We start from the raw sequence: 94,429 nt of genomic DNA, 5'->3' as shown, positions 1-94,429 counted from the left end.
ACTCTATAGCAACCATGCGCGTCCGATTGATCCGCATGCTCATCAAAACCCTGCCGCGATGTCCATGCTGTGGCGTCGGCGCAGCATCCAACGGACGTCGACGCCCATGACGCAGTAAGAATAGCACGTTCGGCCTCGCTTGGCCCTGGAATTTTGCCTCGGTGTTTCTCTCATCGGAGCCGACAAACTGCTCCTTCAGCGTCACCAAGTCGTCGGGTGTGAACATGACGACGACGGCCTGCGCCTTCTCCATCACCTCATCGAGGGCGTTACCGATAAACGGGTTGTTGCCGCGAGCCTCGCGAAGCACGTGATCCCATTCCTTCGGGTTAAGGCCGAGCGCTCGCAGGAAATCGAAGATGCTCTTGCGCAGGGCTTCGTCGCGGCCATGCACGACAAAGATGGTGTTATCCTTCACTCGCTTCTTCGTCGGCTTGTGCTTCGTCGAGACAGGCCGCCGGCGCGGCTCCAGAGCCGACCCGGGCGCTTCATCCGAGTCCCGGTGGTTGCGGCTGGCGTGAATGACGCCCCGGATTTCGGCGCGCTCCTCGGGCGTCGAGTAGCGGTTGATGTTGATCTGGCGCCGAGCAGCTAACACCAGTGCGGCATGGTGGCGGTCGAGCATAGTCTCGTTGGCGACGCGCGAGATGTGCGGGTAGACGGCGCGGGGTGTAATACCCATGTCGCGCGCGATGCGATCGATTAGATCCTGGTTGATTTGTGCCAATCAGGCCGCCTTCTTCTTGCGGGGCTTGCGGCCGCCCTTATTTTTCGCCCGGAAGCGGGCGAGCCTGACATAGCCGTCAGTAACGCCGACCAACGCGGCGATCTCGCGATCGGAGAAGCCGACGTTGCCAAGCCTCACCGAGGCGTCGTCGGCTTCCATGTCCTTGACGACGAGGAGACCTAGTAGCGCTGCGATCTTGTCAAGCGCCGCTGAGCCCCGTTGCTCGCCATCAGAGGCGACGGCTGCCGGCCTTCTTCTTGCTGATTTTCTTGCCATTACTCTTGTTCCTGCGAAGGCGCTTGAGTTCGGCCACCGATGCCGCCGTCGACCCGGCCGCTTCGGCAGCGTCTTTAGCCGGCAGGCCGAGCGTCTCTAGAAAGTCGACCCGTGCCAGCACGTCCTTGAATTTGTCGCGATCAATCTCGGTTACCTTCAATAATGCCAAGCGCGCCAGCGACCGCCCAATCACTGATAGCCAAGCCGTGTAATCCGGATCGGCAGCAGCCATGAAAACACCTGCGGTTGAGCGAATCGAGCAAGAATCGTGACGATTGCGGGTCCAGAACACAAGCGTTTGGCAGGCCTATCCGAGGGCTTTTATCGCGTTGTGCAACGCGTCCTTCTTAGGCTTGGCAACGCTTGAACAGCGCTGCCCCCGTTGGATGGGCTACAAATTGAGGGTACGGACCAAGGAAGTGAGGGGCGGTTCGGCAAAATGCCGATACGGTTTTGGTAGCGGGAGACCGCTACCGCCTTTCCCCACACGACGTAAATCTGCGATATTTCCTCCGATCGTCCGCCTGAACTCGGAAGCTTGTCGAGCAACCTAGTATATCAACGCCCGATGTTCCTGGAAGAATGCGCGCAGGGTCATAGGCTTCCGTTGCAGGATCCGCTCTGCCACATCGTTGAGCGATTGAAATGCACAATTTTCGGCCTCGTACTTGAAGAAGTCCCAAAGGTACTCCGCGACTCCCTTCCTGTTGTAACGCCTCTCCCAGATCCCGGTAAACTCTCGCAAGAACGTCTCCTTTGATCCGTCATGAGAGATCCGCTCGAGCAAAACATCGCTCAGGATTGCCGCGACGGCATCTGACGTGAGCAAATCATGACCGTTGTTGATGGTCAGAAACTGGTGCAGGTACCGACGATCGGGAGACAGCAATATGCGGGCCGCAATCTCCCCGACCTCCCGCGGATCGATGTATGGGATATAGCGTTGCGGCCACACCAGGGACTTGGTCCGCCGGGTAATTTCCGCAATCCTGATGAAATTATCCATGTAGGATGCCCCGATATTGAGATACGTGATCGGGAGTCCGCTCGCGCCCAACACCTCACGCGCGATGAAATGTTGCGTCGCCGTGCCACTCCCGAACTCACGCAGCCTCTGCGGAATTCGGTCGATCGTCTGTTCCGGCTCGTGCCCGACGATCCGAACGATATGTACCGCTGAAGCGACCGCTTTGATTGAAGCGACGAGATTGGTCATCGCAACCTGTTCGTCCAGGTAGGTTGGCGTGACGATGAATATCCCTTCCGCATCCCGGAGAGCATCGTCCAGCGATGCCCGGTCGAAGTAGTCGGCGCGACATACCTGCGCATCCGGAAATTCCTGCCCGAGGTTCTTCGTCGTTGCGGGATTGCTGGAGATGAGCCTCAGCTTCACGTGCGGAGCTTTGAAATGCAAAAACTTCGCAAGCGGCTTTCCGATGTGCGCATTGGCTCCGAAGACGGCGATCGTACCCGGGATTGGCTTGGTATCGAAGTTCATGGCTACCCTTTCCGCTGTGTGGCGACGGACATCACGTCGACGGTCGCAGCCAACGATTCATGTGATCAACGCGCCTCGGTCGCCGGCACGTTGGGGACACTGCTGAACTCGATATTCTCCAGCCGTCCGTTTCGTCGTTCGACGCGCCTGATGTAGATGGTCTGTACGATGTCCCTCGATCCATCGATCTCGATCGGGCCGCGCGGGCTGTCGAGTTTGAGGCCTTTCAGAAGCTCGACGGTTTTTTCCGGATCCAGCCGGCCATTCTGGGCCTCGGCAAGCTTGTAGATCGCGGCCATCGTGTCATAGGCGGCCACGGCGGCAAAACTGACGCGCTGCTTTCCTCCGGTCGAGGCTTCGAAATCGCGAACAAACGCCTTGTTCAACTCGCTCTCGTGCGCGGCGGAGTAATGCGAGGCCGTGACCATCCCGAGCGCAGCGTCCCCGAGCGCATCGATCGACACCTCATCGGTCTCACCGGTTCCGATGATCTTGACTCCTGAAGCCGAAAGGCCGGCCTCGTTGAACGCCTTCAGGAACAGAACCGGCAAATCGCCGCCGCCGGACGGAAGGAACACGAAAACAGCATCCGGCTTGGCTTCCTTGATGCGCTGGAGATAGGAACCGAAATCCGGATTGTTGAGCGGGACGCGGACCGATCCGACGATCTGGCCACCGGCCCGCTTGAATTCAGTCTGGAACGCCTTCTCGCCGTCCAGGCCCGGGCTGTAGTCGGCCACCAGCGAATAGACCGATTTGATGCCGCTGCTTGCTGCCCAGGACGCCAGCGGCACAGCCTGCTGAGGCACGCTAAAGGAAAACCGCGCGCCATAAGGCGCCTTCGGCAGAAAAGCGCTCGAACCGGCGTTCATGCTGAAGACCGGAATTTTGGCTTCGGTCGAAACTGCGGCAATGGCCATGGCGTTTGGCGTGAAGTCGATGCCGGTCAGAATGTCGACCTTCTCCCGCGTGACCAGTTCTCCGGCCAGCCGGCGCGCGACATCGGGAGCAGGACCCGTCGTATCCCGCCGGACGATCTCGACCTTGCGTCCGGCCACAACGTCGCCGTGGCGCTTCATGAACAAGTTGATGGCGGCATCGACCTGAGCGCCCGCGAGCGCAAACGGCCCGGAAAAGCAGTAGACCAGGCCTATACGCAACGGCGCCTGCTCTGCGATCGCAGCGGATTGCAGCAATACGCCCGCCGAGACGACCGCAATCGCGAAGCTCTTGATCATGGATGTCCTCCCTCAAGGAACGGTTCAGGTTCAATCGGTGCGTTATCGTCGTTTCATATTGACAGCACGGTGCGCACACCTTTGCCGGCGCGCAGCTCCGACATCGCGACATTGATTTCGGACAGCGGCCGTATGGCCGTCACCAGGGCCGCCAGATCGAGCCGCCCGGCGGAGCACAGAGCGAGGTACTTCGGAAGATCGCGCTGCGAATGACAATTGCCGAGAAAGGATCCCACGACGGATTTCTGGCGCATCACGAGGTCCATCGACGACATGCCGAGAGATTGCGGCTCACCGGTCACGCCGATCAGAACGACCTTGCCCCCTGCCCTCAGAATGCCGGATGCAAGCTGCGTCGTCTGCGTGGAAGACACGGTATCAAAGACGTAGTCGCATCCGATCCGCCCGGTTGCGGCCAGGACGCGCGTCATCAGATCGGCGTCGGCGGAATCGAGCGCAAGGGTCGCTCCCAACGCGACGGCCCGGTCCCGGCGTTCGGCCACAGGATCCAGTCCGATGATCGTCGCGGCTCCGGAGAGCACCAGTCCCTGGATCACGGCCAAACCTACGCCGCCCAGTCCAATGACCGCAGCCGTCGCACCCGGTTCGGTTTTCGCGACGTTCGTCACCGAGCCGATCCCGGTTTGAATGGCACATCCGACCACGGCCGCGGCATCGAGCGGCACCGCGTCCGGGACCAGCGCCACACCGGACGCCTCGACCAGCGCATATTCGGCAAACGCGCCAAGACGAAAGCCGCGCGTGATCGGCTTGCCCTCGTGCCACGCCCGCGGTTCGCCGCTACCGGGCGGCCCGGCCGTTTCTGCGCAGAGAACTGGTTCGTTGCGGACGCACCAGTAGCAATGTCCGCACGGAGGCCGCATCGAGAGCACGACGGGGGCGCCTTCCGCAAATCCGGTTACGCCCGGACCCAACGCCGCGATCGTTCCCGACGCTTCATGTCCGAGGATCGCGGGCGTCGGAAACGGCAACGTACCGTCGATGATGCTGAGGTCCGAATGACAAACGCCGCAATAGCGAATGCGAACGAGAACCTCACCGGGACGCGGATCGTCGATCTCGATCCCGTCGACGATGTCCAGCGCCCGGCCAGGCTGGGTGAATACCGCCGCCTGCATCGGTCTCATGCCTTCGCCCCCGCCGGGTGTTCGACCCGCATCACCCTTCGGATGCTGAATTCGTCAATTCCCCAATCGCCGAGTTCGTAGCCGAAGCCGCTGGCCTTGATTCCGCCGAATGGAATCTCCGGGTCGGGCGGAATGGCGTGGCTGTTGACGTAAAGACTCCCGGCCTCGAGTCGCGCAGCGACATCGATGGCGCGCTGCGGATCGTTCGACCACACTGATCCGCCGAGCCCGAATTCGGAGGCATTGGCTTGTGCAATGGCTTCCTCCGTCTCCGTGAACGGAAGCACCGGCAGAACCGGCCCGAACTGCTCCTCGACCACAAGACGCGCGTCCGCGGCTAGCCCCGTGACGATCGCGGGGCGCAGGAAATATCCGGGGAGATCTGGCAGCGCGTCGCCATCGTCGCACACGTTCGCACCAGCGGCTCTGGCCTCGTCCACCAGCCCCCGAATACGGTCGAATTGCATGCGGTTGTTGACGGGGCCCATTTGCGTGGTTGCGGCCGCGCCAACACCGACCCTCGTTTCCCGCGCCAGCCTCTGGAGCTTTTCGACGAGCTGCGGATAGACCCGCCGATGCACATACAGCCGCTTCACCGCGGCGCAGAGTTGACCGGCATTGGTGAAAGCGCTGGCAAACAGACGGGGCGCGACGAGATCGGGATCGGCGTCCTCCAGAACGATCGCGGCATCGTTGCCGCCGAGTTCCAGCGTCAGACGCTTCAGCGTCGACGCCGCCGATTGCATGACGCGGCGCCCTGTTGTGGTCGATCCGGTGAAGGATATTTTTGCGATTCCGGGATGAGCGACCAACGCCTCGCCGATATCGCCTTCACCGGTTATTGTGTTCAGCACACCCGCGGGCAACGCGCTACTGAACAGCTCGGCCAGCCTCAGCGTCGTCAGCGGGGTCGTCGGCGCCGGTTTGATGATGACGGTGTTGCCGCTCCACAGGGCCGGGCCGAGTTTCATGAACAGGATCGTGATGGGAAAATTCCAAGGGACAATCAGTCCAACCACCCCGACCGGCGCACGCAGCACGGTGACACGATCCGCATTGGTGTCGCGGATGATCTCAGGTCGCGTCGTCCGCGCGGCATAGTGCCGGCAAATCCGGCTGGCGATCCTCACCTCTCCGGCAGCCGACACCACCGGCTTGCCTTGTTCGAGGCTCAGCAGCCGCGCCAGTTCATCGACATGCCGGTCGAGAATATCGGCACAATTTGCGAGTGCCTCGCGGCGCAACGCCTCGTCCCGCGACCATTGACCTTTCAATACCGCCGTTGCGGCAGTGACGGCATCGTCGAGGTCGAAAGCCGTCGACAGTGGCGCACGCCCGACGATTTCGAGCGTCGCCGGGTTGAAAACCGAATAGGCGGAGGAACCGCGGACATGTTTTCCTCCACTGAGGTTGTGAAGGTCCCGCATCTGCGATTCATTGTTGGACATGACCGGCATCGTTACATCCCCTCAACGGCCGAACCGCACGGGCAACCGCGCCGGTGCGCGGATGACCGTCCTGGCCCAGGGGATATCCTCCGGCGAACAGGCAAGGCGCATCTCCGGATGAGCTTTCAGGGCGCGTGTGATGCCGGTTTGCGCCTCGAGCCGGGCCAGATGCAATCCGAGACAGAAGTGAGCGCCATAGCCAAACGCGAGATTCTGCGACGGCTTGCGACTGATGTCGAAACGATCGGGATCCGGAAACCGCACCGCATCGCGATTGCACCCCGCTATCAGCACTTGAACGAAACTCCCGCGCGGAATCGTGAGGCCTCCGATGTCGACGTCTTCCGCGGTGGCACGCATGGTCGTCCTGTGCACCGGACCGTCGTAGCGCAAGACCTCCTCTATCGCCTGCTTGATCAAGTCCGGCTGACCGGCGAGCCGCGTCATCTGCTCCGGATGCTGCATGAATTGGAGCAACGCGTTGCCGATCAATCCGACCGTGGTCTCATGCCCGGCGATCAGCATCAGATACGACATGCTGACGAGCTCGTCCTCGGTGAGCGCATCATTGGTAAGGCGTGCGGCGATCATCGCCGACAGGACATCGGGCTGGGCATCCGGCGCCGCGCCGTCATCCACCAGCTTTCGTTTCGCGGCGATCAGGTCGGCAAGATATTGCATCAGAAGATTGAGGCTCTGCTGCTGATCCGCGTGACCCGGCGACATCGCCTTCGTCGCCCAGTCACGAAAGTTCGATCGGCTGTCGTCCGGGACGCCGAGCAATTCGCAGATCATGGTGATGCCGATCGGATAGGCGAATTCACCGATCATGTCGGCATCTTCGCGCCCGACGAGTCGCGACAGGAGGTCGTCGACCAGGGCTTCGACGCGCAGGCGGAGCAACTCGATGCGACGGGGCGAAAACGCCATGTTGACCAGGTTGCGCAACCGCGTGTGGTCCGGCGGGTCCGTGTTCAGGAGATTGCCTGATTTGGCCCCGGAGATCGGAAAGCCCGAGCCTGGTCCGGACAGCCCGCTCTTCTTGAGCGCTTCCTGCATGTTGATCGAGCTCTTCGAAAAGCGGGCGTCACGCAGCACGGCGATCGCGGTGTCCCATTGGGTAATGCCGTACACTTCCACGCCGAGATGGGTCCGCAACCGCACGACGGGGCCCATTGCGGCGAGCTCGGCATAGAGCGGATGCGGATTGAGCATCGCTTCGAAGTTCGGAACGTCGATCAATTCACCGTCCACATGCAGGCCGTTCACCTGGTTCATGATTGTCCTCCCGCTGTGATGCCATCGGGCTCTCGGCGTACTTCGCCACCGGATCGTTGACCTTGAAGATTCGACCCGCTCCGGAGTCCGATCAGATCGTCGAGCAACCGGGCATTGTTGAGCAGGTCATTGCTGGAGCCGGAGTACGCCACCCTGCCCCGGTCGAGAACGAGCGCGGCCTCCGTCAGCCGCAGGGCAAACTTCACGCGCTGCTCGACGAGAATGATGGCCTGCCCTTCCTCCTCGACGAGGCGACGGATGCAATCGCCGACCTCCTTCACGACGATCGGCGCCAGCCCTTCCAAGGGCTCATCCAGCAAGAGCAGCGTGGGATTGGTCATCAGGGCCCGCGCAATGGCGAGCATCTGCTGTTCGCCGCCGGAGAGCTGTCCGCCCAGATTGCGCTGTCGTTCCTTGAGCCGCGGAAACAGGCCGTAGACACGATCGAGCGTCCAGGCGCCCTTGCGGTCCGCGATCGCCAGATGCTCGGCGACCGTCAGGCTCGGAAACATCAGCCGTTCCTGCGGCACCCACCCCAACCCCTGCCAGACGCGCGCATACGGCGTCGTTCCGCTGATATCGCGGTCATTGAAGCGGATGACGCCGCTGCGCTGGCGCGCATGCCCGAGCAGCGTACGGAACAAGGTCGACTTTCCGACGCCGTTGCGACCCAACAATGCCAGCGACGAGCCGGCTGCGAGCGAAAAGCCGATGTCCTCAATGATGATGGACTCGCCGTAGCCGGCGCAAAGCGATTCGATATGGAGAAGAACCCGCTTACTCGTCATCTTCGTCGCCCAAATAGACCCGACGCACATCGGGATCGGAGGCGATCTCGGCCGGCACGCCCTCTCGAAACGACTCGCCGGCGACAAGAACGGTGATCTTCTCAGCGAAGCGGAACACGAGCTCCATGTCGTGCTCGATGAACAGCACCGCGACATCCCTCGGCAGATTTTCGATCGCTGAGAACAGCGCCTCGCTATCCTGCGCCGGGACGCCGGCCGCCGGTTCGTCCAGCAGCAGAACCTTGGGGCGCGCTGCGAGAGCCAGCACGATCTCGGTCAAGCGTTGCTGACCATAGGCCAACTCGCCCATCTGGCGGTCCGCAACTCCGGTCAATCCAAAGCGTCCGAGAAAGTCCCAGGCTTCCTCCGCCTGGGGCTTGCAGCCCGACAGCAGGCGGGATGGATTTCGCAACAGGCGTTCGCGCCGGCATACCGCAAGGACCACGGCCTCGAACGCGGTGAGGCGCGGGAAAATGGTCGACACTTGAAACGTCCGCGACAGGCCTTTCCAGACCCGCTCCGCCGCCGGCAACCTGGTGATGTCCTCGCCGTTCAGCCAAACCCTGCCGCTTGACGGCTTCAGCACGCCCGTCAGCAAATTGACCAGCGTGCTTTTGCCGGCGCCATTCGGGCCGATCAGCGCGTGCCGCGCACCGGCCTCGATGCGGAGATCGAGATTGTTGGTCACGCGAAGCGCGCCGAAGCTCTTGCACAACCCTTGGGTGAAAAGCACGGGATCGGTCATGCCGCCTCCCATCGCCGGACGGCCCGCGCCTGAAGGCGTTGCGACAGGCCGACCAGGCCGTCGTTGGCGAACAGCACCACCATGACGATGATGAGCCCGAGCCAGAAGTACCAGTAGACCGGATCGAGAGCGGACAGGACATCCCGTGCGACGAGATACACGGCAGCCCCGACCAGCGCGCCGTAAAGCGTTCCGACACCACCCAGGACGAGCATGATGAGGACCCCGGCCGAACGCTCGAAGCTGAGGACCTCCAGCGCGACAAAGGAGGTTGTCTGGGTCAGCAGCGCGCCGGCGAGGCCGGCAATGGCCGACGACAGGGTGAATATGGCGATCACCATCAACCGTGGCGATATGCCGAGCGCGACCGCTCTGCGTTCGTTTTCGCGCATCGCCTCGAGCGCCAGACCGACCGGGGAATGCACCAGCCGGCGAACGAGCAGAAAAACGATGAAAGTGACGCACAGGCCGTACCAGAACGCCGTATGGCCCGAGAGGCCGAACCTGAAGACACCGAACAGGGGCCACAGAGCAATATCCGAGAGCCCATCGTCGCCGCCGGTCAGACCCGACCATCGATTGGCAAATTCACGCAACAGCAGACCGAGCGTCAGCGTCACCATGAGAAAGGCGGTTGTTCTGAGCCGGCTCAGAAAGAGGCTGCACACCAGGCCGAAAACACCTGCAACAATCCCCGACAGCAGCAATCCCGAGATCGGCTCGCCCCAGCCCATCTGCCCCAGAAGTCCCGCCGTATAGGCACCGAGGCCGAAGAACGCCGCGTGTCCCAGCGATGGCATGCCGCCAAAGCCGAGCAGCAGGTCGAGCGACAATGCAAAAAGACCAGCGATCAGAATTTGACTGATCAGCACCAGATAGCCGGGGAACAGGAAATAGCTGGCGACCACGAACGACCAGAAGACGAACTCGGCGGCGCGCCAGCGGCTGCGCTCGGCAAGCAGCCTGACCGGTTCGAGCGATCTGAGGGCGACCATCGTCATGTCGCAGCTCTCCCGAACAGCCCTTGCGGATGCCAGAACAGGATCACCGCGGCGAGGGCGAAGATGGTGAAAGCGCCCGCCTCCGGCACATAATACTTGCTGAAGACGTCGCAGATCCCGAGCAAGAGCGCTGCGATCAGCGTTCCCCAGATCGACCCGGATCCGCCGACCGTCACGACGATGAGAATGAACACGAGATAGCGGAGCGGAAAGGACGGATCGAGCCCCAGCAAATTGACGCTCAGCGCACCGCCGGTGCCGGCAATGCCACATCCCACGGCGAACACCAGCGTGAACAGGCGATCGACGTTGATGCCGCAACTCATCGCCATCTGCCGGTTGTCGACGGCAGCCCGAACCTGCGCGCCGAGATTCGATCGCTCGAACACCAGCGCCAACAGGCCCGTCATTGCGCCCCCCACCAGAAGGAGGAACAGGCGGTATGAACTGACCTCGAACAGGCCGAGGGACAGGCGCGCGTTCAGATAGGCCGGCATCTGAAGGGGTTGCTGTCCCGCGCCCCACAGATAGGTCGCGATCGCAACCGATATGAACACCAGCCCGATGGTCAGGAGAACCTGATTGAGTTCACCGGCGGAATATAACCGGCGAAACAGCAGACGCTCAAACCCGGCTCCCACGAGCGCGCAGACGACGAATGCCGCGGGAATCGTGGCCAGAAACGGCCAGCCGAAACCCTTCATCAGCGCGACGACGAGATAGCCGCCGAACATCACGATCGAACCATGCGCCAGATTGGTGAAGCCCATCAGGCCCATCGTGATTGACAATCCACATGCGATCAGGAACAGCACGATGCCGTAGGCGACGCCGTTGAAGATCAGCTCGAGGACACTCGCGATCATCATGTCCACAGGTCCATTCGCTTCGGTGTGACATCCCCGGCGGCCGGCCCGACCTGCTCCTGCATGGCGTCGTAGGCAAAGATCATGCTGCGCGCCGGGCTGACCGCGGCCACGTCGCGACCGCCGGCGTGTGCGGCCATCCGGCCGTCTCGCGCCTGCTGTTCTGGTCCGTCATGCAGATGGAAGGTCTGGGCGTTGCGCCGCGCAAGCGCCTGGATTTCGGATGCGCGCGGCTTGCGGATGGCCTCGTAACGCTTCAATGCATCCTCGACACTGAGGTCCGGCACAGAGCTGAGACAGGCTGCCAGCACAGCGCCGTCTTCAATCGCCTGGGCTGCGCCCTGCGCCATGTAAGGAAGCATGGGATGGCAGGCATCGCCGAGCAGCGTCGCGCGCCCCAGCGTCCATGACGGAAGCGGATCGCGATCGAACAAGGCCCATTTGTAGATATCGTCGACAGCACGCAGGATTGCGTGAAGCTGCGGATGCCAGCCCTCGTAGTATTGCTGAGCTTCAGCTACGTCGCCGCGATCGTTCCAGGATTCGCGCTGCCAGGCCGCCTGCTCGACGACCGCGACGAAGTTCAGGTAGCGTCCACCCGACACAAAATAGTGGACGAAGTGGCCGCCGGGGCCCATCCAGTTGGTGGATTTCCGCTCGATACCGAGATCTGCGATGCGTTCGACCGGAACGACGCCGCGATAGGCGACGTTGCCGGAGAACCTGGGCTGTTCTGCCCCGAACAACTCGCGCCGGACCGCAGAATGAATCCCGTCCGCCCCGACCACCACGTCGGCCTCGACCGTAGAACCACCCTCGAACATCACCTCGACGCGGTCGTCGTGCTGCACGAGGCCGATACATCGCCGTCCCATATGCAAACAGTGCTGCGGGATCGCGCCGCTGATGATGTTGAGCAGATCGGCGCGGTGAACATGATAATAAGGTGCGCCGAAGTCGCGCTCCATTGCCGGGCCAAGCTGCTCCCGGGAAAGGATACGGCCATCATCCCAGCGCCGGGCTTCGGTCATCGAGGGCCTGACGGCAATCGCCTCGAGCTGCTGAGCCAGGCCATAGACGTTGAGCAGCCGGCTCGCATTTGGCGAAATCTGGATGCCGGCGCCAACCTCGCCCTTCACCGGCACCTGCTCATAGACATCGACAATGCAGCCGACGCGCTGCAAGGCCAACGCCGCTGAGCATCCGCCAATACCTCCACCGATCACCGCAACGCGCAGACCGCTCATGTCTTGCTCCGTGTCCGCATCGGTTGACGGTCAGTTTCGCTTGCTGCTCCGGTGTCCGGGACGGCGAATGTCCCGTTGGCGACGGCGGCAATCTGCGTGTCATCGGCGGCGCGCAATTCTGCATGGACGAAGGCGAGCGAACGTCCGGCACGGCGCACCCGCGCCTGGCATAAGACATCGCTCGACTTGATTGCGCGCATGAACGACATCGCGATATCGACCGTCGCGACAGGACGGAAGCCGCCAAAATGCGCAGCCAGCGCCAGCACCATCGTGGTATCGGCCATGGCCGTCATGGCCTGACCGGATACAATGCCGCCGATACGCGAAAGCCTGGCCTCCGCCGGCAGACGCATCGTGATTCCGTCACTGCCGATCTCTTCGACCGAAAGGTTGAGATCCTGAACCCAGGGCGCGAACGCATCCGCCAGGATGGCCGAGAGATTCGCCTTTGTGAGGCCGGTCGTCGCCGCGTTGTCAGAGGTCATGGAAGCGCTCCTTGCTGCCGGCCATGGCAAGCAGGCGCGACGGCGGAACGAACCTGTCGCCGCACGTTTCCGCCAGAGCTTCGCATTCCTTTGCGAACGGCCCGGCCCCGATGCCGTCGACATAGGACAGCACTCCGCCGTGATGGGCCGGGAACGCCCAGCCGAGCACCGAGCCGAGATCGGCGTCGGATGCATTCGCGATGATGCCGTCCTCCATCGCGCGTATGGTTTCGATCGCCTGGATATGCAAAAGGCGGCGCTGAATTTCCTGCACATCCGATCCCGCCTTTTTCGCCGGGTATTCGGCGGACAGGCCGGACCAGACGGCACGGCTGCCGTCGGAGCCGTAATCATAGATTCCCGCCGATGCCTTGCGGCCCGGTCGCCCCAGCCGATGGCTGAGACGATTGAGCACTTCGAGCGAGCGTGCGTGATGATCCAACTCCCGGTCTGGACCGGCGACGCTGCCGAGAATGTCATAGAGGAGGTCGAGCGAGGTCTGGTCGGCCATCGCCAACGGCCCGATCGGCATGCCTGCGGCCAGTGCAGCATTGTCCACGACCTGCGGGGGCACGCCCTCGGACAGCAGAAGCAGAGCCTCGCGCGTGTAGGATGCCACCACGCGGCTGGTAAAAAAGCCGCGGCCATCGCGAACGATGATCGGGGTTTTTCCCATGAGCTTGGCGACGTCGAGCGCACGGGCGAGCGTTGCATCGGTGGTTTGCGGGCCACGGATAACCTCAAGCAGCGGCATCCTATCGACGGGCGCGAAGAAGTGCATGCCGATCAAATTGCCGGGACTTGACGAGGCGCCCGCGAGATTGGAGATCGGCAGCGTTGACGTGTTGGTGGCGATCAGCGCATTGGCCGGAAGCACCGCAGCCGCCCGGCTAATCACATCACGCTTGACGGATTCGATTTCGACGACCGCCTCGAACACGGCATCGCAACCTGCCAGACTGGCAACATCCGTCGTGGTTCCGACCAACGACATGAGCTGGTCGAGCTTGGCCTGTGACAACGCACCGCGCTCGACCGCTTTGAGCCCGTTGCGGTGCAGTTGATCGCGAGCTTTCCCGAGCCGCTCTTCGGAAACATCCACCAGCGTCACCGCTACGCCGGCCCGCGCCAGGCAATAGGCGATACCGTTGCCCATCAGGCCAGCGCCGATCACGCCCGCCCGGACGGGTTCGAACTTCGCGACATCCTTGGGGCGTGCCTTGAGATTGCGGGCGGCGTTGGCCGCATAATACTGCGTGCGGATCTTGTTCTTGGCCGAGCGTGACGATGCCACGGTTGCGAAATGCGTGGCTTCGATCCGCAATCCGGCGTCGATTCCGCGCTCGAGTCCGTGATGCAGGACCTGGAGGACCGCGCCAGGTGCCGCATCCGCCACCAATGTCTTGCGGCGCAGTGCGGGCCAGGCCGCGGAGAAGAAGTTGCGGCCTTCCGGCGACTGCGGATGAAAGCCGGGAAGCACGTAGTGCTTTCGATCCCACGGCTGGACCGCCTCCGGCGCCGACGCGATCCAGCGCCGCGCCGCATCCATGAACGCCGTCCGATCGACGAGTTCATCGATCAGGCCGATCTTGAGCGCCTCGTGAACATCGACCGGACGCCCCTCCATCAGTAGCGGCATCGCGCGTGCGATCCCGATCAGGCGGGGCAACCGCTGCGTTCCGCCCGCTCCGGGGATCAGGCCGAGGGTGACCTCCGGGAACGCAAGCCGCAGAGTCGGATCGTCAACCGCGATGCGACGGTGGCAAGCCAGGGCAACTTCCAGTCCGCCACCCATCGCGGAGCCGTTCAGAGCGGCGACGAAAGGCTTGCCGCTGGTCTCAATGCGGCGAAGGCACCGCCCGATCTCACCGACCAGAGCCGCCGCTTCGGCTGGAGTTTGTGCCTGCCGAAGTTCGTCGAGATCACCGCCGGATATAAAATCCCTCTTCGCCGACGTGATGATCACGCCCTTGACCGAGGCATTCCCGATCGCTTCCGCAACAGCAGCAACAAAGGCCGCGATCGCTGCGCGGTTCTTGATGTTCACCGGAGAATTCGGCGCATCCCAGGTGATGACGGAGATGCCGGTCTCTGGCTCGAAAGCTGTCTGAATCATCGCCTGGTCTTTCACATCCGCTCGATCAGAGTTGCGACGCCCATGCCAAGGCCCGTGCACATCGTCGCGATGCCGAACTGCTTGTCTTGACGGTGGAGCTCATCTGCCAGCGTGCCGATCAGGATCGATCCCGTCGCTCCGATGGGGTGACCGAGCGCGATGGCGCCGCCGACTGGATTCACCTGGCCGTGTGCGGCGCCCGTCGCCTCCATGAAGTAGAGCACGACCGACGCGAAGGCCTCGTTGACCTCGAACAGATCGACATCCGCGAAGGTGAGACCGGCACGATCGAGGCAGCGCTGGCTCGCTTCCGCCGGTGCCGTCAGCATGATGCAGGGGTCGATGCCGATCTGCGACATGGCGCGAATGCGCGCGCGCGGTTTCAGGCCAAGTTTTTCGCCGGCGGCAGCGGATCCGATCAGCATGGCGGCGGCGCCGTCGGCGATGCCGGAGGAGTTGCCGGCGTGGTGAACATAATCGAGGCGATCGACCTCCGGATAGCGATGCTTGACGGTGGTCTCGAAGCCCGCCTTTCCAAATCCAGCAAACGACGGACGCAGCTGCGCCAGCCGCTCGATAGTCGTGTCCGGCCGGATCAGTTCGTCATGCGTCAAGGCGATGTCGCCGTTCTGGTCGGCGACAGGCACGATCGAACGGTCGAACCAGCCGCTCGAGCTCGCAACATGCGCGCGACGATGCGACTCGGCGGCGAATGCATCGACATCGGCGCGCGAATAGCCGTGAAGGGTTGCGATCAGATCGGCCGATACGCCCTGCGGCGTTAGCCAGGACGCGTCGTTGAAGAAGATGTCGCTGGCCATCGGGCCACCGGTCCCCAGCATCGGCACCAGCGACATCATTTCGATGCCGCCGGCGATGACCAGATCGGCCTGCCCTGCCTGTACTTTCGCCGCGGCGATATTGACGGCTTCCAGACCGGAGCCGCAGAATCGCGCAACCGTCGTTCCCGGGACCCTCTCGCTAAAGCCAGCGGCGAGCACCGCTGAGCGCGCGATATTGGCGCCTTGATCATGGACACCTTCGGCACAGCCGAGAATGACGTCCTCGATCTGCGACGTATCGAGGCCGTTTCGGTTCTCCAGCGCGCGCAAGGTCGTCGCCATCAGATGCAGCGGCGACAGATGATGCAGCGCACCGTCTTTCTTGCCCTTACCACGGGGAGTCCGGACAGCATCGAAAATGATGGCCTCTGCGCCGCCATGCGCACGGACGTCCAATTTAGCCGGCATAGCTTTCTGCCTCCTCGCGCAATTTGGCTTTGTTGACCTTGCCAAGGCTGCTGAGCGGCAGCGGCTCAGCCCGAATGTCCCAGCTTTTCGGGCATTTGTAGCCGGCGATCAGATCGCGACAGCGCGCCTCGAGGTCGCGTTGCAGCTCGGCACTTTCGACATCGGATCGGCGCACGACCACGGCGTGAACCCGTTCGCCCCAGCGCTGGTCCGAAAGCCCGATCACGGCGCACGCGGTCACCGACGGATGCGCCGCGATGACGTTCTCGACTTCGGCGGAATAGATATTTTCGCCACCCGATATGATCATGTCCTTGAGCCGCTCGACGATGGTCACGAAGCCGTCCGCGTCCATCACCCCGACGTCGCCGCTGTGAAGCCAGCCACCTCGCAACGCGCGCGAGGTCGCGCCGGGATCGTTCCAATAGCCGCGCATGGTCTGGAGCCCCCGGATGGCCACCTCGCCCGCTTCGCCGCGCGGACGCTCAGTGCCATCGGGTGCAACAATCCTGATTTCGGCGAATGGCATCGCCTGACCGACGGATCGCAGCCGGCTCGCGTCAACACCGCTGACGTGGAAATCCGGCGGAAGCGACGCGCACGCGCCGCAGGTCTCCGTCATTCCGTAGAATTGCCGAAATTTCGCGTTTGGCAGCCGTGCAAGCAGCCGGTGCAGCAATGGCGCCGGGATCGGCGCACCGCCATACGCCACCGTCCGTACCGCAGCCAGTGCAACCGCCATGTCGCGCGATCCGCCTTCGGCGGCATCAAGCAAGGTCGCAAGCATGGTCGGAACAAGATTGATCTCCGTCACGCCGTCTTGGCGGATTTTCCGCAAGCAAGCGTCGGCCTCAAACTGCGAAAGAAAACTGTGAGCTCCCGCGGCGAACGTGACCGCGTGGCCGATGCCGCAATCCGCCAGATGAAACAGCGGTGTGGCGTGCAAATAGACGCTGTCCGAGCGTAGCTCCAGCGAACTCTGCATCGCGGCAGCCTGGCTGAGAAAATTCAACCGCGAGAGAACGACACCCTTGGGACGCCCGGTGGTTCCACCGGTAAAATAGATGCCGGCCGTGTCATCCGCCCTGTCCTCCGACTGATCCTCGATTGCCTTCTGCGACGCGAGCCAGTCATAGGACGAGTCGCCACGCGCTTCCGGGCCGGAGAACCAGATGACGCGCCGCAATGCCGGTACGTTGTTTGCGACATCACGGACAACGCGCTCGAATTGCGGGTCGGCGACAATCATGCAGGCAGAAGCGGCACCGACAATATAGGAGATCTCGTTTGAGGAGAGCCGGTAGTTCACCGGAACGAGAACGCCACCCGCCCATAGAACCGCGTATTGCAGTTCCAGAAAACTCGCATGATTCACGGCGAGAATGGCGACTCGCTCACCGGGCTGCAATCCGAGGGCAGCGAGCCCTCCCGCAACGCGGGAAACGCGATCGGCAAACGCACTCCATGACGTGCGGACGGCACCGTCAACCACCGCGGGGCCCCGCGCGTTGATCTGGGCGGCGCGCCGAACGGTCGAGGTCAGCGACATGCAAGCCTCGCCGAAGCCGGAACGGACATGGCCCGCGCCGCATGCCGTTGGCGGGCACGCGTCTTCCAGCAAGGAAGGCGACTGGGCGACTTTGCCGTCGATGGCTGCATCACGTCTCCTCTGAATGGTCTCTTGATTTTGGCCATGGCTAACATGCCTCTTCTGGAAATGAAAGTGAAATCATCTTCACTTTTGTGAATTTTTGCGGTTCACTGCCCCCAACGCGGCGCTGCCATCGCAACCGCAACCCGAACCAGCGCGCCAAGTCACCCTGTGCCGGAAGCCATGACAATGAGGGAAGTATTTTGGATGAGCGACAAAATATGGCACAAGCTCGCCATCCCGTTTTCATCAGATCAGGACAGTTCGCGGTGAAGCCAGCCATCAAGGAAGCAGCAGGGGCTTTAAAAAAGACTCGCCTGCCCCGGCAAAGCGAACTGCCGCTGGCGAAGACCGCGCAACCCATTGGGGCCGGGTCGCGAGCCAGCAGCGACTTGCCCGCGAAGAAGGGCGACCGCACCAGACTTCAAATCAAGGCCGCCGCGCGCGTGATCTTTGCGAGGGATGGCTTCCTGAACTCGACGATTGCCGAAATCATGAAAGAAGCGCAGCGGTCGATCGGCGTATTCTATCGCTACTACAAATCAAAGGATGAGTTGCTGCTGGAACTCACCGAGGAGTTTCGGCAGAAGCTGCTTCAACAGATCCATCTGCCGCTGCGACCGAATCAGGATCCAATCGATAACTTCGAGGAAAAGCTCGGCATCTTCTGGCAGCTCTATATGGAAGACTGGCCGATCGTAAATTCGGCACTACAGATGTCGATGGTCGATGAAGCCTTCGCGAAACGCTGGCATGATCTCCGCCAACAAGGCATCGGCGCCATCGCGCACATTATCGGCAAAGCCAGGAAGCTCGGCTACTGCCCGACGATCGACCCACATTACGCGGCATCCGCTTTGTGTTCGATGCTGGAATTCACCTGCTACAACTGGACATCTCGCTGGGGAGATTTTGCCGGCGCGAAGATGAGCAAAACCGCCGCCATACAGACGTTGAAACAGATCGCCTCCCATTCCATCGCATGGCGCTCGCCCACCTGATGCGGAGCGTCGCCCTCGGGTCGGAGCGCCGAGACTGTGTCGTGATCCTCAGAACCGGGCTTACTACTGGGCCGCGCGACGAGGCTACGTTCGCTTTGTTCCGTTGGCAACTAAGTCAACGCGGCGGCGCCAGACGTCGCATAGGGCCGATTGCTGATCTCGAACATTAGAAATCTCTGGCGGCTTGCGCCCAAGGAGCGCTCTCTCATGTGCTCATTCGCCACTGCTCGGCCACGCCCGGCTATTCGGCGGCGTTCGCCGTTTTCCTCACTCGCTTCATGCGGCTGGCGTCGAGACGCAGAACCTCGGCAAGACTGTCTGCGATGTTCCGACGACCGAGAGCATTTAACATCGCTGTCTCAGCGTCGGTGGCGACCTCCGCAAAAAACTCGTTGATATTGGCGCTGATCCTGCATTGGGCCGGAATATCCTCCCGGCCGACAAGGAGCTTCTTGTCCTCCATCACTGCAAGATAGAGGTCCCGCAACGTGATCTGCTCGGGCGCCCGGCCGAGGTGAAGGCCGCCGCCCTTGCCGATCGATGCCACGAGCATGCCTTCGCGAGTCAACGGGATCAGCAACTTGCGAATGAAACTCGGATTGGTGGCCAAACCTTCCGCCAAAGTTCGGCTGGTGCACCGGAAGCCATCCTGATCGGCGAGGGCCACGCTCAGCACCATCTGGAGTGCGGTCGAAAAGCGTAGATCAATCATTAGCTTACCTTGCCATAGCCGTGCAATCGCACACATTTCTGTGATAATGTATCCGAGATGATTGCATTTTAGTTTTTGAATGTATCATATATCGGTGCATTTTAGAAGAGGCGGTCTATCGCATCCGAGACGGCCGTCCAGGAGCACAATTGGTCCACCGTCCAAATGAAACTCTCTGACCCTCTCGACATCCTGTTCAAGCCCACTCGGATCGGTGGTCTCGAGCTGCGCAACCGCATCGCGATGGCCCCGATGACCCGCGCCATGTCGCCCGGAGGCGTGCCGGGTGAGAATGTCGCCCGCTACTATCGGCGGCGAGCCGAGGGCGGCGTCGGCCTCATCATTACTGAAGGCACGTTCATTCCTCATGCCAGCGCGGGACACGATGAAAACGCCCCCCGCATCTACGGAGATGACGCTCTCGACGGATGGCGGCGCGTGGTTGAGCACGTGCACGACGCGGGAGGGCGGATCTTCGCGCAGCTCTGGCACGTCGGGCTGGTGCGCAAGCCGCAGGTCGACGGGGTGGGGCGTCTCTATGACGGTGGTCCAGGCAGCGACGACCGCTTCAGCCCTTCCGGCATCATCGGAGGAAACGGTCTGCCTCTCGAACGGGTCGGGCGGCCGCCAACCCCTGACGACATTCGCGGCGCGATCGAGGCCTACGGCGCAGCAGCGCGCACCGCAAAGGCGTCGGGCTTTGACGGCGTCGAAATTCACGGCGCGCATGGCTACCTCATCGATCAGTTTCTCTGGGATCAAACCAACCTGCGCGAGGACGCGTATGGCGGCGACATCGGCCGCCGAACCCGTTTCGCGGCCGAGGTCATTCAGGAGATCCGCGCGAATGTCGGGCCGGATTTCCCGGTGGTGCTGCGGCTGTCGACCTGGAAGCAACAGGATTATGGCGCGCGGCTCGCGGCCAGCCCGGACGAATGGGCTGCTATCGTTCGCCCGCTCGCGAGCGCCGGCGTCGATGCATTCCATCTGTCTCAGCGTCGATATTGGGAAGGTGAGTTCGGCACGGAGGCAAATCTCGCGACGTGGACGAAGCGGCTGACGGGAAAGCCGACGATCACCGTTGGCTCGGTCACGCTCAACAACTCGATGGCCGAGATGATGCGCGGTGAGGGCAGCTTGCCCGAAAACAATCTCGTCCCGCTGCTCGCAGGGCTGGAACGCGGAGACTTCGACCTTGTGGCGGTGGGAAGAGCGCTGATCGCCAACCCGGATTGGCCGCACCGTGTCCGAAACGGCACGCCTTTGATCCCTTACAGCCTCAGCATGCTTCAGACCCTCGTCTGACGTCCTTCTCTCGTCGCGCAGGAAAACCATCATGTCCAGTCAAGACTCAAGACCCAACATCATTCTCGTGACCGGTGGCGGCCGTGGTCTCGGCCGCAACACGGCGATATCAGCTGCAAGAAGCGGCTTCGACGTCGTCATCACGTATCATAGCAACGGAGATGCAGCGGCCGAGGTCGTGGGCGAGATTGAAGGGCTCGGCCGCAAGGCGGTCGCGTTGCGATTGGACACCACTGACGTTGGCTCTTTCGACGCCTTCGCCGCCGCTTTGCGCAGCGAGCTCGGTCGGCTCGGACACGAGAACATCCACGCTCTCGTCAACAATGCGGGCATCGGACTGGATGCCCCATTTGCGACGACGTCGGAAGAGCTCTTTGATCGCCTTGTCAACGTCCACTTCAAGGGCGTGTTTTTCCTGACGCAAAAGCTCCTGCCGATCATCGCCGATGGCGGTCGCATCGTGAACTTGTCGAGCGGCCTTGCGCGGGTCGCTCTGCCGGGCTTTGCCGTCTATGGAGCCCTGAAGGGTGCGATCGAGGTGCTCACGCGCTATCTCGCGAAGGAGCTTGGTGAGCGTAAGATAGCCGTGAATGTCGTCGCGCCCGGCGGAATCGAAACGGATTTCGGCGGAGGGGCGCTGCGCGACATCCTTGAGGTGAATGCTTTCATCGCGTCGCAGACAGCTCTGGGGCGCGCCGGGGTGCCCGACGATATCGGACCCGTTATCGCGGCGCTGCTGTCACCCTCTCATCGTTGGATCAACGCTCAGCGTATCGAAGTGTCCGGGGGATGGGTGCTCTGAACCTCAGCGTGGTGCTTGCCTGATGGCTATTGCAAGAGATTTGCCTGCTTCCAGCAACACCGCGCACCGGCTGCGAAGCGCACATCAAATCCAGACCTGGGAAGTCGTAACACCATTGGACCGTAAATTGCCGGCTTACCCAGTGGGGCCGCATGACCCAAACAGGTCTCTTTGGCAACCTTCACTCTGGAATGGAGATCACGCCTAGCGACTCCTGCTGCTCCAGCCGCCGCTGTTGAGTGACATCTTCCGTAGAAGTACGGGGCAAAGTCCCGCGTCCGGACCCGAGAACTCGCCCTGGATTTCCCCGGCTAAGCGTACCTCAGGCGTTGCCCGATACCAAGAAGCTCTCCCTTCTTCAGCATCGCATGCCCGAGCGCAATATCGCTCAGAGAGAGGCCGCGGTGCCAAAGCAAGATGGTCTCGTCTTCGCTTTCCCGGCCAGGCTTCAGCCCGGCGACAATCTGGCCGAGTTCGGCGTAGAGTGATTCTTCGGACAGCTTTCCGGCCTCAACATGCGCCCGAAGACTTCCAAACTTTCCGGACTTGCACTGGCCCCAATCGTCAACCACGAGCTTGCTCATGATATCCGTCAGAGACAGTTCGACCGCGCTCATGGTCCCATAGGGAACGACGAAGGCTCCGCTCTTAATCCAGCTCGTAAGGAGCATCGGTTCAGGTTCGACAAGGCGCGACGCTTCAACGACGATATCTGCCCCTTCAACGCAAGCCCGCCAATCTTCGGTCGCAACCACTTTTTTCCCGAGGTCTCGACTTAATCGCTCCGCGAACCCATTCCGGCTCTCCGGTCGCCTTGAATGGACACGAATTTCATCGAAGGCGAAGAGGTGGTCCAACAGGCGGACATTCCAGTACGCGGTGCCTCGCGCCCCGATGTGCCCCAGTATCTTCGAATTCTTCCGAGCTAGATATTTGGCGCCTATTGCCGTCACAGCTCCCGTCCGCATGTCCGTTATGCCGCTCGCGTCCATGATGGCTCTCGGCACACCGTTGCGCGGGTCGAACAGCAGAAGCACTCCGAATTCCGAAGGCATTCCAAACTTGTAGTTATCGACGAAGTCACCAACAATCTTCACGCCTGCGGCGTTGTTGGCGGTGCCGAGAACGCCTCGAAGAACGTTGAAATGGCCGTCAGCCAACTTTGGTTCGAGATGAACACGCGGCTCAATAACCGCCTCCCCGCGGCCTTGTCTCGCGAGACCCGACTCAATCGCGTCCAGAACCTCTTGATCGGACAGTTTCAGCGCCTCGATGTCCTGGCGATTCAGATAAGTGAGATAGATTGGATCCATGAGGCGGTCTCTTCCAATTTACAGCACAACGGAATGTGGCCGACGATCGTCTGTTGGAGTGGGTCCAAGACTATGCCCCTATTCGCCCGCAGCGACCGCTTCGAGCCCGTTGGAGCCAACCAGTCCGAAAAGATCGGAGCATGCTGCACGCACGGCCTAGTTTGGCTCGGAGGCAATCCTCTGGGAGGTTGGCTGCCATTTCAGGAGCTTGCGCTCAAGGCGATTGGCCAACGCATTCATCCCCATCACGAAAGCCAAGAGGATAAAAATGCCTGCGAATACGCCGGCCGGATCGTAAGTCGAAGACGCATAGTTGATAAACAGACCGAGCCCTGCGGTTGACGAGGTAAACTCTCCCACGATCACGCCGATGACAGTATAGGGTATTGCCATGCGCATCCCCAGCAGCAGAAACGGCGCCGCAGCAGGTAGATATATCTGTCGACCCAGCTGACGTTCATTCGCACCCAAAACCAGGGCCAAATTAACGACATCCCGGTCGACCGACCGGACGCCGGCGAAGACATTATAGAAGACGAGAAAGAACACCATTGTGCCGGCCAGCATCACCTTCGACCAAATGCCGATACCGAACCAAATGACGAATAAGGGCGCCAAGGCGATTTTCGGTATTCCGTAGAATGCCATCACGTAGGGCTCGAAGATTGAGGCCGCGCGCGGAGAACGCCCAAGCGCATATCCGAGCAACAGCCCGAGCAGAACGCCGATCACATATGATAGAACCAATTCCTCCCCCGTCACACGGAGGCTTGGCCAAATTTCACCGGTGTAGAACAGGTCGATAAGACGCCATGCGATTTCCGTCGGCTTGCTGACATACGTCTCGCGTATCAATCGTCCGGATGCAAATTGCCAAAAGCAGAGCAACGTGACGCCCGGGGCTGCCAACAAAAACGCCCGACATACGGGCGCACAGATTTGTTTCGGCGATGGCGATCGGAGTGAAGTCAGTGTCATCTGGTCGCTCATGCCGCACGCCTGATGTTGAGTTCGCTTCGAAATACGGACCACACCCGATCGTACGCTTCGGCAAAGCCGGGGGTCCCGTAAGGTTCGAACATGTCGCGAGGTCGTGGCAAATCGATGGGAATTTCGGCGATGACACGCGCGGGCCTGCGACTTAGCACGACAACGCTGTCCGACAACAAAACCGCCTCGGTGATGTCATGCGTGACGAAGAGCACGCTTGCACCTTCGGTAGCCAGCATTGTCTGCAAATCATGTTGCATGACCATGCGCGTTTGCGCGTCCAACGCACCGAACGGCTCATCCATCAAGATTGTATCCGGCTTGTAGACCAGCATGCGTGCGATGGACGCGCGCTTCTGCATACCGCCCGACAATTGATATGGGTAGTGCGATTCAAAGCCGGCGAGGTCCACTCGCTTAATAGCCTCCATGGCCTTCGCGCGGCGCTCGGATAGAGCCATGCCGCGCAGCAACAACGGAAATTCGATGTTTTCGATCATCGTCTTCCACGGCAACAACTGTGCCTGTTGTGGCACGAAGCCGATGGTGCGATTCACGCTAGTGACCTCCCGATCATGGTGGAAGACCATGCCGACCGACGGCTTGAGAAGCCCTGCGGCCATTTGGATGAGAGTGCTCTTCCCACAGCCACTCGGCCCGATAACGCTGACGAACTTGCCCCGCTTCACTTCGAAGCCGACATCGCTGATGACCACGTTTGGCGCATCTCCAGTCGGACTCGCAAAGCTCTGTTGAATCGCACTGAATCGGAGAACGCTTGCGCTTGCTGCTTCGGTCATTTTCTTCGTAATCCATTCTTAAGACGTCGCACGGGTCACAATCAGATGGGCAATCGGGAAGACGTCAGCCTCCTCGATTTGCTATCGGGCCCGCGAAGCTGGTCGCGTCCGAACCTGCTCCATTCAAGACTCGTCAGGGGCCTTTGTGCTGGCCGTCTCCCCGCGGATTCTGAGTTTATCTCCGACTTTCGGAGTGACGTGACGGAATATTGGGCACAGACGACGCAGAATGATAGCAGAACAACTCGCCAGGGCTGAGAGATACGGCAAACGAAGCCCGTCCGAACGAGTTCACAAATCTCCAGGAACTCCAAACTTTGGCGCCGCCGAAGGTTTAAGCGCCCGGGTTACATAGTCATCCATTTGCGGCCTCCAGGCCTTCCATAGCTCCGACAGTCGGGTGATTGGCTCATCATGTAGGTCGACCCGGATATCTGCGATCGGCCAGGGAACGCGATCAACAATAATCATGCCCGCCGAAAGCATTGGGCCGGCCTCGCCGCCAGCTGCCAGGCCAGCTTGCATGGCAGTGATCAGCCGATCGCCGAGTTCAGCATCGGCGTTCTCGTTGAATGCCGACATCATGCGCTTCGGCACTTCGGCATTCGCAAGGAGGTTGCCGAGCGCAATCACGTCCTGGCCGTGGGCACTTGCGAAAGTGCCGAGACTATGGAGTCCGGAATAGCATGCAGTCCGCCCGGAATGGTCGAGAACCCCGAGTTGGCGGAATTCGATGTGTTCCGTGTTTGCGCGAATCCCGGCAAGGATCGTATCGGCGTCCAGCCCCAGCTCCATCAAGGCAAGAGCGCGTGGCCCCAAGCGCGGATCGGTGATATTTTGGGTGGCGCAAACACCGGCGCCGGCGCGGGCATATGCGCATCGCGCCGCCACGCTCATACTCGACGACGCTATCGCGATTCCAAGCTGCCCCGTCTGATTGCAGCGTCCACTTATCGAGATCGTCATACCGAGCTCCGCCCGCGAACCCGCGGCAATTGAAGGAACGGCCAAGGTTCCGGCATTTGACGACATGGCACTTCGATCAGGGAGGGACGACGAGCCTCGATGGCTCTCGTCAGGGCACTCCTCAAGGCCTGCGGCCCTTGAGCGCGCATGGCGTCGATGCCAAAGCTATCCGCCATCCGCACAAAATCCGGGTTGGTCAGGTCTGTTGCGATGACGCGCTGTCCGTAGAGCTCACGCTGCATACGCTGGACGTTCCCGAATGCGCCATCGTTGAAAAGCACCGTCACGAGAGGAATGTTGTGATGGGCCGCTGTAGCAAGCTCCTGCACGTTGAACATGAAGCCGCCGTCGCCGGTGATCGACACGACCGGGGTATTCGGTAACGCGTGCTGCGCGCCGAGAGCGGTTGGAAATCCCCAGCCCAGGGTTCCCGCATGCCCGGAGGAGAGATAGGTCCGGGGTAACCGCGTTTCGTAACCGATGCGCGAGACGTAGCCGACCTGTGTCGACTCGTCGACGAGAATGCCATTGTCCGGGAGCACATCTCGGATCGCGCGCAAATAGTCCAACTGCGGACGCAGAAGATCGAGCTTACCCGCAATCTCGGCCTTCAAGGCACGGCTCGATGCGACCCGGTTATCGCGATCCCCAACGGGCTTTCGTATCTGGGCATTGAGACGCTGCAGGACATCGAGCGCCTCTCCACACAAGGCCACGTCGGGCTGGCGGCCGCGCGACATCTCTAGTCGGTCGACATCCACCTTGATGACCTGCAGCTCTTCGTCGGATCCCCACTGCGTCAGCGGTAAATGCATCCTTGTTCCGATTGCAAGGACGACGTCGCAGCCCTTCCAGAGGGCGTGGCCGGCGGTCAGATTTAGACTGAGCGGATGCCTATCGTCCAGCACGCCCCTCCCCATGCGATGAGCCACAACGGGCGCACCGAGCTTTTCCGCAAGTTGCCTCAACGGCAGACCAGCGTCCTGGGCCCCGCCCCCGACAAAGATCAATGGGCGCTCGGCACGGGACAACAGGGAGGCCGCTCTCGCGAGAGCGTCGTCCTCGAGAGCCGGCGCAACGTCCGGCTCGCGCACGAAAGCAGCCTTGATTTCGGCTCTCCGGGACAAAACGTCCATGGGCACTTCCATGGCTACGGGACGAGGGCGACCTGACCGCATCGCTGCAAAAGCTCCCGCAAAGTCGGCCGGCACATCCTCAGGCGCCCTCGTCCGCCTGGCCCACTTCGTCAACCGTTCAAGGATTCCCAATTGGTCAGGCAGTTCGTGCAGATAGCCAAGTCCCTTGCCGATCGCATGACTTGGAATCTGACCCGATAGGCAGAGTACCTTCGCGCCGGTGCTGTAAGCCGTCCCGAGCGCGGCTGCGGTATTGAGCACGCCCGGGCCTGGAACCACGGCATAGGCGGCAGGCTTGCCGGTCGCCAGTGCCGCGCCCAGCGCCATGTAGGCGGCGCCCTGCTCATGTCGGGTGTGCACGGCCTGGATTTCGTTTCGGCGATCGAACAAGGAAACAAACAAGGCGTCGTTCTGGATGCCGGGAAGACAGTAGAGCGACTTCAACCCGTGCTTGAGCAGCGCATCGACAACCGCGTCCGCGCCGCTCATTTCACGTGTCGTCTGTGGCACGAGGGCTTCGTTCACCGTCTTACTCATCCGGAAGGTCAAACAGGTTCAAGACGGTGCCGATGTTCTTTGAAGCGGCCGAGTCCAGAATGTGCGCGCCCAGCATGACGTCGCTGATGGCGAAGCCGCGATGCCAGAACACGATGCGACCGTCGGTATCGGCACGCCCGGCCTTTGAGCCACACGTCACCTCGCCAATCTCGGCGTATAGCTTGGCGCGCGTGAGTTCGCCGCTCTCGATCATCGGATGCAACTGGCCGCCCTTGCAGCACTGCTCCCAATCATCGACGACGACCTTCGAAGCTGTCTTAACCGTGTCCGGATCGACAGCCATTTTCCAGCCATAGCAAATGAGAAGGCAGTGCGGCGTCAGCCACTCGTCTCGGATCAGGATCTCGGGCTTCTCCAGACGGGTCGCCTCGACGACGATATCGGCGCCGCGACAGGCTTCTTCGGCGGTGGCGACGGCCACGGCCTTGATGCCGCATTCCTCCCGAACACGTTGCGCCAGGGCCTCGCGCGTTTCGGGCCTCTTGCTGGTGATGCGGACTTCGGCGATCTCGAACAATTTGGCGAGAATCGCGATATTCGCGAACGCAGTGCCGCGCGCGCCGACATGGCCGATGATCTTCGCGCCCTTGGGGGCGAGATATTTTGCTCCGATACCCGTGACGGCACCGGTTCGTTCCGTCGTCAAATCTGTCGCGTCCATCAAGGCCCGCGGCACGCCGGTTCTGGGATTGTACAATGTGAGCATGGCGACCTCAGAAGGAAGCCCGTGTTTGTAGTTATCGACGTAGTCTCCGATGACCTTGACGCCGGCCGTATCATTCGGGCCTGCCCAGCCCACCAGAATGTTGAAATGGCCGTTGTAGCGGTCATCCAGCTGGATGTGGGCCTTCGGAGGCAGGACAACGTCCCGCCGTCCGTGCGCGGACAGGCCCTGTTCGATCAGCGAGAGCAGGACTTTGATCGGAGGCAGAAGCGAGCGCACTTGCTTCCGATCGAGATAGCGGAAATCGACACGAGCCATGGCGGCTGCCCCCTATTTGGTAGTCTTGGCGAGTTCGACGTATTTGTTGGTCCAGAAAGAGCCCGGCGCCGGCGGGGTTCGTCCGGAATCTTCGACGAATTGGGACAACAGCTTGGCGCGCTCATCGTTGAGTAACCCGTCGTCGCGGATTCCGTCTGCAAGCGTCTTGATGCTGACGCGCATGACCGGTTGCGGCAGCTTCGGGAAGAACTTGCCTCCAATTTTGTCGGCGCTCCCCTCGAGATCGGAGAGCACCGCATGGTTGGCGGAATTCATCGCCCGGACCGTCGCGACGATCTTCTTCTGCGCGGCTTCGTTCGCGTCAGAGCGGCCAACGAGCACGAGACTCGGCATGCCCTTCCAGCCCGAAATATCGGTATCGGGCTCGATGACCGTTCGGCCGTATCCTGCCGCCTCCGCCAACGGCCCTTCGGGCGGCGACAACATGAATGCATCGATACGCCCGTTCTCCAGGGCCGCTCCGAGTGCTGCGGCCGAACCGATTTGGACGATCTGGACATCCTTGCGACCATCGAGGCCGCCGCGCGTCGCCAGCCAGCGAACGGTTCGGTCCTGAGCGCCTCCGACCACGGCGACCCCTATCGTAGCACCCTTGAGGCAAGCGATGCGTTCCTTGATCGGCATGCTTCTGGAGATGCCAGTCCGCTTAATCATCGCTTCGGACACGGTCAAATTGAGCGAGATCTTCGACATCAGCGAATAGATGATCTGGTAGGGTTGTCCCTTGGCGACCGCCTCGAGAACGGAATCGCTACCTGTCGCGGCGATGTCGATGTCTCCACTGTCGAGCGCTGCCAGGCAGGCGGGATCTCCCCCGTTGATGGCTGCCCAGCTCAGATCAACCTGCTCCGCTGCGAACGTATCGTAGGCACGCGCGGCCCATACCGGGAGAAAGCCCAACGTCGTCGTGGCTTGGCCCATGCGCACGGTCTCCTTGGCCGCGGCGCTGGCTGGCCACCGTGCGGATGCTGCGAGCGCGAACATTGCGAAGGCAAATTGTCTGCGATCTATGTTCTTGAAGCGCGTCATTCGGTCACTCCGGGATCACGGCGGTAGCATCGATTTCGACCAGCCATTCCGGCCGAGCCAGCGCCTGAACGACCAGGCCAGTCGACACCGGATAAACGTCCTTGATGTATTCGCCCATGGTTCGATACACCGCCTCGCGATGCCGCACGTCTGTCAGATAGACCACGACCTTGACCAGGTGTTCCATCGTGCCGCCAGCTTCTTCGATCAGCTGCCTGATGTTCTGCATGACCTTGTGGGTTTGCTCTACGGGGTCATGGCTCGCGATGTTCACGGCGTCGTCCAGATTCTGCGGGCACTGCCCGCGCAACCACACGATCTTTCCGCCCGAGGTGACGACCGCCTGACAGAGATCGTTGTCCAGTTTCTGCTCCGGATAGGTATCCTTGGTGTTGAACTTCCGGATTCGGTGATGTGCCACTCAGTTCTTCCTTTTATTCTCTATTCCGCAATCGCCGGGTTTGATGTCCGGGGCGCCGCCGCGGCTTTGCCGCGATCGATCTCCCCGGCCCTCTCGTTGTGATAGTCGCGATAGCGCCGCTGCGTGGAAATCCGATCCGCCAGGTACTTCGCGTCGTGCCAGACTCCCCAGATGAACGCTGAGCCTCTGCGCGACTGCCACGGCAACCCCAGGAAAAATATTCCGGGCTCGCGCGATACGCCTCGTTGATGCCTCGGCTTGCCTGCCGGGTCGAAAACATCGACCTTAAGCCAGGAGTAATCCGACGAATAGCCCGTGGCCCAAATGACTGTATTTACCCCGGCCGCACGCAAATCGAGCTCACGCAGCGGATCGGTTAGACATTCCGGATCCGGTGGCATGATACGGGCCTCGGGCTCTTCGGGAAGTTCGAGGCCGGTGCGTTTGACGTAGTCGTCCGCCTCATCCAGTAGCGAGATGAGCGATTGATCTCCCATGGCGACGTTCTCCCGGAGATCGTTGGCGAAAGTCACCTTGCCGTCGCTGTAAGACTTGGTCGAGCCTACTAGCATCATTCCTTCCTCGGCGAGCCGCCTGAAGTCTACGGTGTAACCACCGCGGGCGCCGCTCACGGAAATCGTGACATGTTCCGTGCCACGCGTCTTTGTCTCGATGTCCCATTTCCCAAGGACGCCCAGCCACCAGCAAAAATCATACCCGCGGTAGGATCGCGGCGGCCGCTCGTGCGGACCGACCGAAAGATAGACGGCTCTGCCGGCACGAAGAAGCTCGTCGGCGATCTGCCCACCGGATGATCCCGCACCGACGACCAGCACGCCTCCGTCCGGCAATTGTGCCGGGTTGCGATAGTCGTTCGAGTGGATCTGGGTGACGCGCGCGTCCTTGGGGATGGCGTCGGGGATCAGGGGAATCTGAAAAGGGCCGGTCGCGGCAACAACATTGTTGACTTCGAATATGCCTGCAGACGTTTCGACGCGGAAACCCGCGCGGCCCTCAAGGCGGCAAACGGATGTGACGTCCACGCCGCACCGCACCGGGGCGGCAATCATTTCGGCGTAGGAGACAAAATAGTCCGCCACCACCTCCTTGGACGGAAATGAATCCCGATGCCCCGGAAATTCCATGCCGGGAAAGCGGTCATGCCACGCGGGGCCATTTGCGACCAGTGAGTCCCATCGCGCTGTCCGCCACCTTTCGGCGATCCGATGCCTTTCCAGAACAACGTGAGCGATGCCGGCGGCGCTCAGATGCTCGCTCATGGCCAATCCGGCCTGACCTGCTCCGACGACAATCGTGTCCACTTCTTCTATGGGCATTACCGTTTCCATTTCCGGCTCGTTCAAACGAGACGCGCGTACAGCAGACGGCTACGAGTCCACTTAGGAGCAAACACGGCGGCAGGAAATTATGATTTCTCGTCGCATTGCTTAGGCCTCTCCTAAACACCTCCGATCAGGCCGTCTGCTACATGAACCATCGATGATCGGGTCGTTAGCGACGGCAGGTTATGGCCGCAGTGACGCGCTCATTGGTGTTCAAACACAAGATTCGCGCTTTCGATCTCCCTCGTAGAGAGCCGGCGAAGACCTCGACCCTCGTCCATCTGACGCGCCTCAGTGGCAGGGCGGCATGTATTTTATGTATTCCTCGAAGAGTTCGAAGATGCGTCGCCAGACAGTCTTCGCTTTTGCTTCGGTCTCTTGATGTCCCAAGACGGGGTCCCTCCGGGAAGCAGACGGCTCCTCACGATGCTCCCGGGAAATGAGCACGTCCAAAACGTTCTTCGGAGGTTCATCCTCGGAAAATCCAATCCACAGAACAGTCCGCGGCCTGTAGGCCCTAAACCGGCCGCTCGCGGACTGCCACGACCGCCGCCGGCGCGCTTAGGACAGCATCATCCGCTATTTCAGTTCGGCATATCCCCGTTCGGCGGCTTCGCGTTCGTAGGCGACGACGCGTGTATATTCTGCCGGGTCGACAGCGGTAATTGTCTTGATGTGGAGACCGTCAAGCACCGGTCTGTATACGGAATCGTTCGCCACGCGGAACAAGGCAGCGCGCAGCTGTTCGATCTGATCGGACGGCGTCGCAATCGACGTTACGAACGGAATGGCCGGGCTCTCGGGCGTTTCGGCGAGCACGCGGATAGCGCTCACCTTCTCCGGACACAGCTCCTTGAAGAAGCCATAGGTCACACAATCGATCGAGGCAGCGTCCAGATCGCCCGCTTGGACCCGCCTGATACTCTCAGTATGCGAGCGCGTCGCCGCGACCGTTCCGAAGAAGGGCGCCTTGATGCCATGCCGGGCCAACAATAGCCTTGGGAGGTTCATCCCTGAATTTGAGTGGATGCTGTTGAGCGCGAACCTGGCGCCGCGCAGATCTTCGATGGTTCGATAGGGGGATTCCTTGCCTACGATGACAAAGGCCCGATGCGTCGACGGACCGCAGCCCGGAAAGTCGTAAGTCGGAACGCCCAGAAAGGCGAACTGACCGCTGTAGATGGTCTGCAATGGATAGCCGCAGGTCTGGGAAAATAGGACCTCCGAGCCAATGGCATCCGGAACGGCGGGACGCGAGAACACAAGATCGGGCGGAATGGAGGCCAGCCTCTGGGCCCGCATTTCTTTCGACAGCGCTTCCCAGAATGCGGCGTTTTTGCCCGCCAACTCGGGAAGATTATACATCGGCAGGCTCGCGGTCAGCTCCAGCATCTGATCTCTCTCGTCAGCTTGGCGCGATCATGGCACTCGAGGCATGCTTTCGGTCGTTAAGACGAGGCACGGCTTCCAGCAGCTCACGCCCGTAGTCGCTCTGGGGCGCCTTGAGAATTTGCCGCGTAGGCCCCTGTTCGACGACGCGACCGAGGCGCATGATGATAACATCCTCGCACATCAGTCTGACAACCTCGATGTCATGGCTTATGAACAAATAAGCGAGGCCGAATTCACGCCTCAGACGATGAAGCAGCTTCAGAATGGCCGCCTGAACCGAGACATCGAGGGCGGCGGTCGGCTCATCCAGAATGAGCAAATCCGGGGCAGAGGCAAGCGCGCGCGAAATTCCCACGCGCGCCTTCTGTCCTCCCGATAGCTGATGAGGGTAGCGATTCAGCAGCTCCGGATTTAGTGCAACGCTGGTGGCGAGAGCTTCCACTTTCAGACGGATTTGCCGTTCGTCAGCCAACCCGACGAGCCTTCGAATCGGATCGGCGATAGCTGCGCCCGCAGTCAGATGCGGCGTCAGGTTCTCACCCGTATCCTGAAAGACGTGTTGTATCCTCCGTCTCTCTGGACGGTGCACGAAGGACGATGGCGACACCGCGCCGATGTCGATCCCCTCGAATACGATGCTGCCGCCAGTATTGTCGATCAGGCGCGAGATCATCCGCGCCAGCGTGCTCTTTCCCGAGCCGCTTTCGCCGACGACGCCGAGACTTCCCCCACGAGCAATCTCGAAATTGACGTCGTCGACCGCGAGAACGTCGTGCGACCGCCATCCTCGCCCCTTGAACGATTTCGTGAGGCGCGAGACTTTCAACATAGCGGGTGCCTGCACGCAACGAAATGCTGCGGAGAACGGGCGGTCAAGGATAGAGGCGATGCATCGCAATCCGGTTGGTGACGATCGCATCTGGGCGCAAAGCGACAGGGCAGCAAAGGCCCAGTCAGGTCGGGGAGCAGGCCCGATACGGTCCGAAGATCATCGGCGGTCTCAGAATGCTGGGGAACGGATGCAAGCAGTTGTTCCGCGTACGGATGCATCGGCGAGTAAGCCAACTGCTCGGCAGGCCCGCACTCGACGAGTTGTCCGGCGTGCATCACGGCGATGCGATCGCAATTCGCGGCAGCGAGCGCCAGATTGTGCGTGACCAGCAAAGTCGCCATCCCGCGCCGTTCCGAAAGATCACCGATGAGAGCCATGATCGCGGCCTCGGTTGTCACGTCGAGCCCGGTGGTCGGTTCATCCGCGATCAGAAGTTCAGGTTCACAGCCAAGAGCGAGCGCGATCCCGACGCGTTGGCACTGACCGCCTGAAAGTTCGAACGGATAATGGTCCGCACGATTGGGATCGATGCGGACATTTTCGAGGAGCGACAGCACCCGGTCCCGCCCCGCAACATCGCCAAGTTGACGGCGTACGGTCATGATCGGATTCAGGCTCGCCCGGGGATTCTGGAATATCTGGGCAATAGCGGTACGCGTGCTCCGCCGTTCCCTGATCGGCCCGATGACGGCTCCGTGCCACCTGATTTCACCGCTCGCGATTCGGGCGGACCGATCCAGCAAACCGGATATCGCGTAGGACAGAACGGACTTTCCGGAGCCGCTTTCGCCGACGAGGCCGACAATCTCGCCGGGAGCGATGCTCAGATCGATCCGATCCAGCGCCTTGACCGTACCGCGGCGCGTGGAAAATTCGATCGACAGGTTCCTGACCTCGAGCACTAGCGTCGTTCCCTGGCATCGAGGACGTCGCGCAAACCGTCGCCCACGAGGTTGAGCGATAGAACGACCAGAACCAAAGTCATCCCCGGGAAGAGCGCGACCCACCATTCACCCGTAATGATGAAGCTCGCGCCCTCTGCCACCATGATCCCCCACTCCGGCGTCGGAGGTCTAATCCCGAGACCGATAAACGACAGAGCGGCGGCGTTGAGCATGGCCCAGCCCATCGTCAACGTCGCTTGAATCATGAGCTGGGGTATGGCCGTGGGAACGAGGTGAACGGCTAGAATTCTGAAGGGGCCGTTCCCGCTCACTCTCGCCGCCTCCACAAAGCCCATCTCGCGGCGTTGCTTCATCTCAGCTCGCATAGTCCGGGCGTAAAACGGCACATTTACGATGGCTGTCGCATAGATGATGTTCTCGAGGCTGTTTCCGAGCGCGGCGACGATTCCCATCGCGAGCACGAAGAGCGGGAATGCCATGATCGTGTCTACGATCCACATGGCGAGGCGGTCCACGATCCCACCGAAGAAGCCGGCGAGACTCCCGATGATCCCCCCGATGACGAGCCCCAACCCCACCGCAGACAGCGCGATGAACAGATCAAGACGCGTCGCGTAAACGATCCTTGTACATATATCCCGGCCCACCTGATCGGTGCCGCAAGGATGTTCCCAGGTTGGCGGCTTGAGCGCCATCGAAGGATTCGTAGCCAGGGGATCGTGAGACGCTACGAACGGACCAAAGATCGCGACGAGACAGATGATCGCGATGATCGCCATCGTGGTCGCCGTCAGAGGGTCTCGACGCAAGCCGTCCTGGAGGGTTGCCGCAAACTCCATGTCCTACTCCGCAAGGCGCACACGAACGTCGACGATCCCGTAAAGGACGTCGATCAGGATATTGATCAAGACATAGAGGAGCGCCACGCTGAGCACGAAGCCTTGCACGGCCGCATAGTCTGACGCCACGAGGGCTTCGAGAGCGTACGATCCGATACCTGGCCAGGAGAAGACCTTCTCGACTACGACATTCGCGCTGATCAGAAACGAGAACACGAAACCAGCCGTGGTCAGAACAGGCAGCATGGCGTTTCTGAGCGCATAGACGTAGATCAGACGCCACCTCGGCATGTCGTAAGAACGGGCAGCCCGGATGAAGTCGCTGGAGAGCACCGTCAGCATCGCTCCTCGCGTGATCCGGGTCAGAGGTCCAATGCCGGAAAGTGCGAGCGCGATCGATGGAAGGACCAGGTGAGCGAGGCCGTCCGTTACGCTTTCGTAGTCACCCGCAAGGAATCCGTCGATGACTATCAGGCCGGACCTGACGGGCGGAGGAAGACCAAGTGGATCGATCCGGCCCAGAGGAGCCGGCGCAAGACCGAGCAGATAATAGAAGACGAAGACCAGCAACAGGCCCGTGAAGAAAGAGGGCATCGACAACGCCGTCGTCGAGAAGAACCTGGCAGCGTGGTCGATCAGGCTTCCCTTCCGAAGCGCTCCGATGACCCCGAGCGGAATCGAAACCACCAATGCGATCAGGAGTGAGAGCCCGGTCAACTCCAGCGTCGCCGGCATTCGCGCCACCAGATCCTTGACAACGGGCTGACCCGTTATCAGCGATTTTCCCAGATCGCCATGAAGCAAATTGACGACGTAGGAGACGAATTGCTCCAACAGAGGCCGATCGAGAAGCATGGCTTTGCGTATGTCGGCGATCGCTTCCGGAGTAGGCGCCGCGCCGGCGAAGTAGACCGCCGGGTCCCCCGGTAGCAATCGCGTGAGAGCAAAGGAAACCAGAACGACGCCGAAGATGGTCGGCACCGCAAATGCGACCCGCTTGATGACCGATCGCAGCAGAGCAGACAACTTTCAGACCTTTGCCAGGGTGCGCGCATCCACTTGACGATGGAACATATAGACGTACCCGTTGACATCCTGCTGAACCGCGACGTCCAGCACCGGCTGATAGAGCGGGATGTAAGGGACTTCCGTCATCGCGAGCTTGATGAATTGCTTCGCGATCAATTCGTACTCGCCTCCTTCTCGCGCCTGTCTCGCGGCGTCGAGTAGCTTATCCATCTCGGGGTTTTTGTAGCTTGCGACATTGAAGACGGTATTTTGCCCGTGCCAGAGCCAACGGAAGTAGAAGTCCGCTCCGTCAAACCAGGCGCCGAAAACGTCGATCGCCATCGGCCAGTTCTTCTGGCTTCGTCTCGCAAAGAAGTCCGGAATTTTCTCGATCGTCAGCTTCACGCCGAGCTTGCCCAGTGCATCCTGAATGATGAGCGCGGCCGGCTCGTCGACTGTTGCCGCTCCTGCATCGAAGTAGAGCTTGGTCTCGAACCCGCCCGCAAGGCCTGCATCGGCAAGCAGCGCCTTGGCCTTGTCGGGATCGTGGCTATGGGGGAACGGCTGTGGCCAGGAAGCGTCCCGAGGCGCATCGGTAGACGCACCGAACATCGGCTTGGCCCGTCCGTAGACCGCGCTCTCGATCACCTTTTCGTAGGGGAGCGCATAGGCGATCGCCTGTCTTACCCGCACGTCGTCGAATGGCTTGGTTATCGTCGAAAGCGCGAGATACCTGAGCGTGTTCGCCTGCGGCGCCGACTCGATCTTGATCTTCTTGGCAGTAGCAATGTCGGCCACGTCGCGCGGCGGGAGATCGGTCGCGACATCGGCGTCCGCCCGTTCGACCAGGGCCCGGCGGGTGCCGGCCGCAGGCACTGACCGATAGAGAGCCCGCTCCTGTTTCGGCAAGGTCCCTCCTTGCCAATCCGCGAACCGCGTCAGAATGATCTGCTCGTCGGGCTTGAAGGATTCGACCTTGTAGGCGCCCGAGCCCGCCGAATTGACCTTGGTGAATTCCAGCGCCCAAGGATCGGAGGTTGTGGCGCGCGATTTGCAAAGCTCGCTGTTGTAAACGCCGGGCACAACGATCGCGAGGCTGGGCAGCGTCAGCTTGTCTCGCTTCAGAAGCTTGATCTTGAAAGTACGCTCGTCGACGACCTCGAACTGATTGACGTCGGTGAGTGAAACCTGCTCCATCTGACGCTGAGGGAAGCCTCCGACCGATACGAAGCGGTCGAACGACCATTTGACGTCACGCGCGGTTATCGGCGCCCCGTCGTGGAATTTGAGACCTTGCTTCAGCTTGAAGACGACAGCGGAATTGTCGGGCGCGATTTCCCAGCTTTCCGCGAGTTGCGGCTCGAGCTTGTCGTAGTCGTAGCTCGGCACTCCGTTCGGCAGAATCTTCGTACCGAACCGGATCAGCCTGTCGTACGTCATCATGCAAAGTCCGTAGGACGCACGATTTGCCCCCGGCGTGTGAACGTCCAGCGTATTCGAATTGGACTCCGACACGATGACGATGCGACTTGATTTGGATTGGCCGTAAGCGGGAAGAACCAGGAGCGACGAAGCTGCACCCGCGGTAGCCAGCTCCAAGAACTGTCGACGATCCATTCGGTATGCTCTCCCCTGAAGAACGGCCACAATTTTGTATAGACATAATTCTGAAGTCAAGGGAGCATGCTGCACCGTATCCCTGGCAATCGCCAGCTTGACCGGTGCATTCGAGAAAAATGGGGGACAGTATTTTGCTCTTCATTGGATCGCGATTTTTGAACCAGCCGATCTGGTCTGAGCGCGGTCCGCGTGCGCAATCTGGAGGCGGCGCGTGGGAGCATGATCGAAAACAATACGGTTCAAGAAAACCGAAGCAGACCGAAACAAAGCTTTTCTTTATCGACGGTCCGCTAGGCAGATATTCTGGTGTCCAATGATTGACCTGCACTCCCCTCAGGGAAAGCGGCGCGGCTCGTGACGGCCGGGCACGGCTTCGGAAACGTCAGGAATGGCCGCCGCGACATCATCGATCGCCGTCGATCCTCCCCCCGCGCGATCCGCCAACAGCGCCGTCCCAGACTTAAGCCTGAGACGCGGCGCGCGAAGCTCGGCCAGAGTCCCTGGCGACAACCCTTTACTGCAACTCTGGCCACCCCCGCTCCGGGATCGGCCAAACCCGCAGGATTCCGCGCAGATGCCGGCACTTGACGGCCCATCTTGGGCCAATAGAGTCAGTTCCATGCGGTATTCGCTTCGCCAATTGGAGTATTTCATCGCTGCAGGTGAAACGCTGAGCATCACCTTGGCAGCCGAGCGAATTCATATCTCCCAGCCGTCGATCTCAACCGCAATATCCTTCCTGGAGAAGGAGCTGGGTGTTCAACTCTTCATCCGACACCATGCTCAAGGCCTGTCGCTCACTCCCGCCGGGCGGGACTTGCTGCGCGAGGCGAAGAATGTGGTAGCGCAAGCCCAGCGCCTGTATGTCTTCGCATCCGAGACCAGCAACCAGATCCGTGGCACGTTATCGCTAGGGTGCATGGTCACACTCGCCCCGATGCTAGTCCCGGAATTGGTTCACTCTTTTACCACTGCTTTCGCGACAACGAAGGTCGCGCACAGGGAAGCAAATCCGGATCAACTTCTCGACGATCTAAGACGGTCGCGGATCGACGTCGCGATCATTTATGACCTGCAGGTCCCTGCCGATATCGATTTCCTGCCGCTGGCCCGGCTACCTCCGCACGTCCTGTTGGGCGAGTCTCATCCTTTGGCCAGCCGAACCGCATTGACCTTGAAGGAGATGGTCGGTCATCCGATGATCCTGCTCGATCTGCCGCTGAGCCGGGAATATTTCCTTGCCTTGTTCATGAAGGAAGATCTCGAGCCGAACATTTATGCGCGTTCAGAGCACATCGAGGTTGTCCGGACGATGGTGGCCAACGGACTGGGATACTCGCTTCTCAACATCAGACCGAGGTCCGATCAGGCCTTGGACGGAAAACGCCTGAAACGCGTGAGACTGATTGGAGACAATCGGCCGATGGTGATCGGCACAGCAACCCTGAAAACCGTGAGTAAATCGCGGTTGATCCAAGCGTTCGAGAGCCACTGCCGTTCATTCATCTCCGACAGTTATATACCCGGAATGGTCGCGCCAGTCTTCGATAAGACAAAGCGAAGGACGAGCCCAGAGAATACTGAGGAACCTTCGTGACGCTGCAACCCTTTCCGACCCAATCCGCTGACGCGTATCCATTCGATCTTGGATCTCACGGCCGGACGATCGCGACGATTTCGCCTGAGGCGCAGCGCTGGTTTAATCTTGGGCTGAACTGGTGTCTCGGCTTCAACCAGGAAGAGGGCGTGAAATGTTTTCACAACGCGCTTGCGTTCGATCCGGATTGCGTGATGGCCCACTGGGGTGTCGCGTATGGATCGGGCCCCTTCTACAATTTGATCTGGCGCGATCTGGGAGAGATCGAGGCCGACCAGATCACGAAAGTGGCTTTCCATCATGTCCAGCGCGCGCTCGCACTAAGCGAGGGACGGGAGGATGCCGAACGTCATCTGGTCGAAGCCCTCGCGAAGCGGTTTCAGAAGCCGCACCACGTCGAACCGGAGCAGTACGATCGCTGGGACGATGACTACGCCGCCGCGATGCGACGGGTCCACCATGCGTTTCCCGACGACCACGACATCATGGCGTTGTTCGTCGAGGCGCTGATCACGCGGACGCCGCGCAGGCTCTGGGACGTCAAATCCGGATTGCCTGCTCGAAACGCGGACACCGTGGAGGCTCTTCAGATCTGCGACAGGTCGATCGCATTGGCCGACAACCAGGGCACTCCTCTGCATCCGGCCATCGTTCATCTTCACATTCACCTGCTCGAGATGTCGAACGAACCCGAACGGGCCTTGCGATCGGCCGATGTCTTGTCGAATTTGTGCGCTGACGCCGGGCACATGAACCACATGCCGGGCCACATCTACGTTCTTTGCGGCGACTATGAGCGGGCCAGGAATGCAAGCGAGAAAGCCATCAAAGCCGACGACATGTACGCCGACTACGCCGGTTCATTGAATTTTTACGTAACCGCACGCTGTCACGACCTGCATCTGATGATGTTCACCTGCATGTTCCTGGGCCAATTTGCGCCCGCCATCGCTGCGGCCGACAAGATACGCGAGATGCTCACGTCCGACATTCTCGGCGTCCGCAATCGACCCAAACTAGCGAATACAACCGAAGGCTACTACTCGGTCAAGATGCATGTTCTGATCCGCTTCGGACGTTGGCAGGAGATCATCGATGAGCCAATCCCGGCTGACGGCAACATCTTCCTGGTTACGATCCCGATGCACCACTACGCGCGCGCAATTGCGCATGCGACGCTGAAGGACTTTGCGAAAGCCGACGAGGAGCGACGGCTGTTCCAGCTCGCCAAGAGCCGCGTGCCGCCGTCTAGACGCTTTCTCAGCAATTTTGCGCTGGACGTCCTGTCGGTCGCTGAAGCCATGCTCGAGGGCGAGCTGGAATATCACAAGGGAAATCACGAGGCCGGCTATCGCCATCTGCGGGAGGCCGTCCGGCGCGACGACAATCTCGGCTATACCGAGCCCTGGGCCTGGATGCATCCGCCGCGCCACGCGCTCGCCGCCCTCCTGATGGAGCAGGGCCACCACGCCGAAGCGGAAGATATCTACCGCGATGATCTCGGGCTTACGAACAGAGTGCAACGCTGCACTCAGCATCCGGACAACGTGTGGGCCCTTCACGGCCTGGTAGAATGCCTGCAAAGGCGAGAGGCAACGGTCGAACTGCCACTCGCCTCGTCAAAACTGGCAGCCGCTCTTGCAAAGGCGGACACACCAATAACTTCGTCATGTATGTGTAGACTCGATGAATATCGTCCAACACGGACCTGTTGCTGTAACTGAACTGCTGTTCTTACCGATTTTCGGGAAGAGAGCTCACTATCCTGGGCACGAAATGGCCGGCATGACGGTGTGCCTTCGCGCATCCGAACACAGCTGGCCGCGCCTCTATCAAGAGACGTGCGCGGCACCGTATGAAGCCCGAACTGCGCGATTTCATTTCCGTCAGTCGCTGCACCGACATGCAGTTCGAGGCCGCGGAACAGTCTCATAGCCCTCGCAAGCTGCGGGTTGAGCCGTAATCGTTGTTCTCCCCCCAGAGCGCGACAACGGCTTCACCGGCGAGCTCAATCTCGCCAGTCTGGTTTCCTGCGGTTATGAAGAAGGTCATCCGCTCTGCTGAGAGAATGCGGTCGCAGAATATCGTAGGGCGGCGTGCGAAAGCGTAGGTTTGGTAGCGGGAGAGGGACTCGAACCCCCGACCCCAGGATTATGATTCCCGTGCTCTAACCAGCTGAGCTACCCCGCCACAGGGTCGCGAGGGCCGAAACAGGCCGATCTCGCGAACGCGCGGCATATAATGAAGGGGGCGGCGGGAAGTCAATCCGCCTTCGCTAAAAGCTTCGGCGCGACAAGGCCGCCCGGGGCTGATTTCGCACCGGAATCGGCGATTTTTGGGCGCAGGATTCGTGATTTTCCCACACCAGACTCGCGGAGAGTCCCCCTCACCCGAAATCCGCGCCTATCGCGGATTTCGGCCTCCCCCCGCAGGCGGGGAGAGGCGAAGATTCTCTCTTATTTCGGCCGGACCGTGGGGTCGCCGCCGGGGCTGCCGGGGGGTGGGATGACGGGCATGCTTCCGTCCGTGCTGGGCGCCGGAGCGTGCATCTCGGGGTCGACACCGGAGGGCGGGCAGAGCACGCCGTCGGATTTTGCCAGCTTGTCGCCGAGCGGTTCCCGGGACTGGCCGGTGGTGGTGCCGTCCGGCGCGGCGGCGCGGTTCGGACGGTCCTGCGGCGCGCAGTCGGCGGCGCGTTGGGTGGATGGCGGCGCGGTCGCTTGCGGCGGCGTTGCCGGGGCGGGCGGGGCCTGCGCGATCGCGGCAGTGGTGCCGGCGATCAGGAGGCTGGCCAGGATGATGTTTGATGTGGTGCGCATGGACAGGAAACGCGCGAGGCGCGCGCCCTGTTCCAACCCCTGAACATTACGATTTGTGGTAGCGGATCAGCGAGAAATGCCCCATCGGCGGCATGGGGCGGCGCTCGGCGAGCGTGACGCCGCCGTGCTTGGCGGCCCAGTTGACGAGGCGCTGCCACGGGAATTCCGGGCGCCAGCCGAGGCGGCGGGCGAGCGGCGCGAACGCCAGCTCGGAGAGTTTGCGAAGACCCTTTTCGGCGCCGATGTGGTTGACCAGGATCAGCTCGCCGCCGGGCTTGAGCACGCGCACGAACTCGTCGAGCGTGCCTTCGGGATCGGGCACTGCGGTGATGACGTATTGCGCGACCACGGCGTCGAAGGCGGCGTCGGGAAAGGCGAGGTTCTTGGCGTCCATCACCGAGAGCACTTCGACATTGCTGAGGCGGAGTGCGCGCACGCGCGCCTGCGCCTTGCGCAGCATCGGCTCGGAAATGTCGACGCCGCAGATTTTTGTGGTGCGCGAATAATCGGAGAGCGACAGCCCGGTGCCGACGCCGACGTCGAGAATGCGGCCGCCGATGCGGTCGGCTTCCGCAATGGTCGACTGCCGGCCGGCATCGAACACCTTGCCGAACACGAGATCGTAGACCGGCGCCCAGCGGCCATAGGCCTTCTCGACCCCGGCCCGCGAGATGTCTGCTGCCATGCCCCCTGCCCTAATTTTTTTAACCGCGCACGGCTTCGACGAGCGGCCGTACTGCGTTGCTCTCGACCTTCGCGGCAGCGCTCTGAATAAAGCCGCCGCCGAGCACGCGCGCCTGGCCCGATGGCGCGTCGTAGAACACACAGGCTTGTCCCGGCGAGACGCCCTCTTCGCCGGCGACGAGCTCGACCTCGTAATGGCCGTCGGCGCCGCGCAACGAGGCCGGCTGCGGCGCGCGCGTCGAGCGCACGCGGACGAACAGCTCGAGGCCAGAACCGATGGCGCGGTCGATGTCGCCGCCGCCGATCCAGTTGACGTCGCGCAAGGTGATGCGGTGCATCCTGAGCGCATCGCGCGGGCCGACGACGACGCGGCGGTTGGCGGCCTCCAGCCGCACCACGAACAGTGGTGCTGCGGCCGCGATGCCGAGGCCGCGGCGCTGGCCGATAGTGAAATTGGCGATGCCGTGATGCTGGCCGAGCACGCGGCCATCGAGATCGACGATATCGCCGGGGTCCATCGCGTTGGGACGCAGACGGGTGATGATGTCGGTGTAGCGGCCCGTCGGCACGAAGCAGATGTCCTGGCTGTCGTGCTTGTCGGCGACCGAGAGACCGAAGCGGCGCGCGAGCTCGCGCGTCTCGGGCTTGGTCATGTCGCCGAGGGGAAAGCGCAGATAATCGAGCTGCTCCTGCGTGGTCGCGAACAGGAAATAGCTCTGGTCGCGGTCGGCGTCGGCGGCACAGACCAGCGCGCGCGAGCCGTCGTCGCGGCGGCGCGAGGCGACGTAATGGCCGGTGGCAAGCGCAGTGGCGCCGAGCTCGCGCGCGGTCTTCAGCAGATCGCGGAATTTGACCGAGCGATTGCACTCGATGCAGGGCACCGGCGTCTCGCCGAGCGCGTAACTATCGGCGAAATTGTCGATGACGGACTCGCGGAAGCGGTCTTCGTAGTCGAGCACGTAATGGGGAATGCCGAGCTTTGCGGCGACGTCGCGGGCGTCGTGGATGTCCTGGCCGGCGCAGCAGGCGCCCTTGCGGTGGGTCGCCGCGCCATGGTCGTAGAGCTGCAGCGTGATGCCGACGACGTCATAGCCTTCCGCCTTCAACAGCGCAGCCGTCGTCGAGGAATCGACGCCGCCCGACATGGCAACGACGACCCTGGTGTCCTCAGGACGGCCTTCGAGATCCAGACTGTTGAGCATGGGTTTTGGCGGTTGTGACGGCGGTGTTCGGTGGTCCGCGATAATGCCTCTGACCGGGACGTAGACGGTCCCCGGGAACCTAGGTTCCCCCGGAGACTGGCTTGCCCGGTCGAAAGCGGCTGAGAGCACCCTTTAATATAGGCCGCATTCCGGTGAAGCAATCGCGCGGGCCGCACGCTTAGGGCAATTCTTGCCGGGGCGGCAGAAATGACGGGGCCAATAGGGGACCGCAGACGTGGTGTCAATTTATCAAACCATTGATTTTACTATATAAAATTACGAGCCGAGGGGTTGGCCCGCTCCTTGCTGACCTTCTGGTCCGAAGATGTTTTCAAGGGGTCGCCTGTGGTTGGTGTCACGTCAGACGTAGCGGCAAGCGCGCAGGTTTCCAGCGCACAGCAAAAGCCTGCCCGGTCGCAGAGCACCAAGGACACGACCCCGAGTGACTCCTTCGGGTCGCTGGTCGACAGCAACACCCAGGCGATCAGCAACAGCGCCTCGTCCTCGAGCCAGGACAACACGCCGCGGCGGAGCGATTCGTCGTCGTCGTCTTCGTCGTCGTCCTCCTCGTCGGATCGAAGCACGCGTGACTCGTCCTCGACCGATCAGTCCTCGCAGAGCAATGCGAGCGACAGCACGGATTCCTCGACGCAAGCCACGAGCGACACGACGACCGATCCGACCAAGACGCCGGCCAAGACCAAGGACAAGAGCGACGCCTCCACCACCAAGGCGGGCGACAAGTCGCAGGATTCCAAAGACGCCAAGGGCGACAAGACCGACGGCACTACCGATGGCCTCGCCGCCGCGGTGGACGCCGCTGCCGCAGCACAGGCCGCCGCGACGCCGGCGGCCACGCCCGATCCGACCGCTGTCCCCGTCGCCGCGCCCGTGGTGCCGGTCGATCCGAACGCGGCGGCCAACCAGGCCGCCAACACCGCCTCCTCGCCGCTGACGATCGCAGCCGCCGGCATCGCCGCCAGCGCCTCAACCGCGGCGCAGATCGCCGGCGCCAAGCTAGACGCGACCGGCAAGACCGCCAAAACCGACGGCAAAACCACCGACGCCAAGGCCGCGCTCGCCGATGCGGCAACCGCGACCACCGACGCGACTGCAACCGACGCCACGGCCAACGCCGCGCAGCTCACCGCGGTCGACCAGGGCACGCCAAAGACGTCGTTCAAGGCCGCCGCGACCGCGCAGGGCCAGACCGACGTTTCCAATATCGGCCAGGACACCGGCAAGACCGCACAGGCTGCCACCACTGCACAAAATCCCGCGACCGCGACGACGGCGAACGCCACCGCGCACCCGCAAGCCGCCAAGCCGCAGACTGATGCAGCCGCGACCGATGCCAAGGCCGATGCTGCCAATCGCACGGCTGATGCGACGCCGGCCGCGCCGACCACGCACGCTCATGCCGACACGCAAGCCGCCGCTAGCGCGACGACCGACGCCAGCACGCAAGCGGCCAACGCCGTGCAGGCGCCGCTGACGACGACCACATCGACGGCCACCGCTTCCACCGCGACGCTGACCGCGACCGCAGCGACTTCGAACGCCGTGCCGATCAGCGGCATCCCCGTCGAGATCGCGGCCGCCGCGCGCTCCGGCAAGACCCGCTTCGACATCAGCCTCGATCCGGTCGACCTTGGCCGCATCGACGTCCGCATCAATGTCGACCGCAACGGCCAAGTCACCTCGCATCTCACCGTCGAGAAGCCGGAGACGCTGCAGATGCTGCGGCAGGACGCGCCGCAATTGCAGCGCGCGCTCGACGATGCCGGCCTCAAGACCGGCAGCAACGGGCTCTCCTTCAGCCTGCGCGACCAGAATTCGTCGGGGCAGAACAGCGGCCAGAACAACGACAATTCCGGCAATTCCCGCCGGCTTATCATCAGTGAAGACGAATCTGCCGCGGCCGCGCCCGTCAGCCGCAGCTACGGCCGCATGCTCGGATCGAGCAGCGGCGTCGACATCAGAGTGTGAGGAGTAATTCGACATGACCACCACGAATTCCGCCACCGCGCCCTCCGTCGTCTCCGGCACCACGCAGACCTCGTCGTCCTCCTCGTCGAGCTCGAGCCTGGGCTCGTCCACGGGCGCGACGCTCGCCGGCAACTTCCAGACTTTCTTGACGCTGCTGACCACGCAGTTGCAGAATCAGAACCCGCTCGATCCGCTCGACACCAACCAGTTCACCCAGCAGCTGGTGCAGTTCGCCGGCGTCGAGCAGCAGCTCAAGACCAACGACTCTCTGTCGCAGCTCGTCACCCTGCAGCAGACCACGCAGGCGACCCAGGCGCTGGATTACGTCGGCAAGACCGCAGTGGTCGACGGCACCACCGCGACCATGTCGCAGTCCTCGGCGACCTGGCACCTCAACGTGCCCTCGAGCGCCACCGTCAACATTTCGATCGCCAATTCCACCGGCCAGACCGTGTTCACCGGCCAATATAGCGCGGGCGCCGGCAGCGACATTCCCTTCACCTGGAACGGCCAGGGCAATGACGGCACGCAATGGCCTGATGGCAAGTACACGATCACGGCGACCGGCAAGGACGCCTCGAACAACAATGTCGGCATCTCGGCGCAGGTGCAGGGCACGGTGTCGTCCGTCGACCTGACCCAGTCGCCGCCGCTGCTCACCATCGACGGCCAGAGCTACACGCTGAGCCAGGTGAAGAGCGTGGTGGCAAGCAGCAGCAGCTCCGGCAGCTGAGGCGGCGCACGCTGGCGCTAAACATACGGTGTCATCCCGGCGAAAGCCGGGATCCATAGCCACAGGGAGAAGTTTGGCGAAGACCCGTGGTTAGAAAGTTTTGGGACTACCACCTGCGTGTCGTCGATAGATCACGCGGTATGGGTCCTGGCTCCCGTTGCGCAATTGCGCACCAGGCCAGGACGACAGTTGAGGCCCCGGCAAGCATCCCGCGCAGGCCTCGTTCGTTAGTAAAGTATTTACGAAGAACCCCCGCTCGGCCGGCTGAAATTGTGTTTTCAGCCCGCAGGGCCGGCAGCGTTCCAGCAAGTTTCAAGGAGAATTGTATTGAAGCCTTAGGCTTAGCGGATTTTTAAGCCCGCATGCGTACGGTTGCGAAGTGAGTTCAGTGGTTGAGAGTTTGTGAGTACGCCATGACAGAACCCCATCGCCCGAGGGTAAAATACGTCATCGGGCCGGACGGCAGTCCGCTGACGATTGCAGATCTGCCCGCACCCGGCACCAAACGCTGGGTCATCCGCCGCAAGGCTGAAGTCGTCGCCGCAGTTCGTGGCGGACTTCTCTCGCTCGAGGAAGCCTGCAGCCGGTACACCCTGACGGTCGACGAATTCCTCTCCTGGCAGTTTTCCATCGACCAGCACGGTCTGGCGGGTCTTCGCACCACCCGCATCCAGCAATATCGCCAGTAAGCAATCCGGAAATCTGCTGCTTTTGACGAAAATCGGCCCCGCGTTGCGAGGCCGATTTTTTTCATGTTTCGTTTTGGCGCTACTTTTGTCCGAGCTCTTAACCTTCGTTAACCATATCGAAACCATCACCTAGGCAATAATTGCCCACTCGGCCGCTCTTGGAATGCGGGTCGAAGCTTCGGGGCGGTTGCTTGCAAGGTCTTACGGACTTTTTAAAAGGTATCGGCGCCGCCCGCTTCGGGGCGATGATCGCGGTCACCGCCGCGCTCATCGGCTTCTTTGCCTTCGTCATCATGCGCGTCACCACACCGCAGATGACGACGCTGTTCACCGACCTCTCGGTCGAAGATTCTTCCAGTATTATCAAGGACCTGGAACGCCAGGGCATCCAGTTCGAGCTGCGCAACGAAGGCACCATCATCATGGTGCCCAAGGACAAGGTCACCCGGCTCCGCATGAAGCTCGCCGAGGGCGGCCTGCCCAAGGGCGGCGGCATCGGCTATGAAGTGTTCGACAAGTCGGACGCGCTCGGCACCACCTCTTTCGTCCAGAATATCAATCATTTGCGCGCGCTGGAGGGCGAGCTCGCCCGCACCATCCGCGCCATCGACCGGATCCAGGCCGCCCGCGTCCACCTCGTGCTGCCCGAGCGTCCGCTGTTCTCGCGCGAGGCACCGGAGCCGTCCGCCTCGATCGTGGTCCGGGTCCGCGGCTCGCTCGAAGCCCAGCAGATTCGCGCCATCCGCCACCTCGTCGCCTCCGCCGTCAACGGCTTAAAGCCGCAGCGGGTCTCGATCGTCGATGAGGCCGGCTCGTTGCTCGCCGACGGCGCCCAGACCGATCCGGACCAGGAGGTCGGCGACGAACGTCGCACCGCCTACGAGAAGCGATTGCGCAAGCAGGTCGAGGACATCGTCTCCTCCGTGGTCGGCTCAGGCCGTGCCCGCGTCCAGCTCTCCGCCGATTTCGACTTCAACAAGGTCACCCAGACCTCCGACAAGTTCGATCCCGAAGGCCGCGTGCTGCGCTCGAGCCAGACCCGCGAAGAGCAGAGCATGACCGCCGACAATAACGGCCAGGTCACGGTCAACAATGAGCTCCCCGGCCAGCAGCAGAACAGCGGCCCGGCGGCGAAGGACCAGAGCAAGAAGACCGAAGAGACCAACAATTACGAGATCTCCCGCACCACCAAGACCGAGGTGACCGAGGCCGGCCGGGTCAACCGCATCTCGGTCGCGGTGCTGGTCGACGGCATCTACACCAAGAACGACAAGGGCGATCTGGCCTACACCGACCGCACCAAAGAGCAGCTCGACCGCATCGCCACCCTGGTGCGCTCGGCGATCGGCTTCGACCAGAAGCGCGGCGACCAGGTCGAGGTCGTCAATCTGCGCTTTGCCGACGCACCCTCCAGCGCCCCGATCGTCGAGCCAAGCGGCTTCCTCGGCATGCTGCAGTTCACCAAGGACGACGTCATGTACTTCGTCGAGCTCGGCGTGATGATGCTGCTCGGCCTGGTCGTGATGTTCATGGTGATCCGTCCGCTGGTGAAGCGCATCCTGGCCTCCGAGGAGGTTGCCGCCGCCATCTCCGGCGCCCTCACCGGCCCCGCCGCCTCGGACGAGGTCGCGCCGGCCAGCGGCCAGGCGCTCCTGCCGGGCGGCACCGCGAGCGCGATCGACGTCGCCACCGTCCAGGGCCAGGTCCACGCCCAGTCCGTTCATCGCGTCGGCGAGCTCGCCGAGCGCAACCCCAACGAAACCGTGGCCATCATTCGTCAATGGCTGACCGAACCCGCGAAATGATTCGAGAAGTGACCTGACATGGCCGGCAATCTGCAAAACGCCAACTCGAACGACATCACCAGCGTGATCTCCACGCTCGGTCAGCGCGCCGGCAGCCGCGCGGGCGGCGCCAAGACCGAAGCGGTGGCGGGCCCGAAGCGCGCTGCGATCCTGATGCTGGCGCTCGGCGAGCAATATGGCGGCAAGATCTGGTCGCTGCTCGACGACGACGAGGTGCGCCAGCTCTCGCTGGAAATGTCGACACTCGGCACCGTCGAGGTCGACACGGTGGAAGACATGCTGCTCGAATTCGTCTCGCGCATGTCGGCCTCCGGCGCGCTGATGGGCAATTTCGACGCCACCGAACGCCTGCTCCAGCAATATCTGGCGCCCGAGCGCGTCAACGGCATCATGGACGAAATCCGCGGCCCTGCGGGGCGCAACATGTGGGAGAAGCTATCCAACGTGCAGGAAGAGGTCCTCGCGAACTACCTCAAGAACGAATATCCGCAGACCATCGCGGTGGTGCTGTCGAAGCTGAAGCCGGAGCATGCCGCGCGCGTGCTCGGCATCTTCCCCGAGGACCTCGCGCTCGACGTCGTCAACCGCATGTTGAAGATGGAAGCGGTCCAGAAGGAAGTGATCGAGAGCGTCGAGAAGACGCTGCGCACCGAATTCATGTCCAACCTCTCGCAGACCCGCCGCCGCGACGCCCACGAGGTGATGGCGGAAATCTTCAACAATTTCGACCGCCAGACCGAAACCCGCTTCATCACCTCGCTGGAAGAGGACAATCGCGAATCCGCCGAACGCATCAAGGCGCTGATGTTCACCTTCGACGACCTCGTCAAGCTCGATTCCGGCTCGGCCCAGACGCTGATGCGCAACGTCGACAAGGACAAGCTCGGCGTGGCGCTGAAGAGCGCCAACGAGGACGTCCGCAACTTCTTCTTCGGCAACATGTCTTCGCGCGCGGCCAAGATGCTGCAGGACGACATGGCGGCGATGGGCCCGGTGCGCCTGCGCGACGTCGACGAGGCCCAGGCGCTGCTGGTCAACCTCGCAAAAGACCTCGCCGCCAAGGGCGAGATCATGCTGACCAAGAATCGCGCTGACGACGAGCTGGTGTATTGATGGGCGCTCCCGCCAAATTCCTGTTCGATACCGACTTCGCCGCGCCCGACCGGACGCGCGAGAAGGCCGCGACTGCGGCCGAGATGGCGCAGAAGGTCGCGGAAGCCGAAGCGCGCGCCTATCAGGACGGCTTTGCCGCCGGCCAGCGCGAAGCCAAGGCCGAGAGTGACCGCCGCGTCGCGCTTGCCATGGAAGAGATCAACATCGGCATCCGGGGCATCGCGGCGGGCATCGGCAATATCGAGAGCAAGATGGAGACCGAGGCGGTCGACGTCGCGCTCGCGGTGGCGCGCAAGCTCTGCGCCGACCTGGTCGCCGCCGAGCCGCTCGGCGAGATCATGGCGCTGGTCAAGGACTGCTTCTCGCATCTGGTCGCGACGCCGCATCTCGTCGTCCGCATCAATGACGCGCTCTATGAGAGTGCGCGCGAGAAGATCGAGCGGCTCGCCAAGCAGAGCGGCTTCGAAGGACGGCTGGTGATCCTGGCCGAGCCCGAAATTGCCACCGGCGACTGCCGGATCGAATGGGCCGATGGCGGCGTCGTGCTGGAGCGCAGCGCCATCGCGGCCAAGATCGACGACATGGTCGGACGCTATATCGCGTCCCGCAGGGGGAATTAAGCCATGAGCGACAACGACGGACAGGTCCCGCTGCCCGACCTCAACGGCCCATTGCCACCGACCGGCGCCGAGGTCAGCTACAACGAGGACGAATATGCCTCGCGCGTCGCCGCCGACCTCGAGGCCGTCTTCGACGTGCCGGTGCAGGTCTCGGCCGTGCTCGGCCGCTCGAAGATGGACGTCGGCGAGCTGTTGAAGCTCGGACCCGGCACCGTGCTGGAGCTCGACCGCCGCGTCGGCGAGGCCATCGACATCTACGTCAACAACAAGCTCGTCGCCCGCGGCGAGGTGGTGCTGGTCGAGGACAAGCTCGGCGTCACCATGACGGAAATCATCAGGACGGAACGCGGCTAGCGCACGCACAGGAATAAAGCGCGGCAGCGCGAACAGACGGACAGGAGACTGACATGCGGCTTCTCATCGTTGGCACATTGAAGGGCCAGCTCACCACCGCCACCAAGATCGCGATGGAGAACGGCGCCACCGTGACCCATGCCGAGGATCACGAGCAGGCGATGCGCGTGCTGCGCGGCGGCAAGGGCGCCGACCTTCTGCTGGTCGACGTCGCCCTCGACATCCGCGACCTCGTGATGCGGCTCGAGGCCGAGCACATCCACGCCCCAATCGTCGCCTGCGGGATCACCAACGACGCCCGCGCCGCGGTCGCCGCGATCCACGCCGGCGCCAAGGAATACATTCCGCTGCCGCCGGATCCGGAGCTGATCGCCGCGGTGCTCGCCGCGGTGGCCAATGATTCCCGCGAGCTGATCTATCGCGACGAAGCCATGGCGCGGGTTGTCAAGCTCGCCCAGCAAATCGCGGGCTCCGACGCCTCGGTGATGATCACCGGCGAATCCGGCACCGGCAAGGAAGTGCTGGCGCGCTACGTCCACACCCGCTCGGCGCGCGCCAAGCGCCCGTTCATCTCGATCAACTGTGCCGCGATCCCCGAGCATCTCCTGGAATCCGAGCTGTTCGGTCACGAGAAGGGCGCCTTCACCGGCGCGATCGCCCGCCGCATCGGCAAGTTCGAGGAAGCGACCGGCGGCACGCTGCTGCTGGACGAAATCTCGGAGATGGATGTCCGCCTGCAATCGAAGCTGCTGCGCGCTATCCAGGAGCGCGTGATCGACCGCGTCGGCGGCACCAAGCCGGTCCCGGTCGACATCCGCATTCTCGCGACCTCGAACCGCAATCTGGCGGACGCCGTGCGCGAAGGCACGTTCCGTGAGGACCTGCTGTTCCGCCTCAACGTCGTGAATTTGAAGATCCCGCCGCTGCGCGAGCGTCCCGCCGACATCCTGGAGCTCGCCCAGCACTTCGTGAAGAAATATGCCGAGGCCAACTGCGTGCCGGTGCGGCCGATCTCGACCGAAGCGCGCCGCGTGCTCTCCACCACCCGCTGGCAGGGCAACGTCCGCGAGCTCGAAAACACCATGCACCGCTCGGTGCTGATGGCGCAGGGCGACGAGATCGGACCCGATGCGATCCTCACCCCGGACGGCGACCGCCTCGACCTCGCCAAGACGGTGCCGGCGGTGGCGCACGCCACCATGGCCGCGGAGCAGGTGACGCGGGCGCTGGTGGGACGCACCGTCGCAGACGTCGAACGCGATTTGATCCTGGAGACGCTCAAACACTGCCTCGGCAACCGGACCCATGCCGCCAACATCCTCGGCATCTCGATCCGCACGCTGCGCAACAAGCTCAACGAGTATTCCGACGGCGGCATCCCGATCACCCCCGCCGGCACGCCCGGCGAATATCCGCGCATGCCCGCGATGGGGTGAGCGCTGATCTTCAAGCTCCACGTCCGCAAAGGGCCCGGAGCGCGGGAGCGCTCCGGGCCTGATCATGTCGCGATCGGTCCGAGTTACTTGCCCGGCGGGACGTAGGAGCTCGCGAGCTTCGCGGCCTTTTCCGCGATGCTCTTGAATTCACCCATCTTCCAGGCGCGCACGGTTTCGATCTTGGAGATGGAGCCACTGGCGGCGGCGACCATTCCAATCGCAATAGCATCGGAGCCGTCGGGAAACTCCGTGACGAGGACAGCATCGTGCTGACCAGTCGTCATGAAGGCTCCCTGGAGCTTTCCGCCAGCCTTTTCGACCAGCGCACCAATGACTGAGGTACGATCGATCGGCTTGTCGACCATTCCCTTGATGCCCGCGTTTGAGTACGAGACGTACGAGATGAACAACGGCATGTTTCTCTCCGTTGAGGTTACAGCGACGACAATGCAGTCTTGCAAAAGAGCTCTGAAACGAGCGCAAGGCATTACCTGCCGACGGCATGCGAGCTGCCCTGAAAAAATCGAGCTTCGGACTTCGGCACATCCAACTGGCAGCTTGAGCTGACTATAGCCGACTCCACAATGCAGCGCGAACGGTAAGCCAAGCCTACCCATTCGAGCCTCGACTATTCCGCCGACCGGGCAACTCTGCTTCGATGGGCCGCGGTCGGTGAGTGAAGCAGTTCACAATCAAAACACATCAAGACAGCTAGAGTCCTCGCGCAGCGCGACATGACGTCGGCCAGAGCCGCATCGGCCTCGCGAAACGTCCTTCGAAATCGAAAGGGCACGCCATGAAATACTCGTCGTGGACCATCTCCCGCTTGTCGCTGATTGTAACGCTGATCGTAGCCTCGACACCGCTTGCGCGCGCCGACGTGATTATGGATTGGAATGCTAAGGCCGACGCGATCGCTGCCGAGAAGCAAATTCTGCCAGCACCGCACAGCCGCGCCTTATCCATGATGCACATCGCAATGTTCGAGGCGGTTAACGCGATTGATCGCCGGTACGCGCCCTACAAAATCTCCCTGCCCGCGGATCGTTCGACCTCGCGGGAAGCTGCGGCAGCAGTTGCGGCTCACGACGTGCTGCTGTCGATCTATCCGGACATCAAGCCAGATCTGGATGCGACGCTGACGAACTCTCTTGCGCCGATTGCCGATGGCGAGTCCAAGATTGCCGGCATCAATCTAGGACAAGCGGCTGCGATGCAGATCATCGAACTTCGTGCCAACGATGGCAGCGCCGCTCCGGAGACTTACCGCCCCCTGACGACACCGGGCGCCTACGTTCCGACAACCGTCCCGCTTTCCTCGACCACGGGCGCGACGACACCGTGGGTCATGGCGTCCGGATCGCAGTTTCGCCCGGGACCGCCGCCGGCGCTTGGTTCGGAGGTTTGGACCCGGGACGTTAATGAAATCCGCGAGGTCGGTAGCCGAAGCAGCCCGACCCGGACCCCTGAGCAAACGACGATCGGTCGATTCTGGTTCTTGGTCGGCGCCCGCACCTACAATCCGATCGTGAGGCAGGCAGCAATGGCCAAGGGCATGGATCTCGTGGACTGCGCCCGACTCTATGCGTTGACGTCAATTGCGGGCAACGACGCCATCGTCGCCGTGTTCGAAGCCAAGTACCATTACAATTTCTGGCGGCCGATAACGGCCATACGCAACGCCGATCTGACGTCGAATGCGTCGATGCCTCGCGATCCGTCCTGGCTACCGCTGGGGGAAACGCCGATGCACCCGGAATATCCGTGCGCTCACTGCATCGTGTCGGCAGCGATCTCGACCGTGCTTCAGACTGTCGTTGGAGATTTCGGCGAGTTCTCGTTGACGAGTCCGACTGCACCGGGGGTCACACGCAAGTGGTCGCGACTTCAGGACTACAGCGACGAAGTTTCCAACGCCCGCATCTGGGCCGGCTTTCACTACCGGTTCTCGACCGAAGTCGGCAAGGACATGGGCCGAAAGATCGGCGCATTGACCGTCGCGACGCAACTTCGCGGTGTGGAAGCGATGGCGGAACCGAAGCGTTAAGCGGTCGCACGACTTCGCCCCTGCGTCACCCGACGCGCGTTTCTGCGCACAGCACCCGCGTTCGGCGCCTACCTCATCGCCGACGAGGGCTCTATAAGCGCAGCATAGCATCAGTTGGGGGGACAGTGACGATGTCGGAGACACAAATCACGGATTGGCTGGCGTCACAGCGGCAGGCGATGATCGATCTGCTGCGCGAGGTCGTGAACATCGATTCCGGGTCCTATGACAAGGAAGGCGTCGATGCGGTCGGTGCGCGGTTCGAGCGGCACTTTTCCGAGCACGGCATTCCCTCGCGCAGGGAGAGCCACGGCACGTTTGGCGACGCACTCCACGCGGACATCGCAAAGCCCGGCAGCAACGAGAAGCCGGTGCTGTTGATGGGGCACCGCGACACCGTATTCGGCAAGGGTGAGGCCGGACGTCGCCCGTTCACGATCAAGGACAAGCGCGCCTATGGGCCGGGCGTCGCCGACATGAAGGCCGGGCTCGTCATGAACATCTTCGTCGCCACAGCCTTCCACAAATTCGGGGGCAACCCGCATCCGATCAAGCTGCTGATCACCTCGGACGAGGAGATCGGCTCGCCCTCGTCGCGGCCCGTGATCGAACGCGAGGGGCGCTCTGCGCGCGCCGTGTTCAACTCCGAGCCGGGCCGCCCCACCGGCAATGTCGTCACCAGCCGCAAGGGCGGCATCTTCATGCATATGGCCGTCACCGGCAAGGCAGCGCATTCCGGCGCCAATTTCGCCGCTGGTATCAGCGCGATCGGCGAGCTCGCGCACAAGATCATTCAGATCCACGCGCTGACCGACCTCACCAAGGGCATTACGCTCAATGTCGGCCTCATCTCGGGCGGCCAGTCGGTCAACACGACGGCGCCTTATGCCGAGGGCCAGATCGACATGCGCTATGTCGATCCCAAAGACCGCGCCACTGTCATGGCCGAGATCGAACGGATTGTCGCGACGCCTTACGTGCCCGGCACCAGTGCTGTGCTGACCATCAAGGGCGAGTTCGTGCCGGTGGTGCAGAGCGAGAGCTCGAAGGCGCTGTTCGAAAATTATCAAGCCGCCGCAAAGCAGGCCGGCCTCACCACGCTGCAAGGTGAGTTCTCCGGCGGCTGCGCCGATTCCGGCTTCACCGCCGCGGTCGGCACGCCGACGATTTGCGGTGTCGGGCCGGTCGGCGGGCTCGCCCATTCGCCGGAGGAATATCTCGAGCTTGACAGCATCGTGCCGCGCGCACAGGCGCTAGCGCTGGCGATCTTGCGGGGGTGAAGGTGCGCTGATCTCGTATGGTGGGTTAGCCGAAGGCGTAACCCACCACTTCTGTCTCCGCGGATACCAAAGAGGTGGGTTACGCTTCGCTAACCCACCCTACGAATCCCGTCACGAATAACTCGGCGCGTCGGGCTTGCGAAAAATGTGGATGGGATCGCCCGGCACGAACGGCTGGCCGCGGAAGGTCGCATAGGCGTAGAGCGCGAGATATGCGATCGCCAGCGCGCCGACGGCATAGAAGGCCCAGGTCCCGACGCGCTTCATCATCTCGCTCCGTTGCTCCCCAACACGGGAGGCTCAGGAACGGCTTCTAGAGCGATGATGGGGAAAAGGCCAGCCTGCGGCGATCAAACGCCGCGGCTGCTGCGCGCGGGAACGCTGACGTCCGCAAGCCTCGCCGCGTCCTCGTCCTGATCCACCGCCACATACTGACCGTGCCAATAAGCGAGCGCGGCCGTTCGAGTGGAGTTCTTGATGTCCCTGACGCGGCCGATGACGATGCCGTGCGAGTGGCGTTCGACGATCTCCTCGACCTCGCAATCAACGGCAGACAGTGCGCCGACCAGCAGCGGAACGCCGGAGACAGCCGTGACCCACTGGGCGCCGGCGAAACGATCGGCCCCCTTCAGGCCCCCCTTGCCGGCAAAGCGTTCGGCGACATCGAGCTGATCGGCTGCGAGGATGTTCACGCCGAAGGCACCGTAGCGACGGATCAGAGGGAATGACGAGGCATCGCGGTTGATGCTGACGATCAGCGTCGGCGGATCGACCGATAGCGATGTTACGGACGTAACCGTCATGCCGGTGATGTCCTTGCCCCGCCCGGCGGTGATGATGCTGACGCCGCCGGTGAGATGGCGCATGGCGCCGCGGAAATCGGCGGACGAGACGGGTATTTCGGTCATGAGCTCGCGAGGGACTACATTCATGGCATGCTCCCCGAGATGGGGTTCCTCTTTATCTAGGTACGATCGTCCGCTGACAATAGGTGGCTCAAAATCGAGCCCTCGAGGCTCGCAAGCTCGGCGGAGCCGCGTTCGCGCGGCCGGGCGGTGTTAACCATGACGTCGTGGGCGATCCGGCCCTCGTCGATCACCAGCACCCGGTCGGCCAGTGCGACGGCTTCGGCAACATCGTGGGTCACCAGAATCGCGGTAAAGCCCTGGTCGCGCCAGACCCGCTCCAGCAGCCGTTGCATCGAAATCCGGGTCAGCGCATCGAGCGCGCCAAGCGGCTCGTCGAAGGCGAGCACGCGCGGACGGGAGACCAGCGCGCGGGCGAGCGCGACGCGCTGCTTCTGTCCGCCCGACAGCACTGATGGCCACTGGTCGCGCTTGTCGGTCAACCCGACCTCGGTCAGCGCCTTCTCGGCACGCGCGTGCGCATCGCTGGACGAACGATCGCGGCCGAGCCCGACTTCGACATTGGACAGCACCCGCGCCCAGGGCAGCAACCGCGGCTCCTGGAACATCACGCGGATATCCTCGGGCTGGATCGCCGCATCGCCGAAGCTGATGCTGCCGGCGTCGATCTTTTCCAGGCCGGCGATGAGACGCAGCAGCGTGCTCTTGCCGCAGCCGCTCTTTCCGACGATCGCGACGAACTGGCCCGCCGGAATGTGCAGATCGATGCCGCGCAACACCTCGTTGTCGCCGAAGGATTTCTGGAGGCCGCGGATGCTGAGCGGCAGGCCGCTCACATGCAGCGGCCGCTCCTCGCGCGCCACGCGGGCCGCCGGCGCAAAGTTGGCGCGGCTGGCGAGCTCGGTTTCCGGAAGGGAGGTCCGAAGGGCTGTCTGCATGTCACTCTCAGCGTTTCTGGAAAGCGGGGTGCCAGGAGAGCGTCAGGCGCTCCAGCACGCGGGAGGCGCTGTCGGCGAGCTTGCCGAGCAGGGCGTAGATCAGGATCGAGAGCACGACGACATCGATCAGCATGAATTCGCGCGCCTGCATCGCCATGTAGCCGAGGCCTGAGGACGCCGCGATGGTCTCGGCGACGATCAACGTCAGCCACATGATGCCGAGCGCGAAACGGATGCCGACGAAGATCGAGGGCAGCGCGCCGGGGAAGATGACGCGGCGGAACAATTCGCTGTCGCTCATGCCGTAGATGCGGCCCATCTCGATCAGCTGCGGATCGACGGTGCGAATGCCGTGCAGCGTGTTGAGATAGATCGGGAAGAACACGCCGAGCGCCACGAGAAACAGCTTTGCGCTCTCGTCGATGCCGAACCACAGGATGACCAGCGGGATCAGCGCCAGATGCGGCACGTTGCGCACCATCTGCAACGTGGTGTCGGTGAGTTTTGCGGAGAGCTGCGACAGGCCGTTGGCGAGCCCGAACGCAAAACCGATGCTGCCGCCGATCAGGAAGCCGATCGAGGCGCGCCAGAACGAGACCCAGATGTTGCGGATCAGCTCGCCCGACAGCAGCAGCTTCCAGCCGGCGAGCGCCACATCGCTCGGCGCCGGCAGCACGCGCACCGGGACGAAGCCGGTGACACTGGCCACCTGCCAGATCGCGACAATGGCAAGCGGCACGATCCACTGGACCAGGCCGTCAACGCGCGGCAGGCGGAAGTTGCGTGGAAGCGAAACGCTGTCGATGAGGCTCATGATTGCGACACCCGATGCTGCGGACGGTAATCGCTACCGACCGTCTCGCCGAAAGGACCGCCATTGAAGTGCAGCTTGGTCACGTTGTTCGGCAGGTCGAGTGAGAGCAGCGGGAACACCAGCTCAGCGAAGCGATAGGCTTCCTCCAGATGCGGATAGCCCGACATGATGAAAGTATCGATGCCGATATCCTGATACTCCTTGATACGCGCGGCGACCGTCTGCGCGTCGCCGACCAGCGCGGTGCCGGCACCGCCGCGCACCAGGCCGACACCGGCCCAGAGGTTCGGCGCGATCTCGAGCTTGTCGCGCTTGCCGCCATGCAGCTGCGCCATGCGCTGCTGGCCAACCGAGTCCATCCGCTCAAAGTTCTTCTGCGCGGTGGCGATGGTGTCGTCGCTGACATGCTTGATCAGCTCGTTGGCGGCCCGCCAGGCTTCTTCGTTGGTCTCGCGGACGATCACGTGAAGGCGGATGCCGAAGGACAGCTTGCGGCCACGTGCCTCCGCGGCTGTCTTCACCCTCGCAACCTTCTCGGCGACCAGCGCCGGCGGTTCGCCCCAGGTGAGGTATTTGTCGACGGCGTCGACGGCGACGTCGATGCCGGCATCCGACGAACCGCCGAAATAAAGCGGCGGGCGCGGCGACTGCACGGGATGGAACAGCAGTTTGCCGTCCTCGATGTGGATGTGCTTGCCCTCGACATTGACGGTCTTGCCGGCGAGCAGGTCGCTATAGACGTTGAGAAACTCGCGGGTGACCTCGTAGCGCTCGTCATGGTCGAGGAAAATGCCGTCGCCCTTGTTCTCGACGGGATCGCCGCCGGTGACGACGTTGATCAGAAGCCGGCCATTGGTGATGCGATCGAGCGTCGCGGTCATGCGGGCCGCCACGGTCGGCGATTGCAGGCCGGGACGAACGGCGACGAGATAACGCAGCCGCTCGGTGAACGGTGCGACCGAGGAGGCGACGACCCAGGAATCCTCGCAACTCCGTCCCGTCGGCAACAGCACACCGAAATAGCCGAGCTGATCCGCCGCCTGCGCGACCTGGCGCAGATAGTTGAAATTGACCTCGCGGCCGCCGATGCCGGTGCCGAGATAGCGGCCATCGCCGTGGGTCGGCAGGAACCAGAGGATGTTGGCGTTGGATTGCTTGCTCATGTTCCTGGCCTCCGCGCCACGTCGGAAATCTTGATGAATTTGGGGATCAGGTTGAGGGCGAAGAATGCGTCGGCAACCTGCTGCTGATCAGCGATGACGGCATCGGTCAGCGGCTTGATGCCGTAGGACTGCCGCTTCAGCGCGACCTCGACCACCGGGACGGACAGGCCGATCGCCGGCGCCAGCTGCTCGGCCACCGCGTGGATATCGCCCTTGGCCCAATCGTCGACCGAGCTCAGCTCAGTGAGCACGGCGTCGACGATCTTCGGGTTGGCGTCGAGGAATTTCTTCGAGGAGAAATAGAACTGGTAGTTGGCGACGGTGTCGGTGCCGTCAGCGAGCGTGCGCGCGCCGGTCGCCGCTTCCGCCGCAGCCTGGAACGGATCCCAGATCACCCAGGCATCGACCGCGCCGCGCTCGAAGGCGGCGCGTGCATCGGCCGGTGCCAGGAACACAGGCTCGATCTCGGAATATTTGACGCCCGCCTTCTCCAGCGCCTTGACCAGGAGATAGTGAACGTTGGAGCCCTTGTTGAGCGCAACCTTCTTACCCCTAAGATCGGCGACCGATTTCAGCGGGCTGTCCTTCGGCACCAGGATCGCCTCGCCCTTCGGCGCCGGCGGCTCGTAGGCGACATACTGGATCGGCGCACCGGCGGCCTGCGCGAAGATCGGCGGGGCCTCACCGGTGTTGCCGAAATCGATGGCGCCGACATTGAGCGCTTCGAGCAGCGGCGGCCCGGACGGAAATTCAGTCCACACCACCTTGTAACCGTCAGCGGCGAGCTTCGGCTCCAGCGTACCCTTGCTCTTTAAGAGCACCAGCTTGCCGTATTTCTGGTAACCGATGCGGACCACCTTGTCCTGACCGTAGGAGGTGCCGACCGCAGCCGCGACGATGCCGATCGAGAGCACGATCGCCGCGATCAGACGCTGAATGATACGCCTCATGTTCAAACCTTTTGAAATGGGGAGGTTGGTTGGCACGATCAGGTCGCCGTGCTGCGCCAGACGATGTCGCGGATGACGACAGGCTTCGGAATGAGGCCGAGCTTGTAGAAGCGGTCGGCGACGCCCTGCTGGGTCGCGACGATGTCGTCGGTGACGGGGCCGATCACGAAATTCGCGCGCTCGGCCGCGACGGCCTGGATGTCGAGGGGCACGCCGGTGATCGCGGCCAGTGACCTGGCGACCTCGTCGCGGTGCTGTTCGGCCCATTGACCGGTCGCGGTGGTGACGTCGACGATCTGTTGCAGGATCGCGCCGTGGTCCTTCGCGAACTCGCGGTTGGCGATGTAGAAGGAGTTGGTCTTGGTGACCTCGCGCGCATTGATCAGGATGCGGCCGTTCTGCCTGGTCTCGCCGATCGCGAAATAAGGATCCCAGATCGCCCAGGCCTCGATGCTGCCATTGGCGAAGGCGGGACCGGCATCCGGCGGCGTCAGATAGACCGGGGTGATGTCGGCGTAGGTCAGGCCCGCCTTCTCCAGCGTCTGCACCACGACATTGTGGGCGCTCGAGCCCTTGGTGAAGCCGATGCGCTTGCCCTTCAGGTCCGCGATCGAGCGGATCGATGAATCCTTGGGCACCAGAATGCCCTGGCCGTTGGTGATGGGCTGGCCGGCGGCATAAACGATCGCCGCGCCCGCGGCCTGGGCGAACACCGGCGGGGAATCGCCGACCGCCCCGTAATCGACGCTGCCGACATTCATTGCCTCCATCATCGGGGGGCCTGAGGAGAACTCGACCCATTTCACGTCGATGCCTTGCGGCGTGAAATGTTTTTCTAGAGTAGCCCGCTGGCGCGTGATGACCAGCACGCCGGTCTTCTGGTAGCCGATACGAATTTCCTTCACCGCGCCCTGCGCGCTCGCGCGCGGAGCAAACGCCGCTGCGGCCGCGGTTCCAGCGAACAGTTTCAGAAAATCACGACGCTGCATTCCAAACTCCCGGCCGCAGGCGGCCGTCATCATTCATGTCCGGGGAATGATGGTGCGGGGCGGGAAAGCTGTCGAGACGTGCGGGAAAATAGCGATGCATGCACTGCCCTTGTGGCAGAGCGCATGATTAATCTTTCAAACGGCGGAGCGAATGAAGATGGAATTTTTCTGCACGCGGATGTGAACGCCGCGCGGATCCAGCCCCAGACTCGCGGCCGGAACAAAAAGCGCGAAAACAACCCCATGCACAGTAGCCGGGGCGTGCAAAAACAATCGAATACGAATTATCCGAAATAAATTTGACACGTCGGGCAAAACAGGCGCAGGATGGCATGATGGCGGCGTTCGGATGGACCGCCCGCGCCGCGCTACTGCAGCCACCGCACCGGCAAATTCTGCAAACCCCGGAACGCCCAGCCGCCGATCCGCACCGGCTCGTCATCGGCAAGCTCGATTCCCTTGGCACGCGCAAACACCGTCGGCAGCGCGACGTCGGCAATCATCGCGCGCGAAGCCCAGGCGCCGGCGCAGAAATGCGGACCGGCACCGAAGGCGACGCTCTTGGAGGTATCACGCCGCACGTCGAACTGGTCGGCGCGCTCAAAATGCTTCTCGTCGCGATTGGCGGAACCGAACATCAGGAACACGCGCTCGTCGGTTTCGAACGTGACGTCGCGGATCGACCACGGTTTTGCGATGCGCCGCGGCGACATGCCGATCGGCGAGATCCAGCGCGCGTATTCCTCGAAGGCCTCGAGCCAGGTCACCTCGCCCTGCTCGCCCTTGCGCACGAGGTCGAGCTGATCGGGATGCGTCAGCAGCGCCCACACGGTGCCGGCGATCGCCTTGCGCGGCTCGTTCTGGCCGCCGGAGATCGCAAGCTTGACGTTGGCGCGCACGCTCTCCATCGGCATGTCGGAGGCGAGCAGGACGCCGAGAATGCTCTGATCGGGATGCTTGCGCATCACCGGCAGGATGTCGTCGATCGCAGCATCGATGCCTGACGTCGCAGCATGGCAGCGCGCCTCGACCGCGGGATCGCCGCCGTAATTGGCGATGCCCTCGATCATGCCCTGCGACCACCCATCCATGTCGGCGAAGCCGATATTGGTAAGGCCGGTGATCGACTTCAGGCACTCGCCGGAGAACGGCAGCGCGAAGTCGCGCATGAAATCGATCCGGCTGCCGGGCTGGATGCCTTCGATGATGCGATCGGCGTGCGCCTGGAACAGCGCGGTCCAGTGCGCCTTCACCGTCTTCGGCGACACCGTCGGGAACATCGCCCGGCGCTCGATTTGATGCGCATCGCCGTCCTTGCGCATCATGTTGTGGCCCATCAGCCGGTTCATCAGGCCGGCGGGCTGGTGCGAGGAGAACACGTCGATCTGCTTCTCGGAGATCGAGATGTCGTCGCGGCTGGTCAGCAGCGTCGAGCCGAGCTGCGGCACGAAGGCGATCGGCGCCTCCTTGCGCATTTTTGCAAGCATCGGATAGGGGTCGGCCCAGAACGCGACAGGGTCGATGTCGATGCGCGGCGCGGTGCTCAAGGCGGTCTTCCCTGGATTCGCGTGTGATCCGGGCCAGAATAGCGAACTCAGGTGCCGACGTCTGTCCCTAGCGATAGGGACAGACAATATCAGGGGGTGTCTCCGCGGGTCGGGTGCGCGCGCGCACGATGGCGGGTCCACATGGCCCACGACAGCTGAGACCGACAAACGCATGAGCGACGTGTTTAAGGGCCAACAGCGGCCCCGCTCAGCTACCTCATATGAACGAGTAAACGGGCGGGGCTGGCGGACGGCGAGCAAAAGGGGCGTTGGCTTCACCCCGTCCCCTGGCCAGTCGGCGGAACCACATACAACGTCAGCGCAAAGACCGCGTAGATGAAGATGAGCAGGGCGCCGACGAACCAAGCCGAGCGCCCGCTGCTCGTAATGAAGCTCGCCGTCACGGTCGCAATCATCACCATGGTGACGGCGCCCGGCCAGAACTGCAGACTCATCGGTGACGGTCCGACGACATAGCTGAGCAACACCAGCGCGGGTGCGACGAACAGCGCGATCTGGGAGGCGCTGCCGAGCGCGATGCTGACGCTCATGTCGAGGCGGTCCTTGCGCGCCGCAGAAGAGGCCACGGCAAACTCGGCGGCGGCGCCGACCAATGAGACGATGATGAAGCCGACAAAGGCCGGGCTCATTCCGAAAGTTTCCGCCGCCTTCTGCACGGACTCGACAAAAATCTCGCTCACCAGTGCAACCAGCACGGTGACGACGAGCAGCGTGCCGACCGCAAGGCCAATCGGCCAGTGTTCCTCGCCCTCGCCATGCTCGGCGCTTGCGAACAATTCCTTGTGAGTCTTCAGCGAGAACAGCAGGCCCAGCGCGTAAGCGATGATGAGCAGGATGGCGAGACCGACGCTGAGCCTCCGCATGACGGCCTCGCCCTGCACGAGATCGAGGTCGGCGACGGCCGACGGGGCGAGCAAGGCGACGGTGGCCATCAGCAAGAGACCGGAGTAGAGCCGCGCGCCGGCACGGTTGTATTCCTGGACGTGATAGCGCAGGCCGCCGAGCAGCAGACAGGCACCGAGCATGAACAGGGCGTTGGTGACAATCGCGCCGGCAATCGACGCTTTCACGAGCATGTACTGGCCGGCGCGCAGCGCGGTAATCGCAATGATCAGCTCCGTTAGGTTTCCCAGCGTCGCATTGAGCAGCCCGCCGACGGCATCGCCGGTCTTGGCGGCGACCGCTTCGGTCGCGTGGCTGAGCAGGGCGGCCAGCGGCACGATGGCGAGTACCGAAAGCACGAAGAGCAGCGTATGGGAATGCGGTGCGACCGTTTCCGCCACAAGCACGGCCGGCACGAAGATCAGCATCCAGAGCACCGGGGTGCGCCGGATTTCGTTGAGCAGACTTTTCATGCGGACGCCATCTCCATACTGGATGCGATGGCGGAAGATTCGGCCCCCGTCGCGGGACCGGCATTGATCTGGCTCAACACGGGCCCCCAGGCTGGGAAGGGCATCCTGCAGCCCGTTTTTCGCCATCTCCCGCAGAAATGTCGGCGTTGGGTCTTGGCCGTGTAAAAACGTCCTAACAGGGTCGTTAGCCTGAAGCCAAAACTGGGCCGGCCTCAGGCCGCGACCGCGGCGATCAGCGGCCTAATCCCGAGGATATTCATTGCTCGGGTCAGATTGTAGGCCAGAACCGAGAGCGCCATCTCGGAGGCTACCCTTGGCAGAGTTTTGGTCAGGAAGTGCGTCGCTCCCATGCGTGCCTTCATCGTGCCGAACGGATGCTCGACGGTCTCGCGACGAAGGCGCATGGCGAGCGGGTTCGCATCGAGCCGCTGCTGCACGGCATCGAGTAGATCCTCGTGCTCCCATCGCGTGATCCGGCGCTCTGACCCGGGCGTGCACTGGGGTTTGATCGAACAATTCTTACAGGCGTTGGTCCAGTAGCGCCGCAGCATCTTGTCGGCTTCTTCGTTTGTATAGCGATACGGCAATCGCTCCCCGGCCGGACAACGATAGGCGTCTTCCTCAGGCAAATAGACGAAGTCCTGCTTACCGAAGCGTCCGTCCGACTTGGCGCCCGAAGTCATCGGCTTGGGTAGAGTTACCGTGATGCCGGCCTCGTGGCAGGCGAGGATCTCCGGGCTGCTGAAGTAGCCGCGATCGGCAACGGCCTCGAGCGTCTCAGTCTTCAGAACAGCCTTCGCCTGCATGGCCATATTGGCAAGTTGTGCCCGATCTGAGCCGCTGTTCGTCACCTCATGCGCGACGATCAGGTGATGGTCGGTATCGACGGCGACTTGGACATTGTAGCCGACAACGCCGGATCCGCGGCCGCTGGTTGCCATCGAACGGCTGTCCGGATCGGTCAGGGAGATTTGCTGATCCGGCGAAGCAAGCATCTGCTTCTCGTAGGCGGCAAGCTTGCCCATCTCCTCCTTCAACTTCGTCAGCTTCTCGGTAAGCCTCGTCACCTTCGCCGCCAGCGCCTCGCTCGGCTCCTGTCGGTCGGCTGTGTCAAGTTGGCTCAGATAGCGCGCGACGCTCTCCTCCAACTGAGCGCGACGCCGCTCCACCTTCGCGCGCGTGAAGTTCCTGTCCCGGTTGTTCACGGCCTTGAACTTGCTCCCATCGATGGCGACGCTGGACGTCGTGAGAAGACCCATCCCGCGGCAGAGCTCGACAAAGCGCGCACATACCTTGCGCAGCGCCAGGCCGTTGTCCTTGCGGAAGTCCGCAATCGTCTTGTGATCGGGAGCGAGCCGACCCAGCAGCCACATCACCTCGACATTGCGCCCGGCCTCTCGTTCCAGCCGCCGGCTCGACTGCACTCGGTTCAGATAGCCGTAAATGTAAAGCTTAAGGAGAACCGAGGGATGGTACGACGGCCGACCGGTGGCCGCCGGCTCCGCACCCTCAAAGCCCATCTCAGCCAAACTGAGCGCATCGACAAATCCGTCGATCACGCGAACTGGGTTAGTCTCATCAATGAAGTCATCGAGGCATTCGGGCAACAGCGTCCGCTGCCCACGATCCGCCTCTTCAACGAAGCGCCTCATCGATTCCCCCAAAAGAATCACAGGAGAATCATAACAGCAGCTCGCCGTTTTCACACAGCCAGGGTCAAGATGCGAAAAAACTCAACGTGAGCAAATTCAGTCAGCTAGCCCCATTGAACGAACCTGAATGAGGCCTGCTGCCACTTCGCTTGCGGGCCAAAGTCGGAAGTCAATCGGCGTGCGCATTCAAGTCCGGCACGTCACTAGCGCTTGGCTTGGTCCTCCCAGTCCTCCCACTCCACATCATTGCTTTCCAGGTAGCTGGAAACGGCCGCGCCAATGGTTGGGAAAAAATATTGCTCGCCAAGCTGCGAGAACAGTCCGAATCTCTTCAGCTTGTCCTTTACTGGATCTTTCAGTTCAGCAAAGCACAACTCGATACCCTTAGCGTGCAACGCCTTGTCCAATTCGGCGACTGTATCGCCGGCGGAGACGTCCACGCTGGTGACCGGCTCCGCCGCAACGACCAGCCAGCGTACGGGCGTCGGCGATTTTGCCACGGCGTCCAGTACGCGCTCCTTGAAGAATTCAGCGTTGGCGAAGAACAGAGGCGCGTCCCACCGAAACAGGACCAGCCCGGGGATTCGTCGTGCATCCGGATATCTTGTGATGTCGTGATAACCTTTGACGCCGTGGGCGCGACCCAACACGGCGGAGTGGGGGCGCCAGCCGTCCCATAAGAACTCGGCGATGGCGATGGCGATTGCGAGCCCAATCCCTGGAATCACTCCGAATACGGCCACACCGACAAAGCAGACCATTGCTAGCCAGAACTCCCACTGCTGAATCCGATAGATTCGTTTGAGGTCGGTGACCTCAAACAAGCCGATCGCAGCGGCGATGACGACGGCCGCCAATGCAGCGGAGGGCAAATGCTGAAGCAGGTTTGGTGCCACCAGCAGAAGGACGGCGATGGCAAGCGCGCCGACGACGCTGGTTAGCTGGGTACGGGCGCCGGCGGCTTCGGCAACCGGAGTCCGCGAAGAGCTGCTGCTGATCGGGAAACCTTGAAAAAAGCCGGTTGCCAGATTGGCGGCGCCAAGCCCGACCATCTCCTGGTTGGGATCGACATGAGTGCCCAACCGTGCGGAATAGGAACGCGAAAGTACGCTGGTGTCCGCAAACGAAACCAGGGCGATGGCACACCCGCCGACCAGTACCGGGACGATATCGCCGAAGGTGATCCAGATCCAGGGGATTGCGAAACCTGGCAATCCCTCTGGAAGGGGACCAATGACCGCCACGCCGTAACGGCTGCCGAGATCAAGCGCGCCGACGAGCGCGGTCGCCGCAACTACCGCGATCAGAATGCCCGGCAGCCGCTTGCTGTCCTTGAGCAGCAGGATGACCACCAGCGTGCCGAGCCCAATCCCGAATGCGACCCAGTTTGTCTTTCCTTCAAGGATTGCATCGGCGATCGCCCATAGGTCCCGCAAAGGTCCTTCGCTCCGGATTGAGAAACCGAAGAACTTTGGCAGTTGGCTGATCAAAACGGTCAACGCAATTCCGTTCATATAGCCGTAGCGTATCGGCTTGGAGAGCAACTCGGTGACAAAACCCAGGCGCGCGACGCCGGCTAGAATGCATACCGTCCCCGAAACGATCGCCATCATGGCAGCGAGCGTTGCGGCGCGAAGAGGATCGCCACCAGACAGCGGAACGACAACGCCGAGGATGACAGCTGCCAGCGCAGAGTCGGGCCCCAGCACGAGGATGCGGCTAGGGCCGAACAACGCGTAAACCAACAGGGGTACGATCGTTGCGTACAGACCGTAGATGCCAGGCAAGCCCGATGCTACCGCGTAGGCAATTCCAACCGGGACCAGCATCGTCGCAAGGACGAGTCCAGCGAAGATATCGTGCGGAAGCCACGCCGTCTCATATCGATGGAGAGTTTCGATTCCAGGCAGCCAGTGGATCCAACGCCTCATTGGCGACCACTCCCAGATCCGGTCGGACTCGCTCGCCACACGTCATGCGTTGGCTGCGTTGTCCCGCTTAGAACCAAGTCAGGCCGTCCATCCTTCGGCAAGCGGAAAAGTCAGGAAACGCTATCCGCACCGGCTGACCAGTTCTAATGACTGGACGCATAAGGAAAGGATCGGCGCCCGCAGGCACGTTCATCGCAATCACAACGGCGGCAGCGATTATTAAAAGGCGGATCACGATACACCTCGGAAACAATCCCTTGTGAGTGGGGCTGAGCATTCGGGCAGAATTCGGGACGCGCCTGCTTCGGGCCACGAGGCGACGATCACATGAACGACGTTCGTTATGGACCGGAAGCAGCGATCGCAACGGCGCGAGCGGCGGGCGTTCCGTTGACCACTATGTCTATGCCGACAAATCGTCAGACGCTCTTTCGCCTCCGGATTGCCGGTTTCGGAATACCATGGTACAACCTGGAGCTGACGGGATGGCTTTTCCGTCCCGCATTTGGGGAGCTGTCTCATGAAATTGTCTTCAGGCTTCGCCGTGCCGTCAGCCGTCGCTATTTTGTCAGCCGTCTTGCTATGCAGCGCAAGCGGTCCGGCAATGTCGCAACCCACAACCGGCTCCTCGCTTCCCGCCGTCTCGGTCGAAGCACCGAAGCAGATGGCAAAACCAACGATTGCGTCACCGCGCAAGTCAACGACATCGACAGCCCACCGGACATCCGGCTCGTCAACCGCGCAAACGTCAGTCTTCGCGCCGAATACAGCATTGGGGCGGCTTGCCAGGCTGGAGAAATCCGCCAGCACTTGCAACGGCGGCTGCGAAACAAGTTACAGGGTCGGCAACGCGCCCTGGGTTGGATGTAGTCAGAGTGGCGACCCTTGGATCGGAAGTTTCTCGTCGACGTGCCGAGACACACTGACCTATAACACCTACGCGCAGTGCATCGACACCAAAACCTTCCTGGGCGCAACTTCCAGGGAATCGCGGTGGCTTTGCAGCAGCCTGATGGCCTCGGGCAAGTTGGCCGGCGAAAATCGAGTCGCCGAAATCAAGGGCCGCCACTAGTCCACGCCGCCCGAGACACAGGATCGCATGGCTCGACGGATTTCGAGCCATGCGCAATGCCCGCTTCGGATCAGAAGCGGTGGTCGATCCAACGCCCCCTAACGTCGCGTCTTCCCCGGATAGCGGAAGTGGCGCAGACTCTTGCGATGTTCAGCCGAGAAGCTGCCCCCGCGCGAAATGACGCGATAGGCTGGCTTCCGACCAAAGAAGCTGCCGTCAACAACCCGGCCAAGATTCTACCGACGGTCCGGGAACTGCCACGCAGGCTGATGATCGATCATGCCTGGTACAATGCGTCATACTTTGCGGTGAGAATCGCTTCAAACAAGCGGCCAAGCTGCAGAGGCGAAACGACTCGGCCTGCATCTGTATCGACCCTGTGCACCAAGATGAGGTCCTGCTCCGGCAGTACCATCATCACATGACCACCGGCTCCTTGAGCACTGTAGCCGGGAGGCATGATCGTTGCCGGGAAATGGATACCGTCGCGGACCACCCACCACATGTAACCATAGGCTCCGGCCGGGCCCGCATCTGAGTAGGGTTGCACACTGAGCTTCACCCATTTCTTCGGCACCACCTGGTGACTGCCCCAGCGTCCGCCACGGAGGTAAAGCAGCCCAAACCGCGCGAGATCCCTGGCCGTGAGACGGAACGGATAGGCGCGGTGGATGCTCTTTTCGAGTTCCACGTAATCGCCGTCCTTCGCGTCTGGCCCATAGCGAAAATCTTCCATACCGCAGGGTATGGCGATCCGATCCCGGAAGGCCTCATACAAACTAAGACCGGCGCATTGCTCGAATATCGTGCCGAGCGCGTTAAAGTCCCAGTTGTTGTAGCACCAGAACGTTCCTGGACCGTGGCTGTGACGCGCTTCCCGCCTTGCGATCATCAAAGCGGTTTCGTACCCCGTCGGATGGAAGACACCGGAGCGCGCCATGAGCAGCGAATTTATGGACGCCAGGCGCTCGCGATCGGTCAATCCCTCCTTGTCGTCGATTCCGAGTGACGCAAGAGTGGAAGACAGATCAATTTTTCCTTCAGCAATGTAGATGCCGAACAGAGCCGACAAGAGGCTCTTACGAATCGAATGACACATGAAGCGATGAGCGACCGCGCCCGTCCGATGAACGACCGCTCCGCGTTCGATAATCATCAGAGCAGCAGTCCCAATCTCATCCGCGATTGCGTCTACATGAGCGAGCGCGTTTGGGGACCAGCCCGCGGCCTCGGGCAGTGTCATTTGCCAGATCGGCTCCGGCCACTTTTCCTCGTTTCCAAGCCCGTCCACAAGACACCCCCTCGACCTTCGCGGAAATCCAAGAGGCGGCCCGGATACCTGCTCCAACCTTACCCCCGTTCAATGTTAGCTGGTGGCGGTTCTGCCTACTAGCTCAGAGCGAGATGCACGGAGCGCGGTCAGGTGTCCGCTTTACCCCCGGAAGCAGAGATCGCGGACTTCGCGTGCCCTCAGTTCAGGCGACCAGGCTCCGCGAGCAGGCGCAGCACGATTCCAAACAATTCGTTCTGCGCGGAAATGCCGAGCCGCTCATAGGCGCGCTTGCGGTAGGTCAGGGTCGAATGCAGGCTGATGCCGAGCGCCTGCGAGATCGCCTCGGATGAGAGACCGAGCAGGATGCGGCAGCAGACTTCCTGCTCGCGCGGCGTCAGCGCGGAGAGCGGCGCGCGCGTCGCAAACAGCGCAGCGAGATTCTGGTCAGGCGTTGCAGTCGCGGCCTGCTGGAAATGACGCGCGACGCTGGCGCCAATCGCCGGCGCAATCGCCTGCAGCCGCGCACGCTGGGCGTCGCTAAATCGGCCCTGGGCCGTGATGCGATAGAAATTGACGTAGAAGCAGGTGTCGCCAGTCCAGATCGCTGTCGCGCATTTGTCGACAATGTTGGAGTCGTTGAAGAAGATTTTCCGGTAGCGCGCGCCATACATGCGCGGCGCGAACGACGGCAGCACGATCGGCCCGCTGCCCTCGCCTTCGAACAGTGCATCACGATTGGGATCGGATTGGTGAAACTGCCCGGCATAGGCGGCGCCGAGATCACCGCCGGTCGGGATGTTGCCGACATCGAGCAGGCAGCTCGCCGCGCCGGCGCGCGTCAGCGCAAACACCATGCAATGGCCGACGCCAGCCTGCCGGCGCAGCGTGTCGATGAGGATGTTTGGGAAGTCCGGACGGCCAATGGCGAGCACCGCGGGCGTGACGTCGCCAGCCGCCAAGCCTGAGCCTGTCCCGTGGGGCCGCATCGTCCTCTCCCTGCCGCGTTTTGCCGAAACCTATCAGCAAAGGCGGCGGCGCGGAAGGCGGCCCTACCCCGCCGCAGCCTTCACCGGGGCGACGTTGATCGTGAGCTTGCCGTAGCGGTCGGTGTGCGGTCTATTCGCACACCATAGCGCGCCGATAACGCCTGTAAACGTAGTAGCAGTCACTGTCGGGGGAATAGCGTGAGCCACTATAGGCGTAGGCGGCGTAAGCGCCTGCGGCATAGGCGGCGCGATAGCCGTGTCGGGCTTCGCCATAGCGGCCGTAGCCTCCGACGCGGCCCGAGGCCATCGATGTGGCGCGAGTAGCGTTCGCCACCGCCGGTCCGCCCCGCCCGGCCCCGGCCAGAGCACCGCGCGGTGCGGGTCCGGCACTGAGACGAGGCGCCGGGCCAGCGGGGCCGACGCGGAGCGCACCGCCTGCGCCCATCGGAGGACGAGCCGCGAAGGCCGGAGGACCTCCAGCTGCCAGCGGAGGCGGCCCGCCGGCCGCAATCGGCGGAGGCCCAGCCATCGGGGACGGCGGAGGGAACTGCGCGAACGCTGCATTGGAAGACAAGATGATGATTGCGAGCGCTGCAGTAAGCGGCAACATTGGAAGTATCTTTTGGGACATAGTCTTTCTCCTGTTCAGATCTGTGTTTCGAGAACTGGCACGGGCTTGTTTACGGAGATCGCCTCCGGGACAAGCGTGCCGTGCGCGGGCGCGGCGGGCTCGTGCGTGGATGAGTTATCGTCGGGCTCAGGGTGAATGCGGAACCAGGCCACATACAGCGCCGGCAGGAACAGCAGCGTCAGCAGAGTGCCGACGATGATGCCGCCCATCATCGCGTAGGCCATCGGCCCCCAGAAGATCTCGCGCGCAATCGGAATCAGCGCGAGACTTGCGGCGGCTGCGGTCAGCAGGATTGGCCGCATGCGATGCTCGGTCGCTTCCACCACCGCGTCCCAGGCCGGCCGCCCCTCCTTCTGGAGATCCTCGATCTGGACGATGAGGATCACGGAGTTTCGAATCAGGATGCCGATCAGGGCGAGCACCCCGAGGATAGCGACGAAGCCAAGCGCGGCACCGCTCGGCAGCAGGGCCATGACGACGCCGATCACGGCGAGCGGCGCGACCGCGAACACCAAGAACAAGCGGTGGAAGCTCTGCAGCTGGATCATCAGCACCGTCGCCATGACGAACAGCATGAGCGGAACGACGGCGACGATCGGCGCCTGGCTCTTGGCGCTCTCCTCCACGGAGCCGCCGAGCTTCACCGAATAGCCGGCCGGTAGCTCCCTGGTGAACTCCGCGACTTTCGGCGCGAGGCGGTCCACGATCGTCTTGGGCTGCACGTTGCCAACAATGCCGGCCTTCAACGTGATGGTGGGGATCCGCGCGCGTCGCCAGATCGTCGGCTGCTCCAGCTCGTAACGCAAATTGGCCACGGCCCCGAGCGGCACGGATTGACCGCCGAGCCCGGTCAATTGCAGATCGCGCAGGGTGTCGATGGAAGCACGTTCCGGCGCGGTCGCACGTCCCGTGACATTGACGAGATAGATGCTGTCGCGCACCTGCGTGATCGGCGTGCCCTCGAGCACCGAGTTCAAGGTGGTGGCGATGTCCTCCGAGGTCACGCCGAGCTGGCGCGCCTTGTCCTGGAGAACGTCGACCTTGACGACACGGGCCGGCTCCATCCAGTCGAACACGACGTTACCCAAGTCTGGGTTGCTCCGAACAATACCAGCGAGCTTCTGCGAGAGATCTCGCACCTTCGCAATGTCAGGTCCACTCAAGCGGTACTGCACAGGGCGCCCCACCGGGGGGCCGACCTCGAGCAGCTTCACGTAGGTGTCGGTCCCGGGGAACGTCTTCTTCAGGTAGTCCTCGAATCGTGCCTTGACCTGGTCGCGCATCTTGATGCCGCCCTTGGTCACGATCACCTGCTGACCGAACCAGGTGTTGGACGTCTGCACGTCGAAGGATAGGACGAAACGCGGCGAGCCGGTGCCGACATAGGTCGACCAGTGATCGACCGAATCGCTGCCCTGCAGCTGTTCTCGCTCGAACCGCGCCATCTGCGCATTGGTATCGGCAATGGAGGCGTTCTGGGGCAGATTCCAGTCGATCACGAGTTCAGCGCGATCCGAGGACGGGAAGAACTGCTGCTGCACGAACTGCATGCCGAACAGGGCGAGCAGGAAGGCCGCAACCGTCACCGATATGGTCATCCAGCGGTGATGCATGCAGAACAGAAGCAGACGCGCGAACCACTGCGCTACGCGGCCCTTCTCCCCATGGTGGCCCTTCATTTTGGTGGGCAGGATGGTGACACCGAGCAACGGCGTGAACAGCACCGCGACGATCCAGGAGACGACCAGCGAGACGGCGATGACAACGAACAGCGTGAAGGTAAATTCGCCCGCACTGCTGCTATTGAGCCCGATAGGAATGAAGCCAGCGACGGTCACCAGCGTGCCCGTCAGCATCGGGAAAGCCGTCGATGTATAAACGTGCGTTGCTGCCTTCTCGAGGGGATCGCCGATCTCGAGCCGCGCCACCATCATTTCCACGGCGATCATTGCATCATCGACCAGGAGCCCCAGCGCGATGATCAGCGCGCCGAGCGAAATTCGCTGAAGCGAAATGCCGGCATAGGCCATCACGACGAAGGTAATGGCGAGAACCAGCGGAATCGCAATCGCCACGACAAGTCCGGCGCGCATCCCCAGGCTGAGAAAGCTGATGCCGAGAACGATAATCACAGCCTCAAACAGCGCCTCGGTGAAGCCAGACACGGCATGCTCGACAACGATGGGCTGATCGGCGACGAGGTGAATGCCGACGCCGACCGGCAGATCGGCAGTAATTCTCGACATCTCCTCCTTCAGCGCCTCGCCGAAATGCAGCAGGTTGGCGCCGGACTTCATGCCAATCGCGAGCGCGATCGCCGGCTCGCCATTGTACCTGAACAAGGTCCTGGCCGGATCTGCATAACCGCGCGTGATGGCTGCGACGTCGGTCAGCGGAAAGAAGCGATCATTGATGCGCAGATTGACCGCCTTCAGGCTTGCTTCTGACGTGAACTGTCCGTTCACCCGTACGCTGATCCGCTCCGGCCCCTCCTGAAATACGCCGGACGGCGCGACCGCATTCTGCCCCTGCAAGGAATTCATGATGGAGTGGACGTCGAGACCGAGCGCCGCGATCTTGCGCGTGGAGAATTCGAGATAGATCACCTCGTCCTGCGCGCCGAGGATGTCGACCTTGCCGACATCGGGCACGGTCAGGACTTTGGCACGGATGTCCTCGACCTCGTCGCGCAGCTGACGTTGGCTCAAGCCGTCGCTGGTGAAGGCATAGATGTTGCCGAACACGTCGCCGAAGCGATCGTTGAAGCCGGGCCCTATCACTCCATTCGGGAAGTCGCCCTTGATATCCGCGATCATGTTGCGGACCCGGATCCAGGTGGGCTTCACGTCGGCAGCCTTGGTGCTGTCGCCCAGATAAACGAAGACAGTGGTCTGGCCGGCGACCGTCACGCTCTTGGTGTAATCGAGCGATTCCAGCTCCTCGAGCTTCTTCTCGATCCGATCGGTGACCTGGCGCGTCATCTCTTCAGGCGAGGCACCCGGCCACTGCGCCTGGATCACCATGGTCTTGATGGTGAAGTCCGGATCTTCCTGCCGGCCGAGCTGAAGATAGGCGAACAGGCCCGCCGCCATGAAGGCGATCATGAAATACCAGACGAGCGAACGATGGCCGAGCGCCCAGTCGGAGAGGTTGAACGACTTCATGGTTTTTCATCCTGTTCAATGCGGACGCGCTGTCCTTGCTTGAGGCTGTGGATTCCGGCGGTGACGACGCGCGTGCCGAGAGCGATCCCGCCGGTGACGCGCGCGCCCGCCTGGTCAGTAACCACATCGATTTTTTGCAGCGTAGCCGTGCTGTCGTGCTGATCGACCGTCCAGACGAAATTCGCGCCGTCTTTGGCGAGCACCGCGGAGGCAGGCAGGCGCAGAATGGTGCCCTGCTGCTTGTCGAGCTTTGCCGTAACGGTTGCGCCGAGGCGAAAATTGTCAGGCGGATTGCTCAGCGCGATTCGGACCCGGCGCAGGCGCGTCACCGGATCAGCTTGCGGCGCAATCTCGCGAATGCTGCCTTCAACTTGAACTGCCGGCAGGAGTTGCAAGCTGACCGTGAATGGCAGGCCGACTTCCAACGGCAACGGAAAGTCCTCGCCGATATCGACCACAGCCTCGCGAACATCCGGCCTAGCGATCGTCACGATGCTTTGGCCGGGAGACACCACCTGCCCGACTTCCGCGCCGACTGCGGTGACCACACCGGCGAAATCGGCCTTGATCTGCGAATAGCCGAGCTGCTCGATCGCCTTGGCCAGGTTTGCCTGTTCGTGCGCGACCGTGGCTTCGGCGCCGGCCCGCGCCTGCTCGGCGTTATCCAGCGTCTGCTTTGTTGTCGCGTCGGTGGTGATGAGCGTTCGCTGCCGTTCCTCCGTCGCTCGGACGGTGGCAAACTGCGCCTCGGCCTTGGCAAGCTGCCCTTTGGCCGCGCGAACGGCGAGTTCAAGGGCGGTCTGGTCAATGATGCCGACTGTCTGTCCTTCATGCACGAGATCACCGACGTAGACCGGACGCGTCGTCAGGCGTCCCAGCACGCGGAAACCGAGATCGGTTTTGTAGCGCGGCTCGACAACGCCGACCGCAATCGCATCGTCGGCGCGGCCCGCTTCGAGAAGCACCGATTGAACGGGCCGCACAGGCTCCGGCGCCTTGGTCTCCAGCTGGCACCCGGCGAGCGCGAGCGCGCATGCAAGCGGGCCCACCACAATCATTGCGCGGCTCGTCATGAGCGGTCTCCTTCATAAGTCACGGGCTGCCCCACGCTCAAAAGCTTGCCGCCGTCGACGACGACCCGCTCGCCCGGCTCGAGACCCGCCTTGATCAATACTTCTCCGGCCTCGTAGCCACCGACTGTGACCGGCTTCAGCGAGGCCGTCCGCGTTGCCGGATCGACGGTCCAGACCGCGGGCCTGGTGCCCACCGCCATCAATGCACGCCAGGGCAATCCGATTTGTCGCTGGGCCTTTACTTTGACAGAGCCTGCGACGGGGCTTCCAAGCGTCATCGCGGCAGGCGGGTCCTTGATCGCCACCTTGACCCGAATGGTCGAACTCTTGGCGTCGACGGCCGGCGAAACCTCCCGAACCTGGCCGCTCGCGGTCACGCCCACGTCGGAGACCAGCACCAACGAAACGCCGCGGTCGTCGGCATTGCCGAGAAAAATGGACTCGTAGACGTCGAAGACGGCGTCCCGCTCCCCATCCTGCGCCAGCGAAAACACGGGTTGCGCAGCCTGTACGACTTGACCGGTTTCCAGATTGCGTGCGGTGACGACGCCGTCCGCTTCGGCTCGCAGCGCGGTGTAGCCGAGAGCGTCCTTCGACGTTCCGAGCTGCGCTTTTGCTGCTTCGAGCGCGCCTTCCGCGGTCCGCAATCCTTCCTGCGCCTGATCGTAGGCCGTACGCGTGGTGAAGCCGCTTGCGATCAGCGCCTTCTGCCGCTCGAAAGTGGCCTTTGCCACACGCAGCTGGGATTCTGCGGCGAGGACGGCAGCGGTCGCGGCATCGACATCGGCCTCCTGCTCGGCGGGGTCGAGAAGGGCCAGCACTTCGCCGGCCTTGACGTGGGTCCCGACTTCGACATAGCGCGCGATCACACGTCCGCTGACGCGGAACGACAGGTCGGCACGGAAGCGAGGCTGGACCTCGCCAGTCAGGGTGATCGAATCTTGCCGGTCCTTCGGCTGGACGACCTCCGTGCGCACGAACGCGGCGTGGGCGGGCGGAGCGTCGGTGCGATCGTTGCAGCCGCCGAGCGCGGCTACGATAAGCGCAAGCGCCAAGCCCGCGAGCGGCTTCGGCGCGCGCCCGATTGAATCGTTGGTGGGGCGGTTCGAGTAGCGTGGTTTCATAACGCGTCCATGCGGTGAGAGGGGGACAGCAGCTCGCCCAAGACGTCCGAGCCCTTGCGAGGCGAGGCCGGATCGTTCGGATGCGCTCGCAACAGATTTGGATCCGCTCCGATCGCGGCCGGGCTCCCGACCTGATCAGAGAGGCCGGAGCCCGAGCGAGGCGTCACGGACGACCTGGCCTTCAGCCGACGCGGCGACCTGATGCGGCGCTTCGCCATCGACCAGTTCGCCCGCCGCTCACGCTCGCTCAAGTGAAACGAGAGAACGACGGATGTGAACTCGGCGGCGAAGCCGTGCTCGATCCGTCCGCCGAGCCCCTTGGCAAGGTCACTGCTGATCTGGAATTCCCGCCCCAGGGCCGCCCGCGCCGAACGCGAGCCGTTGTCCAGCACGACGCAGTTCGCCACCGTGCCGACGCGTGTCAGCTTGACCTTGATCTCGCCGGGGCGCGCGTCGAAATACGCATGCTTCGCTGCGTTGAGGATGAGGTCATGGAGAATCAAGCCAAGCCGATGGCACCGCTCTGACTGAAGCGGGAGAGATTCGGTGGTGAATGCCAGCCGGATTCCCATTCGATCCAACAGGGCTTCACGCATAGCGCCGCCCAGCCTGCGGATGTAGGTCGCGGCGTCATTGAGGGCTTCGCCCCGGGGCGTTGCGAGCGAGCGATGCAACTCGGCATGTCCGTACAGCAGCTCGACCACATCGCTTAAGGCCGCCTTGGCTTCCGCCCCGTCGGCCCGGACGACAGCAGCCGAGACGAGGTCGATCGCCGAGGCGATCCCTTTATCGACCCTGTGGTGCAATTCGCGCAGCAGGACGCCAGCTTCTGGGTGGTGCGGGTCCGGACTCAACATCGTCACTGTGTTCTCCTGAGGTGGACCTGATGATCGGGGCCAACGTGCATTTTGGCGGGCCCCGACCATCCGGAGGGCCGCCGCAGGTCCTGAGAGATCCCCCGCGGCGATTAAATAAACTATACCGTATATTTTCTTTTTATTGCCTTTTCCAACCGGGCGTGTCAAGTGCGATCTGCGCGCCCACAGGCTCGTGATTTGGAGACCGACGGATGACGAAGAAAAACACCCCGAAACGGGGCAGACCGCCCAAGGATCTCGCCGGTGACGTTCAGGCCCGGATCCTTGATGCAGCCCAGCAGCTTTTTCTCGAGAAGGGCTACCGTAGTGCCAGTATCGATGACATCTCCGAGCTGGCGCCGGCGAGCAAGCCGACCATCTATGCTCATTTTCCCGGGAAGGACGCGCTGTTCGCGGCGGTCGTCGCCCGCACCATCAGCGGCCTGACCGACTTCGGCGGGTTCGAGCCCGAAGGGCGCACGCTTCAGGACAAGTTCTCGAGCCTCGGCACCACCATCGTGGAGAAGGTCATCGAAGAATCATTGGGCATGGTTCGGGCCACGATTGCCGAAGCGCAACGTTTTCCCGAGTTGAGCCGCAACGTCCACGATGCCGCGCGCGATCGCTCCGTCAACGCGATCTCCCAGCTCTTGAATGAGACGACGCAGAAACTGGCGCGCTCTCCGAAAGGCCCTTTCAGCGGCAAACGTAGCCTTGCCACGGCTCAAATCTTCCTGGATCTGATCCTGCTGCCAATGCTGTTTCGCTCGTTGGTAGGAGAAACACCCAAAGAGCTGAGACGAGAGTTGCCGTCTTTCGTGCGCGAGCGGGTTGGCTTTTTCCTTGCGGCCTGTGAGGCGGACTGGACGCCGTGAGCGAGCGATCCGCCACCAGCACGATTCGTTTACGCGTACACGACGTTTCAAGCCGACGGGCAGTTTGCGCGTTCGGCATGGTCGGCCTCAACGCGCCGGAACCGCGTGCATTTCACGCCGGCAAGCCTCGCCGAACTCACGCAACGGATCCATCTCCTCCATGCAGCCCGGCAGGTCGACAAACGATTTGTTCGGCGCAAGGTAGATTTCGATGATCAGCCGGCCCGCCCGCTCCGCGGCATGGACCACCTCATCGTCGGACAGGATTCGCATGCGCCCGACCAGCGCATATAGATTCACCAACGCCGGGATCTCGGATTTGTCGCTGGTCAGCGCGTCCGCGTAGAGCCGGGATGCCTCCTCGATGAAGCTTCGATACAGCTTTTCACGCTTGGAGACCGTGTGGGCATGATGACGCTCACGGACCCTGCGGCGACGGGTCACCCACCCCGTCACGATCGTGGAAATGGCTCCGAAGGCGGAGCCACCAAACGCAGCGAAAGCGGGAGCATAGATCGTATTCATCCGGTCATTCCTCATCTTCGGCGCCGCGATACCGTTGCGACCTTATGGTCCTGAGTGAAGCTGTAGGTGCTGCATGGTCGAAGACGGCTCTGCAAGCATCGCTCAGGTCTGACTTCTTTTGCCTGAGACAGGCCTCCACATTCGTGGCGTCAGGGATGTAGCTGGCGCACAGACGAAACGCGTCGGGCGCGCATGCCGCCCTCTGCTCGGGTGTGCCGCGATCCTCCTGCGCGAAGGCACTCCCGGCGCTCAGCGAAACCAACGTCAGGGCTGCAAGCAGCAGCCGGTTCTTGAACATGTCGAATCCCTTTCCGAACTTGAGGCATCAGCTTTACGAACGGAAACCTCGGCCTCACTCCGAAGTCCCCGCCAGCAGACCAGGAAGAACACGGGCTTGTTAGCTTCTGCTCTTGACACATCCCGCGATCCAAGCTGTATATGAAATATACGGTGTAGTTTATTTAGGAGATGGAAGATGTCAAGCCTGTTCCTTGCGCTGCTACGGGAAAATCCCTGGCCGGGGATTGCCGTCGCGTCGCTCAATCTGGTTGTGGCCGTGTCGCTCGTGGGCGTGAGCCTGCTGCTGGGCATTGCGATTTCGGTACTCGCCTGGGTGCATGCGCTCGCCGATCGCGAGCCGGCGCCGACGCGGCAAGCCGCCAACCGACAGGGCTTCGCATGACCCCGGCATTGCTGCTCGCTCGCGATTGCATCATCTATTGGGTCAACGTCTGGCTGGCGCCGGTCGAATGCATGTTCGACATGATCGAATCGGAGCTCGTCCGCAGAGGCGTCGCGCTTGAAGGGGTCGGGCCCCCTTCCCCGCCCGCCGCCTGAGCATGCTGGATTTCCGACATGCTCAACTTCATCGAAGTGTTCGACGTCATGCACGTGGAGCCGGCCACGGGCGCTTCAGAGTGGACCGGACTCACGGGCACGCGGACGGCCCTTGAGCGCGACGGGCACCTGGTCGACCAGAAGGCGATGGCCTATTGCCCGATCGAATGGCTCGACGAGCGCGGCTATCTCGATGCCGACCTCGTGCACCAGCATCCGCGCCCCTGGGGCATTTGACGCGCTTTGCTGCAACATGGATCCCGATTCTGCGTCACAACGCTACGCGCTGCTGAGCCGGGCCCCATGTCCAAAGACACGAACCGCCTACCCCGCCGCCGCCTTCGCCGGCGCGACGTTGATGGCGAGCTTGCCGTAGCGGTCGGTGAAAGCCTCGGTATCGATCTCTTCCAGCTTGATCTCGCCGCTCATCACGCCTTGCTTCCAGGCCGCCTGCGCCGGATCGTTCTGGAACTCGGGCATCACCTCGCGGCCGAACAGCTCGAGGGATTCGCAGATGTGCTCGTGGCTGTTCTTGCCCGCTTGATTCAGCAGGATGACCTGGTCGATATGCGACGACTGAAAGCGCTTGAGCTTCTTGCGGATCGTCTCCGGCGAGCCGATCAGGCCGCCGCGCAAGGCCGCCTCCTGCGCTTCCGGATTGTCGCGCTTCCACTTGTTGTACTCGTCCCACATGTTGACGGTGTAGGGCGCGGGCCGCTGGCGGTTCTGCGAGGCACCGTAGAAGCGCAGCGCGAACTGGAAGAAGGTGGCGCCGTCGGCGCGCGCACGGGCCTCTTCATCCGTCTTCGCGCACATGAAGAATGACACCAGCGCCATGTTCGGATTGATCTCGTAGTCGGCGAGCTTCGCGAGGCGCTTGGTCATCGCGTTGTAGTAAGCGTGCACCCAGGCATGCGCGGCATCGGCGCTGACGAACTGGAAGCCGAGCGCGCCAAAACCGTGGCGGCCGGCACGCTCGATGGTCGGCAATTGCGAGCATGCCATCCACAGCGGCGGATGCGGCTTCTGCACCGGCTTCGGCACAACATTGCGCAAGGGGATGTCGAAATATTTGCCGTGGTGCTCGGAGCCCGCGTCCCTGAACATCGGGAAGATCGCAGCGACGGCCTCCTCGAACACTTCCTTCTTGGTCTCCATGTCGCGGCCGAACGGCGTCAACTCGGTGATCGAGGCGCTCTCGCCCATGCCGAATTCGCAGCGGCCATTGGAGAGCAGATCGAGCACCGCGACGCGCTCGGCAACGCGCGCCGGATGATTGGTGGTGAGCTGGAGGATGCCGTGGCCGAGCCGGATGTTCTTGGTGCGCTGGCTCGCGGCGGCGAGAAACGACTCAGGCGACGGCGAGTGCGAATATTCTTCGAGGAAGTGATGCTCGACCACCCAGGCGTGGTCGTAGCCGAGCTTGTCGGCGAGCTCCATCTGCGAGAGTGCGTTCTGGTAGAGCCTGAGCTCGTCGCCGGCCACCCAGGGCCGCGGCAGTTGCAGCTCATAGAAGATGCCGAACTTCATGACGCCTCTCCCGCTTATTTTTTGTTGCGGGCATCTTAATGCGTGAGGCGGCGCTGTCTACGCAGTCGCAATTCCGCCTTGCGGGAGAACGCGCTTCTCGGCGCGGCGGCCATTCAGGACCGCACCGATGAAGGTGAAACGCACCAGGAGATGATAGCTCGCCAGCATCGGCGGAATCGCGACGACGAGAATGATGGCGAATTTGATCAGCCCGGGCCAGTCGCGTTGCGACAGCGCGACCTGCAGCGCCATCACGATCGGCATGTGGATCAGATAGAGCCAATAGGACGCATCGGCGAGGTAACGCCAGGTCGGACTGAAGCCGGACATGAAGCGAAGCGCGAGACCGACGGCAGCGAAGGTCGAAATCCAGATCGCCGGCGCATAGAGGATGGCGGAGACAAGTCTGAGCGTGGCGAAGCTGAAAGGCAATTTCGGCGCACCCGGCGCGGACGTCATCACCCCGACAAGCACGAAACTGATCAGGATCAGGCCAAGCGCGATCAGAAGATGCGGGAGCCAGCGCCGCTCGAGCAGCCGCAGCAGATCGACCTGCCGATGCAACAGCCAGCCGACGCCGAAGGCGGCGCCGAAGCCGATCCAGGCCTGGGCGTTGGTGATGAGCGATTGATCCGGCGTCCTCACGCCCATCACATTGATCCAGCGTTGGTCGAGAAAGAAAGCGATGCCGATCGGGATCGCAAGAAGCAGCGGCGCCAGCGGATTGCGCATGATCCGTGCGAAGCCGCGGTCAAGAGCCGCGCGCCAAGTGCCTGATGGATCGAGCCAGACGACGGCGCCGCGCAGCAGGAGCATCGCGACATAGAGCTCCAGCAGCACGTAGAGGAACCAGAGATGGGTCAGCGGGAAATTCGGTAGCACCGGCGGCCAGCTGCGGGACCAACCGCCGTTCGGGAAATGAGACGCCCAGATCGCGATGAGGCTCATGGGCGTGAACAGGATCGGCCAGCTGATCACCAGCGGCACCCCGATCCGCTGCAGCCTGTCCCGGACGAAGCCCGAGGCACCGCGGCGATGAAAGCTCATACGGGCGAAGAAGCCGGCCATCAGGAAGAAGGTCGTCATCCGGAAGACATGGACGGTGAAGGACAGCAGGCCGAGGAGCAGGCTTGGATCGGTGTCCTGGATGAACCAGAACCGGGGCGTGGCAGGCACGAACGACATTGCCGCGTGCAGGACGATGCCAAGCAGCAGGGCGCCACCCCTGAGCGCATCGAGAGCGTGCAATCGTTCCGATACGGGGGCGGCGGCGGTCGAAGGAGACATGGGTGGGCTCGTGCTGGCTGACAGAGATTTCTGCCCGCCAATCTGCCCCATCGGGTCACGGCCTTCTCGCCCGATCCAAAAATCGGCTAGCCGATTTCTCGGCGCGGCTGGTTGATCCCGGGATCGCCGCCGATCCCGGGATCGCAGTCGGTTTCCGGCCGGCTCAGCGCCTCGCGCCGGAATTCGGTCGGGGTGACGCCGGTTTCGGCCTTGAAGGCGCGATTGAAGGGGCCGATCGACTGAAAGCCTGCATCCATGGCGATGGTCAGCACCGGGACCTCCCGTTGCGTCACATCGGACAGCACCAGTCTGGCATCCTCGATGCGGTAGCGATTGAGGAACGCATTGAAGTTCCGATAGCCCAGCCCTTCGTTGATGGCCTGGCGAAGCCGGTGCTCGGGAACGTCGAGCCGTGCCGCCAGCGCGCCGATCGCAAGACCTTCCTGCCGGTAGGTTCGCTCCACGGTCATCAGATGGTCAAGACGCCGCAGCAGGATCGGATCGACGACCACCCGCCCCGCGGTGGCGCGATCGGCCTCGCGCGCATCGCTGGATGCAATTGCCGCCGTAGCGTCGTTGACGGGCACGGCCGGCTGCGTGGCGAAAGCCCCCAGTCCGGCGAGGATGGCCACCAGGAACAGGCCGAGCGCGGTCGGGAAGCTGCCGGGCGCGCCGGGAACCGCGACAGGAATTGCGGCGAAGCCGGCGACGGCGACGGCCGCGATGAGCAGGACATTGATCGCAAGGATCGCCAGCCGTAGTCGGCGGCGCCGCGCGACCAGATCGGCCCGCCAGGTCTTGATCGTCTGAACCGCGGCAGCGAGGGCCAGCACCAGGGTGCCCAACGCCAGGACTCGACCGCCAGCGCCAGCCAAAGCGGGCCAGTACGCCCAGCCCAGCGTGATCGCAAATCCATAGGCCACGACGCTCAGCCACATGGCGCCGTGCCACCGCTTAAGCACGAAATCGTCGTCGAACGCCGCGCGCGCCCACAACCAGAATACGGCGGGCTGCGCGGACAGGATCGGCAACGTCCACCACCAAGCCGTTTTGGGGAAGTTGGGTGCGGTCACGATCGCATAGAAAATGCCGCCTGCGCACATCGCGATGCCCAGCAAGACGTTCTGATTGGCGGGGCGACGCTGGAGCGCCGCGAGAACGATCAACAGGAACACGCCGCTTGCCGCGCCGCGAAGCCCGAGATCGATGGCCGTGAGCCCCATTGCGTTCACAACTCGGATGTCCCCTCTGACATTCAATTCTCGCATCGGCTCGGCGCGGGCACAATCTCAACTTGCGCTGATGATCCCAGCGGCAACAGGCTGGCCCCGCTTGAACCGGCGGGGCGAATGGTTAGTTTTGGGGAACGGCGAATCGCCTCGTTTCGCCCCTCCTCAAAGCAGACATGCCCACATTCACCCCGCACCAGGATGCCGCCCTCAAGGCCGTCGACGACTGGCTGAAGGCAAAACCCGGCCGCAACGGTACGCCGCCGGTGTTCCGCCTGTTCGGCTTTGCCGGCACCGGCAAGACCACGCTGGCGCGGCACATCGCCGACGGCGTCGACGGTGAGGTGAAGTTCGCCGCCTTCACCGGCAAGGCCGCGCTGGTGATGCGCAACAAGGGTTGCGACGACGCCTCCACCATCCATTCGCTGATCTACCGCGCCCGCGAATCCGGCGAGGAGCAGCCGAGTTTTGAATTGTGGGACGACGCACCCGCGTCCAAAGCCAAGCTGATCGTGATCGACGAATGCTCGATGGTCGACGCCGAACTGGGCCGCGACCTGATGTCGTTCGACTGCCCGCTGCTGGTGCTCGGCGACCCTGCGCAGCTGCCGCCGATCCAGGGCGGCGGATACTTCACCAATACCGAGCCCGATGCGATGCTCACCGAAGTGCATCGCCAGGCCCAGGACGATCCGATCGTGCGGATGTCGATGGACGTCCGCGAGGGCCGCGAGCTCGACATCGGCCGCTACGGCGAGAGCGAGGTGGTGTCGCGCAAGGAGCTCGACCCTGATCGCGTCATGGGCGCCGACCAGGTGCTGGTCGGCCGCAACAACACGCGACGCGCCTACAACATGCGGGTGCGGCAGCGGCAGAACATTGAGGACGTCTTTCCGGTTGCCGGCGACAAGCTGGTCTGCCTGCGCAACAACCGCAAGAAGGGCCTGTTCAACGGCGGCCTGTGGCGCGTGAAGTCGCGCAACACCTCGCGCTCGAAATCGCGCATCCTCAGCATGCGGCTCTCGCCCGACGAAGATTTTGGGCACAAGGTGACAAAGGTCTCCGTGCGCGCCGACTGCTTCGAGGGCGGCGTCGAGGCGATCGCCTGGGAGCAGCGCAAGCCCTATGACGAGTTCGACTACGGTTACGTGCTGACCGTGCACAAGTCGCAGGGCTCACAATGGGACGACGTCGTGCTGTTCGACGAGAGCTTTGCGTTTGGGGAGAGTCGCGCAAGATGGCTGTACACGGGGATTACGCGCGCGGCGAAGCGGCTGAGCATTGTGGTTTGACGCCGATCCCCGCTCCGTGACCACAGTGAGTCGTTTGGCGAAGACGAGGGCGTGAACTCATAAGGCGGTAGACGTCGCGCGTCTCACAGGGCTCGCGTTCAACAAAGTCCGATCGACGTCATCAGGGTTGCGGACCCGATAGACCCGGCTCGCGCTCGGCCCGGAAAACATTGCTATAAAGATTTGCGATCCATTGCCGACCGCTCGATGTGATATTGAGATAGCGTATCGCGGTCTGAATTTGTGGAGCGACGTTATTCCAGTAAAACTGCGGGTACTTGTAAACGACGTCGGCAGGCGTTTCATAGCCGAGCTTTTTGTTTAGACCGATTTCCTCAAACTCGTGAAACAGAGCATTTGACTTTCTCAGGTAGTTGGGATCGCCAAGCTGACCAATAAGGTCGGCAGCGCGCAGCAACATCCCCTCCTCTTCCATCAAGCTGTCGTTTGAGGATTCCGAATAGGGAAAGCGGGTGTACTCTATGGATCGGGCAATTCGGCTTGCGTCGATATCTTCGATGTCGTCGAAGCGTTCCAGGACGAACAATTTTGAGCGGTCCACATGATAAGGTGCGAGTGCGGCGTCAGAGGCCCCCCGCGGGAGACGAACCATGCGACCAGTCAAGTCTGCTACATAGGAATCATCACTATCCCCTTGAACGACTCCGCGCACGTACCCGATATCATGGGTGAGGCACGCCAAAATAAAATTCGCATAGTCGATGACTGTCGTGGGCCGCAACATCATTCGTCCCATCAGGATATCGTGCCCGGCAAGAGTCACGAACATTGAGTGCTCTATGTTGTGATACAGGGCGTCGCTGTTACCGATGCATTCCAATGTGAGTCTGGCCGCGAAGGGAAGAACTTCAGCCAGGCGGGCATGCGAATAACCAAACCGATCTCGTGTATCCGAGGTCAAGAACGATGCTAAACTCTGCGCTACCAGTTCTGGAATTGTGATCATCTGAACACCCATCTCAGTGTGAGCCGCGGGTTCTGACAAACTCCTTTGTTAAACCTTCAATAGCACATCGCGGGCTTCGCCGTCGCGTCCCACACGCTGCCTTCACTTCCCCGCCACGAAATAAAAATCTTCCCGCCCCGGCGGCGAGCCATACGAAAACGGCTGCTGCTCGTGCTTGGTCATAGACCAGACGTCGTCGCGGACGATGTCGAACAGCTTTCGGATCTCAACCTTCGGCACCTTGATCTCGCGGGCGAGCGCGGTGGAGAACGGGCTGTCGGCGCCGTTGTCGCCGTCGATCGCGGTCTCGCCGTGCTTAGCGGCATAGACCACCATGAAGCCGGCGCCGGGCTCAATGTTGGAAAAGCCCTTGTCGACCAGCTTCAGCGACAGCGTGTGCTGCATGGTCGGCGCGAACGGATTGTCGCGGCAGGCATCCAGGATCACCAGACGCACTTTTCTTGCCGCGCCCACCGCTGCGATCACCTGCTCCAACGCGACGGCCTGGGTCTCGGCGTCCCGGTCGACGGCGAGCTTCGCGTCAACAGGAACGAGATAGTTCACCCCACCGATCTCGAATCCGTGGCCGGCGTAATAGACCACCGCCCAGTCGGCCTTCTCCGCTTCGTCTGCAAAAGTCTTCAGCGCGTCGAAGAACTTGTCGCGGGTGAGGTCGCTGACGGAGATCACGGTCTGGAAGCCGACATCTTTCAACACGCTCGCGATCATCTTCGAATCGCGCGGCGGATTGGGCAGAGCATGGACGTTCTTGTAGGCGCCGTTGCCGATCACGAGTGCAACGCGGCGCCCGCTGGGCGCGCCTCCCGGCGTTTGCGGCGTCAGCGCGGCGAGCCGCTCCTGCGCGATGGTGCGGGCGCGGGCGACGTCGAGCTCATCGAATTTCGTCAGCGAATAGGCCGCGGAGCGGTAGTCGGCGCGGGCCTGGGCGAGATCTTTCTTGCGCTCGTAGACCTGGCCGCGGCCGGAATGCGCGCGGATGTTGTTCGGGTTGATCTGAAGCGCCGCATTGTAGTCCTTCAACGCGGCGTCGAGATCGCCCTTCATCATGCTGACATAAGCACGATTGTTGATCGCACCCGTGTTCTTCGGTTGCTTTTCGATGATGCCGTTGCAATCGGCAAAGGCCTGGTCGAACTTGCCCATCAGGCCGTAGGTGATGCAGCGGTTGCCGGCGATCTGCGGCGCGGTCGGATCAATCTTCTCAGCCTCGGCGAAATCGGCGAGCGCGCCGTCAAAATCCTTCATCAGCGTGCGCACGCGAGCCCGGTTGGTCCAGCCGAGGATGAATTTGGGCGTGTATTTGATCGACAGACTGAAATCGTCGAGCGCGCTTTGGAGCGCGTTCCGACGCAGCTGGATGACGCCGCGATTGTTGTAGGGCACGCCGTAGGTCGGCCGCTTCTGGAGCGCAAGATTGAAGTCCGCCATCGCAAGGTCGTCCTGGCCCGTGCGCTCATAGGCGATGCCGCGCAAATTGAGGATGATGGCATTGTCGGGATCGAGATCGAAGCCCATGGACAAGGTCTCGATCGCATGGACATTGTCGCGCTTGTTGATCAAATTATTGCCGCGCACGGACAGCGCGACCGCCTTGTCCTTGCCGGTGACGCGGTCGGCGTTGAGCAGGTTCTCGCAGGCCGTCGTCCGTGCCTGGGCATCGGCCTGGCGGTCGCGGCAAATAGCGAGGTCGTCGCCGGCTTGCGGCTCGGCCGCGGCGATCGCGAGGCCGGAGACGAGCATGACTGATATCAGGGGGACGACGCGCAGCATGTTGTCAGATCAGCTCCAGCCACCACATTTTTAAGTCGATCAGCGATCGCGCCGGTTCATCTAGCCCGGAGTTCCCCAGCCCGCCAAGTCGGGCCAGGGGCTGCGACTTTTTTCACGGACTCGTGTCTCTCTCCCCGTAACAATCGCCCGGTCGGTCCGTATCTTCGGTGTCTGAAAACGCCGGGCAGGCTGTTCGCCCGCCCTCAATCGCCCTAAACTGTCAGGCCTTCCGAAAGAGGATCCGCCATGCGCCGCTCCGTCCTGTCCCTGCTCGCCGCCACCACCGCCCTGACGCTGGCCTTTGCCGCACCGACCCGGGCCGCGGAAGACGCCATCGTGATCCCTGCCCCCACAGTCGACGCAGCACCCGCGAATAGCATCCAGACCGCGGTGATCGCCGGCGGCTGCTTCTGGGGCGTGCAGGGCGTGTTCCAGCACACGGCCGGTGTCGTCAACGCCGTCTCCGGCTATGCCGGCGGCACCAAGGCGACCGCCGATTACCAGACCGTATCGAGCGGCCGGACCGGCCACGCCGAGTCGGTCGAGATCAAGTTCGACCCGAAGAAGATCTCCTACGGCAAGATCCTCCAGATCTACTTCTCGGTGGCGCACGACCCGACCCAGCTCAACCGCCAGGGACCGGACTCTGGCACGCAATATCGCTCGGCGATCTTCACCACCTCCGACGAGCAGAAGAAGGTCGCGGAGGCCTATATCGCCCAGCTCGACGGCGCCAAGGTGTTCAGCAAGCCGATCGTGACCAAGGTCGGCGCGCTGGAGGCGTTCTACCCGGCCGAGGGCTATCATCAGGACTATCTGACGCTGCACCCGAACCAGCCCTACATCGCCTATAACGACATCCCCAAGGTCGAGAACCTGAAAAAACTGTTCGCGGATAACTACATTGAGAAGCCGACGCTGGTGAGCGCCAGCAAGGCCACCAACTGATCGCGAGATCATCGACAACAAGTTCATCAGACAAACGGGAGACCCATGCCCGACACCAAGACGAAAACCAACGACGACAAGGTCATCAAGAGTGAAGAGCAGTGGCGCAGCGAGTTGTCGCCGATGCAGTACGCGGTGCTGCGCGAGAAGGCGACCGAGCGTCCCTTCTCCGGCGAATATGAGCACGACCACCGTGCCGGCACCTATGTCTGCGCCGGCTGCGGCAACGTCCTGTTCGAGTCCGACGCCAAGTTCGATTCCGGCTGCGGCTGGCCGAGCTTCACCGCGCCTGCGGTCGAGAGCCATGTCGACGAAGAGCGGGATGCGACGCACGGCATGATCCGCACCGAGGTGCTCTGCTCCAAATGCAGCGGCCATCTCGGCCATGTCTTCCCGGACGGACCGGGGCCGACCGGCCTGCGCTACTGCATCAATTCGGCGGCGTTGAAGCTGGAGCCGAAATAAGATTGCGCGTTGCCGGGTTCCCCAATGGAACCCGGCGGCGCGATGTGCTTTTCTTATCTGGCGGTGCAGCCGTTGAGCGTAATCCGGCGACCGCCAGGGAGGACGCCATGTCACTCGGGACCATCCTGATCATCCTGGTGATCATCTATCTCTTGGGCGGCTGGTCCGGCCGGATCGGCGGCTATGGCTACGGCATGGGCCATTCCGGCATGGGGATCGGCGGCGTTGTTCTGGTGGTGCTGCTCGTCCTGCTGCTGCTTGGCAAGCTGTAAATCATATAAGTCACTGAAATTATTTAATTTTCTGCGGTTGCGGACCTGCCATGCATGGATTCATCATCTCCCATCGCAGGGGTCGCATTTCTGTCAAAACGGCTTATATTAGTGGACGAAAATGATGTGCGGCGGGCCCAGCCGAGTGTGGCCTCCGCCCTCCCAAACCCCACGCGCTTAAAGCCCCAGACAAGATCACGAGGTCTTTGACCATGCGTCCACTGCGTCCGTTCAACTTCAACACCTCCGCCGAGCTCTTCCCCGCCGCCATCCGCAAGAAGAAGCGCGCGGGCTTTACCTATCGGCGGTTCGGCACCGCGGCCGAGGCCGTGCAGTTCGCGATGGAGCAGTTGCCGACGGATTCGCTGAATGGCGCGTACCTCCAGGTCGAGGAAGCCCGTTTCGACCAGAACGGCATCCGCTCGCTCTATGAGAGCGAGGCCTTCCCGCTGCCGCGCCACCGCAAGCCGGAACCGGTCGCCGAGACCGACGCCGACGCGGCGTAAATTTCGCAAAACTCCGATGTGCGCGGAAAGCGCGACGGCCGAAAGGCTGTCGCGCTTTTTGCTTTTCATAGGGGCGGGATTCAGAGGCGCGGCTGCTTGTCGAGCCAGCGGCGCAACAGGCGGACGTTGCGCATGTTGGCGCGGAACATGACGTCGAAGGCGTCGCCCACGAACGGCACGATGCCGACCACGCCGTCGACCGCGACATTGCCGAGCATCCGCGCGGTGATGTACCAGGGCGCGCCGAGCGCGCGGGCCTCGCGCACCAGCCACAGCGAGATCGCGGTGGTGATGATGTCGCCGATCACAGGGATCAGGCCGATCAACCCGTCAATGCCGTAGCGGATATTGGTGCCGGGCAGGATGAAGGCGACGTCGAGCAGCTTTGCGAGAGCCTCGAGCCGCGCGATGCGCTGCTCGCGCGTCAAATTGCCGAACGGGTTACCTTGTCCGAACTCGAAGCGAAACTGTTGAAACCCCTGCTCCAGGCGTTCAGGGCGGATCTGTTCAGGGCGGATCTCCTGGCCGTCCTGATCAATGATCGGTCCGCGCGCCGCGCGGTCCGAAAAATCGGCGCGCGACTGCGTCCCTGAGCGGGATCTGCGTGGCGCGAGAATGTCGTCATCGGGCATGGTCATGGCCATTGGGGACGCGCGAGCGCAGCAGAGGTTGCTGCGCCGCGTCCGAAGGTCGCGCGCTCAGCTCGCCGCCGCCGCGGGCTGCGGCTCCTCGACATAGCGATGCACGAGCCAGGATGACAACACCGCCGGCACGAAGCCAACCAGGCCGTACAGGATGAACTGCACCGCGCCCGAATCCGCCCCGCGCGAGCTGTAGGTGAACGCGGCGAGGATGAAGGCGATCAGGCCGACCAGCAGCATCCGCAGCCCCGGCCCGACCCGCCTGACATGGATCAGGATGTCGTCGACTGCGCCGATCATCAGCGACGGCAGGAAGCCGAACAGATAGCTGTATTGCAGCGTCTTGAAGAACACGACGAACAGCTTGCCGACCTCGCCCCAATTGGTCTGGGTCCAGTAGCCGGACTGGTAGGTCGTCGTCAGCAAAAGCAGAAACCCGCCCACGAACGGACCGACGAGCGCGAACACCAGATAGCGTTTCATCAAGGACTCCTCATACGCAGAGGGATTTATAGCAGCGCGGCGGGAACCTTGGATAGCGGGGTTGCGGGCTGTTGGGAGGAACAAGTGGCAAGGCGGCGGGTTCAGACTGCACCTGAAATTCACCTGTCAGATTTGGAGCCGCCGATGTCTCGTAAACTGTTGTTGCTGGCGACGATCACCCTCTCGGCCCTCGGCGGCCTGTCGAACCCACCCGCCTTCGCGCAAGGCCATATGGGGACGCCGCAGGAGCAGAGCGCCTGCTCGCGCGATGCCTCGCGGCTTTGCCGCAAAGACCTTGGCAATGACGGCGCGGTGCAGGGTTGCCTGCAGGCCAACCGCGCCAAACTGTCGAGATCGTGCAGCAAGGTGTTCGAAAGCCACGGTATGTGAGATCGGCATGTAAGTTGCGCGCCGGCGTTTTGCGTGACGGTCGCGCAACAGCTGCGAATTCCTTCGCGTCGCCCATTGCAGCTTCGTAACAATCGCGCATACTCGAATCGGGCGGCGCAGCACTTTTCGATTCGAATATCAAGAAATCGAGCGACCACATGCGGGATTCAGTTCCCGGCGTGAAGGCTGTGACATGCGGCAGATCAAGCCGCGTGCGGCGCCCCAAAACCAAGTGGTTCAAGCCACCGAACTCGGGGACGCATTATTCATGACACGCACCATCGCTACGCTGTTCGCCTTCGCCGCCATCACGTTCCAGACTTCACCCGGCTTCGCCTTCTCGTCCGAAGCGCAGCAGATGTGCTCGGGCGATGCGATGCGGCTGTGCTCCAGTGAAATCCCGGACATCCCGCGCATCAGGGCCTGCATGGTGCAGAAGAAGGCACAGGTCAGCCCCGGCTGCCGCGCCGTGATGGACCGCGAAGCTGCCGCCGCCGCGTCATCGCGCAAGCGGGAAGCGGCCGCGCAGTAAACGCGGGTTCAGGTCTCGATTGGATTGCTGAGAACTCGGTTCACCTCTGCGAACGAAGAGGTGAACATCAAGCACGCTCGACCTAGTCGCCCCATTGCGCGAAGGCGTCGTTGAAGGCGCGCTCGCCGGGGGCGCCCTTCTCGATGGCGATGATGGCGCGGCGCTGGTTGGCGTAGACCAGCGGCACGTCGAACCACGAGCGCTCCTTCAGCAGCTGGACGTTGCGGGCGCGGTCGGCGTCGACATTGGAGAGGCCGACCAGGAAGAAGCCGTCGGTGACCTTGACGGCGAGGCCGGCGAGCGGCGTGCCGCGCGCCTGCTCGTTCGACTTCATCAGGATGCCCGGCACGTTGGAAACGCTGCCGCCCGGAAAGTCCGGCGGCAGGATGAAGGTCAGCTCGGCCGTGTGGCTCGCCGGCAGCGACGAATCGGTGTTGCGGCGGAACGACATCGTCATCTTGAACTTGCGGTCGGGGATCTCGATGTCGGCGCGCACGGCGATGTCGGCCTTCTGGTTGCCCGACGCCTTGATCGGCTCGAGCCGCCACACCACCGAGCCGACATATTGCTTGCCCTTGGGGTCGGACGGATCCTCGTCGTAGAGCACGACCTTCTGCGCGACCGGCGCGGCCGGCTGGTCGCTCGCCGAGGGCTGGCCGACGCGATCCGGAATCTTCGGCTTGCTCTGCGGCTGCGAGGCATCCTTCGGCGCCTCGACGACCTGGGTGGGCGAGGACTTGAACAGATTGGTCGCGATCTGGACCAGCTGTTTGCCCCAGAGGATGCCGGCGCCGACCAGGATCAGCACGATGCCGATGGCGATCGCGCTCTTGAACGGGAAGATCGAGCCGGTGCGCTTGGGCTTCTTGGCACCGCGGTCGGCTGCGATGCGCGGACGCGGCGACGGCGGCTGGGTCTGCGGCGCGTAGCGCTCGGCCTCCTCCATCGACTCGTCATAGGAATAGGGCGCGTCGGGTTCGGCGGCGCGGTTTTCCAGGCTCGGCTCGAGCCGGTCGAATTCCGGCGAGGGCGACGGCACATTGGCATAAGTGCGGCGCGCGGCGCGGTTGGCCTGCGCGGCGGCTCCGCCGAGATCATTGACGTCAGCGGTGATGTCGCGGAAGCCACGCACGCCCGGCGCCGGCGGCAATGGCGGCGGCGGTCCGCTGTCCTGCGGACGACGCGGAGGAGAGCGCCCGGCCGGCGGCTCCGGCGGACCAGGCTGGCGCGGCGCATCGAAACGCGGGGCGCGGGGCGGACGCGGAGCATCGTTCTGGTCGTCGCCGCCAAGCGGCGGGCGCGGCGACGGCTGTCTCTTATACACATCTGACGCTGCCGACGATCT

General features: G+C 62.4%; 92 protein-coding genes and 1 tRNA gene. 27 read left to right on the top strand and 66 right to left on the bottom strand.

Annotated elements, in window-relative coordinates:
- From FXB40_RS04845 to FXB40_RS04770, 17 genes are all read right to left on the bottom strand, one after another.
- Positions 1 to 727 (bottom strand): TIR domain-containing protein (locus FXB40_RS04845; protein ID WP_148771054.1); only part of this gene is annotated, 727 nt, incomplete at its 3' end.
- Positions 728 to 886 carry a hypothetical protein gene (locus FXB40_RS47680; RefSeq protein ID WP_187436671.1) on the bottom strand — a complete coding sequence of 53 codons (159 nt, stop codon included), beginning with the start codon at positions 884 to 886 and terminating at the stop codon, positions 728 to 730.
- A gap of 70 nt (positions 887 to 956) precedes the next feature.
- Positions 957 to 1,235, bottom strand: a complete 279-nt coding sequence (locus FXB40_RS04840; protein ID WP_148771053.1) for a hypothetical protein — start codon at positions 1,233 to 1,235, stop codon at positions 957 to 959.
- Between the two features lie 318 nt (positions 1,236 to 1,553).
- Positions 1,554 to 2,501, bottom strand: coding sequence for an NmrA family NAD(P)-binding protein (locus FXB40_RS04835; protein ID WP_148771052.1), 948 nt, complete (start codon positions 2,499 to 2,501; stop codon positions 1,554 to 1,556).
- 65 nt (positions 2,502 to 2,566) lie between these two features.
- Positions 2,567 to 3,739, bottom strand: coding sequence for an ABC transporter substrate-binding protein (locus FXB40_RS04830; RefSeq protein WP_148771051.1), 1,173 nt, complete (start codon positions 3,737 to 3,739; stop codon positions 2,567 to 2,569).
- 53 nt (positions 3,740 to 3,792) lie between these two features.
- Positions 3,793 to 4,887, bottom strand: coding sequence for an alcohol dehydrogenase catalytic domain-containing protein (locus FXB40_RS04825; protein ID WP_148771050.1), 1,095 nt, complete (start codon positions 4,885 to 4,887; stop codon positions 3,793 to 3,795).
- Positions 4,884 to 6,335 (bottom strand): aldehyde dehydrogenase family protein, encoded by a 1,452-nt coding sequence (locus tag FXB40_RS04820; protein ID WP_210352126.1) that lies wholly within the window; start codon positions 6,333 to 6,335, stop codon positions 4,884 to 4,886. Before FXB40_RS04820 ends, FXB40_RS04825 begins: the two co-directional genes overlap by 4 nt.
- Before the next feature lie 21 nt (positions 6,336 to 6,356).
- Positions 6,357 to 7,613 (bottom strand): cytochrome P450 family protein, encoded by a 1,257-nt coding sequence (locus FXB40_RS04815; protein ID WP_148771049.1) that lies wholly within the window; start codon positions 7,611 to 7,613, stop codon positions 6,357 to 6,359.
- Positions 7,610 to 8,401: an ABC transporter ATP-binding protein gene (locus tag FXB40_RS04810; RefSeq protein ID WP_148771048.1), complete on the bottom strand. Its 792-nt coding sequence runs from the start codon at positions 8,399 to 8,401 to the stop codon at positions 7,610 to 7,612. The genes FXB40_RS04815 and FXB40_RS04810 overlap by 4 nt, the downstream gene beginning before the upstream one ends.
- The gene (locus tag FXB40_RS04805) at positions 8,391 to 9,146 is read right to left on the bottom strand and encodes an ABC transporter ATP-binding protein (protein ID WP_148771047.1); all 756 of its coding nucleotides are present in this window, start codon (positions 9,144 to 9,146) and stop codon (positions 8,391 to 8,393) included. Before FXB40_RS04805 ends, FXB40_RS04810 begins: the two co-directional genes overlap by 11 nt.
- Entirely contained in the window at positions 9,143 to 10,147 is a 1,005-nt protein-coding gene (locus tag FXB40_RS04800) for a branched-chain amino acid ABC transporter permease (protein ID WP_210352125.1), read from the bottom strand. Before FXB40_RS04800 ends, FXB40_RS04805 begins: the two co-directional genes overlap by 4 nt.
- Positions 10,144 to 11,016 carry a branched-chain amino acid ABC transporter permease gene (locus FXB40_RS04795; protein WP_246207376.1) on the bottom strand — a complete coding sequence of 291 codons (873 nt, stop codon included), beginning with the start codon at positions 11,014 to 11,016 and terminating at the stop codon, positions 10,144 to 10,146. The genes FXB40_RS04800 and FXB40_RS04795 overlap by 4 nt, the downstream gene beginning before the upstream one ends.
- Positions 11,013 to 12,260: an FAD-dependent monooxygenase gene (locus tag FXB40_RS04790; RefSeq protein ID WP_246207375.1), complete on the bottom strand. Its 1,248-nt coding sequence runs from the start codon at positions 12,258 to 12,260 to the stop codon at positions 11,013 to 11,015. Before FXB40_RS04790 ends, FXB40_RS04795 begins: the two co-directional genes overlap by 4 nt.
- Positions 12,257 to 12,748, bottom strand: coding sequence for a PaaI family thioesterase (locus tag FXB40_RS47675; protein ID WP_187436670.1), 492 nt, complete (start codon positions 12,746 to 12,748; stop codon positions 12,257 to 12,259). Before FXB40_RS47675 ends, FXB40_RS04790 begins: the two co-directional genes overlap by 4 nt.
- On the bottom strand, positions 12,738 to 14,864 hold the full coding sequence (locus tag FXB40_RS04780) for a 3-hydroxyacyl-CoA dehydrogenase NAD-binding domain-containing protein (RefSeq protein WP_148771046.1): 2,127 nt from the start codon (positions 14,862 to 14,864) through the stop codon (positions 12,738 to 12,740). Before FXB40_RS04780 ends, FXB40_RS47675 begins: the two co-directional genes overlap by 11 nt.
- A gap of 11 nt (positions 14,865 to 14,875) precedes the next feature.
- Positions 14,876 to 16,114, bottom strand: a complete 1,239-nt coding sequence (locus tag FXB40_RS04775) for an acetyl-CoA C-acetyltransferase (protein ID WP_148771045.1) — start codon at positions 16,112 to 16,114, stop codon at positions 14,876 to 14,878.
- Positions 16,104 to 17,663: an AMP-binding protein gene (locus FXB40_RS04770; protein WP_148771044.1), complete on the bottom strand. Its 1,560-nt coding sequence runs from the start codon at positions 17,661 to 17,663 to the stop codon at positions 16,104 to 16,106. Before FXB40_RS04770 ends, FXB40_RS04775 begins: the two co-directional genes overlap by 11 nt.
- 323 nt (positions 17,664 to 17,986) lie before the next feature.
- On the opposite strand from FXB40_RS04770, the gene FXB40_RS04765 reads away from it, so the two are divergent.
- Positions 17,987 to 18,766: a TetR/AcrR family transcriptional regulator gene (locus tag FXB40_RS04765; RefSeq protein ID WP_148771043.1), complete on the top strand. Its 780-nt coding sequence runs from the start codon at positions 17,987 to 17,989 to the stop codon at positions 18,764 to 18,766.
- Positions 18,767 to 19,007: 241 nt separating this feature from the next.
- Here the strand turns inward: FXB40_RS04765 and FXB40_RS04760 are convergent, their stop codons facing one another.
- Positions 19,008 to 19,478, bottom strand: coding sequence for an RrF2 family transcriptional regulator (locus tag FXB40_RS04760; RefSeq protein ID WP_148771042.1), 471 nt, complete (start codon positions 19,476 to 19,478; stop codon positions 19,008 to 19,010).
- Positions 19,479 to 19,643: 165 nt separating this feature from the next.
- Between FXB40_RS04760 and FXB40_RS04755 the strand changes: the two genes are divergently transcribed.
- On the top strand, positions 19,644 to 20,783 hold the full coding sequence (locus FXB40_RS04755; RefSeq protein WP_148771041.1) for an NADH:flavin oxidoreductase: 1,140 nt from the start codon (positions 19,644 to 19,646) through the stop codon (positions 20,781 to 20,783).
- A 31-nt stretch (positions 20,784 to 20,814) separates the two neighbouring features.
- Positions 20,815 to 21,585 (top strand): SDR family NAD(P)-dependent oxidoreductase, encoded by a 771-nt coding sequence (locus FXB40_RS04750; RefSeq protein WP_148771040.1) that lies wholly within the window; start codon positions 20,815 to 20,817, stop codon positions 21,583 to 21,585.
- A 311-nt stretch (positions 21,586 to 21,896) separates the two neighbouring features.
- Here FXB40_RS04750 and FXB40_RS04745 read toward each other — a convergent pair whose 3' ends face one another.
- From FXB40_RS04745 to FXB40_RS04675, 15 genes are all read right to left on the bottom strand, one after another.
- Positions 21,897 to 22,898: an ornithine cyclodeaminase family protein gene (locus FXB40_RS04745; RefSeq protein WP_148771039.1), complete on the bottom strand. Its 1,002-nt coding sequence runs from the start codon at positions 22,896 to 22,898 to the stop codon at positions 21,897 to 21,899.
- Between the two features lie 156 nt (positions 22,899 to 23,054).
- Entirely contained in the window at positions 23,055 to 23,888 is an 834-nt protein-coding gene (locus tag FXB40_RS04740; protein ID WP_148771038.1) for an ABC transporter permease, read from the bottom strand.
- A complete protein-coding gene (locus tag FXB40_RS04735) occupies positions 23,885 to 24,688 on the bottom strand; it encodes an ABC transporter ATP-binding protein (RefSeq protein ID WP_148771037.1) in 804 nt (267 codons plus the stop codon). Before FXB40_RS04735 ends, FXB40_RS04740 begins: the two co-directional genes overlap by 4 nt.
- A gap of 291 nt (positions 24,689 to 24,979) precedes the next feature.
- Positions 24,980 to 25,654, bottom strand: a complete 675-nt coding sequence (locus tag FXB40_RS04730) for a DUF1028 domain-containing protein (protein ID WP_148771036.1) — start codon at positions 25,652 to 25,654, stop codon at positions 24,980 to 24,982.
- Positions 25,651 to 27,327 (bottom strand): thiamine pyrophosphate-dependent enzyme, encoded by a 1,677-nt coding sequence (locus tag FXB40_RS04725; protein WP_210352124.1) that lies wholly within the window; start codon positions 27,325 to 27,327, stop codon positions 25,651 to 25,653. Before FXB40_RS04725 ends, FXB40_RS04730 begins: the two co-directional genes overlap by 4 nt.
- Positions 27,320 to 28,330 carry an ornithine cyclodeaminase family protein gene (locus tag FXB40_RS04720; RefSeq protein WP_148771035.1) on the bottom strand — a complete coding sequence of 337 codons (1,011 nt, stop codon included), beginning with the start codon at positions 28,328 to 28,330 and terminating at the stop codon, positions 27,320 to 27,322. The genes FXB40_RS04725 and FXB40_RS04720 overlap by 8 nt, the downstream gene beginning before the upstream one ends.
- Positions 28,331 to 28,342: 12 nt before the next feature.
- On the bottom strand, positions 28,343 to 29,380 hold the full coding sequence (locus tag FXB40_RS04715; protein ID WP_148771034.1) for an ABC transporter substrate-binding protein: 1,038 nt from the start codon (positions 29,378 to 29,380) through the stop codon (positions 28,343 to 28,345).
- Between the two features lie 4 nt (positions 29,381 to 29,384).
- Entirely contained in the window at positions 29,385 to 29,801 is a 417-nt protein-coding gene (locus FXB40_RS04710; protein WP_148771033.1) for a RidA family protein, read from the bottom strand.
- A 20-nt stretch (positions 29,802 to 29,821) separates the two neighbouring features.
- On the bottom strand, positions 29,822 to 31,138 hold the full coding sequence (locus FXB40_RS04705) for a flavin-containing monooxygenase (RefSeq protein ID WP_148771032.1): 1,317 nt from the start codon (positions 31,136 to 31,138) through the stop codon (positions 29,822 to 29,824).
- A 585-nt stretch (positions 31,139 to 31,723) separates the two neighbouring features.
- Positions 31,724 to 32,536 (bottom strand): phosphate/phosphite/phosphonate ABC transporter substrate-binding protein, encoded by an 813-nt coding sequence (locus tag FXB40_RS04700; protein WP_148771031.1) that lies wholly within the window; start codon positions 32,534 to 32,536, stop codon positions 31,724 to 31,726.
- A gap of 13 nt (positions 32,537 to 32,549) precedes the next feature.
- A complete protein-coding gene (locus FXB40_RS04695; protein WP_246207374.1) occupies positions 32,550 to 33,365 on the bottom strand; it encodes an ABC transporter ATP-binding protein in 816 nt (271 codons plus the stop codon).
- Positions 33,359 to 34,270 (bottom strand): ABC transporter ATP-binding protein, encoded by a 912-nt coding sequence (locus tag FXB40_RS04690; RefSeq protein WP_246207373.1) that lies wholly within the window; start codon positions 34,268 to 34,270, stop codon positions 33,359 to 33,361. The genes FXB40_RS04695 and FXB40_RS04690 overlap by 7 nt, the downstream gene beginning before the upstream one ends.
- Positions 34,270 to 35,112, bottom strand: a complete 843-nt coding sequence (locus FXB40_RS04685; RefSeq protein WP_148771028.1) for an ABC transporter permease — start codon at positions 35,110 to 35,112, stop codon at positions 34,270 to 34,272. Before FXB40_RS04685 ends, FXB40_RS04690 begins: the two co-directional genes overlap by 1 nt.
- Positions 35,113 to 35,115: 3 nt before the next feature.
- Positions 35,116 to 36,129, bottom strand: a complete 1,014-nt coding sequence (locus tag FXB40_RS04680) for an ABC transporter permease (protein ID WP_148771064.1) — start codon at positions 36,127 to 36,129, stop codon at positions 35,116 to 35,118.
- 12 nt (positions 36,130 to 36,141) lie between these two features.
- Complete coding sequence (locus FXB40_RS04675; protein ID WP_148771027.1) at positions 36,142 to 37,812, bottom strand: ABC transporter substrate-binding protein; 1,671 nt, start codon at positions 37,810 to 37,812, stop codon at positions 36,142 to 36,144.
- A gap of 547 nt (positions 37,813 to 38,359) precedes the next feature.
- On the opposite strand from FXB40_RS04675, the gene FXB40_RS04670 reads away from it, so the two are divergent.
- Together FXB40_RS04670 and FXB40_RS04665 are read left to right on the top strand one after the other, a co-directional pair.
- On the top strand, positions 38,360 to 39,337 hold the full coding sequence (locus FXB40_RS04670) for a LysR family transcriptional regulator (protein WP_148771026.1): 978 nt from the start codon (positions 38,360 to 38,362) through the stop codon (positions 39,335 to 39,337).
- Positions 39,338 to 39,576: 239 nt separating this feature from the next.
- Positions 39,577 to 41,061: a tetratricopeptide repeat protein gene (locus tag FXB40_RS04665; RefSeq protein WP_246207371.1), complete on the top strand. Its 1,485-nt coding sequence runs from the start codon at positions 39,577 to 39,579 to the stop codon at positions 41,059 to 41,061.
- A 389-nt stretch (positions 41,062 to 41,450) separates the two neighbouring features.
- Here FXB40_RS04665 and FXB40_RS04660 read toward each other — a convergent pair.
- The 4 genes from FXB40_RS04660 to mnmA all read right to left on the bottom strand — a co-directional run bounded on the left by FXB40_RS04660 (position 41,451) and on the right by mnmA (position 44,042).
- Positions 41,451 to 41,527, bottom strand: a tRNA-Met gene (locus FXB40_RS04660).
- 266 nt (positions 41,528 to 41,793) lie between these two features.
- A complete protein-coding gene (locus FXB40_RS04655) occupies positions 41,794 to 42,156 on the bottom strand; it encodes a hypothetical protein (protein WP_148771062.1) in 363 nt (120 codons plus the stop codon).
- A 46-nt stretch (positions 42,157 to 42,202) separates the two neighbouring features.
- Complete coding sequence (locus tag FXB40_RS04650; protein ID WP_148771025.1) at positions 42,203 to 42,841, bottom strand: class I SAM-dependent methyltransferase; 639 nt, start codon at positions 42,839 to 42,841, stop codon at positions 42,203 to 42,205.
- Positions 42,842 to 42,860: 19 nt separating this feature from the next.
- On the bottom strand, positions 42,861 to 44,042 hold the full coding sequence (mnmA, locus tag FXB40_RS04645; RefSeq protein ID WP_148771024.1) for a tRNA 2-thiouridine(34) synthase MnmA: 1,182 nt from the start codon (positions 44,040 to 44,042) through the stop codon (positions 42,861 to 42,863).
- A 345-nt stretch (positions 44,043 to 44,387) separates the two neighbouring features.
- Between mnmA and FXB40_RS04640 the strand changes: the two genes are divergently transcribed.
- From FXB40_RS04640 to flbD, 8 genes are all read left to right on the top strand, one after another.
- On the top strand, positions 44,388 to 46,031 hold the full coding sequence (locus FXB40_RS04640) for a flagellar hook-length control protein FliK (RefSeq protein ID WP_148771061.1): 1,644 nt from the start codon (positions 44,388 to 44,390) through the stop codon (positions 46,029 to 46,031).
- Between the two features lie 13 nt (positions 46,032 to 46,044).
- A complete protein-coding gene (locus tag FXB40_RS04635) occupies positions 46,045 to 46,764 on the top strand; it encodes a flagellar hook assembly protein FlgD (protein WP_148771023.1) in 720 nt (239 codons plus the stop codon).
- 413 nt (positions 46,765 to 47,177) lie between these two features.
- Positions 47,178 to 47,453, top strand: coding sequence for a CtrA inhibitor SciP (sciP, locus tag FXB40_RS04630; protein ID WP_002714638.1), 276 nt, complete (start codon positions 47,178 to 47,180; stop codon positions 47,451 to 47,453).
- A gap of 191 nt (positions 47,454 to 47,644) precedes the next feature.
- Positions 47,645 to 49,258, top strand: coding sequence for a flagellar basal-body MS-ring/collar protein FliF (fliF, locus tag FXB40_RS04625; protein WP_148771022.1), 1,614 nt, complete (start codon positions 47,645 to 47,647; stop codon positions 49,256 to 49,258).
- A gap of 18 nt (positions 49,259 to 49,276) precedes the next feature.
- Positions 49,277 to 50,371: a flagellar motor switch protein FliG gene (gene fliG, locus FXB40_RS04620; RefSeq protein WP_148771021.1), complete on the top strand. Its 1,095-nt coding sequence runs from the start codon at positions 49,277 to 49,279 to the stop codon at positions 50,369 to 50,371.
- Positions 50,371 to 50,991: a FliH/SctL family protein gene (locus FXB40_RS04615; protein WP_148771020.1), complete on the top strand. Its 621-nt coding sequence runs from the start codon at positions 50,371 to 50,373 to the stop codon at positions 50,989 to 50,991. Before fliG ends, FXB40_RS04615 begins: the two co-directional genes overlap by 1 nt.
- Before the next feature lie 3 nt (positions 50,992 to 50,994).
- Complete coding sequence (gene fliN / locus FXB40_RS04610; protein WP_148771019.1) at positions 50,995 to 51,345, top strand: flagellar motor switch protein FliN; 351 nt, start codon at positions 50,995 to 50,997, stop codon at positions 51,343 to 51,345.
- Positions 51,346 to 51,398: 53 nt separating this feature from the next.
- Positions 51,399 to 52,781, top strand: a complete 1,383-nt coding sequence (gene flbD / locus FXB40_RS04605; protein WP_148771018.1) for a sigma-54-dependent transcriptional regulator FlbD — start codon at positions 51,399 to 51,401, stop codon at positions 52,779 to 52,781.
- A gap of 83 nt (positions 52,782 to 52,864) precedes the next feature.
- Here the strand turns inward: flbD and FXB40_RS04600 are convergent, their stop codons facing one another.
- The gene (locus tag FXB40_RS04600; RefSeq protein ID WP_148771017.1) at positions 52,865 to 53,197 is read right to left on the bottom strand and encodes a GYD domain-containing protein; all 333 of its coding nucleotides are present in this window, start codon (positions 53,195 to 53,197) and stop codon (positions 52,865 to 52,867) included.
- Positions 53,198 to 53,577: 380 nt separating this feature from the next.
- On the opposite strand from FXB40_RS04600, the gene FXB40_RS04595 reads away from it, so the two are divergent.
- Entirely contained in the window at positions 53,578 to 54,828 is a 1,251-nt protein-coding gene (locus FXB40_RS04595) for a vanadium-dependent haloperoxidase (protein WP_148771016.1), read from the top strand.
- Positions 54,829 to 54,959: 131 nt separating this feature from the next.
- A complete protein-coding gene (locus FXB40_RS04590) occupies positions 54,960 to 56,108 on the top strand; it encodes a M20 family metallopeptidase (protein WP_148771015.1) in 1,149 nt (382 codons plus the stop codon).
- Between the two features lie 111 nt (positions 56,109 to 56,219).
- On the opposite strand, the gene FXB40_RS47670 is transcribed toward FXB40_RS04590, so the two are convergent.
- The 11 genes from FXB40_RS47670 to FXB40_RS04540 form a co-directional block, all read right to left on the bottom strand.
- Positions 56,220 to 56,375 (bottom strand): hypothetical protein, encoded by a 156-nt coding sequence (locus FXB40_RS47670; protein ID WP_187436669.1) that lies wholly within the window; start codon positions 56,373 to 56,375, stop codon positions 56,220 to 56,222.
- Positions 56,376 to 56,458: 83 nt separating this feature from the next.
- Positions 56,459 to 57,040 carry a flavin reductase family protein gene (locus FXB40_RS04585; protein ID WP_148771014.1) on the bottom strand — a complete coding sequence of 194 codons (582 nt, stop codon included), beginning with the start codon at positions 57,038 to 57,040 and terminating at the stop codon, positions 56,459 to 56,461.
- A gap of 32 nt (positions 57,041 to 57,072) precedes the next feature.
- Positions 57,073 to 57,912, bottom strand: coding sequence for an ATP-binding cassette domain-containing protein (locus FXB40_RS04580; protein ID WP_148771013.1), 840 nt, complete (start codon positions 57,910 to 57,912; stop codon positions 57,073 to 57,075).
- Positions 57,913 to 57,919: 7 nt separating this feature from the next.
- Positions 57,920 to 58,726 (bottom strand): aliphatic sulfonate ABC transporter permease SsuC, encoded by an 807-nt coding sequence (ssuC, locus tag FXB40_RS04575; RefSeq protein WP_148771012.1) that lies wholly within the window; start codon positions 58,724 to 58,726, stop codon positions 57,920 to 57,922.
- Positions 58,723 to 59,889 (bottom strand): FMNH2-dependent alkanesulfonate monooxygenase, encoded by a 1,167-nt coding sequence (gene ssuD / locus FXB40_RS04570; RefSeq protein ID WP_148771011.1) that lies wholly within the window; start codon positions 59,887 to 59,889, stop codon positions 58,723 to 58,725. Before ssuD ends, ssuC begins: the two co-directional genes overlap by 4 nt.
- Positions 59,886 to 60,839 (bottom strand): sulfonate ABC transporter substrate-binding protein, encoded by a 954-nt coding sequence (locus FXB40_RS04565; protein ID WP_148771010.1) that lies wholly within the window; start codon positions 60,837 to 60,839, stop codon positions 59,886 to 59,888. Before FXB40_RS04565 ends, ssuD begins: the two co-directional genes overlap by 4 nt.
- Before the next feature lie 38 nt (positions 60,840 to 60,877).
- Positions 60,878 to 61,828, bottom strand: coding sequence for a sulfonate ABC transporter substrate-binding protein (locus FXB40_RS04560; RefSeq protein WP_148771009.1), 951 nt, complete (start codon positions 61,826 to 61,828; stop codon positions 60,878 to 60,880).
- Positions 61,829 to 62,196: 368 nt separating this feature from the next.
- Entirely contained in the window at positions 62,197 to 63,375 is a 1,179-nt protein-coding gene (locus FXB40_RS04555; protein ID WP_148771008.1) for a cytochrome P450, read from the bottom strand.
- Between the two features lie 275 nt (positions 63,376 to 63,650).
- Positions 63,651 to 64,751: a calcium/proton exchanger gene (cax, locus tag FXB40_RS04550; protein ID WP_148771007.1), complete on the bottom strand. Its 1,101-nt coding sequence runs from the start codon at positions 64,749 to 64,751 to the stop codon at positions 63,651 to 63,653.
- Positions 64,752 to 64,963: 212 nt separating this feature from the next.
- Complete coding sequence (locus FXB40_RS04545) at positions 64,964 to 66,403, bottom strand: IS1182 family transposase (RefSeq protein WP_148771060.1); 1,440 nt, start codon at positions 66,401 to 66,403, stop codon at positions 64,964 to 64,966.
- A gap of 203 nt (positions 66,404 to 66,606) precedes the next feature.
- Entirely contained in the window at positions 66,607 to 68,334 is a 1,728-nt protein-coding gene (locus FXB40_RS04540; RefSeq protein WP_148771006.1) for a SulP family inorganic anion transporter, read from the bottom strand.
- Between the two features lie 327 nt (positions 68,335 to 68,661).
- Here FXB40_RS04540 and FXB40_RS04535 point away from each other — a divergent pair, with 327 nt between their 5' ends.
- Positions 68,662 to 69,204 (top strand): hypothetical protein, encoded by a 543-nt coding sequence (locus FXB40_RS04535; RefSeq protein WP_148771005.1) that lies wholly within the window; start codon positions 68,662 to 68,664, stop codon positions 69,202 to 69,204.
- A 479-nt stretch (positions 69,205 to 69,683) separates the two neighbouring features.
- Here FXB40_RS04535 and FXB40_RS04530 read toward each other — a convergent pair whose 3' ends face one another.
- The 7 genes from FXB40_RS04530 to FXB40_RS04500 form a co-directional block, all read right to left on the bottom strand.
- Entirely contained in the window at positions 69,684 to 70,697 is a 1,014-nt protein-coding gene (locus tag FXB40_RS04530; RefSeq protein ID WP_246207369.1) for a serine hydrolase domain-containing protein, read from the bottom strand.
- A gap of 179 nt (positions 70,698 to 70,876) precedes the next feature.
- Positions 70,877 to 71,665, bottom strand: coding sequence for a helix-turn-helix transcriptional regulator (locus tag FXB40_RS04525; protein ID WP_148771004.1), 789 nt, complete (start codon positions 71,663 to 71,665; stop codon positions 70,877 to 70,879).
- Positions 71,666 to 71,795: 130 nt separating this feature from the next.
- A complete protein-coding gene (locus FXB40_RS48995) occupies positions 71,796 to 71,999 on the bottom strand; it encodes a hypothetical protein (RefSeq protein WP_246207367.1) in 204 nt (67 codons plus the stop codon).
- Positions 72,000 to 72,310: 311 nt separating this feature from the next.
- Positions 72,311 to 75,460, bottom strand: a complete 3,150-nt coding sequence (locus FXB40_RS04515) for an efflux RND transporter permease subunit (protein ID WP_148771002.1) — start codon at positions 75,458 to 75,460, stop codon at positions 72,311 to 72,313.
- Positions 75,457 to 76,533: an efflux RND transporter periplasmic adaptor subunit gene (locus FXB40_RS04510; RefSeq protein ID WP_148771001.1), complete on the bottom strand. Its 1,077-nt coding sequence runs from the start codon at positions 76,531 to 76,533 to the stop codon at positions 75,457 to 75,459. The genes FXB40_RS04515 and FXB40_RS04510 overlap by 4 nt, the downstream gene beginning before the upstream one ends.
- On the bottom strand, positions 76,530 to 77,657 hold the full coding sequence (locus tag FXB40_RS04505) for an efflux RND transporter periplasmic adaptor subunit (RefSeq protein WP_148771000.1): 1,128 nt from the start codon (positions 77,655 to 77,657) through the stop codon (positions 76,530 to 76,532). Before FXB40_RS04505 ends, FXB40_RS04510 begins: the two co-directional genes overlap by 4 nt.
- Positions 77,654 to 78,514: a sensor histidine kinase family protein gene (locus FXB40_RS04500; RefSeq protein ID WP_148771058.1), complete on the bottom strand. Its 861-nt coding sequence runs from the start codon at positions 78,512 to 78,514 to the stop codon at positions 77,654 to 77,656. The genes FXB40_RS04505 and FXB40_RS04500 overlap by 4 nt, the downstream gene beginning before the upstream one ends.
- A 212-nt stretch (positions 78,515 to 78,726) precedes the next feature.
- Between FXB40_RS04500 and FXB40_RS04495 the strand changes: the two genes are divergently transcribed.
- The gene (locus FXB40_RS04495) at positions 78,727 to 79,389 is read left to right on the top strand and encodes a TetR/AcrR family transcriptional regulator (protein WP_148770999.1); all 663 of its coding nucleotides are present in this window, start codon (positions 78,727 to 78,729) and stop codon (positions 79,387 to 79,389) included.
- Positions 79,390 to 79,476: 87 nt separating this feature from the next.
- On the opposite strand, the gene FXB40_RS04490 is transcribed toward FXB40_RS04495, so the two are convergent.
- Together FXB40_RS04490 and FXB40_RS04485 are read right to left on the bottom strand one after the other, a co-directional pair.
- Entirely contained in the window at positions 79,477 to 79,914 is a 438-nt protein-coding gene (locus FXB40_RS04490) for a hypothetical protein (protein ID WP_187436668.1), read from the bottom strand.
- A gap of 4 nt (positions 79,915 to 79,918) precedes the next feature.
- The gene (locus tag FXB40_RS04485; protein WP_148770997.1) at positions 79,919 to 80,212 is read right to left on the bottom strand and encodes a hypothetical protein; all 294 of its coding nucleotides are present in this window, start codon (positions 80,210 to 80,212) and stop codon (positions 79,919 to 79,921) included.
- A gap of 177 nt (positions 80,213 to 80,389) precedes the next feature.
- On the opposite strand from FXB40_RS04485, the gene FXB40_RS04480 reads away from it, so the two are divergent.
- Genes FXB40_RS04480 through FXB40_RS04475 form a run of 3 tightly spaced genes read left to right on the top strand, consistent with a single transcriptional unit; the run spans position 80,390 to position 80,988 of the window.
- Positions 80,390 to 80,596 carry a hypothetical protein gene (locus FXB40_RS04480; protein WP_148770996.1) on the top strand — a complete coding sequence of 69 codons (207 nt, stop codon included), beginning with the start codon at positions 80,390 to 80,392 and terminating at the stop codon, positions 80,594 to 80,596.
- Positions 80,593 to 80,751 carry a hypothetical protein gene (locus FXB40_RS47665; protein ID WP_187436667.1) on the top strand — a complete coding sequence of 53 codons (159 nt, stop codon included), beginning with the start codon at positions 80,593 to 80,595 and terminating at the stop codon, positions 80,749 to 80,751. The genes FXB40_RS04480 and FXB40_RS47665 overlap by 4 nt, the downstream gene beginning before the upstream one ends.
- A gap of 18 nt (positions 80,752 to 80,769) precedes the next feature.
- Positions 80,770 to 80,988 carry a hypothetical protein gene (locus FXB40_RS04475; protein ID WP_148770995.1) on the top strand — a complete coding sequence of 73 codons (219 nt, stop codon included), beginning with the start codon at positions 80,770 to 80,772 and terminating at the stop codon, positions 80,986 to 80,988.
- Positions 80,989 to 81,075: 87 nt separating this feature from the next.
- Here the strand turns inward: FXB40_RS04475 and FXB40_RS04470 are convergent, their stop codons facing one another.
- From FXB40_RS04470 to FXB40_RS04460, 3 genes are all read right to left on the bottom strand, one after another.
- Positions 81,076 to 82,281 carry an LLM class flavin-dependent oxidoreductase gene (locus FXB40_RS04470; protein WP_187436666.1) on the bottom strand — a complete coding sequence of 402 codons (1,206 nt, stop codon included), beginning with the start codon at positions 82,279 to 82,281 and terminating at the stop codon, positions 81,076 to 81,078.
- Between the two features lie 57 nt (positions 82,282 to 82,338).
- The gene (locus tag FXB40_RS04465) at positions 82,339 to 83,568 is read right to left on the bottom strand and encodes an acyltransferase family protein (RefSeq protein ID WP_187436665.1); all 1,230 of its coding nucleotides are present in this window, start codon (positions 83,566 to 83,568) and stop codon (positions 82,339 to 82,341) included.
- An 86-nt stretch (positions 83,569 to 83,654) separates the two neighbouring features.
- Positions 83,655 to 84,791, bottom strand: coding sequence for an AraC family transcriptional regulator (locus tag FXB40_RS04460; protein ID WP_187436664.1), 1,137 nt, complete (start codon positions 84,789 to 84,791; stop codon positions 83,655 to 83,657).
- Between the two features lie 182 nt (positions 84,792 to 84,973).
- Between FXB40_RS04460 and FXB40_RS04455 the strand changes: the two genes are divergently transcribed.
- Positions 84,974 to 86,089, top strand: a complete 1,116-nt coding sequence (locus FXB40_RS04455; RefSeq protein ID WP_148770992.1) for an ATP-dependent DNA helicase — start codon at positions 84,974 to 84,976, stop codon at positions 86,087 to 86,089.
- Positions 86,090 to 86,210: 121 nt separating this feature from the next.
- Here the strand turns inward: FXB40_RS04455 and FXB40_RS04450 are convergent, their stop codons facing one another.
- Entirely contained in the window at positions 86,211 to 87,056 is an 846-nt protein-coding gene (locus tag FXB40_RS04450) for a metal-dependent phosphohydrolase (protein WP_148770991.1), read from the bottom strand.
- Positions 87,057 to 87,158: 102 nt separating this feature from the next.
- A complete protein-coding gene (locus tag FXB40_RS04445) occupies positions 87,159 to 88,847 on the bottom strand; it encodes a caspase family protein (RefSeq protein WP_148770990.1) in 1,689 nt (562 codons plus the stop codon).
- 246 nt (positions 88,848 to 89,093) lie between these two features.
- On the opposite strand from FXB40_RS04445, the gene msrA reads away from it, so the two are divergent.
- The 4 genes from msrA to FXB40_RS04425 all read left to right on the top strand — a co-directional run bounded on the left by msrA (position 89,094) and on the right by FXB40_RS04425 (position 91,038).
- Complete coding sequence (gene msrA / locus FXB40_RS04440) at positions 89,094 to 89,795, top strand: peptide-methionine (S)-S-oxide reductase MsrA (protein ID WP_148770989.1); 702 nt, start codon at positions 89,094 to 89,096, stop codon at positions 89,793 to 89,795.
- 45 nt (positions 89,796 to 89,840) lie between these two features.
- On the top strand, positions 89,841 to 90,260 hold the full coding sequence (gene msrB, locus FXB40_RS04435) for a peptide-methionine (R)-S-oxide reductase MsrB (protein WP_148770988.1): 420 nt from the start codon (positions 89,841 to 89,843) through the stop codon (positions 90,258 to 90,260).
- Positions 90,261 to 90,367: 107 nt separating this feature from the next.
- A complete protein-coding gene (locus tag FXB40_RS04430; RefSeq protein WP_187436663.1) occupies positions 90,368 to 90,532 on the top strand; it encodes a DUF3309 family protein in 165 nt (54 codons plus the stop codon).
- Between the two features lie 212 nt (positions 90,533 to 90,744).
- Complete coding sequence (locus tag FXB40_RS04425; protein WP_027532521.1) at positions 90,745 to 91,038, top strand: hypothetical protein; 294 nt, start codon at positions 90,745 to 90,747, stop codon at positions 91,036 to 91,038.
- An 80-nt stretch (positions 91,039 to 91,118) separates the two neighbouring features.
- On the opposite strand, the gene FXB40_RS04420 is transcribed toward FXB40_RS04425, so the two are convergent.
- Positions 91,119 to 91,676: a DUF4112 domain-containing protein gene (locus FXB40_RS04420; protein WP_148771056.1), complete on the bottom strand. Its 558-nt coding sequence runs from the start codon at positions 91,674 to 91,676 to the stop codon at positions 91,119 to 91,121.
- Positions 91,677 to 91,736: 60 nt separating this feature from the next.
- Positions 91,737 to 92,162: a DUF5413 family protein gene (locus FXB40_RS04415; protein WP_148770986.1), complete on the bottom strand. Its 426-nt coding sequence runs from the start codon at positions 92,160 to 92,162 to the stop codon at positions 91,737 to 91,739.
- A gap of 144 nt (positions 92,163 to 92,306) precedes the next feature.
- Here FXB40_RS04415 and FXB40_RS04410 point away from each other — a divergent pair, with 144 nt between their 5' ends.
- Together FXB40_RS04410 and FXB40_RS04405 are read left to right on the top strand one after the other, a co-directional pair.
- A complete protein-coding gene (locus FXB40_RS04410) occupies positions 92,307 to 92,552 on the top strand; it encodes a hypothetical protein (RefSeq protein ID WP_187436662.1) in 246 nt (81 codons plus the stop codon).
- A gap of 193 nt (positions 92,553 to 92,745) precedes the next feature.
- Positions 92,746 to 93,084 (top strand): hypothetical protein, encoded by a 339-nt coding sequence (locus FXB40_RS04405; protein WP_187436661.1) that lies wholly within the window; start codon positions 92,746 to 92,748, stop codon positions 93,082 to 93,084.
- An 82-nt stretch (positions 93,085 to 93,166) separates the two neighbouring features.
- Here FXB40_RS04405 and FXB40_RS04400 read toward each other — a convergent pair.
- The coding region (locus tag FXB40_RS04400; RefSeq protein ID WP_246207365.1) for a hypothetical protein at positions 93,167 to 94,429 on the bottom strand (1,263 nt) is incomplete at its 5' end.

Source organism: Bradyrhizobium rifense, from assembly GCF_008123425.1.
In the GTDB taxonomy this organism is placed as follows: domain Bacteria; phylum Pseudomonadota; class Alphaproteobacteria; order Rhizobiales; family Xanthobacteraceae; genus Bradyrhizobium; species Bradyrhizobium rifense.
Note: the sequence above shows the minus strand (reverse complement) of the source record. Positions and strands in the feature narration are given on the sequence as shown.

Excerpts from the sequence above, each read along its gene's own strand:
- FXB40_RS04825 (WP_148771050.1), bottom strand. The coding sequence starts at position 4,887 with ATGAGACCGATGCAGGCGGCGGTATTCACCCAGCCTGGCCGGGCGCTG.
- FXB40_RS04790 (WP_246207375.1), bottom strand. The coding sequence starts at position 12,260 with ATGAGCGGTCTGCGCGTTGCGGTGATCGGTGGAGGTATTGGCGGATGC.
- FXB40_RS04490 (WP_187436668.1), bottom strand. The coding sequence starts at position 79,914 with ATGAATACGATCTATGCTCCCGCTTTCGCTGCGTTTGGTGGCTCCGCC.
- FXB40_RS04730 (WP_148771036.1), bottom strand. The coding sequence starts at position 25,654 with ATGACGATCTCGATAAGTGGACGCTGCAATCAGACGGGGCAGCTTGGA.
- msrB (WP_148770988.1), top strand. The coding sequence starts at position 89,841 with ATGCCCGACACCAAGACGAAAACCAACGACGACAAGGTCATCAAGAGT.
- FXB40_RS04470 (WP_187436666.1), bottom strand. The coding sequence starts at position 82,281 with ATGAAGTTCGGCATCTTCTATGAGCTGCAACTGCCGCGGCCCTGGGTG.
- FXB40_RS04655 (WP_148771062.1), bottom strand. The coding sequence starts at position 42,156 with ATGCGCACCACATCAAACATCATCCTGGCCAGCCTCCTGATCGCCGGC.
- FXB40_RS04600 (WP_148771017.1), bottom strand. The coding sequence starts at position 53,197 with ATGCCGTTGTTCATCTCGTACGTCTCGTACTCAAACGCGGGCATCAAG.
- FXB40_RS04495 (WP_148770999.1), top strand. The coding sequence starts at position 78,727 with ATGACGAAGAAAAACACCCCGAAACGGGGCAGACCGCCCAAGGATCTC.
- FXB40_RS04740 (WP_148771038.1), bottom strand. The coding sequence starts at position 23,888 with ATGAGCGACCAGATGACACTGACTTCACTCCGATCGCCATCGCCGAAA.
- FXB40_RS04540 (WP_148771006.1), bottom strand. The coding sequence starts at position 68,334 with ATGAGGCGTTGGATCCACTGGCTGCCTGGAATCGAAACTCTCCATCGA.
- FXB40_RS04715 (WP_148771034.1), bottom strand. The coding sequence starts at position 29,380 with ATGACGCGCTTCAAGAACATAGATCGCAGACAATTTGCCTTCGCAATG.
- FXB40_RS04485 (WP_148770997.1), bottom strand. The coding sequence starts at position 80,212 with ATGTTCAAGAACCGGCTGCTGCTTGCAGCCCTGACGTTGGTTTCGCTG.
- mnmA (WP_148771024.1), bottom strand. The coding sequence starts at position 44,042 with ATGCTCAACAGTCTGGATCTCGAAGGCCGTCCTGAGGACACCAGGGTC.
- FXB40_RS04800 (WP_210352125.1), bottom strand. The coding sequence starts at position 10,147 with ATGACGATGGTCGCCCTCAGATCGCTCGAACCGGTCAGGCTGCTTGCC.
- FXB40_RS04445 (WP_148770990.1), bottom strand. The coding sequence starts at position 88,847 with ATGCTGCGCGTCGTCCCCCTGATATCAGTCATGCTCGTCTCCGGCCTC.
- fliN (WP_148771019.1), top strand. The coding sequence starts at position 50,995 with ATGAGCGACAACGACGGACAGGTCCCGCTGCCCGACCTCAACGGCCCA.
- FXB40_RS04695 (WP_246207374.1), bottom strand. The coding sequence starts at position 33,365 with ATGTTGAAAGTCTCGCGCCTCACGAAATCGTTCAAGGGGCGAGGATGG.
- FXB40_RS04480 (WP_148770996.1), top strand. The coding sequence starts at position 80,390 with ATGTCAAGCCTGTTCCTTGCGCTGCTACGGGAAAATCCCTGGCCGGGG.
- FXB40_RS04425 (WP_027532521.1), top strand. The coding sequence starts at position 90,745 with ATGCGTCCACTGCGTCCGTTCAACTTCAACACCTCCGCCGAGCTCTTC.
- FXB40_RS04745 (WP_148771039.1), bottom strand. The coding sequence starts at position 22,898 with ATGGATCCAATCTATCTCACTTATCTGAATCGCCAGGACATCGAGGCG.
- FXB40_RS47665 (WP_187436667.1), top strand. The coding sequence starts at position 80,593 with ATGACCCCGGCATTGCTGCTCGCTCGCGATTGCATCATCTATTGGGTC.
- ssuC (WP_148771012.1), bottom strand. The coding sequence starts at position 58,726 with ATGAGCCTCATCGACAGCGTTTCGCTTCCACGCAACTTCCGCCTGCCG.
- FXB40_RS04615 (WP_148771020.1), top strand. The coding sequence starts at position 50,371 with ATGGGCGCTCCCGCCAAATTCCTGTTCGATACCGACTTCGCCGCGCCC.
- FXB40_RS04820 (WP_210352126.1), bottom strand. The coding sequence starts at position 6,335 with ATGTCCAACAATGAATCGCAGATGCGGGACCTTCACAACCTCAGTGGA.
- FXB40_RS04775 (WP_148771045.1), bottom strand. The coding sequence starts at position 16,114 with ATGCCGGCTAAATTGGACGTCCGTGCGCATGGCGGCGCAGAGGCCATC.
- FXB40_RS04500 (WP_148771058.1), bottom strand. The coding sequence starts at position 78,514 with ATGTTGAGTCCGGACCCGCACCACCCAGAAGCTGGCGTCCTGCTGCGC.
- FXB40_RS04420 (WP_148771056.1), bottom strand. The coding sequence starts at position 91,676 with ATGACCATGCCCGATGACGACATTCTCGCGCCACGCAGATCCCGCTCA.
- FXB40_RS04760 (WP_148771042.1), bottom strand. The coding sequence starts at position 19,478 with ATGATTGATCTACGCTTTTCGACCGCACTCCAGATGGTGCTGAGCGTG.
- FXB40_RS04805 (WP_148771047.1), bottom strand. The coding sequence starts at position 9,146 with ATGACCGATCCCGTGCTTTTCACCCAAGGGTTGTGCAAGAGCTTCGGC.
- FXB40_RS04590 (WP_148771015.1), top strand. The coding sequence starts at position 54,960 with ATGTCGGAGACACAAATCACGGATTGGCTGGCGTCACAGCGGCAGGCG.
- FXB40_RS04795 (WP_246207376.1), bottom strand. The coding sequence starts at position 11,016 with ATGATGATCGCGAGTGTCCTCGAGCTGATCTTCAACGGCGTCGCCTAC.
- FXB40_RS04535 (WP_148771005.1), top strand. The coding sequence starts at position 68,662 with ATGAACGACGTTCGTTATGGACCGGAAGCAGCGATCGCAACGGCGCGA.
- FXB40_RS47675 (WP_187436670.1), bottom strand. The coding sequence starts at position 12,748 with ATGACCTCTGACAACGCGGCGACGACCGGCCTCACAAAGGCGAATCTC.
- sciP (WP_002714638.1), top strand. The coding sequence starts at position 47,178 with ATGACAGAACCCCATCGCCCGAGGGTAAAATACGTCATCGGGCCGGAC.
- FXB40_RS04725 (WP_210352124.1), bottom strand. The coding sequence starts at position 27,327 with ATGAGTAAGACGGTGAACGAAGCCCTCGTGCCACAGACGACACGTGAA.
- FXB40_RS04840 (WP_148771053.1), bottom strand. The coding sequence starts at position 1,235 with ATGGCTGCTGCCGATCCGGATTACACGGCTTGGCTATCAGTGATTGGG.
- FXB40_RS04545 (WP_148771060.1), bottom strand. The coding sequence starts at position 66,403 with ATGAGGCGCTTCGTTGAAGAGGCGGATCGTGGGCAGCGGACGCTGTTG.
- FXB40_RS04670 (WP_148771026.1), top strand. The coding sequence starts at position 38,360 with ATGCGGTATTCGCTTCGCCAATTGGAGTATTTCATCGCTGCAGGTGAA.
- FXB40_RS04455 (WP_148770992.1), top strand. The coding sequence starts at position 84,974 with ATGCCCACATTCACCCCGCACCAGGATGCCGCCCTCAAGGCCGTCGAC.
- cax (WP_148771007.1), bottom strand. The coding sequence starts at position 64,751 with ATGAAAAGTCTGCTCAACGAAATCCGGCGCACCCCGGTGCTCTGGATG.
- FXB40_RS04815 (WP_148771049.1), bottom strand. The coding sequence starts at position 7,613 with ATGAACCAGGTGAACGGCCTGCATGTGGACGGTGAATTGATCGACGTT.
- FXB40_RS04700 (WP_148771031.1), bottom strand. The coding sequence starts at position 32,536 with ATGCTGGAGCTGACCGCGAGCCTGCCGATGTATAATCTTCCCGAGTTG.
- FXB40_RS04450 (WP_148770991.1), bottom strand. The coding sequence starts at position 87,056 with ATGATCACAATTCCAGAACTGGTAGCGCAGAGTTTAGCATCGTTCTTG.
- ssuD (WP_148771011.1), bottom strand. The coding sequence starts at position 59,889 with ATGAGCAAGCAATCCAACGCCAACATCCTCTGGTTCCTGCCGACCCAC.
- FXB40_RS04560 (WP_148771009.1), bottom strand. The coding sequence starts at position 61,828 with ATGCAGCGTCGTGATTTTCTGAAACTGTTCGCTGGAACCGCGGCCGCA.
- FXB40_RS04460 (WP_187436664.1), bottom strand. The coding sequence starts at position 84,791 with ATGGGGCTCACGGCCATCGATCTCGGGCTTCGCGGCGCGGCAAGCGGC.
- FXB40_RS04475 (WP_148770995.1), top strand. The coding sequence starts at position 80,770 with ATGCTCAACTTCATCGAAGTGTTCGACGTCATGCACGTGGAGCCGGCC.
- FXB40_RS04750 (WP_148771040.1), top strand. The coding sequence starts at position 20,815 with ATGTCCAGTCAAGACTCAAGACCCAACATCATTCTCGTGACCGGTGGC.
- FXB40_RS04735 (WP_148771037.1), bottom strand. The coding sequence starts at position 24,688 with ATGACCGAAGCAGCAAGCGCAAGCGTTCTCCGATTCAGTGCGATTCAA.
- FXB40_RS04780 (WP_148771046.1), bottom strand. The coding sequence starts at position 14,864 with ATGATTCAGACAGCTTTCGAGCCAGAGACCGGCATCTCCGTCATCACC.
- FXB40_RS04705 (WP_148771032.1), bottom strand. The coding sequence starts at position 31,138 with ATGCCCATAGAAGAAGTGGACACGATTGTCGTCGGAGCAGGTCAGGCC.
- FXB40_RS04835 (WP_148771052.1), bottom strand. The coding sequence starts at position 2,501 with ATGAACTTCGATACCAAGCCAATCCCGGGTACGATCGCCGTCTTCGGA.
- flbD (WP_148771018.1), top strand. The coding sequence starts at position 51,399 with ATGCGGCTTCTCATCGTTGGCACATTGAAGGGCCAGCTCACCACCGCC.
- FXB40_RS04585 (WP_148771014.1), bottom strand. The coding sequence starts at position 57,040 with ATGAATGTAGTCCCTCGCGAGCTCATGACCGAAATACCCGTCTCGTCC.
- FXB40_RS04410 (WP_187436662.1), top strand. The coding sequence starts at position 92,307 with ATGTCTCGTAAACTGTTGTTGCTGGCGACGATCACCCTCTCGGCCCTC.
- FXB40_RS04755 (WP_148771041.1), top strand. The coding sequence starts at position 19,644 with ATGAAACTCTCTGACCCTCTCGACATCCTGTTCAAGCCCACTCGGATC.
- FXB40_RS04685 (WP_148771028.1), bottom strand. The coding sequence starts at position 35,112 with ATGGAGTTTGCGGCAACCCTCCAGGACGGCTTGCGTCGAGACCCTCTG.
- FXB40_RS04510 (WP_148771001.1), bottom strand. The coding sequence starts at position 76,533 with ATGACGAGCCGCGCAATGATTGTGGTGGGCCCGCTTGCATGCGCGCTC.
- FXB40_RS47670 (WP_187436669.1), bottom strand. The coding sequence starts at position 56,375 with ATGAAGCGCGTCGGGACCTGGGCCTTCTATGCCGTCGGCGCGCTGGCG.
- FXB40_RS04505 (WP_148771000.1), bottom strand. The coding sequence starts at position 77,657 with ATGAAACCACGCTACTCGAACCGCCCCACCAACGATTCAATCGGGCGC.
- FXB40_RS47680 (WP_187436671.1), bottom strand. The coding sequence starts at position 886 with ATGGAAGCCGACGACGCCTCGGTGAGGCTTGGCAACGTCGGCTTCTCC.
- FXB40_RS04830 (WP_148771051.1), bottom strand. The coding sequence starts at position 3,739 with ATGATCAAGAGCTTCGCGATTGCGGTCGTCTCGGCGGGCGTATTGCTG.
- FXB40_RS04415 (WP_148770986.1), bottom strand. The coding sequence starts at position 92,162 with ATGAAACGCTATCTGGTGTTCGCGCTCGTCGGTCCGTTCGTGGGCGGG.
- FXB40_RS04515 (WP_148771002.1), bottom strand. The coding sequence starts at position 75,460 with ATGAAGTCGTTCAACCTCTCCGACTGGGCGCTCGGCCATCGTTCGCTC.
- msrA (WP_148770989.1), top strand. The coding sequence starts at position 89,094 with ATGCGCCGCTCCGTCCTGTCCCTGCTCGCCGCCACCACCGCCCTGACG.
- FXB40_RS04770 (WP_148771044.1), bottom strand. The coding sequence starts at position 17,663 with ATGTCGCTGACCTCGACCGTTCGGCGCGCCGCCCAGATCAACGCGCGG.
- FXB40_RS04765 (WP_148771043.1), top strand. The coding sequence starts at position 17,987 with ATGGCACAAGCTCGCCATCCCGTTTTCATCAGATCAGGACAGTTCGCG.
- FXB40_RS04465 (WP_187436665.1), bottom strand. The coding sequence starts at position 83,568 with ATGTCTCCTTCGACCGCCGCCGCCCCCGTATCGGAACGATTGCACGCT.
- FXB40_RS04430 (WP_187436663.1), top strand. The coding sequence starts at position 90,368 with ATGTCACTCGGGACCATCCTGATCATCCTGGTGATCATCTATCTCTTG.
- FXB40_RS04650 (WP_148771025.1), bottom strand. The coding sequence starts at position 42,841 with ATGGCAGCAGACATCTCGCGGGCCGGGGTCGAGAAGGCCTATGGCCGC.
- FXB40_RS04720 (WP_148771035.1), bottom strand. The coding sequence starts at position 28,330 with ATGGCTCGTGTCGATTTCCGCTATCTCGATCGGAAGCAAGTGCGCTCG.
- fliG (WP_148771021.1), top strand. The coding sequence starts at position 49,277 with ATGGCCGGCAATCTGCAAAACGCCAACTCGAACGACATCACCAGCGTG.
- FXB40_RS04635 (WP_148771023.1), top strand. The coding sequence starts at position 46,045 with ATGACCACCACGAATTCCGCCACCGCGCCCTCCGTCGTCTCCGGCACC.
- FXB40_RS04565 (WP_148771010.1), bottom strand. The coding sequence starts at position 60,839 with ATGAGGCGTATCATTCAGCGTCTGATCGCGGCGATCGTGCTCTCGATC.
- FXB40_RS04595 (WP_148771016.1), top strand. The coding sequence starts at position 53,578 with ATGAAATACTCGTCGTGGACCATCTCCCGCTTGTCGCTGATTGTAACG.
- FXB40_RS04580 (WP_148771013.1), bottom strand. The coding sequence starts at position 57,912 with ATGCAGACAGCCCTTCGGACCTCCCTTCCGGAAACCGAGCTCGCCAGC.
- FXB40_RS04525 (WP_148771004.1), bottom strand. The coding sequence starts at position 71,665 with ATGCGGCCCCACGGGACAGGCTCAGGCTTGGCGGCTGGCGACGTCACG.
- FXB40_RS04405 (WP_187436661.1), top strand. The coding sequence starts at position 92,746 with ATGCGGCAGATCAAGCCGCGTGCGGCGCCCCAAAACCAAGTGGTTCAA.
- FXB40_RS04810 (WP_148771048.1), bottom strand. The coding sequence starts at position 8,401 with ATGACGAGTAAGCGGGTTCTTCTCCATATCGAATCGCTTTGCGCCGGC.